The sequence below is a fragment of the Methylocystis sp. genome (assembly GCF_051061285.1).
Lineage (GTDB): Bacteria > Pseudomonadota > Alphaproteobacteria > Rhizobiales > Beijerinckiaceae > Methylocystis.
This window is the reverse complement of the sequence record NZ_JBPFEA010000048.1, coordinates 55,169-169,486: the sequence shown is the minus strand read 5'-3', so window position 1 is coordinate 169,486 and position 114,318 is coordinate 55,169. Positions and strand designations below refer to the sequence as shown.

101 protein-coding genes and 1 tRNA gene (2 of these 102 only partly in view) are annotated in these 114,318 nt (G+C 63.3%); 40 read left to right on the top strand and 62 right to left on the bottom strand.

The features are described 5' to 3' along the window. The 3 genes from ACR65T_RS17310 to ACR65T_RS17300 all read right to left on the bottom strand — a co-directional run. On the bottom strand, window positions 1-391 hold the 5' portion of the coding sequence (locus tag ACR65T_RS17310; RefSeq protein WP_434497650.1) for a HesA/MoeB/ThiF family protein. The gene continues 386 nt to the left of window position 1, outside the view; only the first 391 of its 777 coding nucleotides appear in the window; it begins with the start codon at window positions 389-391; its stop codon lies off the left edge, out of view. 105 nt (window positions 392-496) lie between these two features. Continuing rightward, complete coding sequence (locus ACR65T_RS17305; protein WP_434497649.1) at window positions 497-1,597, bottom strand: glycosyltransferase family 4 protein; 1,101 nt, start codon at window positions 1,595-1,597, stop codon at window positions 497-499. Next, window positions 1,597-2,430: a UDP-2,3-diacylglucosamine diphosphatase gene (locus ACR65T_RS17300; protein ID WP_434497720.1), complete on the bottom strand. Its 834-nt coding sequence runs from the start codon at window positions 2,428-2,430 to the stop codon at window positions 1,597-1,599. The genes ACR65T_RS17305 and ACR65T_RS17300 overlap by 1 nt, the downstream gene beginning before the upstream one ends. Window positions 2,431-2,703: 273 nt before the next feature. On the opposite strand from ACR65T_RS17300, the gene ACR65T_RS17295 reads away from it, so the two are divergent. Next, window positions 2,704-3,321, top strand: coding sequence for a helix-turn-helix domain-containing protein (locus tag ACR65T_RS17295; RefSeq protein ID WP_434497719.1), 618 nt, complete (start codon window positions 2,704-2,706; stop codon window positions 3,319-3,321). Window positions 3,322-3,376: 55 nt separating this feature from the next. Here the strand turns inward: ACR65T_RS17295 and bfr are convergent, their stop codons facing one another. Then, window positions 3,377-3,856: a bacterioferritin gene (gene bfr / locus ACR65T_RS17290; protein WP_123174254.1), complete on the bottom strand. Its 480-nt coding sequence runs from the start codon at window positions 3,854-3,856 to the stop codon at window positions 3,377-3,379. Window positions 3,857-3,883: 27 nt separating this feature from the next. Then, window positions 3,884-4,120 carry a (2Fe-2S)-binding protein gene (locus ACR65T_RS17285; protein ID WP_123174255.1) on the bottom strand — a complete coding sequence of 79 codons (237 nt, stop codon included), beginning with the start codon at window positions 4,118-4,120 and terminating at the stop codon, window positions 3,884-3,886. Window positions 4,121-4,585: 465 nt separating this feature from the next. On the opposite strand from ACR65T_RS17285, the gene glpK reads away from it, so the two are divergent. Continuing rightward, window positions 4,586-6,082: a glycerol kinase GlpK gene (gene glpK / locus ACR65T_RS17280; protein WP_434497648.1), complete on the top strand. Its 1,497-nt coding sequence runs from the start codon at window positions 4,586-4,588 to the stop codon at window positions 6,080-6,082. A gap of 36 nt (window positions 6,083-6,118) precedes the next feature. Here glpK and ACR65T_RS17275 read toward each other — a convergent pair whose 3' ends face one another. Then, on the bottom strand, window positions 6,119-6,385 hold the full coding sequence (locus ACR65T_RS17275) for an Imm74 family immunity protein (protein ID WP_434497647.1): 267 nt from the start codon (window positions 6,383-6,385) through the stop codon (window positions 6,119-6,121). Between the two features lie 23 nt (window positions 6,386-6,408). Then, complete coding sequence (locus ACR65T_RS17270; protein ID WP_434497646.1) at window positions 6,409-7,473, bottom strand: A/G-specific adenine glycosylase; 1,065 nt, start codon at window positions 7,471-7,473, stop codon at window positions 6,409-6,411. Window positions 7,474-7,548: 75 nt separating this feature from the next. Between ACR65T_RS17270 and ACR65T_RS17265 the strand changes: the two genes are divergently transcribed. From ACR65T_RS17265 to ACR65T_RS17255, 3 genes are all read left to right on the top strand, one after another. Then, window positions 7,549-8,100 (top strand): DUF721 domain-containing protein, encoded by a 552-nt coding sequence (locus ACR65T_RS17265; RefSeq protein ID WP_434497645.1) that lies wholly within the window; start codon window positions 7,549-7,551, stop codon window positions 8,098-8,100. A gap of 70 nt (window positions 8,101-8,170) precedes the next feature. Further along, window positions 8,171-8,247 (top strand) — tRNA-His (locus tag ACR65T_RS17260). Window positions 8,248-8,648: 401 nt separating this feature from the next. After that, window positions 8,649-9,797: a YaaC family protein gene (locus ACR65T_RS17255; protein WP_434497644.1), complete on the top strand. Its 1,149-nt coding sequence runs from the start codon at window positions 8,649-8,651 to the stop codon at window positions 9,795-9,797. A 197-nt stretch (window positions 9,798-9,994) separates the two neighbouring features. Here the strand turns inward: ACR65T_RS17255 and ACR65T_RS17250 are convergent, their stop codons facing one another. The 3 genes from ACR65T_RS17250 to ACR65T_RS17240 form a co-directional block, all read right to left on the bottom strand. After that, the gene (locus ACR65T_RS17250; protein ID WP_434497643.1) at window positions 9,995-10,636 is read right to left on the bottom strand and encodes a hypothetical protein; all 642 of its coding nucleotides are present in this window, start codon (window positions 10,634-10,636) and stop codon (window positions 9,995-9,997) included. A 278-nt stretch (window positions 10,637-10,914) separates the two neighbouring features. Next, window positions 10,915-11,493 carry an HdeD family acid-resistance protein gene (locus ACR65T_RS17245; protein WP_196393536.1) on the bottom strand — a complete coding sequence of 193 codons (579 nt, stop codon included), beginning with the start codon at window positions 11,491-11,493 and terminating at the stop codon, window positions 10,915-10,917. Window positions 11,494-11,682: 189 nt separating this feature from the next. Then, complete coding sequence (locus ACR65T_RS17240; protein WP_434497642.1) at window positions 11,683-12,675, bottom strand: aldo/keto reductase; 993 nt, start codon at window positions 12,673-12,675, stop codon at window positions 11,683-11,685. 131 nt (window positions 12,676-12,806) lie between these two features. Here ACR65T_RS17240 and ACR65T_RS17235 point away from each other — a divergent pair, with 131 nt between their 5' ends. Then, window positions 12,807-13,847, top strand: coding sequence for a ribonuclease Z (locus tag ACR65T_RS17235; protein WP_434497641.1), 1,041 nt, complete (start codon window positions 12,807-12,809; stop codon window positions 13,845-13,847). Window positions 13,848-13,952: 105 nt separating this feature from the next. Then, a complete protein-coding gene (locus ACR65T_RS17230; protein WP_434497640.1) occupies window positions 13,953-14,855 on the top strand; it encodes a hypothetical protein in 903 nt (300 codons plus the stop codon). Window positions 14,856-14,922: 67 nt separating this feature from the next. On the opposite strand, the gene ACR65T_RS17225 is transcribed toward ACR65T_RS17230, so the two are convergent. The 4 genes from ACR65T_RS17225 to ACR65T_RS17210 all read right to left on the bottom strand — a co-directional run bounded on the left by ACR65T_RS17225 (window position 14,923) and on the right by ACR65T_RS17210 (window position 20,169). Then, a complete protein-coding gene (locus tag ACR65T_RS17225) occupies window positions 14,923-17,172 on the bottom strand; it encodes a TonB-dependent receptor plug domain-containing protein (RefSeq protein ID WP_434497639.1) in 2,250 nt (749 codons plus the stop codon). 14 nt (window positions 17,173-17,186) lie between these two features. Then, complete coding sequence (locus ACR65T_RS17220) at window positions 17,187-18,485, bottom strand: di-heme oxidoredictase family protein (RefSeq protein WP_434497638.1); 1,299 nt, start codon at window positions 18,483-18,485, stop codon at window positions 17,187-17,189. Continuing rightward, window positions 18,482-19,783, bottom strand: coding sequence for an ABC transporter substrate-binding protein (locus tag ACR65T_RS17215; RefSeq protein ID WP_434497637.1), 1,302 nt, complete (start codon window positions 19,781-19,783; stop codon window positions 18,482-18,484). Before ACR65T_RS17215 ends, ACR65T_RS17220 begins: the two co-directional genes overlap by 4 nt. 137 nt (window positions 19,784-19,920) lie before the next feature. Beyond that, on the bottom strand, window positions 19,921-20,169 hold the full coding sequence (locus ACR65T_RS17210; RefSeq protein WP_434497636.1) for a hypothetical protein: 249 nt from the start codon (window positions 20,167-20,169) through the stop codon (window positions 19,921-19,923). Here ACR65T_RS17210 and ACR65T_RS17205 point away from each other — a divergent pair. From ACR65T_RS17205 to ACR65T_RS17190, 4 genes are all read left to right on the top strand, one after another. Beyond that, entirely contained in the window at window positions 20,151-21,020 is an 870-nt protein-coding gene (locus ACR65T_RS17205; protein WP_434497635.1) for a xanthine dehydrogenase, read from the top strand. The two genes, ACR65T_RS17210 and ACR65T_RS17205, sit on opposite strands and share 19 nt — an antisense overlap. Before the next feature lie 72 nt (window positions 21,021-21,092). Next, complete coding sequence (locus ACR65T_RS17200) at window positions 21,093-21,884, top strand: TOBE domain-containing protein (protein WP_434497634.1); 792 nt, start codon at window positions 21,093-21,095, stop codon at window positions 21,882-21,884. A 102-nt stretch (window positions 21,885-21,986) separates the two neighbouring features. Further along, window positions 21,987-22,319 carry an acid-activated periplasmic chaperone HdeA gene (gene hdeA, locus ACR65T_RS17195; protein ID WP_434497633.1) on the top strand — a complete coding sequence of 111 codons (333 nt, stop codon included), beginning with the start codon at window positions 21,987-21,989 and terminating at the stop codon, window positions 22,317-22,319. 31 nt (window positions 22,320-22,350) lie between these two features. After that, complete coding sequence (locus ACR65T_RS17190) at window positions 22,351-22,500, top strand: lmo0937 family membrane protein (protein WP_434497632.1); 150 nt, start codon at window positions 22,351-22,353, stop codon at window positions 22,498-22,500. Here the strand turns inward: ACR65T_RS17190 and ACR65T_RS17185 are convergent. Then, entirely contained in the window at window positions 22,497-24,161 is a 1,665-nt protein-coding gene (locus tag ACR65T_RS17185) for an adenosine deaminase family protein (protein WP_434497631.1), read from the bottom strand. The two genes, ACR65T_RS17190 and ACR65T_RS17185, sit on opposite strands and share 4 nt — an antisense overlap. 161 nt (window positions 24,162-24,322) lie before the next feature. Between ACR65T_RS17185 and ACR65T_RS17180 the strand changes: the two genes are divergently transcribed. The 5 genes from ACR65T_RS17180 to ACR65T_RS17160 all read left to right on the top strand — a co-directional run bounded on the left by ACR65T_RS17180 (window position 24,323) and on the right by ACR65T_RS17160 (window position 28,621). After that, window positions 24,323-25,486, top strand: a complete 1,164-nt coding sequence (locus ACR65T_RS17180; protein ID WP_434497630.1) for an SGNH/GDSL hydrolase family protein — start codon at window positions 24,323-24,325, stop codon at window positions 25,484-25,486. Between the two features lie 107 nt (window positions 25,487-25,593). Further along, a complete protein-coding gene (locus ACR65T_RS17175; RefSeq protein ID WP_434497629.1) occupies window positions 25,594-26,010 on the top strand; it encodes an SxtJ family membrane protein in 417 nt (138 codons plus the stop codon). A gap of 13 nt (window positions 26,011-26,023) precedes the next feature. Next, entirely contained in the window at window positions 26,024-26,170 is a 147-nt protein-coding gene (locus ACR65T_RS17170) for a DUF5989 family protein (RefSeq protein ID WP_014891398.1), read from the top strand. A gap of 6 nt (window positions 26,171-26,176) precedes the next feature. Further along, window positions 26,177-28,012 (top strand): carbamoyltransferase family protein, encoded by a 1,836-nt coding sequence (locus ACR65T_RS17165; RefSeq protein WP_434497628.1) that lies wholly within the window; start codon window positions 26,177-26,179, stop codon window positions 28,010-28,012. A 285-nt stretch (window positions 28,013-28,297) separates the two neighbouring features. Next, on the top strand, window positions 28,298-28,621 hold the full coding sequence (locus ACR65T_RS17160; RefSeq protein ID WP_434497627.1) for a hypothetical protein: 324 nt from the start codon (window positions 28,298-28,300) through the stop codon (window positions 28,619-28,621). Between the two features lie 11 nt (window positions 28,622-28,632). Here the strand turns inward: ACR65T_RS17160 and ACR65T_RS17155 are convergent, their stop codons facing one another. Next, window positions 28,633-29,535: an isoaspartyl peptidase/L-asparaginase family protein gene (locus ACR65T_RS17155; protein WP_434497626.1), complete on the bottom strand. Its 903-nt coding sequence runs from the start codon at window positions 29,533-29,535 to the stop codon at window positions 28,633-28,635. A 175-nt stretch (window positions 29,536-29,710) separates the two neighbouring features. On the opposite strand from ACR65T_RS17155, the gene ACR65T_RS17150 reads away from it, so the two are divergent. Both ACR65T_RS17150 and ACR65T_RS17145 read left to right on the top strand, forming a co-directional pair. Continuing rightward, window positions 29,711-30,085, top strand: a complete 375-nt coding sequence (locus tag ACR65T_RS17150) for a cupin domain-containing protein (RefSeq protein ID WP_434497625.1) — start codon at window positions 29,711-29,713, stop codon at window positions 30,083-30,085. Between the two features lie 431 nt (window positions 30,086-30,516). Then, entirely contained in the window at window positions 30,517-31,182 is a 666-nt protein-coding gene (locus tag ACR65T_RS17145) for a LuxR C-terminal-related transcriptional regulator (protein ID WP_434497624.1), read from the top strand. On the opposite strand, the gene ACR65T_RS17140 is transcribed toward ACR65T_RS17145, so the two are convergent. The 5 genes from ACR65T_RS17140 to ACR65T_RS17120 form a co-directional block, all read right to left on the bottom strand. Beyond that, the gene (locus ACR65T_RS17140; protein ID WP_434497623.1) at window positions 31,175-32,983 is read right to left on the bottom strand and encodes a S8 family serine peptidase; all 1,809 of its coding nucleotides are present in this window, start codon (window positions 32,981-32,983) and stop codon (window positions 31,175-31,177) included. The two genes, ACR65T_RS17145 and ACR65T_RS17140, sit on opposite strands and share 8 nt — an antisense overlap. 62 nt (window positions 32,984-33,045) lie before the next feature. After that, window positions 33,046-33,291: a hypothetical protein gene (locus tag ACR65T_RS17135; protein WP_434497622.1), complete on the bottom strand. Its 246-nt coding sequence runs from the start codon at window positions 33,289-33,291 to the stop codon at window positions 33,046-33,048. Between the two features lie 104 nt (window positions 33,292-33,395). Then, window positions 33,396-34,301, bottom strand: coding sequence for a hypothetical protein (locus ACR65T_RS17130; RefSeq protein WP_434497621.1), 906 nt, complete (start codon window positions 34,299-34,301; stop codon window positions 33,396-33,398). A 164-nt stretch (window positions 34,302-34,465) separates the two neighbouring features. Further along, window positions 34,466-36,286: an ABC transporter ATP-binding protein/permease gene (locus ACR65T_RS17125; RefSeq protein ID WP_434497620.1), complete on the bottom strand. Its 1,821-nt coding sequence runs from the start codon at window positions 36,284-36,286 to the stop codon at window positions 34,466-34,468. A gap of 177 nt (window positions 36,287-36,463) precedes the next feature. Then, entirely contained in the window at window positions 36,464-37,252 is a 789-nt protein-coding gene (locus tag ACR65T_RS17120) for a response regulator (RefSeq protein ID WP_434497619.1), read from the bottom strand. Window positions 37,253-37,429: 177 nt separating this feature from the next. On the opposite strand from ACR65T_RS17120, the gene ACR65T_RS17115 reads away from it, so the two are divergent. The 3 genes from ACR65T_RS17115 to ACR65T_RS17105 all read left to right on the top strand — a co-directional run bounded on the left by ACR65T_RS17115 (window position 37,430) and on the right by ACR65T_RS17105 (window position 39,785). Then, window positions 37,430-37,708 (top strand): NepR family anti-sigma factor, encoded by a 279-nt coding sequence (locus tag ACR65T_RS17115; protein ID WP_434497618.1) that lies wholly within the window; start codon window positions 37,430-37,432, stop codon window positions 37,706-37,708. Then, window positions 37,705-38,259 (top strand): sigma-70 family RNA polymerase sigma factor, encoded by a 555-nt coding sequence (locus ACR65T_RS17110; protein ID WP_014891409.1) that lies wholly within the window; start codon window positions 37,705-37,707, stop codon window positions 38,257-38,259. The genes ACR65T_RS17115 and ACR65T_RS17110 overlap by 4 nt, the downstream gene beginning before the upstream one ends. 89 nt (window positions 38,260-38,348) lie before the next feature. Beyond that, window positions 38,349-39,785, top strand: a complete 1,437-nt coding sequence (locus ACR65T_RS17105) for an HWE histidine kinase domain-containing protein (RefSeq protein ID WP_434497617.1) — start codon at window positions 38,349-38,351, stop codon at window positions 39,783-39,785. 23 nt (window positions 39,786-39,808) lie between these two features. Here the strand turns inward: ACR65T_RS17105 and ACR65T_RS17100 are convergent, their stop codons facing one another. The 12 genes from ACR65T_RS17100 to ACR65T_RS17045 all read right to left on the bottom strand — a co-directional run bounded on the left by ACR65T_RS17100 (window position 39,809) and on the right by ACR65T_RS17045 (window position 53,026). Continuing rightward, window positions 39,809-41,104, bottom strand: coding sequence for an HlyC/CorC family transporter (locus ACR65T_RS17100; protein WP_434497616.1), 1,296 nt, complete (start codon window positions 41,102-41,104; stop codon window positions 39,809-39,811). Window positions 41,105-41,108: 4 nt separating this feature from the next. After that, window positions 41,109-42,869 carry a 3-dehydroquinate synthase gene (aroB, locus tag ACR65T_RS17095; RefSeq protein WP_434497615.1) on the bottom strand — a complete coding sequence of 587 codons (1,761 nt, stop codon included), beginning with the start codon at window positions 42,867-42,869 and terminating at the stop codon, window positions 41,109-41,111. A 58-nt stretch (window positions 42,870-42,927) separates the two neighbouring features. Further along, window positions 42,928-43,674: an NUDIX hydrolase gene (locus ACR65T_RS17090; protein ID WP_434497614.1), complete on the bottom strand. Its 747-nt coding sequence runs from the start codon at window positions 43,672-43,674 to the stop codon at window positions 42,928-42,930. 127 nt (window positions 43,675-43,801) lie between these two features. Then, window positions 43,802-44,599 carry a nuclear transport factor 2 family protein gene (locus ACR65T_RS17085; RefSeq protein ID WP_434497613.1) on the bottom strand — a complete coding sequence of 266 codons (798 nt, stop codon included), beginning with the start codon at window positions 44,597-44,599 and terminating at the stop codon, window positions 43,802-43,804. 175 nt (window positions 44,600-44,774) lie between these two features. Beyond that, window positions 44,775-45,794, bottom strand: a complete 1,020-nt coding sequence (gene ilvC / locus ACR65T_RS17080; RefSeq protein WP_434497718.1) for a ketol-acid reductoisomerase — start codon at window positions 45,792-45,794, stop codon at window positions 44,775-44,777. A gap of 117 nt (window positions 45,795-45,911) precedes the next feature. Beyond that, complete coding sequence (gene ilvN, locus ACR65T_RS17075) at window positions 45,912-46,463, bottom strand: acetolactate synthase small subunit (protein WP_196403480.1); 552 nt, start codon at window positions 46,461-46,463, stop codon at window positions 45,912-45,914. An 81-nt stretch (window positions 46,464-46,544) separates the two neighbouring features. Continuing rightward, window positions 46,545-48,317, bottom strand: a complete 1,773-nt coding sequence (locus tag ACR65T_RS17070) for an acetolactate synthase 3 large subunit (protein WP_434497717.1) — start codon at window positions 48,315-48,317, stop codon at window positions 46,545-46,547. Window positions 48,318-48,554: 237 nt separating this feature from the next. Continuing rightward, entirely contained in the window at window positions 48,555-49,319 is a 765-nt protein-coding gene (locus tag ACR65T_RS17065) for an SDR family oxidoreductase (protein ID WP_434497612.1), read from the bottom strand. Window positions 49,320-49,399: 80 nt separating this feature from the next. Next, the gene (locus ACR65T_RS17060) at window positions 49,400-50,017 is read right to left on the bottom strand and encodes a glutathione S-transferase family protein (protein ID WP_434497611.1); all 618 of its coding nucleotides are present in this window, start codon (window positions 50,015-50,017) and stop codon (window positions 49,400-49,402) included. Between the two features lie 60 nt (window positions 50,018-50,077). Then, on the bottom strand, window positions 50,078-50,509 hold the full coding sequence (locus ACR65T_RS17055; RefSeq protein ID WP_434497610.1) for a hypothetical protein: 432 nt from the start codon (window positions 50,507-50,509) through the stop codon (window positions 50,078-50,080). Window positions 50,510-51,060: 551 nt separating this feature from the next. Continuing rightward, a complete protein-coding gene (locus tag ACR65T_RS17050) occupies window positions 51,061-51,312 on the bottom strand; it encodes a DUF2442 domain-containing protein (RefSeq protein ID WP_434497609.1) in 252 nt (83 codons plus the stop codon). A 40-nt stretch (window positions 51,313-51,352) separates the two neighbouring features. After that, a complete protein-coding gene (locus ACR65T_RS17045; RefSeq protein WP_434497608.1) occupies window positions 51,353-53,026 on the bottom strand; it encodes an acyl-CoA dehydrogenase family protein in 1,674 nt (557 codons plus the stop codon). Between the two features lie 107 nt (window positions 53,027-53,133). Here ACR65T_RS17045 and ACR65T_RS17040 point away from each other — a divergent pair, with 107 nt between their 5' ends. Further along, window positions 53,134-54,057, top strand: coding sequence for a hypothetical protein (locus tag ACR65T_RS17040; protein ID WP_434497607.1), 924 nt, complete (start codon window positions 53,134-53,136; stop codon window positions 54,055-54,057). Here the strand turns inward: ACR65T_RS17040 and ACR65T_RS17035 are convergent. From ACR65T_RS17035 to ccrA, 7 genes are all read right to left on the bottom strand, one after another. Further along, window positions 54,052-55,410 (bottom strand): cytochrome P450, encoded by a 1,359-nt coding sequence (locus tag ACR65T_RS17035; RefSeq protein ID WP_434497606.1) that lies wholly within the window; start codon window positions 55,408-55,410, stop codon window positions 54,052-54,054. The genes ACR65T_RS17040 and ACR65T_RS17035 overlap by 6 nt on opposite strands. Before the next feature lie 276 nt (window positions 55,411-55,686). Next, a complete protein-coding gene (locus ACR65T_RS17030) occupies window positions 55,687-57,150 on the bottom strand; it encodes an ABC transporter permease (RefSeq protein WP_434497605.1) in 1,464 nt (487 codons plus the stop codon). An 8-nt stretch (window positions 57,151-57,158) separates the two neighbouring features. Further along, complete coding sequence (locus ACR65T_RS17025; protein ID WP_434497604.1) at window positions 57,159-58,637, bottom strand: ABC transporter permease subunit; 1,479 nt, start codon at window positions 58,635-58,637, stop codon at window positions 57,159-57,161. Then, window positions 58,634-59,350 carry an ABC transporter ATP-binding protein gene (locus tag ACR65T_RS17020; RefSeq protein WP_434497603.1) on the bottom strand — a complete coding sequence of 239 codons (717 nt, stop codon included), beginning with the start codon at window positions 59,348-59,350 and terminating at the stop codon, window positions 58,634-58,636. Before ACR65T_RS17020 ends, ACR65T_RS17025 begins: the two co-directional genes overlap by 4 nt. A 145-nt stretch (window positions 59,351-59,495) precedes the next feature. Next, a complete protein-coding gene (locus ACR65T_RS17015) occupies window positions 59,496-61,523 on the bottom strand; it encodes a hypothetical protein (RefSeq protein ID WP_434497601.1) in 2,028 nt (675 codons plus the stop codon). Between the two features lies 1 nt (window position 61,524). Then, complete coding sequence (locus ACR65T_RS17010; protein ID WP_434497600.1) at window positions 61,525-62,358, bottom strand: hypothetical protein; 834 nt, start codon at window positions 62,356-62,358, stop codon at window positions 61,525-61,527. A 149-nt stretch (window positions 62,359-62,507) separates the two neighbouring features. Next, window positions 62,508-63,761: a crotonyl-CoA carboxylase/reductase gene (gene ccrA / locus ACR65T_RS17005; RefSeq protein WP_434497599.1), complete on the bottom strand. Its 1,254-nt coding sequence runs from the start codon at window positions 63,759-63,761 to the stop codon at window positions 62,508-62,510. 100 nt (window positions 63,762-63,861) lie between these two features. Here ccrA and ACR65T_RS17000 point away from each other — a divergent pair, with 100 nt between their 5' ends. The 5 genes from ACR65T_RS17000 to ACR65T_RS16980 all read left to right on the top strand — a co-directional run bounded on the left by ACR65T_RS17000 (window position 63,862) and on the right by ACR65T_RS16980 (window position 69,926). Then, complete coding sequence (locus tag ACR65T_RS17000) at window positions 63,862-64,197, top strand: type II toxin-antitoxin system Phd/YefM family antitoxin (protein WP_434497598.1); 336 nt, start codon at window positions 63,862-63,864, stop codon at window positions 64,195-64,197. Continuing rightward, on the top strand, window positions 64,194-64,604 hold the full coding sequence (locus ACR65T_RS16995) for a type II toxin-antitoxin system VapC family toxin (protein WP_434497597.1): 411 nt from the start codon (window positions 64,194-64,196) through the stop codon (window positions 64,602-64,604). Before ACR65T_RS17000 ends, ACR65T_RS16995 begins: the two co-directional genes overlap by 4 nt. A 77-nt stretch (window positions 64,605-64,681) precedes the next feature. Then, complete coding sequence (locus ACR65T_RS16990) at window positions 64,682-66,646, top strand: protein meaA (RefSeq protein ID WP_434497716.1); 1,965 nt, start codon at window positions 64,682-64,684, stop codon at window positions 66,644-66,646. 224 nt (window positions 66,647-66,870) lie between these two features. Beyond that, the gene (locus ACR65T_RS16985) at window positions 66,871-68,595 is read left to right on the top strand and encodes an OFA family MFS transporter (RefSeq protein WP_434497595.1); all 1,725 of its coding nucleotides are present in this window, start codon (window positions 66,871-66,873) and stop codon (window positions 68,593-68,595) included. 458 nt (window positions 68,596-69,053) lie between these two features. Continuing rightward, window positions 69,054-69,926: an undecaprenyl-diphosphate phosphatase gene (locus ACR65T_RS16980; RefSeq protein ID WP_434497594.1), complete on the top strand. Its 873-nt coding sequence runs from the start codon at window positions 69,054-69,056 to the stop codon at window positions 69,924-69,926. 211 nt (window positions 69,927-70,137) lie between these two features. Here the strand turns inward: ACR65T_RS16980 and ACR65T_RS16975 are convergent, their stop codons facing one another. The 5 genes from ACR65T_RS16975 to ACR65T_RS16955 form a co-directional block, all read right to left on the bottom strand. Next, on the bottom strand, window positions 70,138-71,310 hold the full coding sequence (locus ACR65T_RS16975) for a site-specific DNA-methyltransferase (protein ID WP_434497593.1): 1,173 nt from the start codon (window positions 71,308-71,310) through the stop codon (window positions 70,138-70,140). A gap of 146 nt (window positions 71,311-71,456) precedes the next feature. Beyond that, on the bottom strand, window positions 71,457-72,068 hold the full coding sequence (locus ACR65T_RS16970) for a ribonuclease HII (protein ID WP_434497592.1): 612 nt from the start codon (window positions 72,066-72,068) through the stop codon (window positions 71,457-71,459). Between the two features lie 184 nt (window positions 72,069-72,252). Further along, a complete protein-coding gene (locus tag ACR65T_RS16965; protein ID WP_434497590.1) occupies window positions 72,253-73,383 on the bottom strand; it encodes a PA0069 family radical SAM protein in 1,131 nt (376 codons plus the stop codon). Window positions 73,384-73,551: 168 nt separating this feature from the next. Beyond that, window positions 73,552-74,985, bottom strand: a complete 1,434-nt coding sequence (locus ACR65T_RS16960; protein ID WP_434497589.1) for a homospermidine synthase — start codon at window positions 74,983-74,985, stop codon at window positions 73,552-73,554. A 393-nt stretch (window positions 74,986-75,378) separates the two neighbouring features. Further along, window positions 75,379-78,837 carry an acyl-[ACP]--phospholipid O-acyltransferase gene (locus ACR65T_RS16955; protein WP_434497588.1) on the bottom strand — a complete coding sequence of 1,153 codons (3,459 nt, stop codon included), beginning with the start codon at window positions 78,835-78,837 and terminating at the stop codon, window positions 75,379-75,381. 203 nt (window positions 78,838-79,040) lie between these two features. Between ACR65T_RS16955 and ACR65T_RS16950 the strand changes: the two genes are divergently transcribed. Further along, on the top strand, window positions 79,041-79,667 hold the full coding sequence (locus tag ACR65T_RS16950; protein WP_434497587.1) for a TetR/AcrR family transcriptional regulator: 627 nt from the start codon (window positions 79,041-79,043) through the stop codon (window positions 79,665-79,667). Between the two features lie 25 nt (window positions 79,668-79,692). Then, on the top strand, window positions 79,693-80,433 hold the full coding sequence (locus ACR65T_RS16945; protein WP_434497586.1) for a sulfite exporter TauE/SafE family protein: 741 nt from the start codon (window positions 79,693-79,695) through the stop codon (window positions 80,431-80,433). A gap of 18 nt (window positions 80,434-80,451) precedes the next feature. Here the strand turns inward: ACR65T_RS16945 and ACR65T_RS16940 are convergent, their stop codons facing one another. The 12 genes from ACR65T_RS16940 to dnaN form a co-directional block, all read right to left on the bottom strand. Further along, a complete protein-coding gene (locus tag ACR65T_RS16940) occupies window positions 80,452-81,048 on the bottom strand; it encodes a DsbE family thiol:disulfide interchange protein (protein WP_434497584.1) in 597 nt (198 codons plus the stop codon). Continuing rightward, window positions 81,045-81,203: a heme exporter protein CcmD gene (gene ccmD, locus ACR65T_RS16935; protein WP_434497583.1), complete on the bottom strand. Its 159-nt coding sequence runs from the start codon at window positions 81,201-81,203 to the stop codon at window positions 81,045-81,047. Before ccmD ends, ACR65T_RS16940 begins: the two co-directional genes overlap by 4 nt. Beyond that, the gene (locus ACR65T_RS16930) at window positions 81,200-81,964 is read right to left on the bottom strand and encodes a heme ABC transporter permease (protein WP_434497582.1); all 765 of its coding nucleotides are present in this window, start codon (window positions 81,962-81,964) and stop codon (window positions 81,200-81,202) included. Before ACR65T_RS16930 ends, ccmD begins: the two co-directional genes overlap by 4 nt. A 49-nt stretch (window positions 81,965-82,013) precedes the next feature. Next, entirely contained in the window at window positions 82,014-83,378 is a 1,365-nt protein-coding gene (locus ACR65T_RS16925) for a S41 family peptidase (RefSeq protein ID WP_434497581.1), read from the bottom strand. Beyond that, entirely contained in the window at window positions 83,375-84,712 is a 1,338-nt protein-coding gene (locus ACR65T_RS16920) for a murein hydrolase activator EnvC family protein (protein WP_434497580.1), read from the bottom strand. The genes ACR65T_RS16925 and ACR65T_RS16920 overlap by 4 nt, the downstream gene beginning before the upstream one ends. Further along, complete coding sequence (gene glgX / locus ACR65T_RS16915) at window positions 84,702-88,922, bottom strand: glycogen debranching protein GlgX (RefSeq protein WP_434497579.1); 4,221 nt, start codon at window positions 88,920-88,922, stop codon at window positions 84,702-84,704. Before glgX ends, ACR65T_RS16920 begins: the two co-directional genes overlap by 11 nt. Before the next feature lie 166 nt (window positions 88,923-89,088). Then, a complete protein-coding gene (glgA, locus tag ACR65T_RS16910; RefSeq protein WP_434497578.1) occupies window positions 89,089-90,546 on the bottom strand; it encodes a glycogen synthase GlgA in 1,458 nt (485 codons plus the stop codon). Continuing rightward, on the bottom strand, window positions 90,543-91,805 hold the full coding sequence (gene glgC / locus ACR65T_RS16905) for a glucose-1-phosphate adenylyltransferase (RefSeq protein ID WP_434497577.1): 1,263 nt from the start codon (window positions 91,803-91,805) through the stop codon (window positions 90,543-90,545). The genes glgA and glgC overlap by 4 nt, the downstream gene beginning before the upstream one ends. Window positions 91,806-92,033: 228 nt before the next feature. Beyond that, window positions 92,034-94,241 (bottom strand): 1,4-alpha-glucan branching protein GlgB, encoded by a 2,208-nt coding sequence (gene glgB, locus ACR65T_RS16900; protein WP_434497715.1) that lies wholly within the window; start codon window positions 94,239-94,241, stop codon window positions 92,034-92,036. A 228-nt stretch (window positions 94,242-94,469) separates the two neighbouring features. Next, window positions 94,470-96,965: a glycogen/starch/alpha-glucan phosphorylase gene (locus tag ACR65T_RS16895; protein WP_434497576.1), complete on the bottom strand. Its 2,496-nt coding sequence runs from the start codon at window positions 96,963-96,965 to the stop codon at window positions 94,470-94,472. 101 nt (window positions 96,966-97,066) lie between these two features. Next, complete coding sequence (locus tag ACR65T_RS16890; protein ID WP_434497575.1) at window positions 97,067-97,918, bottom strand: OmpA family protein; 852 nt, start codon at window positions 97,916-97,918, stop codon at window positions 97,067-97,069. Window positions 97,919-97,977: 59 nt separating this feature from the next. After that, entirely contained in the window at window positions 97,978-99,096 is a 1,119-nt protein-coding gene (dnaN, locus tag ACR65T_RS16885; protein WP_434490992.1) for a DNA polymerase III subunit beta, read from the bottom strand. Between the two features lie 221 nt (window positions 99,097-99,317). Between dnaN and ACR65T_RS16880 the strand changes: the two genes are divergently transcribed. Next, complete coding sequence (locus ACR65T_RS16880; RefSeq protein WP_434497574.1) at window positions 99,318-101,564, top strand: transglycosylase domain-containing protein; 2,247 nt, start codon at window positions 99,318-99,320, stop codon at window positions 101,562-101,564. Window positions 101,565-101,604: 40 nt separating this feature from the next. On the opposite strand, the gene ACR65T_RS16875 is transcribed toward ACR65T_RS16880, so the two are convergent. From ACR65T_RS16875 to ACR65T_RS16865, 3 genes are all read right to left on the bottom strand, one after another. Continuing rightward, the gene (locus tag ACR65T_RS16875; RefSeq protein WP_434497573.1) at window positions 101,605-102,438 is read right to left on the bottom strand and encodes an FTR1 family iron permease; all 834 of its coding nucleotides are present in this window, start codon (window positions 102,436-102,438) and stop codon (window positions 101,605-101,607) included. Between the two features lie 2 nt (window positions 102,439-102,440). Further along, window positions 102,441-102,743, bottom strand: a complete 303-nt coding sequence (locus tag ACR65T_RS16870; RefSeq protein WP_434497572.1) for a cupredoxin domain-containing protein — start codon at window positions 102,741-102,743, stop codon at window positions 102,441-102,443. 162 nt (window positions 102,744-102,905) lie between these two features. Further along, a complete protein-coding gene (locus ACR65T_RS16865) occupies window positions 102,906-103,247 on the bottom strand; it encodes a hypothetical protein (protein WP_434497571.1) in 342 nt (113 codons plus the stop codon). A 171-nt stretch (window positions 103,248-103,418) separates the two neighbouring features. On the opposite strand from ACR65T_RS16865, the gene ACR65T_RS16860 reads away from it, so the two are divergent. From ACR65T_RS16860 to nusG, 3 genes are all read left to right on the top strand, one after another. Further along, on the top strand, window positions 103,419-104,618 hold the full coding sequence (locus ACR65T_RS16860; RefSeq protein WP_434497570.1) for a DUF2235 domain-containing protein: 1,200 nt from the start codon (window positions 103,419-103,421) through the stop codon (window positions 104,616-104,618). Between the two features lie 186 nt (window positions 104,619-104,804). Then, window positions 104,805-104,996 (top strand): preprotein translocase subunit SecE, encoded by a 192-nt coding sequence (gene secE / locus ACR65T_RS16855; protein WP_014891463.1) that lies wholly within the window; start codon window positions 104,805-104,807, stop codon window positions 104,994-104,996. A gap of 24 nt (window positions 104,997-105,020) precedes the next feature. Continuing rightward, window positions 105,021-105,551, top strand: coding sequence for a transcription termination/antitermination protein NusG (nusG, locus tag ACR65T_RS16850; RefSeq protein ID WP_018406586.1), 531 nt, complete (start codon window positions 105,021-105,023; stop codon window positions 105,549-105,551). Between the two features lie 3 nt (window positions 105,552-105,554). Here the strand turns inward: nusG and ACR65T_RS16845 are convergent, their stop codons facing one another. Beyond that, a complete protein-coding gene (locus ACR65T_RS16845; protein WP_123174329.1) occupies window positions 105,555-105,815 on the bottom strand; it encodes a hypothetical protein in 261 nt (86 codons plus the stop codon). Between the two features lie 99 nt (window positions 105,816-105,914). Here ACR65T_RS16845 and ACR65T_RS16840 point away from each other — a divergent pair, with 99 nt between their 5' ends. Next, window positions 105,915-106,262: a hypothetical protein gene (locus tag ACR65T_RS16840; RefSeq protein WP_434497569.1), complete on the top strand. Its 348-nt coding sequence runs from the start codon at window positions 105,915-105,917 to the stop codon at window positions 106,260-106,262. A 67-nt stretch (window positions 106,263-106,329) separates the two neighbouring features. Here the strand turns inward: ACR65T_RS16840 and ACR65T_RS16835 are convergent, their stop codons facing one another. Next, the gene (locus ACR65T_RS16835) at window positions 106,330-107,058 is read right to left on the bottom strand and encodes an SDR family NAD(P)-dependent oxidoreductase (RefSeq protein ID WP_434497568.1); all 729 of its coding nucleotides are present in this window, start codon (window positions 107,056-107,058) and stop codon (window positions 106,330-106,332) included. A gap of 314 nt (window positions 107,059-107,372) precedes the next feature. Between ACR65T_RS16835 and rplK the strand changes: the two genes are divergently transcribed. From rplK to ACR65T_RS16805, 6 genes are all read left to right on the top strand, one after another. Then, window positions 107,373-107,819: a 50S ribosomal protein L11 gene (gene rplK, locus ACR65T_RS16830; protein ID WP_434497567.1), complete on the top strand. Its 447-nt coding sequence runs from the start codon at window positions 107,373-107,375 to the stop codon at window positions 107,817-107,819. 4 nt (window positions 107,820-107,823) lie between these two features. Next, a complete protein-coding gene (rplA, locus tag ACR65T_RS16825; protein WP_434497566.1) occupies window positions 107,824-108,528 on the top strand; it encodes a 50S ribosomal protein L1 in 705 nt (234 codons plus the stop codon). A gap of 257 nt (window positions 108,529-108,785) precedes the next feature. Further along, on the top strand, window positions 108,786-109,670 hold the full coding sequence (gene sucD / locus ACR65T_RS16820) for a succinate--CoA ligase subunit alpha (RefSeq protein WP_175093938.1): 885 nt from the start codon (window positions 108,786-108,788) through the stop codon (window positions 109,668-109,670). A gap of 69 nt (window positions 109,671-109,739) precedes the next feature. Beyond that, complete coding sequence (locus tag ACR65T_RS16815) at window positions 109,740-112,727, top strand: 2-oxoglutarate dehydrogenase E1 component (RefSeq protein WP_434497565.1); 2,988 nt, start codon at window positions 109,740-109,742, stop codon at window positions 112,725-112,727. A 27-nt stretch (window positions 112,728-112,754) separates the two neighbouring features. Then, complete coding sequence (odhB, locus tag ACR65T_RS16810) at window positions 112,755-114,044, top strand: 2-oxoglutarate dehydrogenase complex dihydrolipoyllysine-residue succinyltransferase (RefSeq protein ID WP_434497564.1); 1,290 nt, start codon at window positions 112,755-112,757, stop codon at window positions 114,042-114,044. Window positions 114,045-114,147: 103 nt separating this feature from the next. Then, window positions 114,148-114,318: the 5' portion of a DUF1150 family protein gene (locus ACR65T_RS16805; protein ID WP_175093935.1), read on the top strand. 99 nt of this gene lie beyond the right edge of the window; 171 of the gene's 270 nt are visible here — the first part of the coding sequence; its start codon is at window positions 114,148-114,150; the stop codon falls past the right edge of the window.

Sequence of the window (114,318 nt, the reverse complement as noted above, 5' to 3'; positions counted from 1 at the left end):
AATTGTCCGAGCCTTCGGCGACGATATCGTAGCGCGCGATCAGCGATCGGACGTTCGTCTCGTCAAGTCGCAGCGCGTGGGGCTCGACGACGACATGCGGATTGAGGCGCGCGATGGCGTCCCGCGCGCTTTCCACCTTGGGACGGCCGACGTCCTGCGTGGCGTGGATCACCTGACGCTGGAGATTGGACAGCGAAACGGCGTCGTCGTCGACGACGCCGAGCGCGCCCACGCCCGCCGCGGCGAGATATTGCAAGAGCGGCGCGCCGAGCCCGCCGGCGCCGACGACGAGAACCCGCGCATGTTTGAGCTTGCTCTGGCCCGGCCCGCCGATGTCGCGCAACACGAGATGTCTTGCGTAGCGTTCGATCTCTTCAGGCGAAAGATTCAACAAGGCGCTCCGGCGCACGCTAGGATTGCGGCGAGGCCGACCATAGCGGCTTCGCCCGCCGGTCTCCAGCCCATGGCGACCGCACGCGGGGCGACGACACGACGTTTATGGTTGTACAGGCTGGCGCTTTTTGGCGGAGCGGCGCTCGTCCGTCGATTCCTGGCTTGTCGCGCGCAGCGCCTCCAGACCGACGCCGCCGAGCGCGGCCGCGCCGCGGGCGTAAGCGATATTGTCGAGGAACTGCCGTGCGCAATTCTCCCAAGTGAAGGTCAGCGCATGCGCCCGCGCCGCCTCTCGGCTGATGTCGAGCGCGGCGAGCGCCGCCGACCGCAAATCTTCGTCCAGCGCGCCAGCGCCGCTCGCGCCGACGACGTCGAGCGGACCCATGACCGGATAGGCCGCGACCGGCAGGCCGCAGGCCATGGCTTCGAGCAGCACAATGCCGAATGTGTCGGTGCGGCTCGGAAAGACGAAAACGTCCGACGAGGCGTAAAGCGCCGCAAGTTCGGCGCTCGATTTCAGGCCAAGGAACCGGGCCTGCGGAAATTTGGCTTCGAGCCCGGCGCGCGCCGGCCCATCGCCGGCGACGAGCTTCGTGCCCGGCAGATCGAGCGCCAGGAAGGCCTCGATGTTTTTCTCGACGGCGAGTCGCCCCGCATAAAGGAAAATCGGCCGCTCGAAGGGGAGCGGCGCCGCTGCGTCGGGCGTAAACAGCGCTTGGTCCACCCCGCGCGACCAGCGCAAAATCCGCCGAAATCCGCGCTCCGACAATTCGCGAGAAAGGCTCGGCGTCGACACCATGACGCCGGCGCCGGCGTTATGGAAGCGGCGCAACGCCGCATAGGAAAGTCCGACGGGCAGTCCGAAGCGCGCCTGAATATATTCGGGAAAGCGCGTGTGAAAGCTCGTTGTGAAGCAGCGGCGCGCCCGCAGCAGCACGGCGCGGGTCACGAGTCCGATGGGGCCTTCCGTCGCAATATGGACGTGATCATAGCCTTCCTCGAGCCGCCGGCGAACGGCGCGCGGCGAGGCAAGCGCCAGCCCGATTTCGGGATAGGTCGGCATCGGCAGCGAGTTGAAGTCGCGCGGCGTCAGAAAGTCGATTTCGGCGCCCAGCGCGCGGGCTGACTGCGCCATGGTTTCAAGCGATCGGACGACGCCATTCACCTGCGGACGCCAGGCGTCCGTCGCCACCAATATTCTCATCAGGCCGCCACAGCTCTCTCGTTTTGCACGGCCTTGGCGCTTTCTGCGGCCTCCGCCGCCTCGCGTTCAGCCGCGGTGTTATGCCAGCGCAAAATCTCGAATGCGCCGTCCTGATGTTCGGCGATCGCGGTGCAGCTTTCGACGAAGTCCCCGGTATTGACATAAAGCTTGCCGGCGATGGTCTTGATCGTCGCGTGATGGATATGGCCGCAGATCACGCCGTCGACATTGCGCCGCGCGGCCTCGGAGGCCAAAGCGTTCTCGAAATCGCCGATGAAATTGACGGCGTTCTTGACCTTCAGCTTCGCCCAGGCCGAAAGCGACCAATAGCCGACGCCGAACATCCGGCGCGCACGGTTGAACCAAGTGTTGACGACAATCGCAAAATCATAGGCCCAGTCGCCAAAGAAGGCGAGCCAGCGGGCGTTGCGCACGACAATGTCGAACTGGTCGCCGTGAATGACCAGCATGGTCTTGCCGTCGGCGGTCTCATGCAGCGCGTCGTCGACGACTTCGACGCCGCCGAAATTGAGGCCGGTGTAATCGCGCGCGAATTCGTCGTGATTGCCCGGCACATAGATGACGCGCGCGCCTTTTCTCGCCTTGCGTAGGAGCTTCTGGACGACGTCATTATGCGCCTGCGGCCAGTACCAGCCGTTCTTCAGACGCCAGCCGTCGACGATGTCGCCGACAAGATAGAACGTGTCGGCGTCATTATGTTTGAGGAAATCGACCAGCAGTTCGGCCTGGGCGCCGCGCGCGCCCAGATGTAGATCGGACAAAAACAGCGTCCGATAGCGCTTGACTGCATGTTCACTTGCCGGATCCGACATCTGCGCTGTGTTGGAGCGCACCGCTTGGGAGACCTTCGCCCTGGCGTTTCTGTCGAGCATGAGCTGTTCGCCTCTCGCCTTCGCCGCTTGGCCTGATTGACCAGATTCGCATCACAGCCAGATGACATGGCCAGATGACATGGCCGTCTCGGGCTCCAGCAAACGCAAGGTCGGGGAAAGGCGGAAGGGTTCGCTGTTCGATATTTCGAACGCAGTCGGCTATCTTGCCGATCGATTCTGAAACGTATGGGCGCGGCTGAAGCGCTGGGGATGATGGGCGTCGAAGGTCAGGACAAGCAAAAAATGCTCGAGGCGGGCGCGCTGGCGCTTTCTGGGCAGCTCGGCGCGACCGTGCAGCGCCTGCGCAAGGCCTATAATTTGTCGCTTTCCGAACTCTCTCAGCAGTCTGGAGTCGCCAAATCCATCATCAGCCAGATCGAGCGCAATGAAACCAATCCGACGCTCGCCACCATCTGGCGTCTCGCGCAGGCGCTCGATGTCTCGATCGAGCGGGTTTTGCAGACGACGGAAGACGGACCCTTCCTTGAGAAAACCAGCAAGGCCGACACGCCCATCCTGGTGTCCGACGACGGCAAATGCCGGCTCGAGATCATCGGCTGGATCAAGACGGTCGAGTGGCTGCAGTGCTATGAATTCGCCGCCGCGCCTGGCGGCGTATTGGAATCCGAGGCGCATCAGCGCGGCTCGGTCGAGAGCCTGTCTGTGCGCGACGGCGAGCTTGAGGTCGAGGTCGCCGGAGCGAAATCGAGCGTGAAAGCAGGCGAAACCCTGCGCTATCGCTGCGACCGGCCGCACATTATCCGCAACCTCGGCAAAACGCCGGCGCAGGCGACGATGGTGTGCATTCTAAAGGCGGCGGCGATGGAATGACTCGCCGCCGCAGGGCGTGAAAGCGCCTGCGGCGGCCGATGACGCGCTCCGTGCGTCAGGAGTGCAATTCGCCGACGTGCTTTTGCGAGTAAAGCTGGACGCCGAGCTGCTTGATCAACTCGAGCTGCGTCTCGAGGAAATCGATGTGCTTTTCCTCGCTCTTCACCACGCCTTCGAAAAGCTGCTCGGAAACGCGATCGTTGATCGAGAGGCAATAGGCCGCGGCTTCGAGATACAGGTCGCGGGCGCCGAGTTCGGTCTCGAGGTCCGCCTTGATGATCTCCTCGACGGATTGGCCGATGCGCAGCGGATCGAGCACCTGCATATTCGGGAAGCCTTCGAGGAAGAGGATACGCTCGGCGAAATGATCCGCGTGATGCATCTCCTCAATCGACTCTTCGCGCCATTTCTTGGCGAGTTCGAGGAAACCCCAATTGTGGAAAATGCGGAAATGCAGCCAGTACTGATTGACCGCGGTCAATTCTGCGCGCAACCCGCGATTGAGATAATCGATGACCTTCGCGTCACCGCGCATGTCCGCATCCTTTCCATGAAAATAGACTTAGGCCGCCAGTTCGTCGGCGCGACAGCCTTCACAATCGCCGCTCCCCGGGCACTCATCCAATCCTCTGGCGGCGTGCTGGTCGACGATGGCGACAATGCTGCGCACGCAGCGCCCGCATTTCGCCTCGCAGCCCATATGCCGGAACACAGCTGAAACCGAAGGCCGGTCACCGCGTGGCCCAAGCGTATCGCGCACATCGCGGTCCGACAGGACGTTGCACGAACAGACGATCATTACTTAGCCCAGTTTGGAAAGGTTGCAAACTACTTTCTGGAAAGGCTGCAAAATTCCCTTCTTTGGAAAGATTGCAAACTACCTTTCGTATCAGTAGGTTACAACATCTCCTGTCGTTTGCCAACTCTCGCGTGTCGCCTTTCGGACAGACCCGCGCTGATGAACTTTGATTGGCAAGGACCATGCCGGTTTATCAAATACATTTTGGACGAATCGGTCTCCCGGCAAGTGTCAAAAAATGAGCCGCGACGCCCTGAGCCAGCTGAGCCGCAGGGCCGCGATCAATCCCCGGCAGCGCGGAAGCCTCTGGCGCGAATGGGCTCGAAGCGAGAACGAAAAGAAGCGCGGCGAGGGCCGGCTCGATTGGCGCCGATAGGGTTTTGACGGCCGCCGATCTCATGGAGCATCCTCATTTTGGAGCATCCTCATTTTGAGCTGAAGCTTCCGTTCACCAGAGGGTTATGAATGTCCAAACTCCTGGGGGCGCTCGATCAGGGCACGACGAGCACCCGCTTCGTCTTGATGGACAAGAGCGGCGGGATCGTCGCTACGTCGCAGCGCGAGCACCGGCAAATCTATCCCCGCCCCGGCTGGGTCGAACATGACGCCGCCGAAATTTGGCGCAATGCGCAGGCGGTGATCGAGGCGGCGCTGGCCGAGGCCAAGGTCTCGGCCAGCGACCTCTCGGCCGTCGGCGTCACCAATCAGCGCGAGACGACGGTCTTGTGGGATGCGGCGACCGGCGCGCCGCTTCATCACGCGATCGTCTGGATGGATACGCGCACGCAAGCCGCCGTCGACCGGATCGCGGCGCAAGGTTTGGGCGATCTCGTCCGCGCAACGACGGGACTGCCGCTCGCGACCTATTTTTCCGCGCTCAAGCTCGGCTGGCTCTTTGACGAAATCCCCGGCGCGCGCGAAAGAGCCACGCAGGGCGCGGCGCTTTTCGGCACGATCGATTCCTGGATCATTTGGAATCTGACCGGCGGCGCCAGCGGCGGCCGTCATCTCATCGACGCGACCAACGCCTCGCGCACGCAGCTGATGACTCTCGAAACCCTGCAATGGGATCAAGAACTGCTGCGCATCTTCAACATTCCCGCCGCCTGCCTGCCGAAAATATGTTCGTCGAGCGAAGTCTATGGGGAGTGCGTCGGCGCGCTCACCGGCGTTCCGCTTGCTGGCGCGCTCGGCGACCAGCACGCCGCGCTGCTCGGGCAAGCCTGCGTCAATGTTGGCGACGCCAAGAACACCTATGGCACCGGCTGTTTTCTGCTGATGAACGTCGGCGAGACGCCGCGCATCTCGACCAAGGGCCTGCTGACGACGCTCGCCTATCAGCTTGGCGACGCCAAACCCTGTTACGCGCTGGAAGGCTCGATCGCGATCGCCGGCGCTCTGGTGCAGTGGCTACGCGACAATCTCGGGATCATCAAAGAGAGCCGCGAGATCGAGACGCTGGCGAGAAGCGTGCCGGACAATGGCGACGTCTATTTCGTGCCGGCGTTCTCCGGGCTTTTTGCGCCGCGATGGCGGGGCGACGCCCGCGGGATCATCGCCGGGCTGACGCGATTCTCCAACAAGGGCCATATCGCGCGCGCGGCGCTCGAAGCCGCGGCGTTTCAGACCCGGGAGGTGCTGGCGGCGATGATCGCCGACGCGGGCGTCGAGATCAGCGCGCTCAAGGTCGACGGCGGCATGGCGGGGAGCGATTTGTTGATGCAGTTTCAGGCCGACCTCATCGACGCGCCGGTCGTCCGCCCCAGCCAGCTGGAGTTGACGGCGGTCGGCGCCGCCTATGCGGCGGGCCTCGCCGTCGGTGTATACAAAAGCCTGGATGACATCGCCGCGCACACGCGACAATCACGTCGCTTTACGCCCCATATGACGCCGCAGGAGCGGGCGCGCCTGATCGCATCCTGGGAAAAGGCCGTCGAGCGCTCGCTCGGCTGGGCGATCTGACATATCCAAGCCTTGCCTGTCCGAGCCTTGCCCGCGCTATTCGAAATCGACGCTCAAACCGTGCTTTTCGAGCTGTTTTTCGACCGCGTCGAGGATTTTCTGCAGCTCCTCGATGCCGATCAGCGTTTCATCGTCGGGCGCGTCCCAATGTTCGAGGTCGTCGAGACGCACGATGAAATCGGCGTCTTCTTCTGATTCGCCATCCGGCGGCGCGGCGGGAATGGTGAGCGTTTTCCCCGCGCGGCGCACGCGAATCGCGCCCTCCGTCACCTCGACCTGATAGCCGCCTGCGCGTCGCGCCATCGCTCCCTCCAGCCCCGCAGCTCTCATGCGTCGAGAAGTCCGGCGTGAGCGGCGGCCTTGCGCATGAGGGTGGGCAATCCTTCTTTACCCAGATTGGCGCGCGCCGCCCAGCGGCAATCCGAGGGCGCCGCTTTGCCGCGCGTATGCGCGACGAACACCGTCGCCTCCAGCGCGAAATGCGTGAAGATATGCGTCACCGGCTCTTCGAGCGCGCGCCACCGCGCTGGCGCGGGCGCGAAACGCGAGAATTCCGCGATGGCGATATCCTGCGTCAAAGGCGTCGAAGGGAAGGCGTTCATGCCGCCGAAGAGCCCCCGCGGCGGCCGGCGCAGGAGCAACGCCTCGTCGCCGCGGCGCAGGATAAAGATCGCGCCGCGGCGCTTGGGCTTCGGCCGCTTGACCTCCCGCGCCGGGTAGTCGCTTTGCGCGCCCAAACGCCTCGCGGCGCAATCGGGCGACAGCGGACAGGCGGGACAGTCCGGCGTTCGCGGCGCGCAAACAAGCGCGCCAAGCTCCATCAGCGCCTGGACGGAATCTCCCGGGCGCGCGGGACTCATGAGTATGGCCGCCTTCTCGCGGATCAGCGGCGCGATCTTGCGCGGCGGCGTCTCGATCGCGTAAAGACGCGCGATCACGCGCTCGACATTGCCGTCGACGGCGACGCAGGGCAGATCGAAAGCAATCGCCGCGATCGCCGCCGCCGTATAGGGACCGACTCCGGGAAGCCGGCGCAGCGCCGCTTCCTCGCGCGGAAAGCGCCCCTGATAGGCTTCCACAACCGCACGGGCGCAGGCGTGCAGATTGCGCGCCCGGGCGTAATAGCCGAGCCCCGCCCATTGCGCGAGAACGTCGTCGAGCGGCGCGCGCGCCAGATCGTCGATCGCCGGCCAGCGCGCCAGAAACGCCGCATAGCGCTCCTTCACCGTCGCGACGGTCGTCTGCTGCAACATGATTTCGGAAAGCCAGACTCGATAGGGGTCCGGCGCTTCGCCGGGCAGTTCGCGCCAGGGCAGTTCGCGCCGATGGGCGTCGTACCAGGCGAGCAGCGCCGCGCCCGGTTTGGTCGATCTCGCGCGAGGCTTTATCATGAGAGCGATTGATAGAGGGCGAAGCCTCGCCCCGGCAAGGAGGGCGGCGTCGCCGCAAGTCCAATGAGCGTCCCCATGCGCGCCAAAGGCTTCAAAGCGCGCTCGCTCGCGGATTACGTTGCGCGCGAACTCGACCCGCTCATCGCCGCGCGCGGCTTCGGCGAAGCCTCGCTGCTGTTGTGCTGGCGCGAAATCGTCGGGGCGCGAATCGCGCGAATCTGCGCGCCCGCCTCGCTGCAGTGGCCGCCGCAGCGGCGGGCCAAGCCGGCCGACCCTTCGCCGGGCAAGCGCCGCGAAAAGACGCCGCGAGACCCCGCCACCCTCGTGCTGCGGGTGGACCCGGGCTTCGGGCTTGAGGCGCAGCATCTCGCCCCGACCATTATCGATCGGGTCAATGCGCATCTCGGCTGGCGCTGCGTCGCGCGGATCGCGCTGCGACAGGAAGCCATAACCCCCGCAACCGCGTCCCGGCCGAGCCTTGGCAGGGCGCCAAAGCCCGACGCGGCGGCGCGCGCGCGCGCCATCGAGGCGGCCGAGGGCGTCGCCGAGGAAGGCCTGCGCGACGCGCTCATCCGGCTCGGCGAACGCGCGCTCGCCGGCCCAGGCGGCGCGGCTGGCGACGCTTGACGGCGCCCCGAGGCGCCCCTGCGAAGGCTTGCAATCGCGAACGCTTGCTTTTAGGTTCGCGCCGCTAAACGCCGCCATAGCTCAGTTGGTTAGAGCACCAGATTGTGGATCTGGGGGTCCCCCGTTCGAGCCGGGGTGGCGGTACCATGAAAATAAAATAGTTAAGTGAAATCAACTCTGATAGCAGCTCAACCGAGCTACCAAATAGCTACTGTCCTGTGGCTTGTGGCGAGGAACCTTAATTGATCTCGTCCTGTCAAGCCCCACTTCTTTCTTCCTACGACAAGGCGATGGAGCGTTTGTGCGCTTGGCTCAGTTCGACCGCGCCAAAGAGCTAGATTTTGAATGCGAAGTTGATGATTTCTGTAATCCTCTCCGCGGTGCATTGTTAGAAATTTAAAGGCCCATTTCTGAGTGTCTGTCAGCGGCCCTGCGGCGCGAAATTTTTAGGGCTGCTTGGATTCCGAGTAGGTACGTGTTCGAAATTCGATACACTTTCTTCGACAAACGCAGCCCGCCCTGCAACATTAGGAAGCCGGGATGGTTCGATGCCCAAGAGCGATTGGTACGATATAAAATTCTTAGAAAGCGCGGCGAACGCCCGCGAAGTCATCCGCCGTTCAAACGGGCGTAACCCTAGCGCTACAGTTGCACGCGATGTTTCAGTATGCATTCAGCAAGGGAGATTGTTTTTTGAGGCTGCTGCTGATGCGCCAATCCAGATCAAGCCTTTGCTCTTATATTATGGGGTTGTGGCGTTTGCTCAGGCCGTCGTGACCGCAACAAAATGTGCCTCCTTATGCACGTTGACACGTAGTCATGGCCTATCGGATGTCACTCCCGGAGGAGCGAAGTTAGAAAATCTTGAGCTGTGTTTTCAGGGTGCAGGTACATTCTGCGAATTCAATGACACTATCGCGCCGCTCGGACGCATTTGGTATTTCGACAATATGATGCCGCGATGGTTCGAAAAGGCTTTCGACCTCTCAAAAAGGCTTTGCGCCCAAAAAGTCACGATCAAAGAAGTGCTCGCGAGGATGCCGGGCCTGTCAGATATGTATCAGCAGACGTTCGGTTCATCGGCCGCTAACTTATCTATCCAACTGCACTTCGACGACCCCCTCGAACGGTGCACACTGCGCATCGATGATCCCTATCTTTATACAGATCGCGATAGCCTAATCACTGCCATACAAAATTGGCGATCAGCCTACCCTTTTCTGAACCAATGGCGTTTCGTCGAAGCGTCACACGCATGGGGCTCCTCGATTCTGATTTTTGACAATGCAAAAAAAGATTTAGATGATCTCTCCCACGCGAGTTTAGTCCATGGCGACGACAACAGGATTGAGGCTGCAGATGGCCTGGTAGGTGGCTCGAATAGGTTTGTTGCAGTCTCTGATATTCTCCCTCCACTGTCGGGAGGGTATGTTAGAGCCGGCGCCACTCACGTTATGCTACCATTGACAGGTGCCATGCTACCTGAATACTCGCTGCAATTTTTGGGAAGCTTCCTCTTAAGTTCACTTGTTCGCTATCGTCCCCAAATTTGGCAACAAGTGATTTCACGATCTATCACTGAGCATGGCACGGCCGACGACCGTGCATTGTCGCTCATCGAAGCCTTCCTCGACGACACTTTAATTAGCTTTCCCCGAATGGTGGTGCGCGTTATCGACTTGCACCGAACTGCGTAAGAGCTTGTGTCGTGCCCTCAAGCACCCCCTTTGCGGAATGAATTCAAATCAATCGGGTCAAAGCTGCTGGCCGTGTGAACTTTGAAATTTTCTCGGGGCGGTCTGGCAATCGGTAAGGGACGGCCAGCAATCTAGAAAGCCGCGCCCAACCTTCAGCGCTTGGGATTGCGTCGGTCCCGCGACTATGCGCCGCCTATTCACCACACTGCCGTTAATGTTCCTCCAGTGTCCAAGTAATATACATTAAACCCCATATAATTGAAAACGGTTGGCATGAGTATTTTCATTTCGGATGATGCTTGTTTCACCATCTGAAGCTCTGACCATTTTCCTCTGCGCCGCGCACGATTTTTACGCCTTTCGTGTAAATACTTTGACCAGAAGATCATGTCCACGGCGGAGGAATCCACCCAATCGACGGCTCTTGTATACCCAGCAACCCATTTTAGTCCTGTGGTTGGAGGCTCAGATAGCCAAAAAGCGGCATTTTGCGCGGTGCCGATGAGACAGCTCCCAAAATACAAGCCTCCAATCGATCCGCGAGCATTTGCATTGCGGAACATGTTCCTTAGTCGCGCTCGCGAAATTGTCGCCTGGCCAAGGCCGCCTATCGAATTGCCATCCCCATGCGCGCCTATGTATATCGAATGGAGGTGTGAGTTGCGGGCAACATCATTGATGAGTTCAGAGAGAGAAGCCTCCTCAATGAACATGTCATAGCGAACTGAGTGCGGATTGCCCTCGACAATCCCGGCAAGCGTCTCAAAAAGAGGTCGAACCGAGTCGTTGCCTTCTTGCCACCATCTCGATTCAATCACGGACAAGCCGGTATGAGGCATTCGGCGCTCCAAACCGCACGAACAATTTGGACGTTAGTGGGCTGCAGTTTAGCTATCGTCAAGGGGAGGCATTGCGTATCTCCAAGACGGTGGCTCGCCAACTCGACTGGCGGCGTCCATTGAGCGGACCATCGAAGGCCTCTGCTCGAATCCGGCTGTCATTCCCGGCAGGCCGAAGGCCTGACCGGGAATCCAGAGCAACTTTCATGATGTTTGTCGTGACCCCTGGATTCCCGATCGCGCTTCGCGCGTCGGGAATGACATCCAGGTGTTTCCGACTACAGCAGAGCGCCTTCCGAGATCGCCCGAAGGCCAAAGCCCAGGGCGATGATTCCCCATCCTTTGAACAGCAAATCGATGCCAAGGAAGGTTCCGATCGCCCAAAGCCCGGTGAACGGCCAGCCGGTCACCAACAGCGCGCCCAGCAGCAGCGCGACGCCGCCCTGCAGGAGATACATCCACAGACCGTCGATCTGGGAGGTCAGCGCAAAACCGATGACGAGTATGCCTTCGGCAATGAAATAGAAGGCGATGAGAAGCGTGATCGCTTCGGCGCTGATCGCCGGGCGCGTCAGCAGCATGATTCCGACGATCGCCAGAAGAACCGCCCAGATGACGTGGACGAAGAAGTCTGTCCACAGGCCCGCGGCCGAAAAGGCGAAGATGAGAACCGACACCGCGCTGACGATGAGCAGCGCGCCAAGAAAGCCGACCGCGATGAACGTCGCCATCCTGGCTCGGATGATCGCGAGGATTCCCAGCGCCCCGATCAATATTCCCAAGGCGATGACCCAGCCCCAGTGAACGGCGAGGACATCGGGGGCGCCTGAAACGAAAGAGTCAAACTGTCGCTGCATCTAAGGCTTCCATGGTGAGATGAGGAAAGCGGAATCTTTGCCGATTAGACGCAAATAGCAAGCCGATAATTGTAACGGAAAGATTTGACGGATGGCGGCGTTCGGGTTCGCGCCGAATCAGGAATGGCGCGGACTTTGGCCGCCCTCGTCTCGGTCGCCGTCCGCCCTCGGCCCGCTCTGAGCCGCGCTTCAGCGCCGTTCGCTATCGAGATGCGCCATTTGCGCCTTCGCGTAGCGCTCTCCGGAGACGGAAGACGCGAGATTCTCCAGGGCGGAAAGCTCCTCGCGATCGAGCGTCAACGCGAGCGCGCCGAGCGATTCGCCGAGCCTGTCACGCCGCCGCGCGCCAATGAGCGGCACGATGTCGTCGCCACGCGACAGCACCCAGGCGATGGCGACCTGCGCGACGGTTGCGCCTCTGGCGTCGGCGATGCGCTTGATTTCATCGACGAGCGCCAAATTCTTTTCCAGGTTTTCGCCCTGGAAGCGCGGAATGCTCGCGCGAAAATCTCCTCTTCCTGCTTGCGCGCCGGCTTGCCAGTGGCCGCTGATCAGCCCGCGCGACAAGACGCCATAGGCGGTGAGGCCGATCCCGAGCGCGCGGCACGTCGGAAGGATCGAGTCTTCGATCCCGCGCGAGACCAGCGAATATTCGATCTGCAGATCGACGATCGGATGCACGGCGGCCGCGCGGCGGATCGTCTCCGGCCCGACTTCCGAGAGTCCGATAAACCGCACATGGCCCGCCTTGACCATGTCGGCGATCGCGCCGACCGTCTCCTCGATCGGCACGTTTGGATCGAGTCGCGCCGGACGATAGATGTCGAGATGATCGACCCCAAGTCGCTTCAGACTGTAAGCGAGCGCCGTCTTCACGGCGGACGGCCGCCCATCAAAGCCAATCCAGTTTCCGTCCGGATCGCGCTGCGCGCCAAATTTGACGCTGAGAATCGCCGCATCGCGCGGGCGGCTGCGCAAAGCCTCCGCGATCAGCATTTCATTATCGCCCATGCCGTAGAAATCGCCGGTGTCGAGCAAGGTGACGCCAGCGTCCAAAGCGGCGTGAATGGTGGCGACGCCTTCCGCGTGATCCGACGCGCCGTAGAAGGCCGACATGCCCATGCAGCCAAGGCCGATAGCTGATACGACGGGGCCGTTCGCGCCAAGCTGGCGAGCAATCATCGAGGACTCTCAAGATCTGCCCTCCGGCCTGCGGCTAGAGGGATCGCGAAGCGCAATTATATTCCACCGGACGGCGTTGCGCGCCAGCCCGCATGAGCTGTCGCTGAGGCGCCAATGAGAGCAAGAGAGACGTGCCGCGCCATTTCGACCCCGCTCTGATCAACGACCCTTTCGACGATCCGGGTCTTTACGTCGATCTCGTTTTCGAAAAGCGGGCGCTGCTGTTCGATCTTGGCGATCTTGGACGGCTTTCGCCCCGTAAGATGCTGCGAATCAGCGATGTCTTCGTCACGCATCTGCATATGGATCACTTCGCGGGCTTCGATCAGCTGCTGCGGCGTCTGCTCGGACGGGAAATGACGCTCGGCGTTTACGGACCGCCGGGCGTCATCGATGCGGTGGAGCATAAGCTCAAAGCCTATTCCTGGAACCTCATCGGCGGCTATGAGGGCAATCTGACATTCCGGGTGACCGAAATGGACGACTCCGGGCGCGCTGCTTCCGCTTCATTTTCAGGTCGAACGCAATTTGCGCGTCGCGACGAAGAGAAGCGCCAATCGAGCGAGGGGCTGCTGCTGAAAGAGTCCGGAATACAGGTTCGCGCCACGACGCTCGATCATGGCCTTCCGGTGCTGGCGTTCGCGCTCGAGGAGCGCGCGCATATCAACATTTGGCGTAACAAGCTGGACGCATTGGGGCTCGCCGTGGGCCCATGGCTGCGGGCGTTCAAAGAGGCGACGCTTGGCGGCGCCGATGACGCGGACCTCATCAAGGTCGCCTGGGCTGACGCGAAAGACAAGAAACCCGACGCCCTGCCCTTCGGAATGCTCAAGAAGGAGATCATGAAGATCTCCTCGGGCCGCAAGATCGCCTATGTCGTCGATTGCGCCTATACCGAATGCAACATCGAACGAATCGTAAAGCTCGCTGAAGGCGCGGACACGCTCTTTATCGAAGGAGGATTTGCGGAGCGCGACTCGGCCGCCGCGTCCAAGCGGCGACATCTGACGGCGCGTCAGGCAGGAACGATCGCGCGCCGCGCCGGCGTGAACCGGCTCGTGACCTTCCATTACTCGCCTCGCTACAAGGGCGAGGGCGCGGAGCTTGCGCGGGAAGCTCAAGACGCGTTTCTTAGAGCAGGTTCCGAAAAAGTTGACAGACTTTTTCGATGAGAACCTGCCCTAACGTTTTTATTTTGAGCGATTCCTTATCGATCACATGATTCCATGTGATCGGGAAGCGCTTAGCGCTGAATGTTCGGGAGCGGGAAGCGGTCCATGAAGCTTATTCGAGCGTCGGCTTTTTTCCTTTTTGCAGCGCTATCGTTTTCAATCGCCGCCGTTGGCGCCGAGAGGAGCCGTTCCGTCATTCCGCTGACCTTGAACGAAGATCAATACGCCGGCGGGCGCATCTACCTGCCGGTCCGCATCGGCAACGTCTTGGGGACCATGCGCCTTGACACTGGCGCCTCGAGCACGCGCCTCAGGCTGGCGCCCTGGAACGAGGACCTGCCGGTTCTGGGCGCAAGTCTCTCCACCGGGGCGTCCGGCGCGACAATGCGCTGTGACGATGTCGAAGCGCAAAATGTCGAACTCGTCGCCGATCAAGGAAACAACGTCGCGCGAGCGAAATATCAACTCACGCGATGTCCGCCTGGCGATGCTGACGATCTTTTGGGGCTGGATTTTTTCAAAGGCGCGCGATTCAGCCTCGATATCGATCGCCGCGAACTCACCTTTTTCGGTGACGCGACGGCGAGCGGTCGCCCTAAGCCGTTTCGGCGGCTGGGACCCGATGGGCGTCTTGTCGGCATCGACCTGCGCTTGGGCAAGACGGCGGCGGTCGGCCTGTTCGACTCGGGCGCGGAAGTCTCGGCCGTCGATCAGCAGTTCATACGCAAGCACAAGCGGCTGTTCACGGCCGTGAAGGCCAAAACCCGGGCAAGCGGCGTCGGCGGAAAACGCATTTCCTTGAAGGTCTACAAGATCAAGTCGCTTGACCTCGGCGAAGGCGGCGTCCTGCGCAACCTCTATGCGATCTCCTATGACTTCGGGGCCTTGCGCGCCGCGCTTGGCCGCGACGTTTCTTTCCTGATCGGCTACAATCTCATCCGGAGATTTGCCTGGGACTTTGATTTTCGCGCGCCGGAGTCGCCGACCTGGGACGCAAAGCTGAAATAGACGCGCGCGCGGCGCCGCGCGAGCGCAGCGCAGCCGATATTGCGGCGCGTCGCAGCGGCGAGCGCGTCTAGAAGTTCACTTTCGACGCAAGATAGAATGTGCGGCCAGGAGAGGGATATCCGTCAGCGAGCACATAATAGTCATCGAATGCGTTGCGCACGCCGGCGGAGAATTTGATGTTGTCGCCCGGCGTATAATCGGCGTTGAAGTTCGTCAGACAATAAGCGCCGGTCCGATAATACCAGTTGCCATTTGTAATGGTCGTCCACCGCGCGCCGGCGACTTCCAGGCTTGGCGTCAGGGTCAGCTGGGGAATGGGGCGGTAACCGGCGTAAAGGAACATCTTAAAGTCGGGCACCCCCGTCGGCTGAAAATTGAGGATCGACGGCGAATAGACGCGGCGCCGAATGAAGGTGACATTGCCGCCGAGCGAAAAATCCTCACGCACGAAATAATCGGCCGAGATTTCCGCGCCATAGAATCTGCCGCTGCCGACATTCTGCGACTGCGTAACATTGGCGCCGAATTGCGGCGCCGGCACGCTTTGGATGAGTTTGTCGACGAGGCTGTAGAAGACGTCGATCGACACCCGGCTGCCGGGCGCAAAGAGGCTTGACCAGCCGAGATCAAAATTGGTGGCGCGCTCCGGCTTGAGCGCCGGATTGGACGTCGCGCCGCCAAAGCGCGTGCTGAAACGCTCGAACAGCGTCGGATAGCGGGTTCGGCTCGAACCGTTGAAGTAGACGCGGTCCGTATCATTGTAGCGCCAGATGGCCGCGCCCTGATAGTTCGGCGCCTGCACGTCAGTGGGCTGATAATTGATGACGCCCTGCGGAACGGCGAAGCCTTGCGCCTGGCGCAGATGGCGCCAATCGTAGCTGAAGCCTCCAACAATATCGATGTCCGGTCGCGGATGGAACGTATTTTCGACGGCCGCCGAATAAGTGTCCTCTATGTCCCCAATGATCGGCTGAGTGTAGCACGGCACGCCGGCCACGCAGCCCGTGCGCGTTCCACGAATATTCTGTCCGAAATTCTCCTGCCACTCGGAATGATTATCCATACGATAGAAGAACAGCGCTTTCAGCGTGTCGATGTCGCCGATCTGCGTGCCGGCCTCGACCTCTGCGCCGAGCGCATAATCAGCGTATGCGCTATTAAAGGATTTCGGCAGAGACTGATTGATGAAGGAAGGATCATCATAGCTGACGAGCGAATTATCGTATTTGCTCCAATAGCCGCGTGTCTTGACATAGGCGGCGTCATTGAGCTGAGTTCTCGACAGAAAATAGAGGTTCTGAAGGCGCCAATAGGGCCATCGCCAGAATTTTTGACTGCCCGATCCGGTCAGCGGATCGGTCGTATGGAGCGGCGATCCCTTTTGACCCTCCTGACGGGTGAAGCTCAACGAATATTCGTCGGTGGCGTTGGGCGTCACCGCCACACGCGCGTTGACGTTATAGTCTTGCGTAGCGGATTGGCCGCGCATGCCTGGCCCCTGAGCGAGCGTCGAGCGATAGCTCGCCGGTAGCATCCAGCCGTCGTAGTTCTGGAAAGTGCCGCTGAGCTGCGCGTACCAAAGATCGTGTTTCGTGCCTGCGAAGCCGTAGGTCATCGGTCCCAGGAATGTGCCGTCGCGACCAAACTCGAATCGCGTGCGCCATTCGGCTTCGATCTCGCGAGTCGGCCTGCGCGTCACCAGATTGATCTGGCCGCCCATGCCGCCCGGACCATCAAGCACCGAGACATAGCCCTTGGCGATCTGCACTTCGGCGATGTCGGCGGTCAGGAAACGCGCGAAATCGAGTCTGTTGTCGACCGGCAGATAAACGCGAACCCCGTCGACGGTGAGCGGAACCTGCCAGCGATCGAAACCGCGCACGTAAATGTTTGGCTCGTTGCGGGCGCCGCCGCCGCCAGCGCCGGAGGCGATCTGACTGTCAACGCCGGGTGCGATATTGACGGCGCTGTCGAGCGTCGGCCGCGCGAAGGTCTCCATCTGTCGGTTGGTGATCGTATAGCCGCCGAAGGCGTCGGTATGCTGCTGGGGCGTGGGGCCATTGTCGATTTTTTCCGAAGGAGACCATGTGGGAGGCGGCGCGCCCGCTCCGGCGCCAACGCCACCCGCGCCTGCGGGCGCGGCGACCTTGGTCGGAAGCCCCAGGCGGCGTTCGCCGACCTTGATTTGTCCGAGTTCGAAAGCCTTCGGCGAGCGCACCTCGATCGGCGGCAGCGGCGTCTGCGCGCTGACGGGCGCTGATAGCGCGAGAAGAACGCCGCCTGAAATCGCCGTCGTCGTCAGCAGTCTGGTCATCATTGCCCCCGTGAACGTCAGAGAGAATTGAGGAAAGCGAGCAGCGCGTCGCGCTGGGGTTCGGGTAGATTGCGGAAGGCGTCGGCGGATGATTGCGCTTCGCCGCCGTGCCAGAGGATCGCCTCTGTGAGCGTGCGCGCCCTGCCGTCGTGCAGAAAATCGGCGCCGTCTCCGCCTTTGCCGGCGAGGCCCAGTCCCCAGAGCGGCGGCGTGCGCCAGTCCCTTGGACCAGCCTCGAAGTCGTCGCGCCCGTCGGCGAGCCCGTCGCCCATGTCGTGCAGCAGAAGGTCGGTGTAGGGATGAATCTCGACGCCGTTGAGCGCGGGCTGCAGCGAGAAGTCCGCAACATGCAGCGCATCGCGATGGCAGTTCGAACAGCCGATCTCATGGAACAGACCTTCGCCGTCCTTGACGCGCGGGTCTTCAAGATTGCGCCTGACCGGCGGCGCAAGCGCGCGGATGTAGGTAACGACTGCGTCGAGTTGAGCGTCGGTCAATTCCGCGTTCAGTCCGCCGCGACGGCATTCGCTTTGAGACGGAGGGCAGTTCTCGACAGGAAACAGCGACGAGGTGACGCCGATGTCTTCGACGAAGGCGTTGGCGATCTGCTGCTTGAGATTGGGCTGATTGGCTTTGAGTCCGAAGCGGCCGAGCGTTCTCTGGCCGGTCTCAACGTTGAAGACGAAATTCGGTCTGCCCGCGCCGGCGAGAATTTCGCTCTCCGTGACCGCCTCGAGCAGACCCAGTCCGAAAACCGGCGGCGCATTGCGCAGCGACGTCTTCGTCTCGGGCCCGAGCGGACCGTAAGCAAGATTGCGGAAGGAGAGCGTCGGCCGACGAAGCCTTACTGTCGCGCCATCAGAGAGCGCCACATCGAATTCGGCGTATTCGACGACGGCTTGGCCTTCGCCAGCGACGCCGGGAACGCCTTCGGGATTGAGCTGAGCGCCGTATTCAGGATGAACGCGCGGTCCGCCATGCGCGTCCTTTCCCTCGACGCTCAGCCTTGCCGCCATCGTGCGCGCGACGCCGTTTTCGCGGTCAGGCGCGGCGCCGCGACCATTCTTGACGTGGCAGGCGATGCAGGAAAGTCGATTATAGAGCGGACCTAGACCGATAAAGTCGGGATGGTCCTGCGAAGGCCCGATGACCCAGGCTTGGCGGAAAATGCCGCTCCCCTTGCGAAAGCTCGCGGCATGTTCGGCGTCCAGTCCTTCAATCGACTGGGTAAAGGCTTCGCTCGCAGGGCCGTTCGTCTCGTATCGCGCGGCGCCCGCGAGCAGCACTGCGCATAGAAGGACGCCGAAGCGTTTCATGGCGCCGGCTCCAAACTTTTGAGGAGCTCACGCGCCTGTCGTCGCGCCGCGCCGATCTCCTCGCGCCATTGTGCGATTTGCTGCGGATCGATGGCGTCGCGACGTGGGAAGCGCTCAAGGAAGGCGGTTGCGCCCGCGTCGCTTTCGGAAACCGGAATGAAGCCGGCGAGTCGCTTCGCTTCGCCGAGCGCCGCCGTGGCTTTCGCATTGCCGGCGAATTTTTTCTCGGCGTCGTGAATCTTGCGCCATAGTTCGGCGCTCTCGGCATGGTCTTCGACGATCGCGAGATCGAAGAGCAGTGCGATCAGCGGCGGCCGGCGGCGGCCGATCTCAGAATCATAGTCGAGGAGCGTTGACGCCGGCAGCGCAAAGGGATTCGCAAAGCCCTGCGACGCGCTCGGATAGGCGTCGGGTCGCGCTGGATGCCGGCGGCTGTCCCGCTCCATCATCAGTCGCTGGCCGTCCGTCGACAGCAGGAAGTCGATGAAGGCCTGCGCGCCGGCGACATGCTTGGAGGCGGCGGTCATCGCGACATGGGCGGGCAGGAACGCCGTACGCTCGGGATAGATCATCTCGACCGCCGCGCCATTGGCTTTGGCGATCTCGGCGAAAAAATCGATCGTCAGCGCGAGCGCCGCTTTGCCTTCCCGCACAGAGGCCGTCGGCGCGAATCCGGAATCGAGCAGCGTCGCCTCGCCGGCCATCTCGCTGAGGAGACGCCAACCAGCGTCCCAACCTTCGCTTTGCAAGAGGATGTCATAGAGCGCAGGCGAGAAGCCGACCTTTGAAGCAATCGGCATGGCGAGCCGGCGCGCATATTCGGGCGACGCGAGGTCGCGCCAGCGTCGCGGCGCAGAAAGGCTGGCCGCCGCCAGCGCGCTTGAGTTCGCGACGATCCCATAGCCGGCGACGTCATAGGCTTCGTAGAAGCCAGCGGGATCGGACAATTGCTGCTGGCCGAGCCGGCCGGGAAGCGCAGCGCGGTCGACCGTTATCTTGCGAAAGGCGCCCCGGTCGCGAAGACGCGCGAAATTCGCCGGCGCCGGAGCCCAATAGACGTCCGCGCCGCCCTGTTCGGGCTTGGCGAGTTCGGCAAGCGCGTCGCGGGACTGCTTCCAGATGAATCGAACGTGACTTTGCGGGTGGCTGCGCTCGAACTCCCGCTCGTAACGGGTCGTCAGTTCTTCGGGAAAGCTTGTGACGACGACGATCGCCTCATTGTCCGACGCGCTGGACTGCGCAGCGCCAAGAATGCTGAAAAGGCTTGCGAATGCAGCGACGGCGACAGCGCGGATCATGTGATCGAGAACCGTTATGTAGTTAGCTTACATATTGATTGACTACAAACGAGCGGTATAAAAGTCAACATCCGAACTTTAAGCAGCGTATGATCAGTATATGTGCAAACTCCATAGGCCAATCGGTAATTGATATATTATCTGACAACATATCGCTTCTTGATAAAATAGTGATGTTTTTCAATATGATAAACTGAGCCAGCCCAGCGCTGCGCGCGTGTTGGCGGCTTTTTTCCGTTTTTGTCGATTTCAATACAAGATGCGCGAAACGAGGATTCTCCCGTCGCCCGGCCGCCACCGGATTCCCTGCAAAACAAGGCGTGCGACTTGGCGCGTGATTTGCTGAAAAAGCGCCGGAGGGCGCCCCATGCCAGGCTTTTCAGCACAAGAATTCCTCTCCGACTGCAGTGAGCATTTCGTCATCATCCTCGGCACCAACGAGATCGCCTCCGCGGTCGCGGCGCGATTGACATGGGAGCGGCGCCGCGTGGTTCTCAGCCATGACGCACACCCGCCGGTCATCCGCCGGGGAATGGCCTTTCACGACGCGCTTTATGGAGATCGCGCCGAAGTCGACGGCGTCGTCGCCGACCTGACGCAAACGACGCTGGATGTGGTCGACGTCTTGTCCCGGCCGGGACGCGTCGCCGTTTCGCCTCTGCCCTTGACGGACCTCATCACTCTGCGCGCCCCCGACGTTCTGATCGACGCCCGCATGCAAAAGCACCGCGTCACGCCGGATCTGCGCGGGATCGCAGGACTCGTGATCGGGATGGGTCCAAACTTCACGGCGGGCTGGAACTGCGACGTGGCGATCGAGACTCATCCGGCGCATACGGGCGAATTGCTCGAAAACGGCGCCACGCTGCCTTCAGACGGCGTCGCTCGCATTCTCGGCGGCGTCGGCAAGGAGCGCTTCATCTATGCGGCGCGCGACGGCGTCTGGCGGACGCCGCTCGACATAGGGGCTCGGGTTTTCAGGGATTATCTGCTCGGTCGACTCGACGGCCTTCCCATCCAGGCGCCGATGGACGGCTTCCTGCGCGGGATCGCGCGCGACGGGGCGCATGCGGCGCTGGGCGTCAAGCTCGTGGAAATCGATCCGCGCGGACGCGCCTCGAACTGGACCGGAACCGACGAACGCGGCCGCGCCATTGCCGAGGCGGTGGTCAGGGCGATCGCCTCCGCGCCGGCGCGGGGACGGAGCCCGCTCAGCGCTAAGGTAACGCTTCACTGACCCAAACATCCTGAGCTGCAGTTGCTTCCGGCCGTCTTGCCCTGTATCGGGGCGATGAGGCGGGGCGCTGACATGGCCGAAGGCAAGATCGATGCTTCACTGGCGCTGCGGAGCGAGGGCCGACTCCTTGTCGGCCGCGACCGCGTTAAGCTGTTAGAGGCCGTCGCGGCCCACGGCAGCATCACCAAGGCCGCCAAGGCCGTCGGCTTCAGCTACAAGGCCGCATGGGACGCGGTGAACGCGATCAACAATCTTTTGCCGACGCCCGCCTTCATCACCAAGGCTGGAGGTCGCAGCGGCGGCGGCGCCGAGGTGACCGAGGAGGGACGCCGGCTGATCGCCACCTTCCACCGTCTCGAAGAGAAACTTGCGCGCATCTCCGAGACGATCGCCGAAGAGGGTCTCGCGGGAGCCGAGGATTTTCTGCTGTGGACCACGGGCATGACAATTTCCGCGCGCAATGTTTTTCGCGCTGAAGTGACTCAGGTCAAGAAGTGGCCGGTCGACGTCGAAGTGACGCTGCGCGTGTCGGAAAAGGATACGATCCTGGCGATCGTCACCAATGAATCAGCCGAGCGACTGGGCCTTTCTCGCGGCCGCAAGGCGCTGGCGCTGATCAAGGCGTCCTTCGTCAATCTGGCGCCCGCCGGCGACGCGACGCCGATGCAGCGCAATTGCTTCCGCGGCGTGGTCACGCAGCGGGTCGACGCCGAACGCAATAGCGAAATCCTGCTCGACGTCGGATTCGGCAAGACCATGACCGCGGTGACGCCGCGCCACCATGTTGAAGACATGGGACTGAAGGAAGGCGACGCCGCCCTGGCCACCTTCGATGCTGCGGACGTCATTTTGGCGGTGGAATAGCCGGTCGGCGACGGCGCGAACTCCGACTGGATGCCGGCTCAATTCCGCAATAGTCTCGCTGCGGCGCTTTTCGCAGAAGGCGTGGACTCGAAGGAGCATCCTATGAAGCCAGTTTATTTTGTTGCCGCGGCCGCATTGTCTTTTTACGCGACGAACGGGCTCGCCGATACGAAGAAGCCGACGTCCAAATGGACATGCGAGGATTTCCTAGCGGTCGACGACCAATTTCAGCCGAAGGTGATCTACTGGTCCTCTGCGCAGAGCAAGAAAGGCAAGCCGCTCGCAACGGACGTCGATATCGAAGGCACGGAAAAGGTCATTCCCATGGTCATCGACGATTGCAAGAAGGCGCCGCAAGAGTCCTTCTGGAGCAAACTCAAGGGCGCTTGGAAAAAGGTCGAGACCGACGCAAAGTCGCTTGGCAAAAAGTTGTGACCCCCTTGCTGGCCAAATGGAAGGCTGAACAATGCTTGAAACGATCGCGGTCATCCTCGTCATTCTGTGGCTGCTCGGCCTGGTCTCCTCCTATACGCTCGGCGGTTTCATCCACATCCTGCTTGTCATCGCTGTCATTGTGATCATTCTGCGCGTCATTCAGGGCCGCAGCCTTCTTTAGCGAACGCCGCGCGAGGAACGCTCACGTTTGGCCGACGACCAAGGCGGGGAAGCGAGCGCAACGCTGTTCGCTGGTTTTCCCTCGCGCATACTCCATTTCGACTCGAAGCGCGCGAAGCGCGTCTCGAGTTCCCATTGCCGTCTGGCTTTTTCGGAACCGGCCAAGAAACGACGACACTCGGCGGAAGGCGAAGTCCCGCCAAGCTGAGCGTTGAGGCAAGCCGAAACGGGGCGCGCGGCCGCAGGATCGCGCCACAGGCTCTCGCCGGGAAGAAAGGCGTACGTCAGGCTGTTTCGAGAGAGCTGTTTCAAGTCGCGGTAGGAAAGCTGGTAGACGCGCGCGGCGCGCTGATATTCGTGCGTGAGATCGATTCGCGATACGCCCTCGTCGTCGGTCGACAACGCCGTCGGCACGCCCGCGTTGCGATAGAGCGGGAATGGATGGTCCGCGCCTTCGACGCCGAGAATTTGCGCATTGGACGTGAGATTGATCTCGACCATTATTCCATCGCGCGCCATTCGCGCCATCAGCCCTTTGGCGTCGCGCTCGAAACCGATGTCGACGCCATGGCCGATGCGCCTTGCGCCGGCGACCTCGACCGCCTCGCGGACATGGAAGGTCAGGTCCTTGGGAGGAACGAGCCCCAATGTCAGCTCCCCGGCATGGAGACTGATCCGCGCCTTCGGGTGTCGGCGCCCGATGTCGCCGACGATCCGCATCTGTTCGCTATAATTTCCCAGCGTGATTTCATCGTCCTCCGCCGCGACGAGGTTCAATCCGACAACCGGCCCGTCGCGTGAGGCGAGACGAGCGGCAAGCGTCGTCTGCGCGAACAATTTCGCGTGGTCGACATTGCGATAGACCTGGGCGAGAAACCGTACCGTGACGTCGCATCCGGGCCGACGATGAACCGCGTCACTGCAGGCGAGCCGCCGGTCCTTGTCTGTGACGACGGCGACGACGCTCTCCGCCGCGCGCTGGACGAGGTCGCCGAGACCTTTGCCGTCGAGCGCCGCAAGCATTGCGTCGGGATCGTCCTTCCAGCCGATCTGCTCGCCAAGATCGCGCGCCTCGCCCATCAGCGGACCGATCATCAATTCGAGATACAAGACGTTCTGCGCGGCGGCGCGCTCGACGACCTCGGCGAGGGCGGCGCCGATATTGTTTCCCGTCACGTCTGAGAACCGAAAGAAGCTGTCGAAGAACTGATCATGACCGCTCACGCGCGCGGTGATGACGTCGCGCATCGACCAGGCGTTGATCGCGTCTCGATAGGCCTGCGTCGAGCGCAGCGCTTCCGCGAGAGTCGGCTTCGACACGGCGTCGCAAGGCGGCGGCAGCGCGGCCTTGCTCTTGACGTCGAAACACCACCCCTCGGCCCGCGCCCAAGCCAAAGCGCTCTCCGCATAGACCGCGCCCGCAAGGTGATTGTGCAAATCGGCGCCTTTCGGCATTTCGACAAGGAAGCTGCGTAGAGCGGCGCCATTGCCGCGCAGGCCTTCCAGCGCCGCAGACGTGTCGCGCACGGCGGCGGCGCTTAAAACATCGCGCGCATGGACTGCGCAGCCGCTCCATGCGACGGCCAGGGCCGCGCAGAACATCCGCAACGACGCCGAGCCCGGCAGGATTTCAGCAAGCGAACGACTGAGACGCGGGGTCATGAGCAGCTCCGAGACGCGATCGACTGCGGCTTCTTAGCGCACCGCAAAGGCCTTCCGGCGTTCGATGCCGCAAAACACTTTTTTGCAAAGGAAGCTTGCTCATTTCAGTCGATCCATGACAAGAGTGATGCTCACAATCCTGGGGAAGCCAAATTTGGCCAATGTCGATGTCGTGGTCGCGCAAAAACTCAGCTTACAAGCTGTTTCGCATTCTTTTCATCAACTTTGGCCTGCTCGTCGGTCTCGTCGTCGTTGCGGAGATTGTTCTTCATCTCGTCTATAGGGGCGGCAATCCGTTTCTGGCGCCGGTGAAAAACGAGTTGAGGGTTCGCGATCCGCATTACACCCATGGCCTGAAGCCCAATTTTAACGGCTTCGACGCCTGGGGCTCCAATATAGTTCCCATTTTCACCAATTCGCTGGGCTTTAGAGACGCCGCCGTACGCAGCGTGCCGATGACGGTGGACCGCAAGCGCGTCATCTTTATCGGCGATTCCTTCACTGAGAGTCCCGGCGTCCCCTATGAACAGTCTTTCGTCGGCCTTTTCGCGCAGGCTTTTCCCGCACTCGATGTGTTGAATGCGGGAGTCTCGAGCTACGCGCCGTCCGTCTATTACGAGAAACTCAAATATCTCCTCGACGCCGGCCTCAAGTTCGACGAGGCTGTGGTTTACATTGATATCTCCGACATACAGGACGAAGGCGTTTTCTATTCGTATGATCAAAATGGCGTATTGCAGATGGGCGTGTTTCAGCCCACTGCAAACGTTTGTTCCCCTGTCCCGCGGCCGCCGCTGCCACAACCACCAAAGAGGTGGTGGGAGAAAGTCTCTTATATGGCGGAGTTCTATGGCCAGATGCGCTACTCAGCGGAGTTGGGGAGAGCGCTCGGGCGAGCGACCTTCGAGGAGCTTTCAAAATCGGGCGTCGTCTACAGCCCCGATTACACGCGTGCGAGCTGGACATATAGCGAGAATTCAAGCTGCTACGGCCCGTTAGGGATCGAAGCGTCTATCGACAAGGCGAAGAAGCAATTGGATCGCCTCTACGAACTCCTGTCGTCGCGCGGGATCGCGCTGTCAATTGGGGTCTATCCATGGCCGCAGCAGCTGCTTTACGACGTTGAAAATTCGCGACAAGCGCGCATCTGGCGCGACTGGTGCGCCGGCAAATGCAGAAAGTTTTTCGATCACTTTCCCGATTTTTTCGCCTATAAAGCGCAAGACCCTGATTTCATTAGATCGTTGTATTTCTGGGGAGACTTTCACTTCAACGCGAAGGGCAACGCGCTCCTGGCGCAAGGTCTCATTAAGAATTACGAATGAGGGCGCGGGCAGCGAAGCCATGCGGCCATGGGAAGGATACGAAAATTTGCGGTTCGCCAGCCTTGCAGATAATTTGTTGTTGAGGCGACTTGGGGGGTCTCGTCTGAATGTCGCATGAGGACTATTCGAGAGACCGTTCCGCCGCCATGGGGTCCGATCGATCGTTCGGTCTGGTGATCGCCGCGGCGATCACGGTCATCAGCATGCTGCCGCTTCGGCGCGGCGAGGCGCCTCATTTCTGGGGGCTCGCTGCTGCGCTTGGTTTCGCCGCCGCGGCGTTCATCGCGCCCGCCAAACTGCGGCCGCTGAACCGACTGTGGCACCAACTGGGCTTGGCGCTGCACAAAATCACCAACCCGATCATCATGGGCGTCCTGTTCTTTGGAGTGATCCTCCCGATCGCGGTGATTTTCCGACTGCGCCGCGCCGATCCGCTCAAACTTTCGTTCGATAAGAACGCGACGTCCTACTGGACCATGCGCAATACGCCCGAAGGGACGAGCGACATGAGCAAGCAGTTCTGAGGAGAGAGATAAAATGAGCTTCCTGCTCGAACTTTGGGATTATCTCAAGACCAGCAAGAAATACTGGATGGCGCCGGTTCTGGTCATCATGCTGCTGATCGGCGCGCTGATCGTTCTGCAGGGCACCGCGGTCGCTCCGTTCATCTATACGCTGTTTTAAAGCGCGATGCGGATACTTGGCATCTCCGCCTTCTACCACGACAGCGCAGCCGCCGTGGTGGAGGATGGCGAAATTATCGCCGCCGCTCAGGAAGAGCGATTCTCGCGCAAAAAGCACGACTCGCGCTTTCCGCGTCACGCGATCGACTACTGTCTTGAAGCGGCCGGCGCCACGCCTCAAGACATAGATTTCGTCGCCTTCTACGACAAGCCGTTCATCAAATTCGAGCGGCTGCTGGAAACCTATATCGCCTTTGCGCCACGCGGATTCCAGTCGTTCAAAATGTCGCTGCCGCTCTGGCTGCGCGAAAAGCTCTTTCAAAAGTCGCTGCTGTTGAAAGAGATGAAGGCCTATTCGGCGGATGTCGACTGGGCGAAACGGCTGCTGTTCGCCGAGCATCACTTCAGCCACGCCGCCAGCGCCTTCTACCCCTCTCCGTTCAAGGACGCGATCGTTCTGACGATGGATGGAGTCGGCGAGTGGGCGACGACGTCGGTCGCTTTCGGCAGTGACAATCAACTGACCATGCAGCGCGAATTGCGCTTCCCGCATTCGCTCGGCCTGCTGTATTCGGCTTTCACCTATTACACCGGGTTCAAGGTGAACTCCGGCGAATACAAGCTGATGGGCCTTGCCCCCTATGGCGAGCCGAAATACGCCGACTTGATCCTGAACCGCCTGATCGACCTCAAGCCGGATGGCACCTTCCGGCTCGATCAGTCGTATTTCGACTATTGCACCGGCTTGCGGATGACCAACGCCAAGTTCGACGAACTTTTCGGCGGCCCGGCGCGCAAGCCGGAGGAGCTCCTGACGCAGCGGCACATGGACATCGCCGCCTCGATACAGGCGGTCACCGAGGAGATCGTCCTTAGGCTCACCCGCGCGCTCGCCAAAGAGACCGGCGCACGCAATCTTTGTCTCGCCGGCGGCGTGGCGCTGAATTGCGTCGCTAATGGAAAACTGCTGCGCGACGGCAGCTTTGACCAGATCTGGATTCAGCCGGCGGCGGGCGACGCTGGCGGCGCGCTCGGCGCGGCGCTCGCCGGCTACTATCACTACAAGAAAAACTCCCGAAGCCTCAACGGCGGCGGCGACGCCATGCGCGGCTCCTATCTCGGTCCTTCATTCCCGCAAGCCGAAATCGAGCGCCGGCTGCACGCCGTTGGCGCCAGATTCGTGCCGATGGCGGAAGGCGATCTCATAGAAGCGGCGGCGCGGGACCTCGCCGACGAGAAAGCGGTTGGTTGGTTTCAAGGCCGAATGGAATTCGGGCCGCGCGCGCTTGGCGGACGGTCGATTCTAGGCGACCCACGTTCCGACACGATGCAGAAAACGCTCAATCTCAAAATCAAATATCGCGAGTCGTTTCGGCCCTTCGCGCCATCGGTGTTGCGTGAGGATGTCGCCGACTGGTTCGAACTCGAAGGCGATTCCCCGTACATGCTGCTCGTCGCCGACGTCGCCGCAAGACATCGTCATGCAATGACGACCGAGCAGCAGAATCTGTTTGGCATCGACAAGCTCAATGTTCCGCGCAGCGCCATTCCGGCCGTGACCCATGTCGACTATTCCGCGCGGATTCAGACCGTGCATCAGGAGACGAATCCGCGCTATCACGCGCTGCTTTCGGCATTCAAGCGAATGACCGCCTGTCCCGTTCTGGTCAATACCAGCTTCAATGTGCGCGGCGAACCCATCGTCTGCACCCCGGAGGACGCCTTCGGCTGCTTCATGGGCACGGAGATGGACACGCTGGTGATCGGCGACTGCTATCTGCGCAAGGATGATCAGGACACATCGCTCAAGCACGATTATAAAGAGAAGTTCGAACTGGACTGACCGAGCCTGGCGTTTTTCATGAGCGGATCGGATAGCGTTCAATGGCGGACTTCTGAACGCGCGCGCAGAATTTCGCTCTCCGCCAGGATCTCATTTCCAAATATCGCTGAGCGATCGCTGTTAACTTGATAAATGTCATTCGGCGCCGACGGCTGGCGACGCCGTTCTATGCACAGGAAAGCAACGCCGCTTAGCTTGACGGATTGTTTAAAGCCGCGTCTCTTTTTCGGAGACTGCCTAAACGCCTGTGATTGCATCGACTTTTTTAAATTGATGGAGCGGCAAATGGATTTCGATCGCGTCAAACGGGAAAGTCTTATCCACAGTCTGCGCGACGCCCTGCCGCTTTCCGCTCGCCCCCGGCCGGCGCTCCTCGCATTTTTGCGCGCGCGCGGCGCGATCGGGCGAAGCGCGCCGCGGCTCGTCATCGTCGACATCTTCGATGCGGGCGGACCGCAGGGTTTGATGTGCCGCTTCGAGATCGCTGGTGAAACCGACGCCCCAAGTTTCGTTGCGCCGTTGACGCAACTTGCGCTCGATCGGAGGCACCCGCTGGCTCAGCGGCTCGCCGAGCGTCGACGGCATGCGCCGCGCACGGGAGCGCCCTGAGACGACTGCGCCTATGTTGTCTCGACCCGTACGCCGCCCGCAGCGAACGTCGCCGTCAGCATCCCCGGAGTCGAGTGCGCCCGTCCGCATCTCCCCTCGCGATCGACAAGAATGAGGCCGCCGCGGCCGTCCACTCTGTCGACGAGATAGCGTATCGCGGCGCAGGCGGCTTCTTCAGCCTGCATTGAGCGAAATTCGACGAAGCCGGCGGCCGTGCGCGCCAGCGCAGTGCGGATGAAATCCTCGCCGACTCCGGTGCAGGACACCGCGCAACTGAGGTTATCGGCGAATGTTCCCGCGCCGATGAGCGGCGAATCGCCGACGCGGCCGAAACGCTGGTTCACGACGCCTCCAGTTGACGTCGCTGCCGCAAGATCGCCGTTGCGATCGCGCGCGACGGCCCCCACCGTGCCAAGTTTCGCATCGGCCGCGTCGGAATGATCGAGCGCGGTCTCGTGCTTTCGCTTCGCCTTGGCGAGCTGCGCGACGCGTTCCTCCGTTCTAAAGTAGTCTTCGCCTTCGAACTCGAACCGTTGCTCTCGCGCGAAGCGCTCGGCGCCGGCGCCGACGAGCAGCACATGGCCGCTCTTCCTCATCACCTCATATGCAAGGCGCACCGGATTTCTGACGCCGCGAACCGCCGCGACGGCGCCCGCCTTGAGGGTGCGGCCGTCCATGATCGACGCGTCGCACAATGCGTCGCCTTCGGCGTTGAGCACGGAACCCCGACCGGCGTTGTAAAGCGGATCGTCTTCGAGCAGCGCGACGCAGTGAGCGACCGCATCGAGCGCCGTCGATCCCTTTGCAAGAAGACTGACGCCCGATTCAACGATCGCGCGCAAGGAAGCCTCATAACGATGCGGATCGCGGATCGCGCCGGCGCCGCCATGGATCATTAGCGAGACGTCAGTCATCGCCGAACCAGCCGCGTGTCGATGCGTCTCGCGCCTGCGCTATAGTCTCGCGCCTCAAACCTCTGGAGTGAACGCCATGCGCAACACATTGCTTCTTTCCTTGATCTTCGCAGCCCTTGTGGCGCCGGCGGCGTCCGAGACCTCGATCATAGGCAAAAAGGACGGGAAGGACATCGTGACGGTGCGCGTCGGCGAAGCCTCGCAATCCAAACAGTCGCTCCCGATCTTTTCTGGAATTTCTACAAAAACCGCCGGCGCAAAAGGGCTGTCTCTATTGAAGGTCGTCATTCCTCCCGGCGGCAAGGCGCAGGCCCACACGCACAAGGGGCACGAGTCCGCGATCTATCTGTTGCAAGGACGTGTCGAGACGCGGTACGGAGAAAATCTGGAAAAGAGCGTCGTGAACGTCGCCGGTGATTTCATTTTCATTCCTGCAGATGTGCCGCATCAGCCCGTGAACTTGAGCGACAGCGAAGCAGCGATCGCAATCGTCGCGCGCAACGACGGCGACGAGCAGGAGCATGTCATTCTCTATCCGATGAAAAGATAGTCGACGCCGATCTTTTGCTCACTACGAACTGCGCCTTGGCTTCTTGAAAGCAGGCCTCGACGGGAAAGAGCCGTCGAGGCCTTTCGCACAAACCATTCATTTGCAGGAAGACAAGGCGCCAGAAAGCGCGCTTATGAAGCTCGTTATGTTGACTATCGCCTCATGTGTCGTCCGAAAGCGTCATGATGGCTCAATGACGATGCGGTTTAGCGACATGAAGCTGAAGCCGAGAAATTGCAGGCGATGACGCCAGAGCGTTGCGCCTGCCAAAGCGCGCCAATTCTTTAGGCGCTCCCTTCGGACATAGCGCTCAGGAGTAGCTCATGCCCCGATTTGCGGCTTTCCGAAACGATTCCGCTCAGGCAATCGGTTCGTCGGCGCAGAGTGCGTTTGTTTCTGCGTCGGCAAATTTGCCCCGAAACGCGCGCATCTTGATTGTCAGCGACACGCGCCTGTTTAGCGAGGCGCTTGGCTTACGTCTGAGCCAGCACGCCGGAATGTCCGTCGTCTCCGTCGTCGCGTGTGGCGCCGCTTTGGCGGCGGCGGCCGAATCTGAACTTGACATTGTGCTGCTTGACGTTGGCGAACTGGAAGCGCTCGCGATTGCGCAAGCTCTCGGCGTGCAACATCGAGATCTGCAGATCGTCGCCATCGGCGCGCCGGCATCGGCTGGCGCAGCATTGGCGGCCGCTTGTCCATCGATCGTCGGCGTCATTCCTCGCGAGGGCTCGATTGAAGACGTTGTCGAACTGCTGGAGCGATTGACAGCGGCGTCGGCGTTTCGATCGGTCGAGGAGCGTCGGGCTATCGGCAAGGAGTCGCACTCGTCCAGCGCGGACGCAAAGAATGCGCTTACGGCGCGCGAGCGCGAAATTCTCGAACTGATCGAGCGGGGGCTGTCGAACAAGGAGATCGCCCGTCGGCTACGCATCGAACTCGGCACGGTGAAGAATCACGTACACAATGTTCTGCAGAAGCTGCAAGTGCGCGGTCGCGGCGAAGCGGCGCACTCGATGCGAAAGCGCTCCTCCGCAAATCACGGAGGAGCGCTCCATTCGCCGATCGATCGAGAACCGCTCGCGCTTGCGACTAAATAAGGCCCGCGGCCCGCAGCTGCATCATGCGCTGGATGATCGCCGGATTGATCCTTTGCATCATCACAGGATCGATGGCCCACGGCGCTGGCGCGCTCAGCGGAGCGAATCCATCGATCATCGCCCCCGCGGGCGCCAGTCCGGCGCCAGCCGGCGCCGCAGCGCCCATCGGCTGAGCTGCGGCCAGACTGGGCACGCGCTCAAAATCCGGCGCGCCGGCGCCTTCGCGCGTGGAATCGCCGAGATAGCGGACGCCGGATGAGGCCAACAGCGAGAAGAGCTGCGCAACGCGTTGCTCATTGCGCGCCGTCCGCGCCGCCGCGAGCAGCGGATGATGCGCGAGAAGCAGCGCCGCCATGCCGGTGACGTGAGGCGTCGCCATCGAGGTGCCGTCCCACGCCGCATATCCGCCGCCAGGCACGGTGGAGACGATCGCCACGCCAGGCGCCGCGACAGCGATCTGCGGCCCAAAGCACGTGAATTTCGGCGAGAACATCGTCCCCGCGACAAGTTGCGGAACGACCGTCTGAGCGTGGTAGCTGTCGTCGGGAAATTCGTCCAGCTTGCCGATCGCCGCAACGGTCAGCACTGTCGGCAGCATGCCGGGAAACTGCACGGGTCCGCTGGAGTTTCCGGCGGCGACGATGCAGGCGACGCCGCTCTGGCGCGCTTCGGCGATTTTCTGCGCAACGAGTTCGGAAGGATCGCCGCTGCCAAGGCTCATATTGACGACGTCGAGCTGCCGTTCGATGCATTCGTCGAGCGCGTCGATGAGATCGCTGAAACGACCGCCGGGAAATACTTTCAACGCGTGAACTTCCGCCTTCGGCGCAAAGCCGCGAATGCCGGCGACGCCCTCGGAGGCGGCCGTAATGATTCCGGCGCAATGCGTTCCATGGCCGATTTGATCGTTCGACCAACTCGTCTTGTCGCCGCCATTGGTGAGATCGGCGCCGCGCGTCACATGGCGCAATTGCGGGTGCGCGCTGTCGCAACCTGAATCGATGATGCCGATCTTGACGCCGGCGCCGGTGAATGAAGGATCAAGCCGGTCGAGCTTCATCAGGCGCTGGCCCCAGCCGACCATCCCGCTTTGGGGAAAGCCGTTGAAGCGTTCGGTCAACGGACGCAACTGCACCGTATTCATGGCGCCGGCCTGAAGCGCTGGCGCGCGCAGCATCCGATCCCAATGATCGGCGGCGGGTTTGACATAAATCGCCTGGATGGTCTCGATCGGACCGCCGAAAACCGTCACGACGACTTCGCCGCGCTCATTGGTGACGCCTTGGCCCGGAAAGCCCTGACCATAGACATAGACGGTGGCCTTGGGCAGCGGCTTGCCGCCTGCGCCCACGACGCGCAGCTGCACGTCCACTCCGACGCCCGCCGCAATCGGCATGACTCCGTTGAAGTCGAAGGGCCGAAAATCATCCGAGGCGCGAAGAAAGGCGTCGCGCTCCACGACGACGTTGGGCGGGGCCGACGCCTGCAGCGCTGCGCCGCGCGCAGGGTCCATCTCAGCGACGAGAATTTCCGGCGTCTGAGACGATGGTCCGCCGGCTGAAAAGGCGGTGAGCCCGCGCGGCTGAATCCGCCGCACGATCTTTATGTCGGGCAGCGCATTGGCGAGATCCATCGCCGAAGCGGGCGCAAATCCGGGCACGCGCCGCGAGGCGATCATAAAGCGCTCCGTTGGCGCAATCGCCATCGGCTCCACGCGCGTATCGGCGCCATTGGGCGCCGGCGCCGCGGGCCCGGAACTCTGACCATTCGGCGCAGGATTAGCAGTATCGGGACCAGCCATTTCGACTCTCCTAATAAAATGAGGCCAGCCTGCGCATCGCTAGGAAGAATGCGGCGCCGGCGCTAAAATGCTTTCAGCGGAGCGTTTGGTTCGATGATCAGGGTCGCGCCAAATTGTTCGCGCAATTGACTTGCGACCGCCGCAGGGAGAGCGACGACCAGCCTCGGTTGACCGGCCTTGCCGGCGCGCTGCAGAATTGCGGCGCCGGGAACAGACTGCATCGCCTGTTCGAAAGCCGCTAAATCTCCTGCGTCCGCCGCGTTCCGCGGCGCCACCAGAAATTGATCGATGCCGTTCGTTGCGCTCATGATTTCGTGATCCTGATCTCTTGAGGGCTCCCGGGCCGATGAGTCGGCCCGAGAGCGGCAGCAGATCATCCTTCATGCGTCGCGTCGATTGCGTCGCTCAGACGTCAGCCATACATCGGCGCCTGCATCTGCGGCACGTAGTAGACGGGCTGCGGCGCAGCGTCGAAAGGCAGGAAGCGCTGGGCAAATCCACCCACCGTGTTGCCAATCGTCTGACCGAGACCGGCGTTGCCAAACCGGCCGCCAATCCAGCCGCCAACAGGCCCGCCGATGGCGCCGAGCGCGTCGCCGACGATTCCCTGCGGCGCAAAGCCGGGCGCGGCCGTCTGTGGGACGTAATAGGTTCCGGCGTAGGCCTGCTGCGGGCCGGCGTCGAACGGCAGGAAACGCTGAGCGAGACCGCCCACGGTGCTCCCAATCGTCTGACCGAGACCGGCGTTGCCAAAGCGGCCGCCAATCCAGCCGCCAACAGGCCCGCCGATCGCGCCGAGCGCGTCGCCGACGATTCCCTGCGGCGCAAAGCCGGGCGCAGCCGCCTGCGGGACGTAATAGGTCCCGGGGTAGGCCTGCTGCGGGCCGGCGTCGAACGGCAGGAAACGCTGCGCGAGACCGCCCACCGTGCTCCCGATCGTCTGACCGAGACCGGCGTTGCCAAACCGGCCGCCAATCCAGCCGCCAACAGGCCCGCCGATCGCGCCTAGCGCGTCGCCGACGATTCCCTGCGGCGCAAAGCCGGGCGCAGCAGCCTGCGGGACGTAATAGGTTCCAGCGTAGGCCTGCTGCGGGCCGGCGTCGAACGGCAGGAAGCCGCCGAGCACGCCGCCCGCGACGCTGCCGATCTGCCGACCGAGATTCTGGTTGCCCAGGGCGCGGCCAAGCGCGCCGCCGCCCAATCCGCCCAGCGCGCTGCCGAGCGCGCCGCCGATGAAGCCTTGCGGCGCAAACATCTGATCGGCGACCATGCCCATCGGCGCGACCGAAGGCGCTGTTCCATTGTAAGCGACTTGCATATCTGATCCTCCCAAAGGGTCAAAGAAATCTGCGCCGCTCAAACGCATGTCGCATCTGCTCATCGACGCAGAGCAAACGATAAGTCCTTTGGGAAGCCCAATATATGTATCGTTGGGCACAGTTGAGGATACATGCGCGGCGAACGCTTAGCGCCAAACAAAAATCAAAAAGGTGCGGCGTCGTCGAACAAGTGCCACAGGGATTTTTGCAGCTTGCGGCTCGTGATATGCGCGCCGGCGGCGCGGCGCTCAAGAACGAGTTTCTTGTCGTGAAAATCTTCCATACCAACGCGATGGCCGACGCTGATCACCGTCGCGCCGGCGAGATCTTCATTGAACAGGCGCAGCATCGAAACCTGGCTCTCTTCGTCGAGCGCCGACGTCGCCTCATCCATGATGATGATCTGCGGCCTTTCCAGCAAGAGCCGAACAAAGGCCGTTCGCTGCCGCTCGCCGCCGGAAAGCGTTTGATCCCAGCGCTGCGCTTCGTCGAGGTGCTTGACGAGATAGCCCAGGCCGCATCGCCGCATCGCGCCTTCGAGCATATCGTCGGTGATTTCCTTGTCGGAAATTGAATAGAGCATGGCCTGGCGAAGCGTGCCCAGAGGGATATACGGCTTCTGCGGCACAAAGGCGATGTGAGCGTCTTTCGGCAAGAGGATGCGCCCCGAACCCCACGGCCATAATCCGGCGAGGGCGCGAACAAGCGTGCTCTTTCCCGTGCCGCTCGGCCCCGCCACCAGCAGCTTTTCGCCAGTGGGAATGACAACGTTCGCGCCGGCAATCACGATTCGACCGTTGCGATGCGCGACCGCGAGATCCTCGAGGTGAATCGTGTCGTCGTGGCTGACGCCGAAATCGATAAACTCCTTCTCCTCCATGATAACGGCTATATCCAGACTCTCGAGCGCTTCTACGAGTTCGTCGACCCGGTTGGCTGAGGCCATCCACTCCGCGACGCGCACCGAATTGTCGATGAACCAGTTGAAGGCGATCTGCACCGAGACGAAGGCGGCGGTAAGCTGCATGACCGCGCCGAGCGTGAGAGCGCCCGTGAGATATTTGGGCGCGACGAGCACGAGCGGGATCAGCGGCGTCAGCGCGCCATTGGCGCTCTGCACGGTGGCGATGACTCCGTTGCGATGGATCTGGCGAATCCAGGCGGCGGCGACGCGTCGATAGTTCTGCAGGACAGAACTCAATTCGTCGGCGTCGCCGCGAATGAGCGCGATGCTTTCCGCGTTTTCCTTTAGCCGCGTGAGTTCGGCGAGGAACTGCGCTTCAGCTTCATTCTTCTGCGCGACGGCCGGAACCAGCGGACGGCCGGCGAAGTAGGCGAGGCCGCCGGCAATCGTCGCATAAACCACTGCGGCGAAGCCGAGATATCCCGGCAACACGAGGCGCGCGCCAAACAGATTAAGCTCCAGGGCGCCGCCAACGGTCCAGAGAACCCCGACGAAGGCCAACGCCGTCGCCAGCGCGGTCAAAAAGCCGACGGCGAATTCGACCAGCGGCTCAACGGCAAGTTGCACGTCCTTGGAGATTCGATATTCCGGCGAGGTCTGCTCGGCTGCGGCGATCTCGAGACGGTAGTAGCGTTGGTCCTCGAGCCACCAGCCGGCGAGTTTTTCAGTAAGCCATTCTCGCCAGCGCATCTGCAAGGTCATGCGCGCGACGAGCGTTCCGCTAATGGCGAGGCCGCTGAATGCGACGAGGGCGGGCAACAGGATCGTCGCCCAGCTCAACGCTTCGACGTTCTTGCTTTCGAGCGCGTCGAAAAACTTGCGGTTCCATTCATTGATGCTGAGCTGCGCCCCTAGCTGCAGCGCAATGCAAAGAGCGACCAACCCCGTCAGAGTCCATGCCCGTCGGCGGGTCTCGCCAACCCAGAATCGCAGAGCAAGGGCGCAGAACTCGCGCCAACGCGCCCGAGCAGGCCGCGGCGCCTCTGCAGCCGCGTTTGGCGCTATAGCTTGACTGTTCACGGTCTGAGAGCCCCCTCGGCTCGAGCGCGCCGACACCGACGAAGGCTCTTCTCGAGCGGCTCAGCGGAGCCCTGATGCGCGTGTCTTATATGGCGCGCCGAAACAGCTAGACTGCAGCTTTAAAACTGCCTTTTCGTGAAACTTGGGCGTCGCCGATGGGGTATTGCGCGGCGAGCGCTACGCCGCGCGAGACGCCTTGCGCTCGAAGAACAGCGCCTGGCTGATCGTCGCCTTGACCGTATCGACCTTGTAGGGCTTGCTGATGAGAAACGCCGGCTCGGGCCGCTCGCCGGTCAGCAAGCGTTCGGGAAATGCCGTAATGAAAATCACCGGGGCGTCGAAACTTTCGAGCATTTCGTTGACGGCGTTCAGACCAGAACTGCCGTCGGCGAGCTGAATGTCCGCGAGAATCAGCCCCGGCCGCTTGCGCGCCGCGAGCTCCACGGCCTCCTGATGGGTGCGGGCGACGCCAATGATACGATGGCCCAGATCGCGCGCGATGAACTCGATGTCCTGCGCAATGAGCGATTCATCCTCGATGATGAGCACGTCCGTCGCGACGCGTTCGGCGATTTCCCGGCCGGCCTCCGTTACGAGCGCTTCGACCTCTTCTTCGGTCGCGCCCAATATGGCGGCGGCGTCAGCGACCGAAAACCCTTCGACCGTGCGCAGCAAAAAGGCCTGTCGCGACCGCGGCGTCAGCAAGCTGATATTCCGCTGCGCCGCGGATATCTCGTCATCGGGCGCGGCTTCGGTGTTCAGCCGGATCGACGACCACGACGTCATGAAGAGGTGGTAAAGCCCGACTTTGGGCGACATATTCGGTGGAAATGCATCCGGATCCGCCACCAGCGCCTCGAGCGTGGCGACGACGTAAGCGTCGCCGCTCTTTTGCGAGCCGCAGAGCGCCCTCGCAAAACGGCGGAGGTACGGCAGATGCACCGCGATTTCTCGGGAGAGGTTCATGTCTTCATCCTATGGCGTCAAACGCCCAAGTCAATTCAAGCGCCGGTTGATATTTCGCAATGTTCCTCGCTTGCAATGACGGAACAATTAGTGTTCTTACGCGTTCCAACAAGGGAGGTCGTCGCTCGGCCGCCCCGGGTAGAGGCGGCCAGTCTCGGGGCGAGCTCGGGGTCGAGAATGAGCCAACGCGAAAATCCTCACGACAACGATGGCCCCTCCCGCGACGCGGAACCGAACTTGAACAATAAGGCTGGAGGTCGGGAGGAGGCGGATGCTGACGGCTCCCAGGATGCTGACGGCTGCCAAGCGGACGGCGTTGCGCTAGACCCAAAGGTTCAAGCTCAGCTCGGGCGAGTATTTCGCGCCTATTGCGACGATCTTATCCACCAACCCATTCCAGACAAATTCAGTGTGCTGCTGGCCAAGCTGGAAGCCAAACAGCGCGAAAAGAAATGAGCGACGAGGCCTTCGGAGATCAGATGGTGGCGCAGATGCCCTATCTGCGCGCCTTCGCCATTTCGCTTTGCGGATCACATAGCCTCGCCGACGACCTGGTCCAGGACACTCTGGTCAAGGCCTGGTCGCATGCCGACTCCTTTCAGCCAAACACCAATCTGCGCGCCTGGCTCGTGACCATTCTGCGCAATACCTATTTTTCCAGCTATCGGAAACGCTCGCGCGAAGTGCAGGACAGCGACAATCTTCTGGCCCAGCAGATCCCTGTGAAAGGCGGTCAGGAGTCGGCCCTCACGCTTACGGACGTTCAGGCGGCTCTGGATAAGCTCGCTCCAGAACACAAGGAAATTCTGTTGCTGATCGGGATCACCGAGCTCTCCTATGATGAAGCGGCGGAGATTTGCGGCGTCGCCATTGGCACGGTCAAGAGCCGGTTGAACCGCGCGCGCGCCAAGCTTGCCGAACATCTGGGCCTGCTCACGCCAAGCGACATTGACACCGATCCCACCGTATCGGACCTCGCAGCGCGCCGACCCTCCCGCGCGGTTTGACAGGCCAAGACTTCACGTGGGATGCGCGAGCGAGAATTCGCGCTATCTGACGGTTACGCCCTGCAGGGTCCAGAGAATTTGGCAGCGTAATGACGCAAGGCCGTGACGGTCACTCAGCCCGGCGGTCGCCGCCCCTGTCGGCGACGGCCAAAGCGGATGCGCGGGCGCAGGGGGTCGCCGCCCTGCGGGCTGCGCTGGCGCTCTTTCTGGCGATGACGTCTGCCGCCCGCGCCGCGGAGGGCGCGCCAAACATCGCCGAGGTCTGGCGCCTGGCCGTTGGCGCGCTCGCAGTCGCGCTGGCGCTGACGCTTACGGTGATTTTCTGGCTGGTGAGACAGCGCCGGGAGGCGCAACGGGCGCAACATGAACTCGCCGAATTGAGTCTGGCCGTGGAAGCGCGCGGCGCCTCGCATTGGAGCGACACCGGAGTTCCTGAGGTCGATGCGATCGCGCATAGCCTTCAGGACATGGACGAGCGCCTGCGCGAAAAGCGCAAGAGGGTGTCCGAGCTGAACGATTTACTGATGAAAAGCTCGACGATCGTCAGCCGCGCCGGGGCAAATCTGCAATTGCGCGCGCTGCTTGACGCCGTACCGGTCGGAATCATCATCGCCGAAGCCCCAAGCGGACGAATCGTCGAGGGCAATCACGTCATTGAAACGATTCTGCGTCGCCCTGTTCGCTACTCGGAAAGCACCCAAGCCTATTCCGAATGGAACGCCATTCATCAGGACGGCCAACCGGTCGCGAATGAGCAATATCCGCTCGCGCGCGCCCTTGCTGGGGAGAACCATCCGCAGCTCGAGTGCAAGATCGAGCGCGGCGACGGCGCATACATCTGGATTAACATCGTCGGCGCGCCGATCCGCGACGACAAGGGCTCCGTTATCGGCGCGATCGTCGCCATTACCGACATCGACGACATCAAGAACACGGAGATGCACAATCAGATGATGAATCGCGAGCTGCATCACCGGGTGAACAATTCACTGGCGATGATCCAGGGAATCGCCAATATTACGGCGCGCACGGCTCAGGACTTTTCGAGCTTTCAGCAAGGCTTTTCTCATCGCGTGCAATGTCTGAGCCGCATCTCCACGCTGCTCGTGCAGACCTCTTGGGAACGAACGCCGCTCAAAGACCTGCTCATGATCGCGCTGTCTTGTGGCAGCCACGACTACGCCGACCGCATCTCGATGTCGGGCGAAGACGTGGAATTGCGCTCAGCGGTCGCCTCCGCCTTGGGTCTGACCATCAACGAGCTGCTCGCCAACGCCGAGCAGCACGGAGCGCTGTCCGATGACGACGGCCGAATCGCGATCAGCTGGCGTATCGATCGTGAAGAAGATCGTCCGCGTCTCATCTTGAATTGGACGGAGACGGGGGGACCAAAGGTCGAAAACCCCGAGCAAACGGGAGTCGGGCATTTTCTGATCACCAATGTGCTCGCGCGCCAGATGGGCGGCGACGTCAGGCTCTCGTATCGCGCCGAAGGCCTGCAAGCCGAATTGTCCGCCGAAATTTAAGAATCGGTCCTCTGCGCGTTTCGTCATGCGGCTTGCTGCGGCGTCACCCGCAGGGCGGTGACGCGATTCCTGATCTTGCGCATCACCTCGAAACGGAAGCCGTGATAGGTGAACACCTGCCCGGCTTCCGGAATGGCGCCCGCCTCGTGGATCACCAGTCCCGCGATCGTTGTCGCTTCCTCATCAGGCAGATCCCACGCCATGACGCGATTGAGATCGCGCACCGGCACGGCGCCGTCGACCAGCACCGACCCGTCAGGCTGCGGACGCACGCCCTGCACCGCGAGATCATGTTCATCGCGTATATCGCCGACGATTTCTTCGAGAATGTCTTCAAGCGTGACGAGTCCCATCACCTCGCCATATTCGTCGACGACCAAGGCGAAATGCGTCTTGCGCTTGAGGAAGGCTTCGAGCTGATCCTCGAGCGTCGTCGCCTCGGGCACGAACCACGGGGCGAACATCACCACGCCGACATCGATTTTGGAGGCGTCGCCGCCTGCGGCGTTCAGCGCCCGCAGCATGTCCTTCGAATGCAGGACCCCGACGAAATTATCCGGTCGCGCGCGCCAGAGCGGCATGCGGGTGAAGGGCGACGACAGCACCTCGCGCACGATCTGGGCCGGCGGCAGATCCGCGTCGATCGTGTGCATTTTGGTGCGGTGGATCATAACGTCCGAAACATGCAGCACCTGCAAATCGAGGACGCCGCCGAACATGTCGCGCGCGGCGCGCTCGACATTGCCCTCGTCATGCAGAATATCGACGGCGCTCTTTAGTTCGTCATAGGGCGAGCGAACCGTTCGGCCATAGCCGACCTCGACGCCCGCCAACGCGAGCACCGTGCGCACGATATATTCGACGCCCGCGAGGAGCGGCCCGACGACGCGCACGAAGGGCGCGATAAACTTCGCGACGCGCAGCGACGTTTCGTCGGGATGGTTGATCGCCAGCGTTTTCGGCAGAACCTCGGCGAAGACGAGCAGCAGCACGGTCATGATGACGGTCGCATACACCGCCCCATTGTCGCCCGCGACAACGACCAGCACGCTCGTGGTGAAAGCGGAGCCGCCGATGTTGACGAGGGTGCCGCCAAGCAACAGCGCGGCGATCATGCGGTTGCGCTGGCGCAGCAGCCGATTGACGGCGGCGGCGCGCTTATCGCCCTCTTTTTCCAGCGAGTGCATCCGGGCGTGCGACGCGGCGGTGAGCGCCGTCTCCGATCCGGCAAAGACCGCGGACAGGAACACGCAAACGATGACGACGCCAACCGCAGTCCATATGTCGACCTGCGGCGCGCCGGATTCGAGCCCATGCATGGCGCTATGTCCGCTTTAGCTCGTCTTTGAGAAAGCCAAGCACCTCATTGGCGTCGACGGATTTTGCAATGAACGCCTGGCCGATGCCGCGCAAGAGAATGAACGTCAGCGCGCCGCGCTCGACCTTCTTGTCCTGATACATGGCGTCGAGAATGGCCTGGGCGTCGTCGCGCCAACCCGGAATGTCGTGGATCTTCGTCGGCAGACCGACGCCCTTCAGATGGCGTTCGACGCGCTCCGCCGCCGCCTCGGCGCACAGACCGCGGCGCACGGAGAAGCGCGCGGCGCAAGCCATGCCGATCGCAACGCCCTCGCCGTGAACCAGGCGGGCGCTGTCGTAACCAGTCAGGCGCTCGAAGGCGTGGCCGAACGTGTGGCCGAAGTTGAGCAGCGCCCGTTCGCCCTGCTCCGTTTCGTCGCGCGCGACGATCGTCGCCTTGGTCTCGCAGCTCACTGCGACGGCGCAAATCTGTTCCGCCTGACTATGGAACACCGCGTCCGAGTCGGCGTCGAGCCAATCGAAGAACCGCGCGTCGCCGATCAGGCCATATTTCACGACTTCGGCGTAGCCGGCGCGGAACTCGCGCAGCGGCAATGTCCGCAGCGAGTCGACGTCGGCGAGAACCAGCGCGGGCTGGTGAAAGGCGCCGATCAGATTCTTGCCGTGACGCGAATTGATCCCGGTCTTGCCGCCGACCGAAGAATCGACTTGCGACAGCAACGTCGTCGGAATTTGCACGAAGCGCGAGCCGCGCCGCACGCTCGCGGCGACGAATCCGGCGAGGTCGCCGACGACGCCGCCGCCAAGCGCGACGATCAGATCGCGCCGTTCGATCCTCGCGGCCAGCACATCGTCGCAGACGCGGCCATAAACCGAAAGCGATTTGGACGCCTCGCCAGGCGGAACGATGATGGTCGTCGCACGCAGGCCGGCGTCCTTCAGACTCTGCTCAACTGTTGGAAGATGCAGTCGGGCGACATTCTCGTCCGTGATGATGGCGCACGCCGCTCCGGGCGCGATTTCCGCAATATAATCGCCGGCGCGCTGCAGCAGCCCGTCGCCGATGATAATGTCGTAGGAGCGCCCGCCCAGCGCGACCCGGACAATTTCCTGGCGGCGAGCGTCGCCTTCCGCGCGCGCGGGATACAGATGCGTCATGGCCTTGGCGAAACCTCTGCTTTGCGCCCGCTGCCGCAAGTCTTCCAACATCGGCAAGCCTGCAGCGAGAACGGCGAGCGTATCATCCACCATCGCATCCTGCGGAACTTCGCGCGACTCGACGCGAAGATCGGCGAGTTCGTATAGGGGGCGTCGCGCCTCCAGCAACTGGCGCAGCGTCTCCTCCGGATCCTCCGTTTGCAGCAGGGGACGATCGTTTTTGCGGCGCACGCGCTTCAGCAGGGTCTTCAGATCGGCGTCAAGCCACACCGATACGCCCCGTTCGGCGATGCGGTCGCGCGTGCGAGGGTCGAGAAACGCGCCGCCGCCGGTGGCGAGCACGACCGGGCCGCCGTTCAGCAGGCGCATGATGACGCGCCTCTCGCCGTCGCGAAAATAGCGCTCGCCATATTTGGCGAAAATCTCGGGAATGGACATGCCGGCCGCCGCGGCGACGATCTCAGCGTCCGCGTCGACGAAGGGAAGGCCGAGTCGCACGGCAAGCCTCTGGCCGATGGCGCTCTTGCCCGAGCCCATCATGCCGACAAGCACGATCGCCCTGCCGTTCAGGGCGGCGCGCACGGCCAAAGCACGCTCATCATTCATCGCTTGCGGAGCTGAAAGGAGGACGCCGAAGTGTTGCGGTCGAGTCATTGGCGCAAATCTAACCCGCGCAGCGCGGAATTTCATCTGCGCCGCCGAGGGCGCGCGAAAGATACGCGACCATGAAGGCGGGCAGGCGCGGGTCGGCAAGCGCCGTCAAGTTCGAAACCATATGCGCGTCCGCGAGTTCGGGCGCGCTTTCGGTCGCGATAAAGGCTTTCACCCTGGCGAGGAGGGCGTGCGACGGCGCGTCGAAATCCAGCCTCTTGACGCAGGCGACATGCTGGCGATCGAATATCGCCGTCCAGCCGGCCGACGCTTGCGCGTCCGAGGCGGCGAGGCCCGTCTCTTCGGCGAGTTCGCGCACGAGACTGCCGGCGAGATCGACGCGGCCGCCCGATACGACGTCGGTAGGGTCGGGGGTGCCGCAGGGAAAATAGAGCTGGCCGGCGAATGAGTGGCTTGGCCCCATTTCCCCGAGGAGATAGGCGCCGTCGCGGGCGCGCGCCGCCGGCATCGAGAAGCAATTATATACGGCTTCGTCGGGCCAGCCGAATTCTCGCCAGGCAAGAAAGCTCGAGAAAGGCGTCTCGAAGAACGCCATGCGCAAGATGCGCGCGCCATCTTCGCCCGTCGTCCGCTCGACGCGGCAGGCGAGCAGCACCGAACCGTCGTAGAGCGCCGGATTGGCGCGCCGACGCTCCTCCCAATGGCGCTCGATGTCGGCGGCGCGCTCCTCAACGAAGCCCCAGCGATGATCGACGCAGCGACACTCGAGGCGATCAATCTCCGCAATTTCGATGGTCACAGGCGGGCCGCTCCTTGGCCGCAACGGCGCGCCGAGCCGTCACATCTGTACTGGACTCGATTGCGCGCGCTGCACCCCGGATTTCGCCTGGACTGACGAAGCCGCATCGCACACGTCACGCGCTTCGTTACGCCTGCATCTGCAGAAGCGCCATGCTGTCGCGAAATTCGACGATCTCGACGATGCGGCCGTCTTCGAAGCGCACGAAATCCGCAAGCTGCACCTGACCGCGACGACCGGTGCCGCGATGACGCCATTCAACGATTCGACGCGCAGCGGCAGCGCCGCCGTCGACGATGGCCTCGGGCATAGCGGTTCCGAGTTGCTCGAATTCGACCTCGATGCTGCGCACGATATTGATCAGCGCCTCGACGCCGCGATGTCGTCCGGCGTGCGAAACCGTCGTGCGGTCGCCAACGAATTCGCACACGACGTCCGGCGAGCACAGCTTACGGATCAGGGCGATGTCGGGACTGCGGGAGAAACTGCCCATGGCGATTAGCCGGCGCGCCATTTCATCGCGCGCCAATCCCGGGCTGGGGGGATTGAGAATGTCGTCGAGGCTTTGCGGCAAGAAATCGGCGCCGCGCGCGACGCAACGCTGATCCCGGAACTCGTACATTTCCGAAACGAGTCCGTTCCGCCAGCGCAGAAAATGCGCCATGTCCATGCGATGGATGTGGCCGGTGGCGCGGTGGCGCCAACTGCTGATCCATCGCACCACCGTATTGTCGCCTTCGACGAGAACCGCGAGAATTTCGGCGTCGAGCGGTTCATAATCGATATCGACGCGACGCAAATGCGCGCGCAGCGCATCGCGCCCGCGCCATTGTCCCGGGGGAAGCACGCCAAGTCGCGAGCAGCTGTAGTTCAACTCGACGTCTTCGACGAAATGTTCGACCAATGTCGAGACGTCGTACGTCATGCGGCTCCGTACAATCTCGTGTACGCGCCGACGCGTTTCGCTCTCGATAAGCTGGCTCGACCGCCCGCCCGGCCCGTGCATTCATCCCCCGCTATGGCGATGCGCGATGCGCTGACTGCGCCTCGGCAACGCCCCAAACCCGAATGCGCGCTCGCCTTTTTGGAATCATTATGCGCTAATTGCGGTCCTTGTCGACCAACTTATTCTTGCCGATCCAGGGCATCATGCCACGCAGGCGAAGACCGACCTCTTCGATTGGATGCGCATTATTTCGTGCGCGAGTGGCCTTAAAGGAGGTCTGGCCGACTTTATTCTCCAGCATCCAGTCGCGCGTGAATTTGCCCGATTGAATATCGTCAAGCACACGCTTCATCTCGGTCTTGGTGTCCTTGGTGATGATGCGCGGACCGGTGACATATTCGCCATACTCGGCCGTGTTCGACACCGAATAGTTCATATTGGCGATGCCACCCTCATAGATGAGGTCGACGATCAGCTTCACTTCATGAAGACATTCAAAATACGCCATTTCCGGCGCATAGCCGGCCTCGACCAGCGTCTCGAATCCGGCCCGGATCAATTCCACGAGGCCGCCGCAGAGCACGACCTGCTCGCCGAAAAGATCCGTTTCGCATTCTTCGCGAAAGGTCGTTTCGATGATGCCGGCGCGGCCGCCGCCGATCGCCGCGGCATAGGACAGCGCGATCTGCTTGGCGTTGCCGGAAGCGTCCTGATGCACCGCGATCAGGCAGGGCACGCCGCCGCCCTTGAGATATTCGCCGCGCACCGTATGGCCCGGGCCTTTCGGCGCGATCATGGCGACGTCGATATCCTTGCGCGGCTCGATCAGGTTGAAATGGATGTTGAGGCCGTGGGCGAAGAGCAGCAGCGCCCCCGGCTTCAGGTTCGGCGCCATCTCATTGGCGTAGATCTCGCCCTGCAGCTCGTCGGGCGTCAGCATCATGATGACGTCCGCCCATTTGGAGGCCTCGGCGACGGTCATGACCTTGAGGCCGGCGCCTTCCGCCTTTGCGGCCGAGGCGGAGCCGGGGCGCAGCGCGACCGCCACTTCCTGAACGCCGGACTCCTTGAGATTGAGCGCATGCGCGAAGCCCTGGCTGCCGTAGCCGACGATGGCGACTTTCTTGCCTTTGATCAGATTGATGTCGGCGTCCCGATCGTAATAAACGCGCATGTGCTCTGCTTCCTTGATGTGCGTGCGCTCGTAGGGGAACGGCGCGCCCCGCGCCGTCGAATTCGCTGGCGGGCTCCTTCTACGCGGGCCGCCCGGCAAGGTCAAAATTCTCGCGCCTTAGATCGGATCGGGCCCGCGCGAGATGGCGGCGACGCCTGTGCGGGAAACCTCGACGAGCCCGATCGGACGCATCAGGTCGATGAATTCATCAATCTTGTGCGGTTTGCCGGTCAGTTCGAAAATGAAGCTCTCCGTGGTCGCATCGACAATGCGGGCGCGAAACGCTTCGGCGAGCTGTAGCGCGAAGGTGCGGTGGTCGCCGCGACCTTTGACTTTGACCATGGCGAGTTCGCGTTCGAGCGAGCGCATCGACATGGTGAGGTCGGTCACCTGATGCACGGGGACGAGTCGCTCGAGCTGGTGATGGATCTGGTCGATCGTCTCCGGCGCGCCGGAGGTCAATATGGTGATGCGCGAGAGATGTTCGGCGTGGGCGACCTCGGCGACCGTGAGGCTCTCGATATTGTAGCCGCGGCCGGAAAACAGGCCGACGACGCGCGCCAAGACGCCCGGCTCATTGTCGACGAGCACGGAGAGCGTATGCGACTCGACCTTGGAGTTCGGCGCGGCCGCAGAATAGGGAGATGGCGGAGAAGCAGGAGCGTTCATCTTTTTTCCTGGACGGTCGGCAAATCGGCAGTCGGCAGTCGATTGCAGCGCCACGACTGCCGATTGCCGAAACCCGACCGCCTAAACAAGCATCTTGCCTTTTTCGTCGATGATCGCGCCGATCTCTATCCCAGCGTCGTCGGAAAGATCGGCGAGCAGCATGTCGTTATGCGCCTTGCCGGAGGGAATCATCGGGAAGCAATTTTCGACCTTGTCGACGACGCAGTCGAAGATCACCGGTCCGTCATAGTCGATCATCTCCTGGATCGCGGCGTCGAGCGACGCGGGATCAGAGCAGCGGATGCCCTTGGCGCCGAAGGCTTCAGCGAGCTTGACGAAATCGGGAAGCGCCTCGGAATAGCTATGGGAATAACGCCCGCCATGCAGCAGCTCCTGCCACTGGCGCACCATGCCCATATATTCATTGTTGAGGATGAAGATCTTCACCGGCAGGCGATATTGGATCGCCGTCGACATTTCCTGAATGCACATCAGGATCGAGGCTTCGCCGGCGATGTCGATCACGAGCGAACCGGGGTGCGCGAGCTGCGCGCCGATCGCCGCCGGCAGGCCGTAGCCCATGGTGCCGAGCCCGCCCGAGGTCATCCACCGGTTCGGCTCTTCGAAATGATAATGCTGGGCGGCCCACATCTGATGCTGCCCGACCTCGGTGGTGACATAGACGTCACGATCCTTGGTCAGCGCATAGAGCCGCTGCACCGCATGCTGCGGCTTGATCGCCGTTTCCGAATTGCGGAAGGCCAGCGATTTGCGCGCCCGCCACTCGTTGATCTTCGCCCACCAATCGTCGAGCGGCTGCTTGTCGGCGCTCATCGCCTCGGCGCGCCACAGGCGCACCATGGCTTCGAGCACATGGGCGCAATCGCCGACGATGGCGAGATCGACCTTGACGTTCTTGTTGATGGACGAACGATCGATGTCGATGTGGATCTTTTTCGAGCCCGGCGAAAAGGCGTCGAGACGTCCGGTGATGCGGTCGTCGAAACGCGCGCCGATCGCGATCATCAGATCGCAGTCATGCATGGCGTGATTGGCTTCCCAGGTGCCGTGCATGCCCAGCATGCCGAGCCAGTTCTCGCCCGATCCCGGATAGGCGCCGAGCCCCATCAGCGTCGAGGTGATGGGAAAGCCCGTGAGGCTCACGAGTTCGCGCAGCAGTGTCGACGCCGCGGGTCCGGAATTGATGACGCCGCCGCCCGTGTAAAAGATCGGACGCTTCGCCGTCGCCATCAGGCGCACGGCCTGCTGCATCGCAGCCATGTCGGCGTCGAGCTTGGGATGATAGGTCTTATGCGCGGCGCTGCGCGGCGGGGCGTAGACGCCGCGCGCAAACTGCACGTCCTTGGGGATGTCAATGACAACCGGTCCGGGCCGGCCGGACGAGGCCACATAGAAGGCCTCGTGCAGCACGCGCGGCAGATCGGCGATGTTCTTGACGAGATAATTGTGCTTCGTGCAGTGGCGGGTGATGCCGACCGTGTCGCATTCCTGGAAGGCGTCGGAACCGATGAGATGCGTCGGCACCTGGCCGGTGATGCAAACGATTGGGATCGAATCCATCAGCGCGTCGGTGAGGCCGGTCACCGTATTGGTGGCGCCAGGTCCCGAGGTGACGAGCAGCACGCCGACCTTGCCTGAGGAGCGCGCATAGCCTTCCGCGGCATGGGCGGCCCCCTGCTCGTGGCGCACGAGAATGTGTTGCACCTTCTCCTGCTGGAAGAGCACGTCGTAGATCGGAAGGACGGCGCCGCCCGGATAGCCGAAAAGAATCTCCACGCCCTGGTCGTTCAGGGCTTCGACCACCATTTCGGCGCCGGACATTTCCTTCGACATCATCATTTTCCGTCTTGCTTCTCGCGGCGGGCGACTAGGATGTTTTTCGTCTTCGGGCAACAAAAAAGGCCCTCTTGGGGCCTTGGGTCAAGCGCCATTGGCGGAGGCCGGGCCTAGCCCTGCTCCGTCCGTGGCGCTTCAAATACGAGAATTGCGCGCATTTACGCGTTCCGCCCCTTCGTTCACGGCCGACGTTACGGGAGGCGCGGTGGAGAATCAAGGGCGGAGAATGAATCTTCAGCGGGCGATCCATCCGCCGTCGACGACAAGGAGGTGGCCAACGATGAAGCGCGCCTGTTCGGAGCACAGGAACAGCACGGCCTCCGTCAGCTCTTCGGCCTTGCCCATCCGTCCGATCGGAAACAGCTTCCCGGCCTGCTCAGGGCTGATGCGCTCCTTCTCCATCCATTGACGGAAGACGTCGCCGGGGGCGTCGATGCCGCAGGCGCAGATGGCGTTGACGCTGATATTGTCCTTGGCGACCTCGAGCGCGACCGTCTTGGTCAAGCCGTCGACGCCGCCCTTGGAGGCGGCATAGGCGCCCTCCGTGGGATTGCCGGTGAGGCTGCCGGTGATCGACGACTGGTTGACGATGGCGCCGCCGCCGTTTTGGCGCAACTGCCGGATCTCGTGCTTCATGCAGAAGAACACGCCGCGCAGATTGACGTCGATATGAAAATTGAAACCGTCCTCCGTCTCCTCGGCGATGGGTTTGAAGCGCACGACGCCGGCGTTGTTCACGGCGCAATCGAGGCGGCCATAGGTCTCAGCCGTCTTCGCCACCATGGCTTCGACGTCCCGCTCGATCCGCATATCGGCTGGCGTGAAGAGCCCCTCGCCGCCTTCGGCGCGGATCATGTCGAGAGTCTCGTGTCCGCCGGCCTCATCGATGTCGGCGAGCGCTACCCTCGCCCCTTCGCGGGCGAAGGCGAGCGCCGTCACCCGGCCAAGGCCTCTCGCCGCGCCGGTGACGAGCGCGACTTTACCGTCAAATCGAGCCATGAGCCCCTCCCGAGCCTGAGCGGAAGCTTTCACCCGCCGCCGTCGCGGTCAAGCTCGTAAGAGGCGATCATTTGAGGCGATCACGCGCCTTCGGCGGCGAGCACGCGCTTGACCCCTTCGTCCGCCGCCATCATGTCGTGATGTTTCTGAACATTGGGATATTTCGACAGCCCATCTTCCAGCAACGACGCGCCCCAGCGCTCCATCGGGAAGACATAGGCGTCGAGATAGCTGCGCTTGTCGCCGACCATGAAGCGCCGCCCGGCAAGATGCTCTTCGACAATATCGAATTTCTTGCGCACGAGCGCTTTTGCGGCTTCGCGCACATTGTCGAACGCCTCCTTCTCCCGGGCGCGGGTATAACGATTGGGCGAGAAAAGCGGGAAAAAGGCCGGGTGGAGATCGCCGGTGATGAAGGACGCCCAGCGGTCGGCCTCGGCCTCTTCGCGCGGCGAACCGTCGGGGGCGATCCCCGCCTGCGGGAAACGGCTGGCGATATAGCGCAGCACGGCCGCGGCCTGGGTCAGGATCCAGCCTTCGCCGGTGTCGAGCGCCGGCACTGCGCCCGCCGGATTGATCTTCAAATATTCCTTGTCGCCGAACTCGACCGCCTTGGTCTCGTAAGGTTCGCCAATCCATTCGAGCGCGATATGCGGCGCGAGCGAACACGCGCCTGTATGATAGTAGAGCGTGACCATGAGGGGCCTCCATTGAGAGCGTCGCTCTTAGAATAGGGCGGCGGCCCAGGAGGGTCGCGCCTACCCCTCGCCGCAGTCGAGGATCCAGGTTTTGTCGCAGAAGGCGACATAGAGGCGCTCCTGCCCGAGCGCCGCCCCGAGCGCGCCGGCGAGTTCGTTCAGCATCGCCTCGATCTGCGCGTCGGGAAGGCCGCCGAGATAGGCGTGCACCGCTTCGCCGGTGAAGATCGCGACCGGCTCGCGGTCCGAACCGACCGTGCCGTCGTCCCTGGGCCAAGCGTAGGTCACCTCGCCGCGGGTGAACATGCCGGAGAGCGCGGGCTGGCCGGCTTCGACGCGGCGGCGCATCCAGGCGTGCGCGCAGCGCACCGCTTCGGATAGGTCATAGACGCGGCCCTCTGCCTCCCAGCCCTCGCGCAGCCCGACGGTGATGCGGAAATCCCGCCGCGGCCCGCGTGAGCCGTCAACGAGGCGATAGACGCGCTTGCTCATGAGCGGAAGGTAAGGCGCCGGGCGCCCGCGAGAAAGACGGTGAACCGAGATAGCGCCGCGCGCCTAAAGGTCTTCGATCGCGCCCGTGGCGATGTCGAATAGGCGCCTTGACCATTCGTCGAGGTCGCGCGGGCGTTCCAATGGCTCGGTCAGCGCTTGCCCGTCCATGTGGAAGCAAGTTTTTGCAGCGCCTTATCCGCTTCCTGCTCAGCTTCGCGCTTGGTTGCGTAGGAATGCGGGGAGCGCAGATGAATCTGTGACCCCTCGCAGACAGTCCAACGGAACCGCCCCGCATAGAGTGGGTCAGGCTCAATTCTGGACGTAAAGAGATCTGTTTCGCGCATGGCTGCATTATGCGCGCGGCCGCCGATTTATTCCAGAGCGCTCACCGATTCGAGACGAAAAGCTTCAATCTCCGAGACGACGGCTCATGAGCGCGTGGATGCCCGCGACAAGCGCGGGCATGACGCGGATAAGTTGCGCTTCTTCGATTCAGTCGCCAGGCTTTTTGTTTATCGGCTCCGCCCCTCGCCGTCAGCGCTGCTCGCGCTCTACTGCGCCGCGACCGGCGTGTGTCGCGTCTCGTCGCCGCGGCCGGCGAGCAGCCCTTCGATGGAGATGTCCTCGTCGAGTTCGTCCCAATGCAGGCCTTTGCGGCTGATCTCGTAAACGAGGCGCTGCGCCGGCGTCGCATGCAGAAGACGCGGGAACCAAACGAGCGGCACGCCGAGCGTGCGCCCGTCCGACAGCTCGACCCACATGCTATCGTCGTCAAAGCGTAGGGACTTAGCCGAAATGCTCATGCCAGGCCCTTTCTATGAAGGGGGCACGATCCTGTCGCCCTTACCCCTCCAGCAGCCTTCGCGCGATGACCTGCGCCTGAATCTCGGCCGCGCCCTCGAAAATATTGAGGATGCGGGCGTCGCAGAGCACGCGCGAGACCGGATATTCGAGCGCGAAGCCGTTGCCGCCATGGATCTGCAAAGCGTTGTCCGCTGCCGCCCAGGCGACGCGCGCGCCGAGCAGCTTCGCCATGCCGGCCTCGAGGTCGCAGCGCTTGCCCTCGTCCTTCTCGCGCGCGGCGAAATAGGTGAGCTGGCGGGCGATGTGGATCTCGATCGCCATGGAGACGATCTTGTTGAAGACGCGCGGGAAGGAGAACAGCGGCTTGCCGAACTGAATGCGCTCCTTGGCGTATTTCAGTCCGAGGTCGAGGGCGCATTGGGCGACGCCGAGCGCCCGCGCCGCCGTCTGGATGCGGGCCGACTCGAAGGTCTCCATGAGCTGTTTGAAGCCCTTGCCCTCCTCGCCGCCGAGAAGATTTTCGGCCGGCACTTCGAAATTGTCGAAGCCGATCTCGAACTCCTTCATGCCGCGATAGCCGAGCACTTCGATCTCGCCGCCGGTCATGCCCTTGGCGGGGAACGGGTTCTCGTCGGTGCCGCGCGGCTTTTCGGCGAGCAGCATGGAGAGGCCCTTATAGCCCTTCTCATTGGGGTTGGTGCGCACCAGCAGCGTCATCACATCGGCGCGCACCGGATGGGTGATCCAGGTCTTATTACCGAAGACCTTATAGACGCCGCCCTCCAGCGTCGCGCGGGTGCGCAGGCCGGCAAGGTCGGAGCCATTGTTGGGCTCGGTGAAAACCGCGGTCGGCAGGATTTCGCCCGAGGCGATTTTGGGGAGATATTTCTCCTTCTGCGCCGGCGTGCCGCCGACGAGGATCAGTTCGCCGGCGATTTCCGAGCGCGTGCCGAGCGAGCCGACGCCGATGTAAGCGCGCGACAATTCCTCGGAGACGACGCACATGGCGATCTTGCCCATGCCGGAGCCGCCATATTCCTCCGGAATCGTCAGGCCGAAGACGCCGAGGTCGGCCAGGCCGGAAATGACGTCGAGCGGGATGTATTCATTCTTCGAGTGCCAGTCCTGCGCATAGGGCGTGACATTGGCGGACGCGAATTTGCGCATCTCGCTGCGGATGGCTTCGAGCGTCTCGTCGAGGCCCGACGCGCCGATGGTCTCCGCCGCGGCGTGATGGTCGATGAGTTCGGCAAGGCGGGCGCGGTTCGCCGGCGTATTGCCGGAAAGGATCAGCCGGTCGACGCAGGCGGGACGCCGCGCCGCGATCTGCTGGTTCGTCAGGCCGAAATCGCTGAGCCGGACGATCTCGCCCTGGCTCATCGGAATGCCGCCATAGACCTGGGCGAGGAATTCGGCGAAGCCGATCCGGTTCAACAGCTCTTCGGTCTCGCCATAGGCGCCCTCAGAGGACAGGCGCTCGGCGTAGTCAATCAGTTCGCGCAGGCCCTGCACATAGGTCGCGAGCCAGGCGAGCCCATGGGCGGCGTGCTGGTCGGCTTCGAACAGATCATTGGCGATCTTGCCGTCGCGGGAGTCGCGGGCGCGCACGCTGGCCAGCGCATCCTTGTAAAGCGCCTCGACGGCGGCGAGCGCCTCTTTCGCGTCACTGGTCCAATCGGCGGCTGCAAGTTTCGTCGCGACGGCTGCGGTCATTCTGCTTTCCGGAAGTCGAGGCGCCCCTTCGGCGCTGAGCAAATTCGCGCCCTACATGCCGCCATTTGGCTCGCCGCGCAACCGCGCCAGCGGGGTAGCGCCTCAGTTTGAATTTCAGCTTTGGGCGAAAAACTGAAACTTTTCGCTGGCAGGCGGAATGCCTGCTTCGCGCCATGAGCGGATATCGAACGGCTGTCTTCAAAGACCGCGCGCGCGGCCCAAAGCTGTCCTATATGGATTTTGGATTGAGGTTCTGGCTGCCGCTGGACTTCACAGTCGGTGCTAAGCATAGAGTTTGCTCGTTTTCACAGATGGCTTCCTTGCGCGCTAAGGATCACAAAATGTCCGATCTGTCTTCCTTTCAGCCTATTGCAACAATAGTTTCCGCTCTGATTTCGGCGGCGGCGGGTGCCGTGGCAACATATTTTATCATTGCAAAGCGGAAGGCGGTGACATTTTGGGTGACTGAGACAGAGGATGTGACGTTGCCACTGCGGAAGCACAATAACGCCATCTCTTTTAAGGTTAGCGGGCGCGAATTTCTAAACCTAAACAGGTCAGAAGTATTCATCAAGAATACTGGTAACACATCAATTGCAGATTTTCGGTTTGATATTGAAATTCCAAATTTGCATCATGAATATATGGCAGAGGTTATCGTAGATAACTCTGACTTGCAAAAAGCTGTCAAGCTTAATTTTGATGAGCCCCGCGTAGATGTAGATCCGATGATACGTTTTAACATCGTACCGTTCTTCAACGGCTCAGAATCATTTAAAGTTCTGGTCTATTCGGATGGTGTCACGAAGGATTGCAAAATCCACTGTCGAGTTCAAGATGTCAAAACTAGGATCAAAAGTGGGCCATACATGTCATTTATGGATTTTAAACGGGCTGCGCTTTCTGATGCATCAATATTGGTGGCACTAATTGTGGTATCAGTTATAGCAACCTCAATTGCAGGGGCAACCACTCTTTTCGTGCATGCCTTCGATTGGATAAAGGGAATATCGGTATCCGCCCCCTTATAATGGCCAGACGTGAAGCGGCAGCCCGCCTTTGGGCCGCGTCGTAAAATCTGGGGCAAGCTCCAGCCGATGACCCTCGACCGGCGCGAAACGAAAGTCGCGAACGAGCGTCGCAAGGATCGCGGTCATTTCCAGCATCGCGAACCCCATGCCGATGCAGATGCGCGGGCCGGCGCCGAACGGCAAGTAGGCGCAGCGATGGCGCGCCTTGGCTTTTTCCGGCGCGAAACGGTCGGGGTCGAAAGCGTTCGGCGCGTCCCAGAGTTTCTCGTGACGATGCAGCGCCCAGAGCGCCGCATAGACCGGCTCTTTCTTCGAGATTTTATGCGGGCCGAGCATCATGTCTTCGCGCGGCTGTCGCCCAATCGCGGCGGCCGGCGGAAAGAGGCGCATCGATTCCTGTATGACTTGCTTTGTAAATTGCAGCCCCTCGATCCTGTCGCCGCTGATGTCGGCGTCGCCGGCGATCGCGCGCACTTCGTCGCGCAGGCGCTCCTGCGACGCCTGATCCTTGGCGAGCAGCCACAGGCTCCAGCCGAGCGCGACGGCCGATGTTTCATGCCCCGCGACCAAAAAGCCGTAGAGATTGGCGATGAGTTCGGCGTCGGTCATCGACCGGCGGCTTTCGGGGTCCTTGGCGGCGAGCAGCCGATCGATGATCGCCTCCGTTTGCCCGCCCGATGCGCGCCGCGTCGCAAGGAGGCGCGCGGTCTCGTCGTAAAGGTAGCGCATGTCGCGATTGACTTTCGATGACCCCGGAAACGGCAGCCATGTCGGCAGTCGAAGCAGGGTGAAGATCCGCGACCAGGAGATGGCGGCGAAACTCTCCTGCAAGGCGGCGACAAACTTGCCGCGATCGAAGGCCCCGGTGACGCCGAGCACGGCTTTCTCGATCACCGCGAAAGTTACGTTCGACATGGCGTTCATCGCATCGACCGGCGCCCCCTGCGGCGCAAGGCGCCAAGCCTCCGCCTGGGCTTTGGCGCAATCGACGAATGTCGGCGTGAGCGCCAAAAGATTTTCGTGTCGGAAGGCGGGCGCGAGCGCGCGCCGCTGCCATTTCCAGTCCGCGCCTTCGACAAAGAACAACGCATCGCGGTTAATGACGGACGATAACGCGCCGATTGTGATGAAGTCGCGCGTAAAACTGTCCGCGCGCGTGATCAGCATGTCTTCGATGAGTTCGGGATCGGTGAGATAATGCGTGCGCCCGACAAACGGCCAGACGCTCTGAAACGTGAAATAATGTTCGCGATAGGCGGCAGGCGGCCAGTTTTCGAGAAAATTGCGTTTGGTTGAACGCCAGGACGGCCGCTCATTTGGCGTGAAGGGCGTGAAATCCGGATCGTGAAACATCGCAAAGCTCCTGCGCCGCGAAGATATTCGCTTCAATGACGAGGGCGAACCCGCGCAGGTGGATCTGGCGAATATTGTTTTCCTCACCCTCATCCTGAGGAGGCCTCGAAGAGGCCGTCTCGAAGGACGAGGGTGAGGAAAACTACGCGAAATCGGGCTTCCTCGTCCTTCGAGACGCGTGCTGCGCACGCTCCTCAGGATGAGGAAGCCCTTCACCCGATCGGCCTGCGAACCTGCGCGAAAAATCGGCGCAGAAAAAGAAGTCGGCAGCGCCGGTCAAATCCTGCAGCGGCGAAATCCGCGCCAAGCAAAAATAGCGAGAATCAGCATCGGCAGCGCGACGCCGATGAGCGGGCCGGCGAGTCCGGCCGGCGCCCGCGCCATCAACTCTTCATCCGCCTGCGTGAATTTCGGCATTGCGGCGTAGTCCTGCGCGGTGAGCGAGGCGCCGGCCTTGGCGCGGGACAGGAAGAACTCGCGCCAGTCGACATGGAAGGCGCGGATGCGGTCGAGAAAGGCGCGATAGCGCGCCTCCCCGGAGCCGGCGACATCCGCCATCGCCTGATAGGTCAGATAGGCCGGCGAGAGATAGCCGAGCCTGTCCGCCATGTCGCGCTGGCGGGCGAGCTGCGCGTCATGCTGTGCGACGATCGCCTCGACTCGCTGGAAGGCGGCCTCCTGCGTCGCGAGGCGGTGTAGCGTCATCTCCTGCGAGCCGCCGGCCGGCCTGCCGCCGCCATGTTCGTCGGCGTAGCGGGCGAGCGAAGCGTCGCGCGCCTTGTCAGCGTCGGTCGAGGCGGCGCGCGCCGCCAGCACCATGTCGATGCGCGACGGCGCCGGATGGGCGAAAGCGGCGATACTGTTGATCGCGGCGGGCAGGATCATGGTGATCGCCACCCAGGCGCCGATCAGCGTCAGCGCGTTGAACGCCGACCCCCGGCCGAGCCCATCGACGGCGGCGGCGAGCGCCGCCCAGAACAGGCCATAGAGCAGCACGACGAAAAGCAGCGCCGCGAAGCCGGGCGAGGCAAGGCGCTCCCATCCCGCGAAAATCCAGACGCCCGCCATAACCGCCAGCAGCGTCGCGGCGATCGGCGCGGCGACGCGCGCCGTCAGCTTGCCGGCGAGCGCGGCGCTGGGCCGGCGCGCCGAGGCGAGCGTCATCGCCAGCGTTCCCTGCTCGCGCTCGCCGGCGAGCAGATTGAAGGCCATCGCCAGAATGACGAGCGGATAGACGAAGACCACGACGAAGGCGAGATCGGTCGCGCCCGACATCAGATTGGCGGGATTGTCGATTTCGTCGGCGAAGAGGAAACTGTCCTTGGAGCCGGTCGTCACCCGGACGGCGGGCGGCAGAAGATCGCTCTGCCCTGTGGCGACGAGCGCCAAAGGCGCGGGCGCGAGCGCGGCGACCGCCGCGGCAGGCCCGCCGCCCATGAAGGCTGCGTTGCGCGGATCGCGATAGGGCGGCGGCTCCGGCGCGGGCTTTCCCTGCGTCTCGCCCTGCTGCAATTGCGCCAGCGTCTTCTGGAGGTTTGTGAGGCGCTGCGTCTCGTCGGCGCGCGCCGCCGCGATCGCCGCCTGTTGCGCCGCGACGCGCGACGCGCCCATGGCCAGCGCAAAAAGCGTCACGCCCGCCAAAATCAGCAGCGCGAACCAGATCGCGCCGTCACGGCGCATCATGCGCGCCTCAAACCGCATGCCCGCGAGGAAAGCGGAAGAGAGGAAAGCGGAAGACATCGGCGCGCTCATACCGGCCGCAGACGCCGCGCCGCCAAGAGCGCGAATGCGCAAGCGAGCGCGAGCCAAGCGAACAGGCCGATCATCGGGAGGGCGCTGTAGCCCAGGGCGAAGACCGCACCGGGCGCCCGATAGGCGAAGGAGGCGATCTTTCGCCACAGCTCGGGTCCGGCGACATAGCTATTGTCGTGGGCGAAATGGATGAGGTTGTCGCTGACCTGGTTTTGGATATCGCGCCGATGCGCCTCGGCGGCCGTGGCGAAATCGAACTGGCTGCGGCTGTCGACGCCGGCGAAGGCCATCGAAATCGGCCGCAGCGCCAGCAGCGGGAACAGGAAGCCGGGCGCGGCGCGCAGCGCGTCCTGACGATCGAAGGCCGACTGCAGCGCGCCGAAGTGGCGATCGAAGATCAGATAGCCGCTCTCGTCGTCCTTGCGCAGCGAGAGGCCGCGGAAGCTGACCGGCAGATCCTCGATGCGCGACACGCCGTATTTTTTCAGCGTCTCGTCGCGGAAGGCGACGAAGGCGGGATGGCTGTCATCATGGCCGAATGTCTTCGCCTTGTCCTGCGCGATGCCGGCGCGAAACTCCTGCCATGTCGGCGTCGGCGCAAAGGCGCGCGCGGCGTCCGTGGCGAGGCGCGGCGCGAGAAAGGAATTGGCGAGCCAGAAGGCGAGCAGCGTGACGAGCGCGGCGCGCGAGCTTCTGGCGAGCGCCGAAACGCCAAGCGCCAGAAAGGCGAAGCCCGCCAGATAGGCGGCATAGGCGGCGCCGAGCGCCCCCAGTCGAAGGAATTGATCGGCGAGCGACAGGCGTTCGCGATCGACGAAAAAGATGAGGGCGAGCGCCGCGACGAAAAAGGCCGGCGCGAGCAGCGCGAAAATCGCGCCGATCAGCGCCAGCGCCTTGCCGGCGAGAATGTCGCGCGGCCTGGCGCCGACGCTGAGCAGCTGTTTCAGCGTGCCGCTTTCGCGCTCGCCGGAGAAGCTTGCGAAGCCCATCAGGATGACGATGAGCGGCGCGATCGTCTGCAGGATGAAGGCGAGCGAGAGCGAGCCGAGCCGCGCGCCGACGCCGCCGTCGCGCGCCTGTTTGAACTGGGTCTCGTTCTGCTTATGCGCCTCGAGCCACACCGCCGAGCCGACATAGGCGTCGACGCCGGGATCGGCGAGCGCCAGCGGGCTCAGCGGCTTGAAGGCGTATTGGCCGAAATGCGCGGCGGCGTGGGGATTCTTGGCGCTCTGTCCCACCCAAAGCTCGCGATCGGCCTGCGCCGCCGCCTCGCGCTCGCGCAGGACGCGGGCGTTCTCGACATAGCCGAAGGCGAGCGCGGCCAGCATCAGCGCCATAATGAAGGCGCAGAGCCAGACGAGGCGCCGGTCGCGGAACAGCTCCAGCCATTCCTTGGCGGCGACGGCGCGAACGATGCGCCAGCGGCTCTTCGCCGGCGCCGTCGTGGCGAGCGGGGCGAGAGCGAGATCGCTCACGCCGCCGCGCTCGCGAAGAGATCGAGATAGGCGCGCTCAAGCCCGAGATGATCGACGTCGTCGGCGCCGAAGACCGATGCGAGACGCCCCTGCGCCATGATGCCGATCTTCGTGCCGCATTGCTTGGCGAGGAAGAGGTCATGTGTGACCATGAGCACCGCCATGCCTTCCTTGCGCAGCCGCTCGATCAGCGCGGCGAACTCATTGGCCGCGAGCGGATCGAGGCCGGAGGTCGGCTCATCGAGCACAAGCGCCTGCGCGCGCCTTGCGAGCGCGATGGCGACGCCGACCTTCTGGCGCATGCCCTTGGAATAGAAGCTCACCGGACGTTCGAAGGAGTCGCGCGGCAGGCCGGCGGCGGCGAGCAGCAAGAGAAGCTCATCGCGGGGCGCCTCGGCGCCAGATATCTCGGTAAAATATTGCAGATTTTCGAGACCGGTGAGCGCGCCGTAGAGCATCACCTGTTCGGGGATATAGGCGAGACGCGCGCGCGCCGCCGAGGGATCAACCGCGGCGTCGATTCCGCAGACCAGCGCCTGGCCTTCCGTCGGATCGATGAAATTGAGGAAGAGATTGACGGTCGTCGTCTTGCCGGCGCCATTGGGGCCGAGCAGGCAAAAGACTTCGCCGCCCGGCACCGTCAGATTGAGACGGTCGAGCGCCGGCGCGTCGGCGCCGTCGTAACGCTTGGTGAGATTGCACGCTTCGAGCATGGCCGCATCCGCCCTACGGCTTGCGCCAGCGCGCTTGGCCTCGCGCCGGCGTCAAGTATGATCTCTTGTTCAAGCCTGCCCCTTCGCGCGGTGGCCGTCAAGCGAGCGGGCGATGAAGGCTCGCAGTGAGAGCTCCTCTTCGAGGTCAGGCGGCGATGGCAATGCCCTGGGACGCTGCCAGCATGTCAGCGAGCAATTCCGTGGGAATGGAAGCAGCCGGCCGAGCTGCAATGGCGCGAATATTAGCATCCCGTGGCTGTAGATCGTTGGCGGGCTCCGCGAGCCAGAACCGCACGTTCGAAGCGGCATCCATATCGCCTCGCGCGGCTCCAGCAAGCGATATGATAACCGCGTCAACCCCCCAGGCGCGATCGAGGAACGGGCGCAGCGCCGCCGCCGATCCCGCCTTCGCCGCCGCGAGAAAAGCCGCAGCGAGCACGGTATTGTCGATCGAAGGCTCGATCACGCCCACGGCGGCGGCGACATAGCGCGCATAGGCGAGGTTCTCGTCTTCATCGAGAAGGCGCCGCACCTCGGCCACGGCGTCGGTCTGTCCGTTTCGAAACTGGAACAGCGCCCTCCGCGCACGCGCTGTCGTCGCGATGTGCGGCGGAAGATCATCAGAATCACCTTCGGCTCTTTCCGCCACAATGGCGGTGGTCGAAGAAACTGGCCGCGGTTTGCTCGTCCGGCCCTGTTCGAAACGTTGTTTCATGTCGTTTGCGATACGATCTTCAGGCTCGATCCCGAGCGCCCCCTCGAGAATGCCGATCGCCTCTGGAAGCCTTGCGCTTTCTCGACCGACAATATCCGCCAATTGGGTGCGCGCCACTACGTCGCGAGGAAAGAGCCGCATCGTTTCGCGCAGCAATGCCTCTGCTTCCCCCCCGCGGCCGACGCGATCGGATAGCAGCAACGCCAGTTGATTGCGCCACTGCTCATTTTCCGGAAATCGGCGAAGCGTTTCCCAGCCAACGCGTTCCGCCGCGTCCAAATGACCCATCGCGGCGAGGGCGTCGCGCCACAACGCCCATGCGTAAACATTGGAAGGCTCGAAACGTTGGGCCAACTGCGCAAGGTCGCGGGCTGTTCTTGCCCGCTTTACTGGCTCGTCGCCGCCCTTCAAGAGTTTCATGCCGACGTTGCAGGCTGTGCGCACGAGATAATACGTATCCCCCGTGCGAGCAGCATAACGCTGATGCTTCGCGACAAGTTGAGCGATCTGCAATGTTCGGAAAGGGCGTTCGTTCCGTATCCCGTCGAGAACCGTCTCGTGCAACGACCGGTCTGGTGGGCTGATCCAGCTATCGGGGACGTCGACCTTGGCCCCGCGAATGAGGTCCAGGTCTTCGCGCCACCAATGTGCCGCCAGAAATGTGCTTTGGGTGTGATTTGTCCTGCGGCTGAGTTCCGATTCCACCGACTCCAGCACCCGTGCGACCAGTGGCGTCCAGAAGGTCGGATCGCGCGGAAAGGCGCCTTCGAGCACCCGCCATTCCCGCAAGAATCGCTTCTTGTCTGGCCGCTGCGCCTCGGCCCAGCGGGCGAGACCATGCAGCGCGGCCTCCTCATTGGCGCCGCCTTCTTCGAGCGGCAGCCGCCGTAAGCCGAGCAGCCCGACCGTCAGATAGGTTTCGTCGTAGGCTCCACGCTGGCCAGCCTCGCCGCAAACACTCAGCCAGAACGGCAGCAAACGTCTCGCCGCCAGCCCTGCCTCTTCCGCAATATCCTGCGTCAGGGCGAGAACACGCCAATATTCACGCCGCAAATCGAGCCCCTGGTCGATGACCAGTGTTTCCGCCCAATTGTTCCAATAGGGGAAGCGCCGGTGAAAATCGACGACCGTATTGCGCGGAGCAAGGCGCTGAACCACCGTCATCAGGTCCAGCGCAGCCAGCGCGATCCGGTCCCGCTGCGCTCCCGTGATGCGCGGCAATGTCTTACGGTAGGTTTCGAGCGCCGCGAGCGCCCCTTCGTCGAAAGCGTGCGACGCCGGGTCGTCACCCGACAGGCCAAACAGCAGCGTTGCGGCGGCGTCGCTCGGTTCCGCGCGGCCAAAGGGGTGGATGTCGGCGGTCCCTTCCACCAGGGCGCGAACTTCCGCTTCCGGAGCGGCGATCAGCCGATCCAGCCAGACGTGACGCCGAGGCGCGATGGTCGCAACCGCCTCCATGCTAATCGTCCACCTCGCCGTTCATATGGGCCCCAAAATCGGCGCGGCCAGAAATTCTCCGCAGTTCATCGAGATGCGCGTCCCGTTTGGCGGCGAGCCTGATCTCGGGCAATGGCCCGACGAGTTCGCCGACCCGAACGAGATGTTGCGGTCGATAGGTTATCCGAACATGAAGAAGTTCGCGAATCGAAGGCCGGGCGGCGGCGCCCTCGGTCAGATCGACTGTAAAGTTCGAACCAGCTTCATTCGGAGCAGGAAAGAAATAGGGGCTGCCCGGCGCTTCTAACACGGTCGGAAAGGCGAAGGCGCGCAAAGCGCCTCGCGGACTGACCCAGCTCCATTCATCGAGCACGTCCTTAACGAGATATTCCATCAACGCGAAGGCTTTGCGCTCGCCGGAGGCCGGGCAATGATGACCAAGGCCCAAACGGTTGCGCAGCCTAGTGAGCCAATCGTTCTCGGCGAGGTCGCCCGCCAGTTCCGATTTAAACGCTACAAAGGCCGGACGAGCGCCGGGAAAACTTTTCCATTGATCTGCGACTTGCGCGATCAACGAGTTGTCGCGAGGTGATGACAGCAGCGCGTTTTCGAGGTCCACGAAATTCTGTCCCGTCCGATTCAGAATGCCGTCGATGCACTCAAGCCTCACCAGTTTTTGGTTCGGCTCGATGTCCGGCATGTAGAGCGCCAAATCATTGATCGACTGGAAAGTCGCCGGAACATGGGCGCGGCGCGCGCCTTGAACTCTAATCCTGAAGTGAGCGGCTTGTATCATTCCCAACGATGCGAGCGCTGGATCGGTCGCTTCGAAGTCGTCGCGACGAGCGTCCGACACCCGTTCTTCGAACAAAAAATTGTCGCCGAGCGCGCGATCCGCGACAGATCGCGACGCTCGGAGAGATGCAAGGTCATTTCGTAAATTATCACGGCATAACAGCATGATGGAAACGCCAAAAAAATTTGGACCGCTCTCGTCGAAGAGCTCTACTTCTGCTTATAGGCTTCCGTCACATCCTCGACCGTGCGCAAGCCGGGCTTTGGCGCCATCACCAGCACCGCCATATTGCCGGGCGCATGTTCGTTCTTCCACATCTTGGTGTGGGCGAGAGGAATCTTCTCCCAAGGGAAGACCTCCGACATGCAGGGGTCGACGCGGCGGTCCAGCACGAAGCGATTGGCGGCCGAGGCCTGTTTCAAATGCGCGAAATGCGAGCCCTGGATGCGCTTCTGACGCATCCACACATAGCGCGCGTCGAAGGTGAGGTTGAAGCCGGTGGTGCCGGCGCAGAACACCACCATGCCGCCGCGCTTCACCACGAGGCAGGAGACCGGGAAGGTCGCTTCGCCCGGATGTTCAAAGACGATGTCGACGTCCTTCTTGCCGGTGATGTCCCAGATCGCCTTGCCGAAGGCGCGGGCGTTCTTGGTCCATTCGACATATTCCGGCGTGTTGACCTTCGGCAGCTGCCCCCAGCACTTGAAGTCCTTGCGGTTGATGACGCCCTTGGCGCCGAGCGAGAGCACGTAGTCGCGCTTGCTCTCATCCGAGATGACGCCAATGGCGTTGGCGCCCGAGGCGGCGCAGAGCTGCACGGCGAACACGCCGAGCCCGCCGGAGGCGCCCCACACCAGCACATTGTCGCCCGGCTTTAACTGGTGCGGCGCGTGGCCAAAGAGCATGCGATAGGCGGTCGCGAGCGTTAAGGTGTAGCAGGCCGCCTCTTCCCAGGAGAGGTGCTTCGGGCGCTCCATCAGCTGGCGATCCTGAACGCGGCAGAACTGGGCGAAGGAGCCGTCCGGCGTCTCATAGCCCCAGATGCGCTGCGAGGGCGAGAACATCGGGTCGCCGCCGTTGCACTCCTCGTCGTCTCCGTCGTCCTGGTTGCAGTGGACGACCACCTCGTCGCCGACCTTCCAGCGCTTCACCTTGGAGCCGACCGCCCAGACGATGCCGGCAGCGTCGGAGCCGGCGATGTGAAAGGGATTTTTGTGCGCATCGAGCACGGAGATGGGCTCGCCCAGCGAGGCCCAGACGCCGTTGTAATTGACCCCGGCCGCCATCACGAGCACCAGCACGTCGTGGCTGTCGAGCTCCCAGGTCGGCAAGACCTCGAGCTGCATGGCGGTTTCCGGCGGCCCATGCCGCTCCTTGCGGATCGCCCAGGCGTACATGTTCTTGGGAACATGCCCGAGCGGCGGAATCTCGCCCATCTCATAGAGGTCTTTCTTATCGGTCAATTTTGGGCTCCTCGCCTTACCGCCCTTATCGGGCCTTGGCATTGGCGGGAGCTTATAAACGTGGCGGCGCGGCGCGAATAGTCCCTAAGTTGAGGGCGGCATGGCCCTTCCCGGCGCGGCGGCGGTCGTCGCGCATTGCCGGATAGCGTCCCTGCCCCTATCATTAAGCTGGTTGAGCCAGTCGATCGGACGAAAGATGGAAATCGGCGCCTTCGAGGCGAAAAACACGCTCGGCAGCCTGCTCGACCGGGTCGAGAAGGGCGAGGAAATCATCATCACCCGCCGCGGCAAGCCCGTCGCGCGGCTCGCGCCTGTGCGAACGGAGCACGACATCGCGCGGGCGCGCAAGGCGATGGCAGAGCTTCGCGAACTCTCGAAAGGCAACAGACTTGACGGTCTCAAGATCAAGGATCTGATTAACGAAGGGCGGCCGTGAGTCTGGTCCTCGATAGTTCCGTTGCACTCGCCTATTGCTTCGATGAAGAGATGACGCCTCAGATTCTTGCGATCTTCGACAGGGTTATCGAAGAAGGCATCGTCGTTCCGAGCTTGTGGCGATATGAAGTCGCCAATGTTCTGGCGCTCGCCGAGCGGAGAGGACGGGTGATGTCCGGCTTCCCGAAAATCGCCGTTGACCGGTTCGGGAAAATCTCGATCGTTCTCGACGAAGAGAGCGACGAACAGGCTTGGATGACAACAATAAGGCTCGCCGCGCTTTACAACCTCACCGTCTACGACGCCGCCTATCTGGAGCTTGCGCAGCGCCGCCGTCTGCCGCTCGCAACCCTCGACGCCGCGCTGGCGCGGGCCGCGAAGGCGGCGGGAGTCGAGACGCTCGTTTGAGCCGCTGGCGGCCTCATCTTGTCAAAACAGGGTCATGTGCTATCGCAACGGGCGAAGGAGCCATTAAAGTGAACGACATGTCCGCCCCGCGCCGCGACAAGCCCTGGATGTTTCGCACCTACGCCGGCCATTCGACCGCCAGCGAGTCCAATAAGCTTTATCGCTCCAATCTCGCCAAGGGCCAGACGGGTCTCTCCATCGCCTTCGATCTGCCGACGCAAACCGGCTACGACAGCGACCACATCCTCTCGCGCGGCGAGGTCGGCAAGGTGGGCGTGCCGGTCTCGCATCTGGGCGATATGCGCACGCTCTTCGACGGCATCCCGCTCAGCGAGATGAACACGTCGATGACCATCAACGCCACCGCCGTGTGGCTGATGGCGCTCTATATCGCCGCCGCCGAAGAGCAAGGCGCGCCGCGCGCAAAACTGCAGGGCACGACGCAAAACGACATCATCAAGGAATATCTGTCGCGCGGCTCCTATGTCTTCCCGCCGACGCAGTCGCTGCGCCTCACGCAGGACCTCATTCTCTTCACCACGAAGGAATGCCCGAAGTTCAATCCGATGAACGTCTGCTCCTACCATCTGCAGGAAGCGGGCGCGACGCCGTCGCAGGAGCTCGCTTATGCGCTGGCGACCGCCGTCGCCATTCTCGACGGCGTGAAAGCCGCGGGAATGCCTGAGGAAGACTTCGCCCAGGTCGTCGGCCGCATCTCCTTCTTCGTCAACGCCGGCATGCGCTTCGTCACTGAACTCTGCAAAATGCGCGCTTTCGCGGAGCTTTGGGAGGAGATCACGCGCGAGCGCTATGGCGTGAAGGACGAGAAGCTCCGCCGTTTCCGCTATGGCGTGCAGGTCAATTCGCTGGGGCTCACCGAGCAGCAGCCGGAGAACAACGTCTATCGCATATTGATCGAGATGCTCGCCGTCGTTCTCTCCAAGAACGCCCGCGCTCGCGCCGTGCAGCTTCCGGCCTGGAACGAGGCGCTCGGCCTGCCCCGCCCCTTCGACCAGCAATGGTCGCTGCGCATGCAGCAGATCATGGCCTATGAGACGGATCTGCTCGAATATGGCGACATTTTCGACGGCAATCCCGAGATCGCCCGCAAGGTCGCCGAACTGAAGGCCGAGGCGATGGCCGAACTCAAGAAGATCGAGGAGCTCGGCGGCGCGGCGGCGGCGGTCGAGATCGGCTATATGAAGGGCAAGCTCGTCGAAGCCAATACCGCGCGCCTCGAGTCGATCGAGGCCGGCGAGCAGATCGTCGTCGGCGTCAACAAATTCACCGGCGGCGAGCCGTCGCCGCTCGCCTCGGGCGACGATCAGATCATGGTCGTGCCGGAACATGTCGAAGCCGAACAGATTTCGCGGCTGAAGGCCTGGCGCGAAGGCCGCGACCAGAAGGCCGCGCAAGCCGCCATCGAAGAGCTGGCGCGCGCCGCCAAGGAAGGCCGCAACATGGTCGAGCCGTCCATCGCCGCGGCGAGGGCGGGCGTCACCACCGGCGAATGGGGCAATGTTTTACGCGGCGTGTTCGGGGAATACCGCGCGCCGACCGGCGTCTCATCGACCGCCCGTCAGGTCGGCGGCGCGCTCGACGCCGTGCGCGGCGAAGTCGAACGCGTGTCGCAAAAGCTCGGCAAACGGGCGAAGTTTCTGGTCGGCAAGCCCGGCCTCGATGGCCATTCCAACGGCGCGGAACAAATCGCGGTGCGCGCCCGCGACGCCGGCTTCGACGTGATCTACGCCGGCATCCGCTCGACGCCGGCCGAACTTGTCGAGGCCGCGAAGAAGGAGGGCGCGCATTGCATCGGCCTTTCCATCCTCTCGGGCTCGCATGTGACGCTCGCGCATGAAGTCATCAAATTGATGAAGCAGGAGGGCGTCGATGCGCCGCTCGTCGTCGGCGGCATCATCCCGCCGGCCGACGAGAAGCTCTTGCGCGAAGCGGGCGTCGCGGCGGTCTACACGCCGAAGAACTACGACCTCAACGCCATCATGACCGACCTCGCCCACATCATCGAGAAGGCGGCGGTTTAAGGCGCCAATGGAAGGTCCCTCATCCTGAGGAGCGTGCGGAGCGCGCGTCTCGAAGGACGAGGGACCGTCTCCAGAAATCACGGCCTCATGGCGGCGCAATCCTCGTCCTTCGAGACGCCGCCTTTGGCGGCTCCTCAGGATGAGGATTGCTTTGGGCTGCCCGGACTTGTGCCGCGCACAGCGCTTGCGCAATATTGCGCCGCAACATCGCCGCAGGAGCGTTCATGTCCGCCGCCGACGCCATCGCCCGTCCCGATTTTTTCAGCCGGGAGCGCACCATCGCGTCCCCCGCATTCAATCGCTGGCTCGTGCCGCCGGCGGCGCTGGCCATTCATCTGTGCATCGGCATGGCCTATGGCTTTTCCGTCTTCTGGCTGCCGCTGTCGCGGATCATTGGCGGCGCGCAGCCGAAGGAATGTCCGGAAACGCTCGGTCTTTTCGCGACGCTCGTCGCCACCGACTGCGACTGGAAGATCAGCTGGTTAGGGTGGACGTTCACGCTGTTCTTCGTGTTTCTGGGCTCGTCGGCGGCGGTCTTCGGCCATTGGCTGGAGACGGCAGGCCCCCGCAAGGCGGGGCTCGCGGCGGCCTGCTGCTGGTGTGGCGGCCTGCTGATCTCGGCGCTTGGCGTCTATCTCCATCAGATCTGGATGCTGTGGATCGGCTCCGGCGTCATCGGCGGCGTTGGTCTCGGGCTTGGATATATCTCGCCGGTCTCGACGCTCATCAAATGGTTCCCCGACCGGCGCGGCCTGGCGACCGGTCTCGCCATCATGGGCTTTGGCGGCGGCGCGATGATCGGGGCGCCGCTCGCCGACCGGCTGATGAGCTTCTACGCCACGCCGGCTTCGCCGGGCGTCTGGCAGACCTTCGTGACGCTGGCGGCGATCTATTTCGCTTTCATGGTCGCCGGCGCGTTCGGCTACCGGGTGCCGTCCGAGGGTTGGGCGCCGGAAGGATTCACGCCGTCCGCGGCGGCCAAGAACGCCATGGTGACGCATCGTCATGTGCATCTCGACGTCGCGTGGCGGACGCCGCAGTTTTGGTTGCTGTGGGCCGTGCTCTGCCTCAACGTCTCGGCCGGCATCGGCGTTCTCGGCATGGCCTCGCCAATGCTGCAGGAAGTCTTCGGCGGCAGACTGATGGGCCTCGACATTGGATTCGATCAGCTCGACGCCGATCAGAAAAAGCAGATCGCCGCGATCGCCGCGGGCTTCACCGGCCTCTTGAGCCTCTGCAACATCGGCGGGCGCATCGGCTGGGCGTCGGCGTCCGATAAATTTGGCCGCAAGATCACTTACGCGATCTTTTTCATCGTCGGCATCGCGCTGTATTCGGCGATCCCCTTCGCCGCGAGCGGGGCGATCGTCGGCCTCTTCGTCCTGCTCTTTGCGGTCATCATCACCATGTATGGCGGCGGCTTCGCGACGATCCCCGCCTATCTCGCCGACATCTTCGGCACGCATCATGTCGGCGCCATCCATGGACGGCTGCTGACCGCCTGGTCGACGGCGGGCGTGCTCGGGCCCGTGCTTGTCAATTACATTCGCGAATATCAGCTGAGCGTCGGCGTCCCGCGCGAAGCCGCCTATAATCAGACGATGTATGTGCTCGCGGGCCTGCTGCTCTGCGGTCTCGTCTGCAATCTGCTCGTGCGGCCCTGCGCCGAGAAATATTACATGAGCGATGAAGAGGTCGCGGCGCAAAAGCACATCACGGTCGCCGAGGTCGTCAAGGCAGATGACGACATCCACGCCGATTTCGAGGATTTTGTCGAAGAAGGGTTGGACCCCGCCGCGACCGACGCCGATCCGCCGGCCGCCGCGCGCGCGCCGCCCGGCTCAAAAGGCGGATCGCTGCTGCTGGTTTTCGCCTGGGCCGCCGTCGGCGTCCCCCTCGCCTGGGGCGTCTGGACGACGCTCCTCAAAACCGCCGCGCTGTTTCACTGATTTTATGAAGGCGCGCGAAATGCCTCCTCTTTGCGGGGAGGTCGTAGGGCGCAGCCCGTGGGGGCTTGGCGTAACAGATCGAGCCGATGCTACCCCACCCGCCCCGGCTTCGCGGGGCCACCTTCCCCGTAAAGGGGAGGGACGCGCAAACGCCCGGCCTTCACTCGATTGCCCCCAGGGGAATCGGGGGAAGGATTGTTTTCCTCACCCTCATCCTGAGGAGCCGCCGCAGGCGGCGTCTCGAAGGACGAAGGTGAGGAAAAATACGCGAAATCGGGCTTCCTCGCCCTTCGAGACGCGTGCTGCGCACGCTCCTCAGGATGAGGAAGCCCTTCATCCGATTCCCCTGCGATTGCCCCCGCGTCGCCTTGATCGCGGCCGGCTTGTTTGCCAGAAGTCGGAGTCGCTTGGCGCCTTCGTGATTCGTTGCGGGGCCGACAAACGAGACGAGGGCCTCTATGGCGACCGCTTGCACGAATGGGCTCGACACCGGTTTTGTCGATCTCGGTTATATGAAAGTCGCCGTTCTTGGCGTGGTGCAGGGCATCACCGAGCTTCTGCCGATCTCCTCGACCGCGCATATGCGCATCGTTCCGGCGCTGCTCGGCTGGAAGGACCCTGGCTCCGCCTTCTCCGCGGCGATGCAGCTCGCGGCGCTCGCCGCCGTCGTCAGCTATTTCTGGAGCGACATCCGCGCGCTCGCCGAGGGGTCCGTACGGGCGCTGGTGCGGCGCGACTTCAACGATTGGACCTTTCGCTTCGTCGTCTGGATCGCGCTCGCGACCGTGCCGATCGGCATCGCCGGCCTCGCGCTGTCGCATACGCTCAACACCTGCGGCTCGCCATTGCGCACGCTGCCGGTGATCGGCATTTCCTCGATCGTGATGGCGGCGCTGCTCGCCATCGCCGAACTCTATTGCAATCACAAGCGCACGCTCGAACATGTCAGCCTGAAGGACGCGATGATCGTCGGCTTCGCGCAGGTCGGCGCGCTCATTCCGGGCGTCTCGCGCTCGGGCTCGACGCTGACGGCGGCGCTATTCCTCGACCTCAAGCGCGAGGAAGCGGCGCGCTTTTCCTTTCTGCTCGGCCTGCCGGCGATCGCGCTCGCGGGCCTGAAGGAGCTGTGGGAGCTGCATAAGGCGCAGCTCGATTTCCACGGCTGGGCGGTGCTGACGCTCGGACTATTCGTCGCCTCGATCTCCGCCTTTGTCGCGATCTGGGGCTTGCTGCGGATTCTCGAACGCTTTTCCGCCTGGCCCTTCGTCTACTATCGCGCCTTCATCGGAATCGTGCTGCTCGTCGGCTTCTACGCAGGCTTTCTCGCGTAGCGCCTAACCCTCTCCCATTGGGAGAGGGTGGCGAGCGAAGCGAGCCGGGTGAGGGGTCGCGCGCTGATCGCCTGAATCCGGAAGCAATCGAGGTTGTTTCCCCTCACCCCGGACCTTCGGTCCGACCCTCTCCGGTCTGAAGTCGGCTGTTGCCGACTTCAGCATTGTTAATCGCAAGTCGAGCAGGCTCGACTTGCGTGGGAGAGGGTTATCACTCCGCCGCCACTTTGAGGCGCTCGCGCGCCTCAGCCCGCAGATCATCGATCGGCGCGAGCGCGCCCTTTTCTTCGTAGTGCCAGAAGGTCCAGCCGTTGCAGGCCGGCAGGCCCTGCGCCAGCGCCCCGGTCTTGTGGATCGAGCCGACGAAGCCGGAGAGCGACAGCGCGCCGTCGGCGCGCACCACCGCGCGATGGCGCCGCCTAGCGTCAACGAGCGTCGCGCCCGGCGCGATGAGTCCCGCTTCGACGAGGCTGGCGAAGGCGATTCGCGGCTCCGTGCGCTTAGACGGGGCCGTCGCGAGCGTTTCATGCGGCAAGGCTTCGATCGCCGCGATCCGCTCCCGCGCCGCGGCTCTGTAGTCGCCGTCGCGCTCGATGCCCAGCCAGTCGCGGCCGAGGCGCTTGGCGACGGCGCCGGTCGTTCCCGTGCCAAAGAAGGGATCGAGCACCAGATCGCCCGGGCTCGAGGCCGCGAGAATGACGCGCGCGAGCAGCGCTTCCGGCTTTTGCGTCGGGTGGGTCTTGCGGCCCGCGCCATCCTTGAGACGCTCTGTCCCACCGCAGATCGGCAGCAGCCAGTCGGAGCGAACCTGGCAATCCTCGTTCGCCGCCTTCAGCGCCTCGTAATTGAAGGTGTAGTTCTTGGCGCTTTGGTCGCGCGCCGCCCAGATCATCGTCTCATGGGCGTTGGTGAAGCGCCGGCCGCGAAAGTTCGGCATCGGATTGTTCTTGCGCCAGACGATGTCGTTCAGGATCCAGAACCCCAGATCCTGCATGATCGCGCCGACGCGAAAAATATTGTGGTAGGAGCCGATCACGAAAATCGTCGCCGAGGGCTTCATCACCCGGCGCGCCTGGGCGAGCCAGTCGCGCGTGAAGGCGTCATAGGCGGCGAAATTTGCGAATTTGTCCCAGTCATTATCGACCGCATCGACGAGACTTTGATCCGGGCGATGCAAACGATTGGCGAGCTGGAGATTATAGGGCGGATCGGCGAAGACGAGATCGACGCTCTCCTGCGCCAGTCGCTCCATTGATGCGACGCAGTCGCCGCACAGGATTTCGTTGCGCGCCGTCGCGCGGAGCGGCCCTTCATTTGTGCGCCCGATACGCGTGACCTGATTTCGGGCTTTGAGGCGAGCCGCCCCGACGCGCGCGCTACGCATGAACTGAACACCATCAACGCAACCAACATGCGAGATAGTGAAGGAGGGAGGTAAAGGGGGCGTTTAGATTGGCAAAACGCCGGCGTCTCTTTTTCGAACGGAAGTCTTAAAGAAATAAAAAGGTTAGCGAATAGTTGACGAAGGCCTCACGCCTCGCGGACGGGCGCGAAGCTGACGCGGTGCGCCGGGCTCGCGCCGTGCAGCGCCAGCGCGTCAAGGTGACGCTGCACGGCGTAGCCGACATTGGTCTCAAAACCATAGTGCGGATAGTGGACGGCGAGGCGGCGCATCATGGCGTCGCGGGCGACCTTGGCGACGATCGAGGCGGCGGCGATAGACAGCGCGGTCGCGTCGCCCTTGATGATCAGCTGGCAGGGGCAGTTGACCGGCGGCCGGTCGTTGCCGTCGATGAGAAGATAGGCCGGCGCCTGGGAAAGGCCGGCGACGGCCCGCGCCATCGCCGCGAGCGACGCCTGGCGGATATTGATGCGGTCGATCTCGGCGGGGGCGACGAAGGCGACGCTCACGGCGAGCGCGCTGACCATGATGCGCTCAAACGCTTCTTCGCGCTGCGCCTGGTTCAGCGCCTTCGAATCATCGAGCCCGCGCGGCCGTCGTTCGGGATCGAGAATCACCGCCGCCGCCGCCACCGGACCCGCGAGCGGCCCGCGTCCGACTTCGTCGACGCCGGCGATCGGCCAGACGCCTTTCCGGCGCAGCTGCGCTTCCAGCCGAAAATGGGGCCCCTTGGCCGTCACAAACGCTCCCCCGGGCGGATCGCTATGGGTCCTGCGACGGTGGCGTCAGTGCAGGACCGCGCAGCGAATAAAGCGCGGCGGGCGGTCGGCTGGCAACCGGAAAGACGGCGCTTGCGGCGGCGTCCAAAGAATTCTCGGCCGCGCAAGCGCGATAAGCTCGCCGGGAGACCAGCCTAAGATGGGCTCAGAAGAGGCTGAGCTGCTGCGGCGCGCGGCGCGGCGGCTCGAACAGATCCGTTCGCAGCCTGGTTTTCTGCGTGAACCCCAGCCGGGCGGCCGCGAGTTCAAAACGCCGGCCGATCATCCAGGCGTAGGGCCCCTCGCCTTTCATGCGGGTCCCGAAGGAAGGATCGTAAAGCTTGCCGTCTCGCGTCGCGCGCATGAGCGCGAGGGCTCTGCGGGCCCTGTCAGGAAAATGCGTCGCCAGCCATTCGGTGAAGAGATCGCGCAATTCGATCGGCAGGCGCAGCATCACATAGCCCGCCTCACGAGCGCCGGCGGCGTGCGCCCGCGTCAAGATCCGCTCGATCTCGTCGTCATTGATGGCGGGAATGATCGGCGCCGTCATCACCGCCGTCGGCACGCCGGCGGCGCTGAGCTTTTCGATGGTTTCGAGCCGCAACTCGGGCGTCGCGGCGCGCGGCTCCATCAGGCGCGCGAGCTTGCGATCGAGCGTCGTCACCGAGATCGCGACCTTCGCGAGGCCCTTGGCCGCCATTGGCGCGAGCAGATCGAGGTCGCGCAAGACGAGCGCGGACTTCGTCACGATGCCGACCGGATGATTGGCGCGCGCCAGCACTTCGAGGATCGAACGCATGATTCGATGGCTCTTCTCGGCGGGCTGATAGGGATCGGTGTTGGTGCCGATGGCGATCGTCTTGGGGACGTAGCGCGGCGCCGACAATTCGCGTTCGAGAAGCTGCGCCGCGCCGTCCTTGACGAAAATCTCGGTCTCGAAATCGAGGCCGGGCGAAAAGCCCATATAGGCGTGCGTCGGCCGCGCGAAGCAATAGACGCAGCCATGCTCGCAACCACGATAGGGATTGATCGAGCGATCGAAGGAAATGTCCGGCGAATCATTCCTGGTGATGATCGTGCGCGGCTTCTCGACGTGGAAATTGGTCTTGAGCGCCGGCAGGCTCTCGAGCGACCCCCAGCCGTCGTCGGCCTCCTCGCGAGTCTCCTTTTCGAAGCGGCCGCTGCGCTTCGACAACGCGCCGCGTCCGCGCCGGCGATCGGCGTCGATGATCGCGGCGCCGTCGATCGGCGGCGGCGCGCCATTTATCTCTACCGATGCCTGAGCCGCACGCCCCATGTTCGCAGCCTCTGCCCAGCGTCGCCCCGAGCTTCGCTGCGCGAGTGCTCAGAACTTGATGCTCGTCAGAACATATAGAGAACATGATACTGGCGCAAGCGGCCTTCCGAACAAAAAAGCGCGCCGACTCTCGACGGCGCGCTTCCTAATTCTGCGCTTGAGGCGCCCTCAGCGCACCAGAATATTCTTGAACTGCCAGGGATCGCTCTCGTCGATGTCCTCCGGGAACAGCCCGGGACGCCCATCGAGCGGCGTCCAATCCGTGTAGTAGCCCTTCACCGGGCCGAGATAGGGCAGCTGCACGTCGAGGCAGCGCTTGTAGTCGACCTCGTCGGCTTCGACGATTCCCGCCTGCGGGTTCTCCAGCGCCCAGACCATGCCGGCGAGCGCCGCAGAACTCACCTGCAGTCCGGTGGCGTTCTGATAGGGCGCGAGATCGCGAGTCTCCTCGATCGAGAGCTGCGACCCATACCAATAGGCGTTCTTGGCGTGGCCGTAGAGCAGCACCCCGAGTTCGTCGATTCCATCGACGATCTCGTGTTCGTCGAGAATCTTCCAGCTCTCCTGCATCTTGCCGGCTGCGCCGAACATCTCGTGCAGAGAAAGCACGGCGTCGTCGGCGGGATGATAGGCGTAGTGACAGGTCGGACGATAGATCGCCTGTCCGGAATCGTCGCGCAGCGTCAGATAGTCGGCGATCGAGATCGATTCATTATGGGTGACGAGAAAGCCGTATTGCGCGCCCGGCGTCGGACACCAGGAGCGCACGCGCGTATTGGCGCCGGGCGACAGCAGATAGATCGCCGCGCCGCAACCGCCCTGATGCGTGCGGCCGATGTCGGGGAGCGCCTTTTCATGCGTGCCCCAGCCGAGTTCGGCCGGCTGCATGCCCTCGGAGACGAAGCCTTCGACCGACCAGGTGTTGACGAAGACGTTGAGCGGCTTGGGATCGCGCGCGCGCTGCGTGTCGCGCTCGGCGATATGGACGCCCTTCACCCCGAGCTTTTGGGCAAGCGCGCCCCATTCGGCGCGCGTTTCCGGCTCCTTGTCGAGCGCGCCGGTGTCGCGCGCGATATTGACGAGCGCCTGCTTGACGAACCAGGAGACCATGCCGGGATTGGCGCCGACGCAGGAAACCGCCGTCGATCCGCCGGGATTTTTGCGGCGCTCTTCGAGCACCGTCTCGCGCAGCGCATAATTGGTGCGCGCTTCATTGGACATGGTCTTGTCGAAGTAGAAGCCCGGCCATGGCTCGACCACCGTGTCCACGCAGAGCGCGTTCAATTCGCGCGCGAGCTTGATGATCGCGAGCGAAGAAACGTCGACCGAGAGATTGACGATAAAGCCCTGGCCGCCGCCGTTGGTCAGCAGCGGGGTCAAGACCTCGCGGTAGTTCTCCGGCGTGAGCCTGGTTTTGAGAAAAGCGATGCCGCGCTCGTCGAGCAGACGGCGATGCGTATCGACGGGATCGATGACGGTGAAGCGCGATTTGTCGAAATCGAAATGGCGCTCGATCAGCGGCAAAATGCCTCGGCCGATGGAGCCGAAGCCGATCAGCACGATCGGACCGGTGATTTTGCCGTAGTTTGGCCAAGTCGACATGAGGCGCAGCTCCCGAGAAAGTTATTGCGCCGCGATAAAGCAAGCATGGACGTATTAATCAAGAGCTTGAGTATGCGCGGGCGGCGCGCATGGCGTGGCGCTGCGCCCGCGCTTTTGCCCGCGCTCGGCGACACGCAGGCCAGTTGGGCGTCTTCGACGACATGGGGGTCGTGGCTCATCAAGTCATGAAGACGCGCAAGGGCCCCTCGTCCTTCGAGACGCCCTCTTCGAGGGCTCCTCAGGATGAGGGGCCATTGGTTTCGCAAAACTGACCTGTTTTTAGAGGGCAGATCTTTTGAGAGCCTCTGCGGTCCTCATCCTGAGGAGCCGCCGAATGGCGGCGTCTCGAAGGGCGAGGACCGCAGCGCGACTTAAATTTAACTTCTTGGAATTTCACGCAGACGCAGCGGCGTTTCCGTCGATGCGCCCCTGCAGGCCGTTGGGCAGGCGCGGATTGGGCAGAATATAGCGCCCGCGCTCGCGCACCATTTTGGTCACCGCCGCGAAATCGAGCTTGCCGGAGCCCAGAAGCGGCACCTGCTCGACGAGCATGATTTCCGCCGGAATCATCAGGTCCGACGCGCCCTTCGCTTTGGCGTAGGCTTGGAAATCGGCGCGCGTCGCGTCCTTGCGCTGCGTAACAAGAATGATTCTCTCGCCCTTGCGCGGATCGATCTCGGTCGCCGCCGCCGACAGCGCGTCGGGCCAGAGTTCCGCCGCCAGCTGTTCGATGGCCGCGAGCGACACCATCTCGCCGCCGACCTTGGCGAAACGCTTGGCGCGACCCTTGATCGTCACATAGCCTTGCGCGTCGATGGTGACGATATCGCCCGTATCATGCCAGCCGTTCTCTGGCGGCTGCACGACGCCGGGCTTATCGATCTTGAGATAGCCCATCATCACATTGGGACCGCGCACCAAGAGCCTTCCGCCGTCCTCCACGCCCGGAACCGGCTCGAGCCGATGTTCGACGCCCGGCATCAGCCGTCCGACCGCGCCGAATTTGTTGAACATCGGCGTGTTGAGCGCGAGGACCGGCGACGCTTCCGTCACGCCATAGCCTTCAAGGATGCGGACGCCGAACTTCTCCATCCACAGATCGCGCGTCGATTGCTTCACCGGCTCGGCGCCGGCGACGACATAACGGATCGACCGGAAGTCATAGGCGTGCGCCGGGCGCGCGTAACCGGCGAGAAAAGTGTCCGTGCCGAAAAGAATCGTGGCGTTTGAGCCGTAAACAAGCTCCGGCACGATGCGGTAGTGCAAAGGCGAGGGATAAAGATAGATCGGAACGCCGGAGATCAGCGGCAGCGTGAAGCCGACCGTCAGACCGAAGGAATGGAACATCGGCAGCACGTTGAAGACCTTGTCGGTGCGTCCGAAGTCGATGCGCGCGGCGGCCTGCGCCGCATTGGCGAGCATGTTTCGATGCGACAAGGCGACGCCCTTTGGCGCGCCTTCCGACCCCGAGGTGAAAAGGATCGCCGCCATCTCGTCGGCCTTGCGCGGGGCGACAGGTTTGCGGAAGCGTCGGAACGCGTCGAGCTTGTCGGCGAAGGAAATGCGCGCCCGCATGTCTTCGAGATAGACGAGCGCGACTTTCTCTTCGAGTGCTGCGACAAGCTTTTCGAGCTTGGCTTTCTCGATGAAGCCGCGCGACGTCAAAATCGTCCTCGCCTGCGCCGCCTCGCAGCCCGCCAGAATATTGGCGGCGCCGGCGGTGAAATTGATCATCGCCGGCGCGCGGCCGGCCGAAATGACCGCGAGGAACGCCACTCCCGCGCCATTGGCGTTCGGCAGCATCAGTCCGATCGCATCGCCCGGCCTCCCGATGCGCGCGATCTTGCCGGCGAGCGCGCGCGTCCCGATCAGCAGCCCGCGATAGCTGAGCTTGCCGGCGATCGGATCTTCGAGAGCGACGCGCGACAGCCCGTGCGTGCGCGCGGCTTCAACGACGGCTTCAAAAAGCGTGCGATCGGCGTTGGTCGCGCGGAAGATGAGATCCGACATGATCTGATAGAGCGCCGCGCCGGCCGCCATCCGCCGCGCCTTGCCTTTCAGTGCGTCATCGACCGTCAGACGGATAGGTTCGAGCACGGTGAGGGTGAATTTCGGAAACCAGCGCCGGCGCGCCTGTTCACGCGTCAGCCGCGAGAACATCGTCGCCTCGGCGCCGTCGATGTGCACCGGGACGACCATCGCGCCGGATTTTTCCGCGATCAGCCCCGCACCGTCATAGACCTTCATCAGACTGCCGGTGACCGTCAACCGGCCTTCCGGGAAGATGACAAGCGGATTCCCGTCCTTGACCGCATTGATGAGCGCGCGCGCGCCAAGCGGATTGGCTGGATCGAGCGGGATCACGCGCATGAATTTCAAAAACGGCTTCGCCCACCATGTCTTCGAGATCGTGCGGTCAATGGCGAAGACCGGCGGCTTTGGCATGACGGCGAAAATCGCCGCGGCGTCGAGAAAGCTCACATGGTTGAGCGCAACGATCGGATTGGGTCCCGCCTTCTCGAAATTCTCGTATCCCTTAACCTCGAGACGGTAGAAGGCGCGAAAATAGATCGAGAGCAGATCCTGCAGCGGCGACGCGACCACCGCCTTGACGATCCAGATCGAAGCGACGAGCGCGACGACGGCCAGGCCAATCAGCAGCGCCGCGAAAGAAACGCCCAAGCTCTGCAGACCCGCAACCCCGACGCCGCCGAGCGCCATGAAGGCGGCGTTCTGCACATTCACGGCGGCGATGGTGCGGGCGCGCTGCTGAGGCGCGCTCTGCGCCTGAATGGCGGCGAAGGACGGAACGATCATCAGCCCGCCGGCGACCGCGAGCAGTGAAAGATCAATCGCGGCGCGCCAAGCGAGCGGTTGAGCGAAGTAGGCTTGCGGCGACAGCGCCGTCGCCGCGTCCGGCGCTGGCGAAAGGAGCAGCGCGAGGCCGAGGTCCGCGGACCCAAAAGCGACGAGCGCCGCGCCGACGGCGGACGGCAGCAGCACGATCTTGCCCTTGAGCAGAAAGGCGGCGAGCCCCGATCCAATGGCGATGCCGACGGCGAACAGCGCCAGATGAATGCTGACGAGGATCTCCGCGCCATGCAGCGTCTGGGTGATGAGCGAGGGCGTCAACGACATGGCGACGGAGCCGAACAGCCAGAAGAGGCTCGTCACCACGGCAAGCCGCCGCAGCGCTATTTGACCACGCAGATGCCGCAGTAATTTAAAGGTTGAGCGGAAGACGTTGGCGTCGATCGCAAGATCGGGATCGGCGCGCCCCGTTGGGGGAATCAGCCACGCCGCGCCAAGCGCCAGCGCCGCGACGCCCATGACTCCCGCGGCGAGGATCACCCCGTCGCCGACATGCAACGCCATGCCGCCGGCGACCGTGCCGCTGAGAATTGCGAAAAAGGTCGCGCTCTCGACGAGCGCATTGCCCGCCGGAAGTTCCTCGCGCGTCAGTTGGTCGGGCAAGATGCCGTATTTGACAGGGCCGAACAGCGCGCCGGTGACGCCAAAGAGAATGAGCGCGCCAAAGAGCGTGGGGATATTGGCGAACAGAAAGCCGGTCGCGGACAATGCCGCCACGGCGATCTCCGCGACGCTGAGCCAGCGCACGACCCGCGCCTTGTCATACTTGTCGGCGAATTCGCCGCCGATCGCCGACAGAAGAAAAAACGGCGCGATGAAGGCCGCGCCGGCAAGCGTAACAAGCGACGCGCCGCTCTCGGCCGCGTGCGCCAGGATCAGGAGCACCAGGGCGTTCTTCAGGAAATTGTCGTTGAAGGCAGCGAAGAACTGACGCCAAAACAATGGCGCGAAACGCCGCGAAGCGAGAAGCGAATGCGTCATGTCGAAGCTTCCGGGAGATGCGTCGTGACTTTCGTCGATGACCCTTAAGGATCGGTCAAGTCGGGCGCGTTGCAATGGGCGTTGTGATCGGGTTGAAGGTCAGCCTTTCGCCATGAACTATGTTCAATATGGAGACTGCAGCGCTTTTGCTCTGCCGTCAACAGAAAAATGAACGACGTTCATGCTGGATTGGGAGACGTTCCTTGAACGAGAAGAACGCCGACGCGGGAGCCGACCGCCGGACGCAGTTGCGTGACCGGCTTATCGACATCGCGCAGGAGACGGTGGCGGCGCAGGGTCTCGCCGGACTTAAGGCGCGCGATCTCGCCGCGGCGGCCGGTTGCGCGCTCGGCGCGATCTATACCGCTTTTCATGACCTCGACGAGCTGATCCTGCGGGTCAACGCGCGCACCCTGGCGCGCCTGGAGGCCGCGCTCGACGCGGCGTTCGTGGACGCCGAGGCGGAGCAGGCGCTGGAAGCCATGGCGCGGGCCTATCTGAGCTTCGCGAGAAAAGAAGAGCCAAGCTGGCGCGCGCTGTTCGAGCACCGATTGCCTCCTGGCGCGCCGGTGCCGGCCTGGTATGCGGACGCGCGCAACCGCCTGTTCAGTCGGTTGGACGCGCCGCTTGCGCAACTGTTGCCGGGCAGGGACGCGATGGCGCGCGCCGCGCTCGCGCGCACGCTGTTTTCGGCCGTGCATGGAGTCGTCGCGCTGGGGCTTGAGGAGAAGATCGCTGAGACCCCGCCAAAATTGCTGGATGAGCAGCTCGGCGTGCTGATACGGCTTCTCGCGGCGGGACTGATGATGGAGTCGGCCCGCTTGATTTGAGCCGCGCGAGCTGACATAGGCGCGCATGACTTTCATTCTGCTGTTTGCCGTAGCGACCTGGGCCGGCGCGCAGAATGCGCTTGCCGGCGGCGGCTCGTTCCTCACCCTTCCCACATTGATGCTGACCGGAATGGACGCGCTGGCCGCCAATATCACGTCATGCGCGGCGCTGTTTCCGGCGCAGGTCGCGACCGGCTGGACCGGCCGCAAGCTTGCGACGGGCGCCAATGGGCTTTCGCTGCGCACGCTGTTCGTGATCAGCATCGTCGGCGGCGCCGTCGGCGCGGCGGTGTTGCTGGGCACGCCGCGGGGGCTCTTCGCGCGTCTCGTGCCATGGCTCGTGCTGTTTGCGACGGTGGTTTTCGCCTGGGGCAGTTTCTTTCGCAAGTCAGGCGACACGCATAGGCATCTCAGCGCGCCGGGAGCGGCGCTGGCGCAATTTCTGATTTCGGTTTACGGCGGCTATTTCGGCGGCGGCATCGGCTTTCTCATGGTCGCCGCGCTGACCATGGCCGGACAGGGCGTGCGCGTCGCCAGCGCCACCAAAAACGTTCTGGCCGGCGTCATGAACGCCTCCGCCGTCGCGATCTTCCTGTTCTCGCCGGATCTGCACTGGCCGCAGGCGCTGGTGACGAGCGTGGGCGCGACGATCGGCGGCGTCGCCGGCGCCCGCCTGATCCATCACATCGACGAAAAAATCCTGCGCATCTTCATCATCGTGGTCGGCGCGGCGCTGACCGTCGGTCTCTTTCTCAGAGCGCCATAATCCGGGCGCCCGACGCGTTCAGCGCGGCGAGGCCGCCCCGCCCGCCATCGCCTTTTCGATCTCGGGAATGAGCGTCGTCGCGATGGCCGAAGGCGTCAGCGGTCCGACAAATTTATAGGCGATGGTTCCGTCACCCTTGATCACGAAAGTCTCCGGCACGCCATAAACGCCGAAGTCGATCGCCGTACGGCCGGCAGGATCGACGCCGACGCGCGCGAAAGGATTGCCGCCCTCCTCAAGGAAACCTAAGGCCTTTGTCGTCTCATCCTTGTAGGAAAGCCCGTAGAGCTCGACGCCTCTGGCCTTGAGCGCTTCGTCGCCGGCGATCGACATGAGCGCCGAATGCTCCTGTCGGCAGGGTCCGCACCAGCTGGCGAAGACATTGACCAGGCTCACGTGACCCTTGCGCAAATCTTGCGTCGAGAGACCGGGAACGCCGGCCAGTCCTTCAAGCGCCGGCAGATCGAAAGTCGGCGCCGGCTTGCCGATCAGCGCCGAGGGGATGCGCGACGCGTCGCCGGAGAACAGCCGCACCAGGAAGACCAGCGCCAGCAGCGCGAAGAGCGCCAGCGGCAGAAAGCGCAGCGCCGAGCGCGGCGCGACGGCGTCGCTCACGCGCCCTCTCCTTCATCCCGCGCGCCGGCCGCGCCGAAGTGCGCCAGCGCCGCGCGCAGGCGGCGATAGTCGAGGACGATGCGCAAGGTCACGACGCCGAGCGTCGCGGCCGTCACGCCATAGGCGGCGGCGATATAGAACCAGTGGCCGCTCATTCCGCCGCCTCCATGCTTTCGTCGCCGGCGATTTCGCCGGCGCGGACGGCCTGCATCGAGAGGCGCGCGAGGCGTCGGCGCAGGATTTCGTTGCGGATCGCCATGATGTGCAGCGTCAAAAACAGCAGCGTCGCGGCGAGCGCCATGACGATGAGCGGCCACAGCATCGATCCGGAGATCGCCGGTCCGTCAATGCGAAACACCGAGGCCGGTTGGTGCAAGGTGTTCCACCAATCGACCGAATATTTGATGATCGGGATGTCGATCGCGCCGACGAGCGTCATGATCGCCGCGATGCGCGCGCCGCGCGGCGTGTCGTCCATCGTCTGCCTTACGGCGATGAGACCGAGATAGAGAAGAAAAAGAACCAGCATCGAGGTGAGGCGCGCGTCCCACACCCAGAACGTCCCCCACATCGGCTTGCCCCAAAGCGAGCCCGTGACGAGGCAGACGAAGGTGAAAGCGGCGCCGAGGCTGGCGGCGGTCTTCTGCGCTGCGTCGGCGAGGGGATGACGCCACACCAGAACGCCGAGCGACGCCGAGGTCATCACGACATAGGCGAAGATGGCAAGCCAAGCGGACGGAACATGGATGTACATGATCCGCACCGTTTCGCCCTGCTGATAATCGGGCGGCGCCGTGAAGGCGCCGTAGAGCCCGATCGCCAGCAGAAGCGCCGTGGCGCCCGAAAGCCATGGCAACGCGCGTTCTGCAAACCGCAGAAAGCGCGTTGGATTAGCGTAAGTGGACAGAAAGCTCATCGACCGCCGGAAACTCCCGCCGACCGTCTAAGCCCCACGGCCATTACCGTCAATTGGCGGCCTTGGACGGCGGCTTGGTCGTGTCCTTGGCGACCTCCTTGGTCTGTTCGGCGAGGATTTGCGCCCTCGGCTTGCCGTGCAGAAGTTCGACCGCCGCGTTGAGCTGTTTGTCCTTCGCCTCATCCGGCGGCACATAGGCTTGCGAGCCGGTCTTTTCCTCGTCGCCAGTCTTGAGATGGCCCTTGAGCGAGGCTTCGCCCTTGGTGTCGTCCTTGCCCTTAAGCTCGTCCGGCACGTCCTGCAGGATGATCATGTCGGGATCGATGCCCTTGGCCTGGATCGTGCGGCCGGACGGCGTGTAATAGCGCGCCGTCGTCAGCCGCAGCGCGCCGCTGGAGCCGCCAAGCGGAATGATCGTCTGCACCGAGCCCTTGCCGAAGGACCGCGTCCCGATCAGCGTCGCGCGCTTGTGATCCTGCAAAGCGCCGGCGACGATTTCGGACGCCGAGGCCGAACCGCCGTTGATCAACACGACGACGGGCTTGCCCTTCGACAGATCGCCGGAGCCGCGAGCGTTGTAGCGCTGGGTTTCATCGGCGTTGCGGCCGCGCGTCGACACGATCTCGCCCTTGTCGATGAAGGAGTTGACGACCTGGATGGACTGATCCAGCAAGCCGCCCGGATTGTTGCGCAGATCGAGGATGTAGCCTTTGAACTTGTCGGCGGGAATGTCCTGCTGCGCCTTGGCCATGGCGGCGCGCAGGCCTTCCGCCGTCTCCTCGTTGAACTGCGAAATGCGGACATAGGCGATGTCGTCGCCCTGTTTACGCGAGCGCACGGATTTGATGTGGATTTCGGCGCGGACCAGTTTGACCTCGACCTTGTCCTTGTTCTTGCCGCGGAACAGCGTCAGCTTGACAGGCGTGTTGATCGCGCCGCGCATTTTGTCGACGGCCTGATTGAGGGTCATGCCCTGCACGGTCTCGTCGTCGATGGCGCCGATGAGATCGCCGGACATGATCCCGGCGCGCGACGCGGGCGTGTCGTCGATCGGCGTGACGACCTTCACGAGCCCGTCTTCCTGCGTGACCTCGATGCCCAAGCCGCCGAACTTGCCCTCGGTCTGCGTCCGCATATCCTTGAACGCCTTGGCGTCAAGGTAGCTCGAATGCGGATCGAGCGAGGTCAGCATGCCATTGATGGCGTTTTCGACGAGCTTCTGCTCGTCGGGCTTCTCGACATAGTCGGCGCGCACTTTGTCGAACACGTCGCCAAACAGGCTGAGATTCTTATACGTGTCGGCGGAAGCAGCTTGAGCAGGAGCGCCGATGACGGCGCGCGCCTGCTGGCCAAGCGTGGCGCATCCCGCTCCAATAGCAATTCCTGTGGCGATAAGGGCTGTTTTGCGAATCATCCGCCGACCTTCCGACTGTCTGACTTTGCCCACCATGGGCCCGAGTCGATTGACGCTCCGTCCTTGCGGAACTCAACATAAAGAATGGGTTGTTTCGCGCCAATTGCGATGGTCGCCGCGGTTTGCGCGGCTCCGTCTCCCATGCTGGCAACCGGCTCACCTGCGAGAACGAACTGTCCCACGTTCACATTGGTGCGACTCATGCCGGCCAGGACCACATAATAACCGCCGCCGGCATTAATGATCAAGAGTTGTCCATAACTACGGTAAGGCCCTGAAAAAGCGATCCATCCGTCGCAAGGGGCGATAACGACGCCGTTTTCGCGCGCCGCGATCGACAGGCCCTTCTCCTTGCCCCCAGAACCGTCGGGCGCGCCGAAACGCCGCACGACCGATCCCGCGGCCGGCGCCGGCAGCCGGCCTTTAAGATCGATGAAGGCGACAGCGGGCGCAAGCCGCGCCGGATCCTTGAACGGCGCAGACAACGCTTTGAGCCGCTCTCGCTCGGAAAGCCTCGCTTGAGCTTTGGCGCGCTCGTCGTCGGCCTTGCGCGCCGCCTCCGCCGCGCGCCGCGCCGCCGCACTGTCCGCCTCCATGCGCGCGATCAGGTCCTTGAGGCTCGTGGCGCGCTGCGCCAGCGCGCGTGCGCGCTCCGTCTCCGCCTGCAAGGCGCTCTGCGCAGAGGAAAGCGCGTCCTGACGTTCGGCGATCATCGGGGCGAGCCTTTCCCGCTGAGCGCTGAGACTCGCTTGCTGCTCCGCGAGGCTTTCGCGCTCGCGCCGAACGCCATCGCGCACCTGCTCGAGTTCCGAAAGATCGCGCTGCAGCTGGCGCGCTTCGGCGCGCATTTGCGGCAACAGCGCGCCGAGCGCGAGCGACGCCCGGACGGCCTCGAGAATCTCGTTCGGGCGCGCGATCAGCGCCGGCGGCGGCTTCCGGCCCATCCGCTGCAGGACGGTAAGAATCTCCATGATCAATCCGCGGCGGCTCTCGAGCGAAGAGACGATCTTGCGCTCATTCTCGGTGAGCGCCGAAAGCCGCTCTTCGATCTCGGCCGCGCGCCCTTCCGTTTCCTGCAGCCGCTGGGTCGCTTCGATGAGCGCGCCATTCAGCCGTTCGCGCGCGGCGGCGTGATCGACAAGCTGCTCTTCGAGTCGACGCGCGCGCTCCTGGGCGGCGCCCATCGTGTCTTCGACGCCGCGCAATTCTTGTTGCTTTGACGAGATGTCCTTTGCGTCCGGACCTTGTTGTTCGGCATGCGCGGAAAATGCGACAGAAATCGCAAGGAGCGCCGCAGAGATGAGCCCGCGCTCGGTGGCTTCGTTACCCGCCATGCTCGAAACGCTCATGTCCGTCCGCGGCATCAATTTCGCTCGGAGGCCGATATGCGCCGGGAATCGCGTCCACATTGCGGCAAAGCCCGGCGAGGATCGCGCGGGCGCGGCGCGAATCAACGAGCGCGTTGACCGATCCCGGCAGTCTGCGTCGCCAGTTCAAGCGTTCGCGATCGGTGCCGGGCAAATTGATCGCATGCGTTTCCCCCGCAAGGTCATCGAGTTGCGCCATGGCGAGCAAGGACGGCGTGCGCGCGATGAACGCATGAAGCGCCAGCGCCAATGCGTCGTCGAAGGCGTCCGACGAGTGATGCGAATCGTCGATGAGCGCCTGCGCGCGCAACGCATCGAGCAGCGCGTCCTTTTCCGCGCAGCGCGCGGCGCGAGCGGCTTCAGCGGCGGCGGGCGCGATCAGCCCCAGCGCTTGCTTCTCGGCGATGTCCGCCGCCGCCCACCAGCCTTCGAGCGTCGGCAAATCATGCGTCGAAACGCAGGCCATGGCTTTCTTGGGATAGAACGCCGGCGGCGCGAAGCCCTCGCCCGAACGTTCGAACCTTAGAACCCGGTAGCTCAGCACGTCGGCGCGTTCGAGGCGCTCGCGGAAGCCCCACGGCGCCGTGCCGAGATCTTCGCCAACGACGACGCATTGCGCGCGTTTGCTTTCGAGCGCCAGCTGACCAAGCAAGGTCTCGAACGGATAGCTCATATAGGCGCCGGCCGCGGGCTTTTCGCCATCCGGAATGACGAAAAGCCGCGCCAGGCCCATGACGTGATCAATGCGCAGCGCGCCCGCGTGGCGCATGTTGGCGCGCAGCAGCTCCGCGAAATCGGCGCCGCCGCTTTTCTCCATTTCGATCGGATTTGGCGGCGGCAATCCCCAATTCTGGCCTTCCCGACTGAAGGCGTCGGGCGGCGCGCCGATCGAGAAGCCGTCCACGAAACTTGCCGCGCGGCTCCAGCACTCGGCGCCATCGGGCGCCGCGCCGATGGCGAGGTCGCGGCAGAAGCCGAGCGACAGGCCGGCTGCGTGCGCATCCTGCGCCGCATGTGCGAATTGCGCATCGGCGAGCCATTGCAGAAATTGCTGAAATTGGACGCGCGTCGCATGTTCGCTGGCGAAGGTGCTCAGCGCCGCATCGCGCGCCTCCCGCAGCTCTTGCGGCCACATCCGCCAGCTTTGGCCGTTGCGCGCCTCGCTGACCGCCTCGAAGACGCAGAAGCGCGCGAGCGCCGCGCCGCCCTGGTCGATGAAGCCCGCGAATGAAACGACAGGCGCTGCGTCGGGCTGGCGGCGCGAACGATCAAGGAAGACGGCGAAGGCGCGTTCGAGCGCCGCCATCTTCAGCGCATGAACGCCGCGATAGTCGACATCCGCGGCGGCGCTGAGAGCCGCCGCGGTCTTCTCGTCGAAATCGATCGAGACGCCAAGCGTGCGCTGCAATTCAGCGACATCGATATAGAGCGGGTCGAGGAAACGTCGGTCGGACGGATAGTACGGACTGACACGGGTGCGATCATGCGCAAACAAGGCGTGCAGCGGATTGATGGCGATGAGCGCGGCCCCCGCCTTGGCGCCGATGCGCGCGAGCTCCGCGAGCGTCGAGAAGTCGCCAATTCCCTGATCGCGCTCGCGGCGCACGGAATAGAGCTGCGCCGAGAGGCCAAATTCGCGTCGCGCATCGTCTGGCAAGTAGCAGCCCGGCGGCGCGACAGTGAGCGCACAGCTCTCGCCGCTCTCGAGCGACAAGTGATGACGCCCGGCGGGAAGCGGCGGCAGACGCGCCTCGACGCCGTCGCAGCGCCGGCCATCCAATCCGCGCCATGTGACCGGCGCGGCGTTCTCCGCGCGCAGCGTGACGCGCGAACAGCTTCCGTCTTGCTGCGTGACGACGATCCAGCTTGGCGTGCGGCCGTTGCGTGCGGCAAGCCGAAGCGTGAAAGTCTCGCCTTCCTTCGCCGAAAGGCTCGCCGGCAACGCGCGTCTGTCACGGAAGTCTGAAAGACGCACGAGACTCTCGCGGGCCTCATCGAGCGTGCCGGACGGAAAACCCAATTGCGCTAGCAGCGCACAGACTGTCTCGCGAGGCGCGTCGTGCAGCGCGCCTTCGACGTCGCGCCATTGTCTTTCGACGCCTGCCGCCTCGGCGAGACGCGAGAGGATGTCCTCCGAAGCGAGCGCAGAAGGCCGGCGCCGCGGGCGCCTTTCCTCGACGAGAAGCACGACAGATCGCGGCGTCGTACGGAGGATTTCTTCAATGTCTTCGCTCGCGCCGTCCTTCGCCGAATTGAAGGCCAATCTCCAACCGCGATTGTCGCGAGCGGGCGGCGGCCGCACCGTTATCTCCTCCAGACCGCGATGCAGAATGACGATGACGCGATCGCTCTCCGCGTAGAGCACGGCGACAAGCGTTTGCGCCTTTCCGTCGCGCCAGTCGTCTTCGCGCATCGTCGCGCCGTCAGGACGCAGCCATTCGACATCGGGGATAAGCGAAACGTCATGCGGCGCGCCCTCGAGAAAGCGATCATCGTGCAAGGCCAAGTGTCGCTTGCGCAGCGCGATGAGCTTCGCCGTCGTCGCGATCAGTTCTTCGTCGGCATGCGCCCAATCGATCCATGAAAGGGCGTTGTCCTGCGCATAAGCGTTGTTGTTGCCGGACTGCGTCTTACCCAACTCCGCGCCCATGGCCAGCATCGGCGTTCCGCGAGAGAAAAGGAGCGTGGCGAGCAGATTGCGCGCATCCCGCGCGCGCGCCGCATTGATCGCGGCGTCTTCGCTCACGCCTTCGACGCCATTGTTCCAGGAAAGATTGTGGTCGGCGCCGTCGCGGTTCGCTTCGCCATTCGCTTCATTGTGCTTATGCGCGTAGGAAACGAGATCGCGCAAAGTGAAGCCGTCATGGGCGACGATGAAATTGACGCTGCGTGACGGGCGCCTGCGCGCGAACACGTCCTGCGAGCCGGCGAGTCGCGTCGCGAGCTCGGCGACGCCGCAGGAATCCCCGCGCCAGAAGCCGCGCGCGCCGTCACGATAGCGATCGTTCCATTCGGCGAAAGGCTCGGGAAAGTCGCCGAGCCGATAGCCGCCTGGGCCCATGTCCCAGGGTTCGGCGATGAGCTTTAAATCTCGCAGCACAGGGTCTTGCAGGATCGCCGAAAGCAATGGCGCGTCGCGATCGAACCCCGAGGGGCGACGCGCGAGCGTCGTCGCGAGATCGAAGCGAAAGCCGTCGACGCCGCCGTAAAGCGCCCAGGCGCGCAGCGCATCCATGATGAGCCGCACGACAGGCGCGCGCCCGCAATCGAGAATATTGCCGCAGGCCGAGTCATTGACGTAACGCGCGCCGTCGTCGGCAAGCCGGTAATAGCTGGCGTTATCCAATCCTCGGAACGAGATTGTCGGGCCGAATTCATCGCTTTCGCCCGTATGGTTGAAGACGACGTCGAGAATGACTTCGAGCCCGGCCCCGTGAAGTCTGGCGACGGCTTCCCGCACTTCACGCCAGCCGCCCGGCGCAAGCCGCGGGTCGGGCGCCATCACGGCGATGGGATTATAGCCCCAGTAATTGGAGAGCCCGAGCGGCGGGAGATGGCGCTCGTCGATCCACGCCGCGCAAGGCAAAAGCTCCAGCGTCGTGACGCCGAGCCGCGTCAGATGCGCGATTCCCGCGTCATGCGCGAGACCGGCGAAGGTCCCGCGCAGATGTTGCGGAATGTCAGGATGGGTCGCGGTGAAACCCTTGACGTGCAGCTCATAGATGATGGTATCGCGCCAGGGATGCTTTGGCCGCAGCGACTCCGCATAGACTGGCTTTGCGACAAGCGCTTTCGGCAAATGCGCGGCGCTGTCGGCGCGCGCCGTCTCTCCATAGGCGAAGAGCGACGGATGCGGCGCGAAGGCGCGATCGAGCGCCAGCGCGTAAGGATCGACGAGCAGTTTCGCGGGATTGAAGCGATGCCCAGCGTCCGGCGTATCGGGCCCATAAGCGCGAAAGCCATAGCGCTGGCCTTCTGTGAAGCCCTCGACATAGCCGTGAAAAACATCGCCGCTGCGCGCCGGCAATTTTATGCGGGCGATCTCCTCGTCGGCGTCATCGAAGAGACAAAGTTCGATCGCCTCGGCATGCGCGGAAAACACCGCGACATTCGCGCCGCTTGCGTCCGGCGTGACGCCAAGCGGCTCCGGCGCGCCCTCGGCGAGGCGGCCGATCATGTGACTCGGCTCCTGCCCGATTCGTCATGCCCGCGCTTGTCGCGGGCATCCACGCGGTTCGATCGGGCGATATCATTCGAGGCATTTCGCAAACTTGCATCATTGCGCCCGATGAAGGCGTGGATGGCCGGCACAAGGCCGGCCATGACGGGGAATTTGTGAGGCGTCACCCAATCTTCGCGGCGACCGCGTCCCGAAAGAGCATCGCGTAGCGGCGCGCCGGATTGCGCCAGGAGACGTCCGTTTTCATGCCGTTGACCTGAATCTTGCGCCACGTCTCGGCGTCCTCGAACAGATTTTCGGCTTCGCGCAGCGCGATGGCGAGCGCCTCGGCGGTCGTCGGCGAAAATTGCAGGCCGGTCGCGACGTCGGCCTGCAGCGCCATCTCATTGGCGTCGACGATCGTATCTTTCAGCCCGCCGACGCGCGAAACGATCGGCACGGCGCCGTAGCGCAGCGCATAGAGCTGCGTCAGTCCGCATGGCTCGAAGCGCGACGGAACGAGAAAGGCGTCGGCGCCCGCCTGGATCATATGCGCAAGCTCTTCGCTATAGCCGATATGAACGCCCACACGGCCCACATGCGCCGCCTCCGCAGCGACAAACCCTTCTTCAAGCGTCTTGTCGCCAGCGCCGAGCAGAGCGAGTTGCGCGCGGCCGCGCATCAGCTGCGGCAGAACATCGAGCAGCAGATCAAGACCCTTTTGCCAGGACAGCCGGCTGACGACGCCGATAAGAAAGGCGTCGGGGTCGACGCGCAGTCGCAGACGTTTCTGCAAAGCCGCCTTGTTCCGGGCGCGCGACGGCAGGCTCCAATGATCGTAGCGCGTTCCGAGATGCGCATCGGTCGCCGGATCCCAGGTCTCTTCATCGACGCCGTTCAATATGCCGCTCACGCGATCCGCGCGTGCGCGCAACAGGCCCTCGAGGCCCATGCCGAATTCCGGCGTCTCGATCTCGCGCGCATAGCTTGGCGACACCGTGGTGATGCGGTCCGCGAACTGCAGGCCAGCCTTCAGGAAACCGATCGCGCCGTAATATTCGACGCCGTCGATATCGAACGCGCGCGGCGGCAGTCGCAACGGCTCCAGCAGTTCCTTGGAGAATTGTCCCTGGAAGGCGATGTTGTGGATGCTGACGATCGTCGCCGGCCGGGGCCGGTCCGCATAATGCATATAGGCCGGCGCGAGCGCCGCCTGCCAGTCATGCGCATGCACGACATCGGGCGCAAATTCATCGAGCGCGCCGAGCCCGATCTGCGCGCCAGCCCAGGCGAGCGCCGCGAAGCGGAAGGCGTTGTCGGGATAATCGGCGCCGTCCGGCCCCGTGTAGAGCCCCCCTTCGCGCGCATAAAGATGCGGCGCGATGAGCGCATAAATCGTGACGCCGTGATGGTGGGAGGCATGAATCCAGGCCGGGCCGCCGAAGAGATCATCGAACTCGAGAACCGTTTCGCCCGCGCCCAGCGTGGCGATTACGTCGGGATAGCCCGGAATGAGCGTGCGCAGCTCGATGTTTTCGGCGGCGAGCGCATGCGGCAGCGCGCCGACGACATCGGCGAGTCCGCCGGTCTTGACGAAGGGCGCCATTTCTGAAGCGATGGCGAGCGCGCGCAACACGCTCATGCGCAGAGCCTGTCGATCATCGGCTGCGTGATGAGACAGATCCCGCCCTCGGTGCGGCGAAAACGCGCGGCGTCGAACTCCGGGTCCTCCCCGACGATAAGTCCCTGCGGAATCTGCACGCCGCGGTCAACGACGACATTGGTGAGCCGCGCCGAGCGGCCGACGTCGACATAGGGCAGGACGACGGCGTTTTCGACGGTCGCGTAGGAATTCACGCGCACGCCGGTAAAGAGCAGCGTTCGGCGCAGCGTCGAGCCGGAAACGATACAGCCGCCCGAGACGAGCGAGGACAGCGCCTGTCCGCGCCGTCCGACCTGATCGTGCACGAACTTCGCCGGCGGCGTGATTTCGGCATATGTCCAGATCGGCCAGTTGCGATCGTAAAGATCGAGCTGCGGCGTGAAGTCAGTAAGATCGATGTTCGCCGCCCAATAGGCGTCCACCGTGCCGACGTCGCGCCAATAGGCGTTCGGCTCGCTCGCCGCGCGCACGCAGGAACGCTCGAAATGATGCGCGACCGCCTTGCCCTGCGAGACGATGTAGGGGATCAAATCCTTGCCGAAATCATGCGTCGAGCGCGCGTCGCCGGCGTCGCGGCGCAGTTGCTCGTAAAGGAACTTCGCCTCAAACACATAGATGCCCATGCTGACGAGGGCGCGGTCGGGATGTCCCGGCATCGCCGGCGGATCGCTGGGCTTTTCGATGAACGACAGGATCCGGTCGTTTTCGTCGACATGCATGACGCCGAAGCCCGACGCCTCGGCGCGCCGCGCCTCGAGACAGCCGATCGTCACATCGGCGCCGGAGTCCACATGCTGCTGCAGCATGGGCTCATAGTCCATCTTGTAGACGTGATCGCCCGCGAGCAGCACGATATATTTAGGTTCATAGCTCTCGACAATGTCGAGGTTCTGATAGACGGCGTCCGCCGTGCCGAGATACCAGTGGTCTTCGGAAACGCGCTGGCTCGCCGGCAGAATGTCGAAGCTCTCGTTACGCTCGGTGCGAAAGAAGCTCCAGCCGCGCTGCAAATGGCGGATGAGGCTGTGCGCTTTGTACTGCGTCGCGACGCAAATGCGCCTGATGCCGGAATTGAGCGCATTGGAGAGCGCGAAGTCGATGATGCGTGACTTGCCGCCGAAATAAACCGCGGGCTTCGCGCGCCTGTCGGTCAATTCCATCAGCCGCGCGCCGCGGCCGCCGGCGAGCACATAGGCCATGGCGTGGCGCGCGAGGGGCGGATTTTCAAAGGCGGACATCGCCACTTCCCATCAAGCCGACGAGCCTATCATCGGGTGAACGGCGTAACTTCGCCCTCATGCTGAGCAGCCTGCGAAGCAGGCGTCTCGAAGCGCGAGGGCGAAGCTTGTCGCTTCTCGGGGTTGCCTCGTCCTTCGAGACGGCCCTTTCGGGCCTCCTCAGGATGAGGAAACCCCTGCCCCAGTCTCTTGAAGCGGACATCTGCATCGTCTCACTCGATTCGATCTTCATTTTAGTTCATCGCTTTCGAATGCGAAGAAGAGAGTCGACAGCGGCGGCAAAAGAATTTCGGCGCTCGCGGGAAAGTCGCGGAACGCTTCGACGCGCGCATGAATGGCGCCGAGATTGCCAAGTCCAGAGCCGCCATAGACCGCAGCGTCGGAATTGACGAGTTCACGCCAGCGTCCCGCGCGCGGCAAGCCGAGCTTATAGGCGCTGCGCGTCACCGGCGTGAAATTCGATATGACGACGATCGCGCGGGAACGATCCGCGCCGAAACGCACGAAGGCGAATACCGAACTCTCCGCGTCGTCCGCGACGATCCACTGAAAGCCTTCGGCCTCGCAGTCGCGCGCATAGAGCGCTTCGTGATCGCGATAGATGCGGTTGAGATCGCGAATGAACGCCTGAAGTCCGCGATGCGGCGGAAAATCGAGTAACCACCAGTCAAGGCTGCTCGCGAAACTCCATTCGCCCGTCTGACCAAACTCCTGGCCCATGAACAGAAGCTTCTTGCCGGGATGGCCCAACATGAATCCGTAATAGGCGCGCGCGGTCGCGAAGCGGCGCCATTCGTCGCCGGGAATTTTGCCGACGATCGCGCCCTTGCCGTGCACGACCTCGTCATGAGAGATCGGCAGCACGAAGTTCTCGGTGAAGGCGTAGAGCAGGCCGAAGGTCAGCTCGTTATGACGCCATTTGCGATGGACGGGCTCGGATGAGAGATAGCGCAGCGTATCGTTCATCCACCCCATGTTCCATTTGAAGCCGAAGCCGAGGCCGCCGGCATATGTCGGCCGCGTCACGCCGCCCCAGGCGGTGGATTCTTCGGCGATCGTCACGACGCCGGGATAAAGCGCGTAGACGCGTTCATTGAACCTTTGAAGAAAGGCGACCGCGTCGCGATTGTCGTTGGAGCCGTCGGGATTGGGCGACCATTCGCCCGCCTTTCGCGAATAATCGAGATAGAGCATGGAGGCGACGGCGTCGACGCGCAGCCCGTCGATGTGGAAGCGATCGAGCCAATAGAGCGCGCTGGCGATGAGAAAATTCGCCACCTCGCGACGCCCATAATCATAGATCGCGGTGTTCCAATCGGGATGAAAACCGCGCTTGGGATCGGCATGCTCATAGAGCGGCCCGCCGTCGAATTGCGCGAGGCCATGTTCGTCGGTCGGAAAATGCGCCGGCACCCAGTCGAGAATGACGCTGAGGCCCGCCTGATGGGCGCGGTCGACGAAGCGGCGAAAGCCATATGAGTCGCCGTGCCGGCGCGTCGGCGCGAAAAGCCCGATCGGCTGATACCCCCAGGAGGCGTCGAGCGGATGCTCGTTGATCGGCATCAGCTCGATATGGGTGAAGCCGAGATCGGCGACATAGGGCACGAGCTGATCGGCGAGTTCGTCATAGGTGAGAAAGCGCCCATCCTCGCCGCGCCGCCACGACGGCAGATGAACCTCATAGACCGACATGGGCGAACGTCGTGGGTCAAAATTGGCGCGCGCGCGCATGTGACTCTCGTCGCCCCAGTGATAGGGCGCGTTTGACGCGACCACGGACGCGGTCGAAGGCCGAAGCTCCGCCTCGAAGCCGAGTGGGTCGGCTTTGAGCGGCAAGAGCTCGCCATGCCGTCCGATGATTTCATATTTGTAATTGGCGCCGGCGCCGACGCCGGGAATAAAGATCTCCCAGACGCCGCTGTCGATCCGCTTGCGCATCTGCGCGCGTCGCCCGTCCCATTGGTTGAAGTCGCCGACGACGGAGACGCGTCTGGCGTTCGGCGCCCAGACGGCGAAATGCGTTCCTTCCACGCCCTCATGCGTCAGCACATGCGCGCCAAGCTTGTCATAGAGCTTCTGATGCGCGCCCTCGACGAGCAGATGGTCGTCTGTCGGACCAAGCACCGGCGAAAATGCGTAAGGGTCGGCGAATTCCCATCGCGCCGCGTCGTGAGAGGCGACAAGGCGATAGGGCGCGCGCGCCTTCAGCGGCGTCACCCCTTCGAAAAAGCCGTCGGCGTGAACGCGACCCAGCGGCGCGATCACGCCGCCGTCGGGGGCGATCGCCTCCACGCTCGTCGCGCCTGGAACGAACGCGCGAATCACATAGCCCGCGGGCGTTTCATGCAGGCCGAGCACCGCGAACGGGTCGCCATGGCGCGCGCCGATGATGGCGGCGATGTCGTCTGCGGAAGCGCGCCAGTTGGCTTCAGTCATTTCGTTCATTCAAACGAGCCCCCTCCTCCCGCTTGCGGGAGAAGGTGTCATGCGAAGCATGACGGATGAGGGAAATTTGCAAGCGCCCTCACCCGACCCGGCTTCGCCGGGCCACCCTCTCCCGTCTTACGGGAGAGGGAATGCGCGAACTAACTTGCTCTGTGGAAGTTAGCATCGCTGAAGGCGCCGCGACAGTGAAAATGCACGCCTCATCGTCGAGGGCCTGCCTCACACAGCGACATTCCAGATCTCTTGCGCATATTCGCGGATCGTGCGGTCGGAAGAAAACCATGCAACCCGCGCCGTGTTGAGGATGCTCGAGCGCCGCCACGCCTTCTGGTCCCGCCAGCGCGCATCGACGCGGCGCTGCGCCTCCCAGTAGGAGTCGAAATCCTTCGCGACGAGAAAGTGATCGTAATAGGTCAGCGTATCGACAAGCTGCGCATAGCGGTGGGGATCGTCGGGCGAAAAGACGCCGGCGGCGATGGCCCGCAGCGCCTCGGCGAGACGCGGACTGGCGGCGATCGTCTCGCGCGCGTCGATGCCCTTCGCGCGGCATTCCTCCACCTCCTGCGCCGCAAGGCCGAAGATGAAAATATTATCGTCGCCGACGCGCTCCCTTATTTCGACATTGGCGCCGTCCAGCGTGCCGATGGTGAGCGCGCCGTTGAGCGCGAATTTCATATTGCCGGTGCCGGACGCCTCCATGCCGGCGGTCGAAATCTGCTCGGAGAGATCGGCCGCCGGAATGATCGTCTCGGCGAGGCTCACATTGTAGTTCGGCAGGAACACGATCTTCAAAAGACCGCGCGTCGCCGGATCGGCGTTCACGATCTTCGCGACGTCGTTGGCGAGCTTGATGATGAGCTTGGCCTGGTGATAGCTCGCCGCCGCCTTGCCGGCGAAAATCTTCACCCGCGGCGCAAATTCGCGCGCCGGTTGCGCGATGATGTCCTGGTAGAGCGCAACGGCTTCAAGCACGTTCAACAGCTGGCGCTTATATTCATGGATGCGCTTGATCTGCGCGTCGAACAGCGCGGCAGGATCGACTCTGACGCCGACGCGCTCGAAGATTGTCGCCGAAAGGCGCGATTTGTTCTCGCGCTTGGCCGCCGCGAACCGGTTCTGGAACTCGACGTCATCGGCATATTTTTCGAGTTCGATCAGTCGCTCCGGCTGATCGAAGACGCCTGCGCCGATCGTGTCGGCGAGCAATCGCGACAGCGGCGGATTGGCCTCGAGCAGCCAGCGGCGGAAGGTGACGCCATTCGTCTTGTTGACGATGCGATCGGGATAGAGCCGATGGAAATCCTTAAACACCGTCTCCTTGACCAGCGCGCTATGCAACGCCGAGACGCCATTCACCTTGTGCGAACCCAGAAACGCCAGATGGCCCATGCGGACATGCCGTCCGTTACGTTCGTCGATGAGCGATACTGAGGCGAGCGTCGCCGCGTCGCTCGCGCCCTTCTCGCGCAATAGGTCGAGGTGCATGGCGTTGATGAGATAGATGATCTGCATATGGCGCGGCAGCAGCCGCTCCATCAGCTGCACCGGCCAGGTTTCGAGCGCTTCCGGCAAGAGCGTGTGATTGGTGTAGGAGAAGGTCGCCTGGGTGATGCGCCAGGCCTCCTTCCACTCGACGCCGTGGACGTCGACGAGAAGCCGCATCAGCTCGGCGACGCCGATCGCCGGATGCGTGTCGTTGAGCTGGATCGCCACCTTGTCGGCGAGCCTGTGGATGTCGCCGGTCTGTCGCATGTGACGGCGGATCAGATCCTGTAAGGAGGCCGAGGCGAAGAAATATTCCTGCCGCAGCCGCAGCTCCTGTCCCGCGGGCGTCGCGTCGCTTGGATAAAGAACTTTGGAGATCGCTTCGGCGCGCGCCTGCTCTGATTGCGCCCCCACATGATCGCCCTGATTGAAAGCGTCAAGGCGCAGCGCGTCGAGCGCTCGCGCCGACCACAGGCGCAGCGTATTGACGTGCTTGCCGCGCCACCCGACGACAGGCGTGTCATAGGCGACGGCGACGATGGTTTCGCCCGGCCGCCACACATGCGCCAGCATGCCGTCGGCGAGGCGCGAGCTTTCGACATGGCCGAAAAAGCCGACGTCATAGGTGATTTCCGGCCGCGGAAATTGCCAGGAATTGCCGAAGGAGAGCCAGTCTTCGGGATATTCGTGCTGCCAGCCGTCCTTGAGCGTCTGCCGAAACAGGCCGTGGTCGTAGCGAATGCCGTATCCCATGGCGGCGATTTCGAGAGTCGCCATGCTGTCCATGAAACAGGCGGCGAGGCGCCCGAGCCCGCCATTGCCGAGCGCCGCATCCGGCTCCAGCGCGCGCAGCATGTCGAGGTCGACGCCAAGTTCGGCGAGCGCGTCGCGCATCACCTCGGTCAGGCCGAGATTGGTCAGCGTGTCGATGAGCAGACGGCCAATGAGAAATTCGAGCGAGAGATAATAAACGCGACGCCGGTCTTCCCGATAATTGCGCTTCGTCGACGCGAGCCAAGAAGGTACGAGCCGGTCGCGGGTCGCAAGCGCGGTCGCGACGAACCAGTCGCGCGGACTGGCGTCGGCGTTGTCCTTGCCGACCGTATAGGTGAGGCGCCGCTGCACGTCGTCGCGCAGCGCGGCGACGACGGCCTTGTGAGCGGCCTCGGGCGGGTCGAAAGCGTTCAAGGCGATCCTTTCGCGATGGACCGGATTTCCGGTCCAAGACATGTCTCAGAAGGACATGTCTCAGAAGCGGCTGTTGTAGGTAGAATTGGAATTTGGCGCTACCGGGCCGCGCCGGCGCCTGAAGTTGAGGCGCCTAGGCGCGATTATCGAACCTCAAAGGTGAGGGCGCGGTTTTCCGCCTGATCCGGTTCGCCGTGGGATGCGACGAGGCGCCGCCCGCCAACGCCCTGACCCTCGAGATAGCCCATCGCCGCCTCCGCGCGCCGCTGCGCCAGCGCGTCATTGGCCGTTTTGGCGGCGGAACCGCGAACATGCCCCCGAACCTCGATCGTCGCGTATTCCGGGCACCGGCGAATGACCGGCGCCGCCTTGGCGAGCGCGCGCGCCGACGAAGACGTCAGCCGCGCGCTGCCTTTGGCAAAGGCGAGTTCGCCCGGAGTCGACGATTGTTCAAGCGCCGCTTTGCAATCGGCGAGCGTCAAGCCGCCGGATACAGCTGCGGCTGGCGCGCTTGGCCCTTGCGCGTGCACGGGCGATATGGTCGCGCCGGCGGTCGGTGTTTCATCGGCAGGCGGCGAAGGTTCTGGCGGCATGTCGGCGTTCGCGCTCTTTGTCGGCGCGGCAAAGCGGCGACCCACTTCGCCGTCGGACTGGCCGATCACGACCGCTCCGACCCAGAGGAGCGAGGCGGCGACCAGCCCTACGGCCCAGCCCTCGTGCGCCCAGATCGACCGATGCCGCGCCAGCGCCCCTAGCGCGGCGCCGATAATCAAGACGGCATAGGCCGCGAGCGCGCCCTCGACCAAAGGCGCAGCGGCGTCGAGCGCGCCGAGACGAACGACAAGCACGCCGACGCCGAAAGCGAGCGCGGTCCATACCAGCCAGCGGGCGACGATGCCGTTTTCGGGCGCGCGCCGAGTCAAAGCCCCGGCGGCGACGCCGATGGCGAAACAGGCGAGAAGCCATGGCCAGAGGCGAGAAAATTCAACAAGCACCCGCCGAGCCTAACGGGCTGAAGGCGTCTCTCCAAGCCTTAAAGGCGTCGTTCCGAGACTTAAACGCGCATCGGCATCAAGACATAAAGCGCGGTGGCCCCGTCGCGGTCCTGCACCAGCGTCGGCGAGCCGGGGTCGGCGAGCTTGAAGAGCGCCGTGTCGCTGTCGAGCTGCTGGGTGATGTCCAAGAGGTAGCGGGCGTTGAAGCCGATATCGAGCGGCGGCCCGTCATAGTCGGCTTCGAGCTCCTCCACCGCCGAGCCCTGGTCCGGATTGGTGACGGACAGCACCAGCTTGCTCTCGGAGAGAGAGAGCTTGACGGCGCGTCCGCGCTCGGAGGAGATCGTCGAAACGCGATCGACGGCCTTGGCGAAGACGTCGCGCTCGACGGTGAGCCGCTTGTCGTTGCCGGCGGGAATGACGCGCCCGTAATCGGGGAACGTGCCGTCGATCAGCTTCGTCGTCAGCAGCGCGTCGCCAAAAGTGAAGCGCATCTTATTGATCGAAAGCTCGACTGAAACCTCGCCCTGCGCGTCCTCGATGAGACGTTGCACTTCGGTGACGGCCTTGCGCGGCAGGATGACGCCCGGCATGCCGGCGCTGCCTTCAGGCGCCGGGAGCTCCAGCCGCGCCAGACGATGGCCGTCGGTCGCGACGGCCCGGAGCATCGGCCGCCCCTCGACGTCAAGCGTGTGGAGATAGATGCCGTTGAGATAGTAGCGCGTCTCTTCGGACGAAATCGCGAACTGGGTCTTTTCGATCAGCCGCTTGAGATCCGCCGGCGCGAGCGCGAATTTATGGCTGAAGTCGCCGGAGGTGACGTCGGGAAAGTCGCTCTCCGGAAGACTCGAGAGGTTGAACCGCGAACGCCCGGAGCGCAGCGTCAGCTGTCCGGCGTCGCCGGTGGCTTCCAAAGAGACCTGCGCGCCCTCCGGCAGTTTACGCACGATGTCATAGAGCGTATGCGCCGGCAGCGTCGTCGCGCCCGGTTGCGAGACCTCCGCCGGGGTCTTCTCGGTAATTTCCAGATCGAGATCGGTGGCCTTGAGCGTCAGCGCGCCGTCCTTGGCGGACAGCAGCACATTCGCCAGGATCGGAATGGTCGTGCGCCGCTCCACCACGCGGTGAACATGGCCGAGCGCCCGCAACAGCGCCGCTCTCTCGATGGTGACCTTCATCGCCGGAAAATCCGCATATCATTGCGGCGCGGCAGGCCGCCGCGCCGGGGCGAAGACTTTGGCGCGGCAGGACGCGAAGCGCAAGGGCGGGCGACGCTTAGGACTTGCTTGTCCAATAGATTCTGCTCCGGGGCGAACTCGCCCTTAACCGGCCCTTAAACGGCCTTCGTTACGCTTCATCAGGCATTTCAGGCCGTGCGGCGGCGACAGGCGAGTATCCGATGGCGCGCAGCGACAAGCGTCGCGAACCGCGGTTCGACGACGACGAAGACGGCGAATTGCGCGCCGAGCGCCGTCCGCCGCCCCGCCCGCGCGCGCGCAAAAAAACGCGGCGCTCGCGCTCGCTCTTTGGCGCGCTCATCTATTGGAGCTTCACGCTGGCGCTCTGGGGGGCGATCGCCGGGGGCGGCCTCGCCGTCTATTACGGTTCGCGCCTGCCGCCGATCGATCAGCTCGCGGTGCCCAAGCGCCCGCCCAATATCGCCATCCTCGACATGAACGGCGAGCTTCTGGCCAACCGCGGCGACACGGGCGGCGCGGCGGTCCGGCTCGCCGACCTCCCGCCCTATGTCCCGAAGGCCTTCATCGCCATCGAGGATCGCCGCTTCTATTCGCACTGGGGCGTCGATCCGATCGGCATCGGCCGCGCCATCGTCCGCAACGTCACGGGGCGCGGCGGCATGCAGGGCGGCTCGACCCTGACGCAGCAGCTCGCCAAAAACCTGTTCCTGACCCAGGAGCGAACCATCTCGCGCAAGATCCAGGAGGCGATCCTCGCGCTCTGGCTCGAGCACAAATATTCCAAGGACCAAATCCTCGAACTCTATCTCAACCGCGTCTATTTCGGCTCCGGAGCCTATGGCGTCGAGGCCGCGGCCGAGCGCTACTTCGGCCATGGCGCGAAAACCATCACTTTGTCTGAAGCCGCCGTCCTCGCCGGGCTGATGAAGGCGCCGAGCAAGCTCGCCCCAGACCGCAATCCGGAGGGAGCGGCCGAGCGCGCGGCGCAGGTGATCGCCGCCATGGCGCAGGAGGGCCACATCACCGAGGCGATGGCGAAGGCGGCGCTTTCGCATCCGGCGCGCGCCCGCCAGGACATCGGCGGCGGGTCGATCAATTACGCCGCCGATTATGTCATGGACATGCTCGACGACACGATCGGGGCCATCGACCGGGATATCGTCGTCACGACGACGATCGACGCGCGCATGGAGATGGCGGCGGAAGGCGCGCTCAAGCAGGAGCTCGACGAGAAAGGCGCCAAATTCGGCGTCGCTCAGGGCGCGATCGTCGCCCTCGATCCCACCGGCGCGATTCGCGCGCTCGTCGGCGGACGCGACTATTCGGCCAGCCAGTTCAATCGCGCGGTCTCGGCGAAACGCCAGCCCGGCTCCGCCTTCAAACCCTTTGTCTATCTGACGGGGCTCGAACAGGGACTTACCCCTGAGTCCGTGCGCGAGGATGGTCCGCTCGACGTCAAAGGCTGGCGCCCCGAAAACTACAGCCGCCAGTATCTCGGACCCGTCACCCTCGCCAAGGCGCTGTCGCTGTCGCTCAACACCGTCGCCGTGCGCGTCGGCCTGGAAGTCGGCCCCAAGGCCGTGGCGAAGACCGCGCATCGCCTCGGCGTCCAGTCCGACCTGCAGGCGAACGCCTCGATCGCGCTCGGCACGTCGGAGGTGACGCCGCTCGAACTCGTCGCCGCCTATACGCCCTTCGCCAATGGCGGGATCGGCGTCCAGCCGCATGTCATTCTCAAGGTGAAGACCGCCGCCGGCAAGACGCTCTATCAGCGCAAGAACGCGTCGCTCGGCCGCGTCATCGCGCCGCAATATGTGGCGATGATGAACGACATGATGCGGGAGACGCTGCTCACCGGCACCGCTCGCAAGGCCGAGCTTCCGGGATGGGACGCCGCGGGCAAAACCGGCACGAGCCAGGATTTCCGCGACGCCTGGTTCGTCGGCTACACCGGCCGGCTGGTCGTCGGCGTCTGGCTCGGCAATGATGACAACTCGCCGACAAAAAAAGCTTCCGGGGGCAATCTGCCGGTCGAAATCTGGAGCCGCTTCATGAGCGTCGCTTTGAAGGGCCAGCCCGTCGCCGGACTGCCTTCGGGCGCCTGGCGGTCGGAGAACATTGCGCTCCCCGAGGAGATCGCCAAGCCGATGGATGACCTCATCGGCTTGTTCACCGGGGAGTCGAGGCCGGCGCCCCGGCCGCAATCCGCGAGAACGGCGCCGGCGCCGCGCCCGCCCGCGCCAATCCCCGCCGACTCGCCCGAGCAACCGCCTGTCGCGCAGGCGTGGCCCGCGCCGCGCGACGCTCCGCCCAGGTCGCCGCCGCGCGCGATCGACGATCTTCTGCCGCCGGAAGACATCCCGACGGTCGGCTCGATCGAACGGCCGCGGCAAAGGCGCAGCGCGCCGGAACGAAGCATTTTCGAGGATCTCTTCGGCGGCGGCTGAGGCAGCGGTCGATCGCCTCGCGCGCGCGACCGGCCAAAGGCTACTCCGCCGGAGCGCGCACCGAGGCCGAAGGCGGCCGCGCGGCGAAAAACTTGGTGGCCGCGACGATTGCCGCGAGCGTCGCGAGATACACCGCGACCTGCATGCCGGAAGGCTGGTCGGCGTAGCCGATCAGCGTATGCAGCACCCGGCCGACGATGCTCTTATCCGACAAAACCCATGACGTATCCCAGGCGGTGTCGGAGAGCGCCGTCACAAAGCCCGCCTGCTGTAGAAAAGCCACGCATTGCGCCGCAAGGCCGGCGGCGAGCAGCGTGATGAGCCATGTCGTTACGGCGAACAGGCGTCGCGGCGGGATGGCGACGAGCCCATAGAATGTCGCGACGCTGGTCACGGCGCCGAGCGCCAGTCCGGCGAGTCCCCCGGCGAAGATGTCCCAGCCGGATTCGCCCGAGGCGAGAATGCCGTAAAGAAACAGCGCCACCTCGGCGCCTTCGCGCAGCACGGCGAGGCCGACGACGGCGGTCAGCGCGAAGAGCGTCTCGTCGCCGCGCGCCACCGCCCGCCCGACGTCGGATAGGTTCTGGGCCAGCTCGCGCCCGTGCTGCGCCATCCAGATATTGTGCCAGACGAGCATGACGACCGCGACCGCGAGGATGGCGGCGTTAAAGAGCTCCTGACCGCTGCCGGCGAAGGCTTGCGAGAGTCGATCGGCGAAAGCGGCGACGACAATTGCGCCCAGCGCGCCGATTCCGACGCCGGCGGCGACGAAGCCGCGCGACCCGGCGACGCCGCGCGTCACGGCGAGAACGATGCCAACGATGAGGCCGGCCTCGATGGCCTCGCGAAAGACGATGATGAGCGCGCCGAGCATGGCTATTCCGCGATGACCTCGCCCTTGGCGGCGTCCTCGTGGAACTCGCCGACGAATTTGTAGCGGCCGGCCTTTAGCGGCCGAAGCGGGAAGGTCGCTTCGCTATTGCCGGGAATCACCTTCTCGATCCGCAGGCTCTTGCTTTCGAACTCTTCGGGCGTGGCGTCGAGGTTCTTCACGGTCAGCGTCGCCGGCTGATTGGCTGGAACGCGAAGCTCGGCCGGTTCGAAGCGGTGATCCTTGATCGTGAGCGTGAAGGCGTTCTCTGCCGCAGTGGCGGCGGAAATGCCTAAGACCGAGGCCACGAGGACCCCCACAAAATGGTCGCGCTTCAAAAACCGCATCTCCCGAGTTTGCTGGGCGCCGACGGTCCCGCCGCGTCCACATCGAAAGTAAGAAGGCCGAAACATGAGGTCAATCAATCTAGTCTGGAGCGCTTCCAAGCTGATGTCGCAGGGTCGCGCGCCTTACCCTGGATAGCCGTGCCGAGATTTCGAGGCGCGCAGCAGCGACAGCGCGCGGCTGTCGGCGCCGCTGGAGCAGGCTGACGCCGCCTCGCCGATCTCATTCGAGATCTGGGCGTGGACGCTCCGATTGACGTGTCCCATCGCGAGGTCATTGTCGATGACGGAGCGATAGCGCGCGACGGCGCCGGCGCAGCCCGGGGCGTCCGGCGGAGGCGCTTCGCTCATCCGCGCCGGCGGCGGGCCCGCTGGTCCGGGAGGGACGATCTGCGGTTGGCGCGCGGCGTTGCAGCCGGCGAGGCCAGCCGCGGCGCATGCGGCCAAGAAGAGCAAACCTGCGCGCATCCGTTTCTCCGATGCTTGGCTGAAGTTTGGCTTCTCATAACGGCGTGCGCCCGTCTTGGGCAAATATTTCCTCTTCGCTTGCCGACGCCGCCAAACCGCGTCAGCATCGCAAAGCGCCCTGACGCTCTTTTGTCCGCAGTTGCTTAAGCTTCCCAAGTTGTTGGAGGGAAAATGATTCGCAACATTGTCTTGCTCGACGGCACATGGAATACGCCGCGCGATTTCACCAACATCTGCAAGAAGTCCTGGGACGAGAAAGTCGCCGAAAAGCTCATCCCTGCGAAAGGCGCGGACGGCGTCGAACAGAATGTCCGCTACTTCTCGGGCGTCGGCGCCGAAGGATACAAGATCGTCGGCGGCGCCGCCGGCCTCGGCCTGCGGACCATCGTGCAGGACGCCTACAATTGGGTCGTCGACAATTATCAGGACGATCAGGAGCTGTACATCTATGGATTTTCGCGCGGCGCCTACGCCGCCCGCGCTTTGGCCGGCCTGATCGGCGACTGTGGCATCCGAAAGACCAGAGACAAAAGCATCTTCGGCATCGCGCGCGCCAACAAGAGCGCGAAAAAGGCCTCCCAGTCGGGCGCGCCGCCGAGCGGTCCCGACATTCAGGCGAACAACCGCATCAAGCTGCTCGGCGTGTTCGACACCGTCGGCTCCTATGGGGTGCCCGCGGGGTTCAGCGGACTGGCCCCGCTCGGCCGCTACGTCACGCTGATGGTGTTCGGCGGGTTCGAGGACACGCAGCTCGGGGCGCATGTCGATCACGCGCTGCACGCAATCGGCGTCGACGAGCGGCGCCGTCCGTTTACGCCGACCTTCTGGACGGTGAAGAAGGGGGCGCCGCATCCCGCGAACATCGAGCAGAACTGGTTTCCGGGCGTCCATTGCAACGTCGGCGGCGGCTATCCGGAATCGGGGCTTTCCGACATTGCGCTGATCTGGATGATCGCGCGCACGCAGGCGCTGACGGGGCTCTCCTTCGACGCGGCCGCGATCAGGCGCGCGCTGAAGCCCAATATCGACGGCGACATTCCAGACTCGGCCGAGAAATTTCCCATCGACAGGAATTTTCCGCGCGCGCGAGAGATGTTTCCTGCCGGGGCGCCGACGAATAGTTTTGTCAGCGCCGGCGGGGACCCCGCGGAGGAGCAGGTCAACGAAAAGGTCCATTGGAGCGTGCTGGCCAAGCTCGGCCGCAGCTGCAATATCTATGGCGCGGCGAACGCCCGTTACGACCCTCCGAATCTGAAGGAGGCAATGGCGCGGCTTGGCCCCGATCTCGCGGGGAAGATCGCCGCGATCACGCCGGAAGAGCAGGACCTGCTGCCGCCGGAGCTGGCGTCGCTCGCCCGAGTCAGCGCGTGACCCTTCGGCTCGATCGTCCCGCCCGAGCGTTTTTCCGCTTGGCGGCGTGGCGGCGAGAGGCTATAAGCGCTGGAATTCGTGGCGCGCGGCCGGCAGGTCCCGCGCCGCGATCGTTTTGCGGCGCGAGTCATTTGCGACGCGAGTCAGAGGGGCGGATCGCACGCCCCCGCACAGCCCGGTAGCCGAATGGTCAATCCGTTTCAATTCCTACAGGAAGTCCGCGCCGAAGCGGGCAAGGTCACCTGGCCTTCGCGGCGCGAGACGCTCATCACGACCGGCCTCGTCATCCTGATGGTGCTATTCGCAAGCCTGTTTTTTGTCGTCGTCGATTCGGCGCTGCGTTTCGGCGTCGGGCTGATGCTGGGCGTCGGTCAATAGACAATTGGAGCTAGTCGCGCCGCTATGAGCATGCGCTGGTATATCGTTCACGCCTATTCGAACTTCGAAAAGAAGGTCGCTGAGGCGATCCGCGAGGGCGCGGCGCAGCGCGGACTCGCCGACCAATTCGAAGAGATTCTGGTCCCGACCGAACAGGTCATGGAAGTGCGACGCGGACGCAAGGTCTCCGCCGAGCGCAAATTCTTCCCCGGCTATGTGCTGGTGAAATGCGAACTCACCGATCAGGTGTTCTCGCTGATCAAGAATACGCCGAAGGTCACGGGCTTTCTCGGCGCCGACAACAAGCCGATGCCGATCAGCGAGGAAGAGGCCCTGCGCATCAAGGGCCAGGTCGCCGATGGCGTCGAGCGGCCAAAGCCGACGATCATGTTCGAGGTGGGCGAGACGGTGCGCGTCGCCGACGGGCCTTTCGCCTCTTTCAACGGCCTCGTCGAGGAGATCGACGAGGCGCGTTCGCGCCTCAAGGTCGCCGTATCGATCTTCGGCCGGCCGACGCCGGTCGAGCTGGAATTCGCCCAGGTCGAGAAGGTGTAAGGCCTAACGCGCGGGCGATCTATCCGGCCCGCTTTCTCCCTTGGCGCCGCCGTCCGCGGGCGCATCTTTCCGCTCAGGGGGCGCCACGGCGCAACGCTGCGCTCGGCACGCCGGGCAAACGCCGCGCCATCCGTAATAATAGAACCCGATTCCAGCGAGCAGGCCAGCCCAGCCGAGCAGCGTCTCTCCCATGTATAAATTGGAGAAGATCATCGCCGCGAGTCCGGCGGCCATGAAGGCGAGGCGCTTTGCGTAATCTGACATGCAGGCTTCCTTTCCTCGATGGAGGTGGGAAGCCGGAGACAAAGGCGCAATGCGGCGCTATGTTGGGTCGGCGCATTTCCGCAGTCGATGGAAGCCGCGATGAGCGACGAGCCCGAAAATTTCACGCTGGCGCTGCTGCGCAAGATTGACGGCAAGGTGGACGGCCTTCGCGAAGAGATGGCGACGAAGAGCGACGTCGCTGACGTCCGCTCGGAGCTTCGCTCCGAGATTCATTCGCTGCGCGCCGACGTGGCCTCGGACATGATGAATCTGGAAAAGCAGATCAAGGAGCAAGAGAAGCGCTTGAGCGACCAGATTTCCGGTTTGCGCCGCTCGGTGATGGAATATCATTCCTCGCAAATCGGCCACGGCGTTCTGCTGACCGAATTCGTGGAGCGCCTGCGCAGGCTCGAAGAGCACGTCGGCCTCACGCCCGAGGGGCATTGAGGCTCACAACGGAGGGCGACGCAATCGCCCGGCGCCAAAAGCAAGACTCGCATCACGCTTCTGCGCGTTACGTCATGTAGCGCCCGGCGTTGAGATGAATCGTCTGTCCCGTCAGATATTCCGTTTCGATGATCATGCGCACGGCCGGCCAGATTTCGTCGGGCCGTCCCGTCCGTCCCAGCGGCAGATCGGATGGCGGCGGCAGGTCCATTCCGGCCAGCATATCGGTCTCGATCAGCAGCGGCGCAATGGCGTTCGCGGTGATGCGATCTTCGCGCAGATAGAGGGCGTAATAGCGCATCAGCCCTTCCATGCCCGCCTTGGACGCCGCATAGGCGGCGGAGACCCTGCCGCCGATCCGCGAGGCCCCGGATGACATGAAAATGAGCCGCCCGCCCTCTCGCTTGAGATGCGGAATGGCCGCCTGCGACACGTAGAAGGCCGAAAGGAGATTGGCGTTCAGTGTCTGCTGGAAGGTCGCGGCATCCAGTTCGTCGATCGTTCGAATGATTGCCGCGCCCGCATTGTTGATGACGCAATCCAATCGGCCGAACTGATCGATACATGCGTCAACCAACCGCCGCGCTTCGTGTTCGTCGCTCACATCCGCCCGAACTGCGCAGGCGCGCCCGTCCGCGCTCTGGATTTCTTCCACGACCGCCGCAGCCGCCGCCTCGTCCGATCGATAATTGACCACCACCGCGATTCCATATCGGGCGCAGTCCAGCGCCAGCCGGCGCCCGATGCCGCGCGACGCGCCGGTGATGATCACGACGGGCTCGATGTTCGTCCCCACGCTCTTTGCCCTCCTGACAGTCATTTCGTGTTACGGCGGACAGACGACGTTGGTGAGTTGGTCTTCCGCCAAATGCCGAGGTTCCGATGGCGCGAGCGATTCTTGCAAGAGACAGTCGCAAGACCGGGTCGCTCTTGCCCTTTTTCGCGCCTTCCCCTAAAAGCCGCCATTCCTTGGACGGTCCCGCCGCCCGAGGAATTCATACGTGGCGGGTTTGCCCTGACGCCATCGGGGAACTCCAGACCGGACCACGACCTGCAACCGGCGCCGACGCGTGAAATATCGCGGCGGGCGCCTTTCGTTGGAGAAAGCAAATGGCGAAGAAAATCGCCGGCTATATCAAACTGCAAGTGCCGGCCGGCGCGGCCAATCCGTCGCCGCCGATCGGTCCCGCGCTCGGCCAGCGCGGCCTCAACATCATGGAGTTCTGCAAGGCGTTCAACGCCAAGACGGGACAGATCGAGAAGGGGACGCCGATCCCCGTCGTCATCACCGCCTATCAGGACCGCTCCTTCACCTTCGAGATGAGGCAGCCGCCGGTCAGCTTCTTCCTCAAGAAGGCGGTGGGCCTCAAGATCGGCAAGAAGCCGGCCTCCGGCTCCAAATTGCCGGGCCGCAACGTCGTCGGAAAGATCACCCAGGCGCAGATCCGCGAAATCGCGGAAAAGAAGATCGTCGATCTCAACTGCGCCTCGATCGAATCCGCGATGTCGATGATCGCCGGCTCCGCCCGCGCGATGGGCCTCGAGGTGGTGGAGTAAGATCATGGCGCACATCGGAAAACGCATTGCCAAGTCCCGCGAGGGCATCGAACGCACCAAGCTCTATCCCCTCACCGACGCCGTGAAGCTGGTGCGCGAGCGCGCCAAGGCGAAATTCGACGAATCCGTCGAGATCGCCATGAATCTCGGCGTCGACCCCAAACACGCCGACCAGATGGTGCGCGGCGTCGTCAATCTGCCGAACGGCACCGGCCGCGTTCTGCGCGTCGCGGTCTTCGCGCGCGGCGCCAAGGCGGACGAAGCCAAGGCGGCGGGCGCCGATGTCATCGGCGCGGAGGATCTGGTCGCGACGGTGCAGGGCGGAACGATCGATTTCGACCGTTGCATCGCGACGCCGGACATGATGCCGCTCGTCGGGCGGCTCGGCAAGGTGCTCGGCCCGCGCGGGCTGATGCCGAACCCCAAGGTCGGCACGGTGACGATGGACGTCGCCGGCGCGGTCAAGGCCTCAAAGGGCGGCGCGGTCGAGTTTCGCGTCGAGAAGGCCGGCATCGTGCAGGGGACGGTCGGCAAGGCCTCGTTCGACGACGGCAAGCTCGTCGAGAACATCAAGGCCTTCGTCGACGCCGTGGCCAAGGCGAAGCCGCAGGGCGCCAAGGGCACCTACATTCAGCGCGTCGCGCTCAGCTCCACCCAGGGACCAGGCGTGAAGATCGACGTGTCCAGCCTGGGCGCCGCCCCGCACTGAGCGGACGCCTTTCGACAAAAAAGCCGGCGGGCGACCGCCGGCTTTTTTGTTTTGGTTCATCCAACGTAAAGACTCGCCGCGCCAAAACAGACGGCGAGAACGCGTCGCGGCCCCCTGTCGCAGGGGCTTTCGCCGCCTTGTGCGGCTGAGCTTTTGTCAATAGGTTCCGCGCGGGCGACGACGGGCGGCGGCTCCGGTTTTTCGCTTCATTCAAAGGCGCGCGCGCCGTTTTCGCTTGCTCTCGGGATTTGCGCTTCATGTCCGTGCTGATCGACAAGAACACCAAAGTCATCACCCAAGGCTTCACCGGCAAGACCGCCACCTTCCACTCCGTCCAGGCCCTCGACTATGGGACCAAAATGGTCGGCGGCGTCTCGCCCGGCAAAGGCGGCTCGATCCATCTCGATCTTCCGGTCTTCGACACGGTTCTCGAGGCGCGCGAAAAGACCGGCGCCGACGCCTCCGTGGTCTATGTGCCGCCGCCGGGCGCCGCCGACGCCATCTGCGAAGCGATCGAGGCGGAGATCCCGCTGATCGTCTGCATTACCGAGGGCGTTCCGGTTCAGGACATGATCCGCGTCAAGCGCGCGCTTTGCGGCTCGAAGTCGCGCCTCATCGGCCCCAACTGCCCGGGCGTCGTCACCGCCGGCGAGAGCAAGATCGGCATCATGCCCGGCAATATTTTCTCGCCCGGCTCGGTCGGCGTCGTGTCGCGCTCCGGCACGCTCACCTATGAGGCGGTGTTCCAGACGACGCGCGAAGGCTTAGGTCAGACGACGGCCGTCGGCATCGGCGGCGATCCCGTCAAAGGCACGGATTTTATTGAAGTGCTGGAGTTGTTTCTCGCAGACGAGGCAACTAAGTCCATCATCATGATCGGCGAGATCGGCGGGGCGGCGGAGGAAGACGCGGCCCAATTCTTGAAAGACGAAGCCAAGCGCGGCCGCAAGAAGCCGGTGGTCGGATTCATCGCGGGCCGCACCGCGCCTCCCGGCCGCCGCATGGGTCATGCGGGCGCGATCGTCTCGGGCGGCAAAGGCGACGCCGAAAGTAAAATCGCAGCCATGGAGTCGGCGGGCATCAAAGTGTCGCCCTCGCCTGCGAGGCTGGGAAAGACCTTGGTCGAAGCGCTGAAGGGCTAGCGCTGGCCCGCTCATCGCTTCGAAAGTCGTCGGCGGCCTTGAGCGCCGGCGCTTTTGGGAAAGATTGAGATGGCGCGTTTTGAAACCAATGGCGGCGCCGGACCCGCCGCGCCGGTGGGCGCGCGCACGCCGCAAAATGACTTTCTCGCTTCGACATCCTTTCTGCAGGGCGCGAACGCCGGCTATCTCGAGAGCCTGCTTGCGGCTTATGAGGCCGATCCCTCCTCGGTCAGCGCCGACTGGCGCAATTTCTTCGCCGAGATAGGCGTCAGACCGCAAGACAAGGCCGTCGCCCACGGCCCGAGCTGGGCGCGGCGCGACTGGCCTCAGCCGAACGGCGAATGGGTGAGCGCGATCATCGGCGAGGCGCCGGCGCCTGTAAAATCGCCAGTTGTTCCCGTCGCCGCGCCGACGCCCGGCGGCGAGGACGTGTTGCGGGCGACGCGCGACTCCGTCCGCGCCCTGATGATGATCCGCGCCTATCGCATGCGCGGCCATCTGCACGCCAATCTCGATCCGCTCGGACTGGAGCAGCGCTACGATCACGGCGAGCTCAATCCGCAGACCTACGGGTTCTCCGACGAGGACTACGAGCGCAAAATCTTCCTCGATGGCGTGTTGGGGATGCGATACGCCACGCTCTTTGAAATGGTCACGATCCTGCGCCGCACCTATTGCGGGACGATCGGCTTCGAATTCATGCATATCTCCAATCCGGAGGAGAAGGCCTGGCTGCAGGCGCGCATCGAAGGCCCGAAGAAGGAGATCGTCTTCACGCCGGAAGGCAAACGCGCAATTCTCAACAAGCTCGTCGAGGCGGAAGGTTTCGAGAAGTTCCTCGACGTCAAATACACCGGCACCAAGCGTTTCGGCCTCGACGGCGCTGAGTCCATTGTCCCGGCGCTGGAGCAGATCATCAAGCGCGGCGGCGCGCTCGGCGTCCAGGAAATCGTTCTCGGCATGGCGCACCGCGGCCGTCTCAACCTGCTTTCGCAGGTGATGGGCAAGCCGCACCGCGCCCTCTTTCACGAATTCAAGGGCGGCTCCTTCCTGCCGGATGAAGTCGAAGGCTCCGGCGACGTCAAATATCACCTCGGCGCATCATCGGATCGCGTATTCGACGACAACAAGGTGCATCTCTCGCTCACCGCCAATCCGTCGCATCTCGAGATCGTCGATCCGGTCGTGCTCGGCAAAGTGCGCGCGAAGCAGGATCAGCATCATTGCGCCGACGGCAACCGCCGCTCGGTGATGCCGCTCCTCATCCACGGCGACGCGGCCTTCGCCGGCCAGGGCGTCGTGGCGGAATGTTTCGGCCTTTCCGGATTGAAGGGGCATCGCACTGGCGGCTCGATCCACTTCATCATCAACAATCAGATCGGCTTCACCACCTACCCACGCTACTCGCGGTCCTCGCCCTATCCGTCCGACGTCGCGAAGATGGTCGAGGCGCCGATTCTTCACGTGAATGGCGACGACCCGGAGGCCGTCGTTTTCGCCGCCCGCGTCGCCGCCGAATTCCGTCAGCAGTTCCAAAAACCCGTCGTCATCGACATGTGGTGCTATCGCCGCTTCGGCCATAATGAGGGCGACGAGCCGGGATTCACCCAGCCGCTGATGTATAAGAAGATCCGGGCGCACCGCACGGCGCTCGATATCTATGCGGACCGTCTGATCGCGGAAGGCGTGACGACTCGCGAAGACGTCGATCGCATGAAGGAAGACTGGCGCACGCGCCTCAACGAAGAGTTCGAAGCGGGCCAGAGCTACAAGCCCAACAAGGCGGATTGGCTCGACGGCCGCTGGGCGGGAAAAAAATCCGGCTGGCAACTTTCGGAGAACGAGCGTCGCGGACAAACCGGCGTGGCGCTCGAGACGCTGCAGCACATCGGCGCCGAGATCACGTCGACGCCGCCAGATTTTCACGCCCACCGCACGATCCAGCGTTTTCTCGACAATCGAAAGGCGGCCATCGAACATGGCGGGCCGATCGACTGGGCGACGGCCGAAGCGCTCGCGATCAGTTCACTGCTCTATGAAGGCTACAATGTGCGGCTCTCCGGGCAGGACAGCGAGCGCGGCACCTTTTCGCAACGTCACAGCGTGCTCATCGATCAGGAGAATGAAGCGCGTTATCTGCCCTTCAATCACATCGCCGAAGGCCAGGGCCGCTACGAAGTCGTCAACTCGATGCTTTCTGAAGAGGCGGTGCTCGGCTTCGAATATGGCTATTCGCTGGCCGAGCCCGACGCGCTGGTGTTGTGGGAGGCGCAATTCGGCGATTTCGCCAATGGCGCGCAGGTCGTCTTCGACCAGTTCATTTCATCGGCCGAGCGCAAGTGGCTGCGCATGTCGGGACTCGTCTGCCTCTTGCCGCATGGCTACGAAGGCCAGGGTCCGGAACATTCCTCGGCGCGGCTCGAGCGCTATCTGCAGCTGTGCGCCGAAGACAATATGCAGGTGGCCAATTGCACGACGCCCGCGAACTACTTCCATATCCTTCGCCGTCAGCTGCACAGAAGCTTCCGCAAGCCGCTGGTGCTGATGACCCCGAAATCGCTGCTGCGTCATAAGCGCGCCGTCTCGCGGCTCGGCGAGATGGGGATGGCCTCGAGCTTTCAGCGGCTGCTGCTCGACGACGCCGAAACGGCGCCGAACGAGACGTTCATCCTCAAAGCCGACGACAACATTCGCCGCATCATTTTGTGTTCGGGCAAGGTCTATTACGATCTCCTGGACGAACGCGAGAAACGCGGCGTCGACGACGTGTATCTGCTACGGGTCGAGCAGCTCTATCCTTTTCCGCTCAAAGGCCTCGTCGCGGCGCTCGGGCGCTTCAGGAACGCCGACGTCGTGTGGTGCCAGGAAGAGCCCAAGAACATGGGCGCCTGGTCCTTCGTCGACTCCTATCTCGAATGGGTGCTGACGCAGATCGGCGGCAAGTCGAAGCGCGCCCGCTACATTGGACGCACCGCCTCGGCGTCGACGGCCACGGGCACCATGTCCCGGCACCTCGCACAGCTGAAATTATTCCTGGAGGAAGCGTTCGCGCCTTGAGACGCGACGCGAGCGAAGAGAGAGCCGATGGCTGAAATACGCGTGCCGACCTTGGGCGAATCGGTGACTGAAGCGACGATCGGCCGCTGGTTCAAGAAGGCGGGCGACGCGGTGCGCGCGGATGAGGCGCTCGCCGAGCTTGAAACCGACAAAGTCACGCTCGAAGTCAACGCCCCCGCCGCCGGCGTGCTCGCCGAGATCGTCGCCAAGGAGGGCGAAACTGTCGGTCCTGGCGCGCTGCTCGGACAGATCGCCGAGGGCGCCGTCGCGCCGGCGAAGAGCGGCGAGACCGCCGGCAAGAGCGCCGCGCCTAAACCGGCGCCGGCCCCCGCAGCGCCTGCGCCCAAATCCGCTTCGGCTCCGGCTGCGCCGGCCGCGACGACGATGCCGCCGGCGCCCGCCGCCGCCAAGATCGCCGTCGAGCAGGGGATCGACATCGCTCAGGTTCCCGGCAGCGGCAAGCGCGGTCAGGCGCTGAAATCGGACGTCGTTCAATTCGCCGCGCGTCAGGCGGCTGCCACGCAGCCCGCGCAAGAAGGCCGCGTCCAGGAGCTTCCCGCCCAGGAAGCGCGAGTCGAGGCGCCGGCGCCCCGCGTCCCCATTCCGCAGGAAGACGCCCGCCGCGAAGAGCGGGTGAAGATGACGCGCTTGCGTCAGACGATCGCGCGCCGGCTGAAAGAAGCGCAAAACACCGCCGCCATGCTGACGACGTTCAACGAAGTCGACATGTCGGCGCTCATCGAATTGCGCAAACGCTACAAGGAGGCGTTCGAGAAGCGGCACGGCGTGAAGCTTGGCTTCATGGGCTTCTTCGTGACGGCCTGTTGCCAGGCTCTGGAAGAGATCCCCGCCGTCAATGCGGAGATCGACGGGACGGACATCATCTACAAGCGGTTCTGCCACATCGGCGTCGCCGTCGGCACGGAGAAGGGACTCGTCGTGCCGGTGGTGCGCGACGCCGACCGTCTGTCGCTCGCCGAGATCGAAAAAACCATCGCCGAACTCGGCCGCAAAGCGCGCGAGGGCGCGCTCGACATCGCCGATCTGCAGGGCGGCACCTTCACGATTTCCAACGGCGGCGTCTATGGTTCGCTGATGTCCACGCCGATCCTGAATGCGCCGCAATCGGGCATTCTCGGCATGCACAAGATTCAGGAGCGCCCTGTGGTCGTCGACGGCGAGATCGAAGCGCGGCCGATGATGTATCTGGCGCTTTCTTACGATCACCGTGTCGTCGACGGGAAGGAGGCCGTGACTTTCCTGGTGCGCGTCAAAGAGTTGCTCGAAGATCCTGCGCGGCTGGCGCTCGGCCTGTAGCCGCGACCCCTTCAAAATCTCCAAAGGCTACACATCTAATTTCAGACGGCGCGCCGACTATGGGCGCCGTCGGCGGGGCGAAAGGACCGCCATGGAGGTAGAGATGGAAATGAAAACCGCCACCGAAACCAGAGAGTCTCCGCTGACGCCCGAGCAGTTCGCGCAGCTTGGCGATGGCCTCATCGCTTATGTGCGGTCAATGCGCTCGGAAGACGTCAACCGGCTTTACCCGCAGGCGCCACAGATTGCGCCAGGGCTGACGATCTTTGCGCTT

Bases quoted from the DNA above. Each gene is read 5' to 3' on its own strand.
- ACR65T_RS17245 (WP_196393536.1), bottom strand. From the start codon at position 11,493: ATGCAGCGACAGTTTGACTCTTTCGTTTCAGGCGCCCCCGATGTCCTC.
- odhB (WP_434497564.1), top strand. From the start codon at position 112,755: ATGGCTGAAATACGCGTGCCGACCTTGGGCGAATCGGTGACTGAAGCG.
- ACR65T_RS17045 (WP_434497608.1), bottom strand. From the start codon at position 53,026: ATGACCGCAGCCGTCGCGACGAAACTTGCAGCCGCCGATTGGACCAGT.
- ACR65T_RS16955 (WP_434497588.1), bottom strand. From the start codon at position 78,837: ATGACGCATTCGCTTCTCGCTTCGCGGCGTTTCGCGCCATTGTTTTGG.
- bfr (WP_123174254.1), bottom strand. From the start codon at position 3,856: ATGCGCGGTGACGCGAAGGTCATCGATTATCTCAATCGCGGGTTGCGC.
- ACR65T_RS17225 (WP_434497639.1), bottom strand. From the start codon at position 17,172: ATGATGACCAGACTGCTGACGACGACGGCGATTTCAGGCGGCGTTCTT.
- ACR65T_RS16895 (WP_434497576.1), bottom strand. From the start codon at position 96,965: ATGTCTTGGACCGGAAATCCGGTCCATCGCGAAAGGATCGCCTTGAAC.
- ACR65T_RS16880 (WP_434497574.1), top strand. From the start codon at position 99,318: ATGGCGCGCAGCGACAAGCGTCGCGAACCGCGGTTCGACGACGACGAA.
- ACR65T_RS17255 (WP_434497644.1), top strand. From the start codon at position 8,649: ATGCCCAAGAGCGATTGGTACGATATAAAATTCTTAGAAAGCGCGGCG.
- hdeA (WP_434497633.1), top strand. From the start codon at position 21,987: ATGAAGCCAGTTTATTTTGTTGCCGCGGCCGCATTGTCTTTTTACGCG.
- ACR65T_RS16945 (WP_434497586.1), top strand. From the start codon at position 79,693: ATGACTTTCATTCTGCTGTTTGCCGTAGCGACCTGGGCCGGCGCGCAG.
- ACR65T_RS17110 (WP_014891409.1), top strand. From the start codon at position 37,705: ATGAGCGACGAGGCCTTCGGAGATCAGATGGTGGCGCAGATGCCCTAT.
- ACR65T_RS17065 (WP_434497612.1), bottom strand. From the start codon at position 49,319: ATGGCTCGATTTGACGGTAAAGTCGCGCTCGTCACCGGCGCGGCGAGA.
- glgC (WP_434497577.1), bottom strand. From the start codon at position 91,805: ATGTCCGCCTTTGAAAATCCGCCCCTCGCGCGCCACGCCATGGCCTAT.
- ACR65T_RS17285 (WP_123174255.1), bottom strand. From the start codon at position 4,120: ATGATCGTCTGTTCGTGCAACGTCCTGTCGGACCGCGATGTGCGCGAT.
- ACR65T_RS17265 (WP_434497645.1), top strand. From the start codon at position 7,549: ATGCGCGCCAAAGGCTTCAAAGCGCGCTCGCTCGCGGATTACGTTGCG.
- ACR65T_RS16845 (WP_123174329.1), bottom strand. From the start codon at position 105,815: ATGTCAGATTACGCAAAGCGCCTCGCCTTCATGGCCGCCGGACTCGCG.
- ACR65T_RS17240 (WP_434497642.1), bottom strand. From the start codon at position 12,675: ATGATTGCTCGCCAGCTTGGCGCGAACGGCCCCGTCGTATCAGCTATC.
- ACR65T_RS17050 (WP_434497609.1), bottom strand. From the start codon at position 51,312: ATGAGCATTTCGGCTAAGTCCCTACGCTTTGACGACGATAGCATGTGG.
- ACR65T_RS17135 (WP_434497622.1), bottom strand. From the start codon at position 33,291: ATGAGCGCAACGAACGGCATCGATCAATTTCTGGTGGCGCCGCGGAAC.
- glgA (WP_434497578.1), bottom strand. From the start codon at position 90,546: ATGAGCGTGTTGCGCGCGCTCGCCATCGCTTCAGAAATGGCGCCCTTC.
- ACR65T_RS17055 (WP_434497610.1), bottom strand. From the start codon at position 50,509: ATGAGCAAGCGCGTCTATCGCCTCGTTGACGGCTCACGCGGGCCGCGG.
- ccmD (WP_434497583.1), bottom strand. From the start codon at position 81,203: ATGAGCGGCCACTGGTTCTATATCGCCGCCGCCTATGGCGTGACGGCC.
- ACR65T_RS17300 (WP_434497720.1), bottom strand. From the start codon at position 2,430: ATGTCGGATCCGGCAAGTGAACATGCAGTCAAGCGCTATCGGACGCTG.
- sucD (WP_175093938.1), top strand. From the start codon at position 108,786: ATGTCCGTGCTGATCGACAAGAACACCAAAGTCATCACCCAAGGCTTC.
- ACR65T_RS17230 (WP_434497640.1), top strand. From the start codon at position 13,953: ATGAAGCTTATTCGAGCGTCGGCTTTTTTCCTTTTTGCAGCGCTATCG.
- secE (WP_014891463.1), top strand. From the start codon at position 104,805: ATGGTCAATCCGTTTCAATTCCTACAGGAAGTCCGCGCCGAAGCGGGC.
- ACR65T_RS17060 (WP_434497611.1), bottom strand. From the start codon at position 50,017: ATGGTCACGCTCTACTATCATACAGGCGCGTGTTCGCTCGCGCCGCAT.
- ACR65T_RS17130 (WP_434497621.1), bottom strand. From the start codon at position 34,301: ATGCAAGTCGCTTACAATGGAACAGCGCCTTCGGTCGCGCCGATGGGC.
- ACR65T_RS17155 (WP_434497626.1), bottom strand. From the start codon at position 29,535: ATGACTGACGTCTCGCTAATGATCCATGGCGGCGCCGGCGCGATCCGC.
- glpK (WP_434497648.1), top strand. From the start codon at position 4,586: ATGTCCAAACTCCTGGGGGCGCTCGATCAGGGCACGACGAGCACCCGC.
- rplA (WP_434497566.1), top strand. From the start codon at position 107,824: ATGGCGCACATCGGAAAACGCATTGCCAAGTCCCGCGAGGGCATCGAA.
- ACR65T_RS17160 (WP_434497627.1), top strand. From the start codon at position 28,298: ATGGATTTCGATCGCGTCAAACGGGAAAGTCTTATCCACAGTCTGCGC.
- ACR65T_RS17085 (WP_434497613.1), bottom strand. From the start codon at position 44,599: ATGACGTACGACGTCTCGACATTGGTCGAACATTTCGTCGAAGACGTC.
- glgX (WP_434497579.1), bottom strand. From the start codon at position 88,922: ATGATCGGCCGCCTCGCCGAGGGCGCGCCGGAGCCGCTTGGCGTCACG.
- ACR65T_RS17100 (WP_434497616.1), bottom strand. From the start codon at position 41,104: ATGCATGGGCTCGAATCCGGCGCGCCGCAGGTCGACATATGGACTGCG.
- ACR65T_RS17305 (WP_434497649.1), bottom strand. From the start codon at position 1,597: ATGAGAATATTGGTGGCGACGGACGCCTGGCGTCCGCAGGTGAATGGC.
- ACR65T_RS16985 (WP_434497595.1), top strand. From the start codon at position 66,871: ATGTCCGCCGCCGACGCCATCGCCCGTCCCGATTTTTTCAGCCGGGAG.
- ACR65T_RS17215 (WP_434497637.1), bottom strand. From the start codon at position 19,783: ATGATCCGCGCTGTCGCCGTCGCTGCATTCGCAAGCCTTTTCAGCATT.
- ACR65T_RS17175 (WP_434497629.1), top strand. From the start codon at position 25,594: ATGTCGCATGAGGACTATTCGAGAGACCGTTCCGCCGCCATGGGGTCC.
- ACR65T_RS16860 (WP_434497570.1), top strand. From the start codon at position 103,419: ATGATTCGCAACATTGTCTTGCTCGACGGCACATGGAATACGCCGCGC.
- ACR65T_RS17015 (WP_434497601.1), bottom strand. From the start codon at position 61,523: ATGGAGGCGGTTGCGACCATCGCGCCTCGGCGTCACGTCTGGCTGGAT.
- aroB (WP_434497615.1), bottom strand. From the start codon at position 42,869: ATGAATGATGAGCGTGCTTTGGCCGTGCGCGCCGCCCTGAACGGCAGG.
- ACR65T_RS16960 (WP_434497589.1), bottom strand. From the start codon at position 74,985: ATGTCGACTTGGCCAAACTACGGCAAAATCACCGGTCCGATCGTGCTG.
- ilvC (WP_434497718.1), bottom strand. From the start codon at position 45,794: ATGCGCGTTTATTACGATCGGGACGCCGACATCAATCTGATCAAAGGC.
- ACR65T_RS17270 (WP_434497646.1), bottom strand. From the start codon at position 7,473: ATGATAAAGCCTCGCGCGAGATCGACCAAACCGGGCGCGGCGCTGCTC.
- ACR65T_RS16980 (WP_434497594.1), top strand. From the start codon at position 69,054: ATGGCGACCGCTTGCACGAATGGGCTCGACACCGGTTTTGTCGATCTC.
- ACR65T_RS17180 (WP_434497630.1), top strand. From the start codon at position 24,323: ATGTCGATGTCGTGGTCGCGCAAAAACTCAGCTTACAAGCTGTTTCGC.
- dnaN (WP_434490992.1), bottom strand. From the start codon at position 99,096: ATGAAGGTCACCATCGAGAGAGCGGCGCTGTTGCGGGCGCTCGGCCAT.
- ACR65T_RS17140 (WP_434497623.1), bottom strand. From the start codon at position 32,983: ATGGCTGGTCCCGATACTGCTAATCCTGCGCCGAATGGTCAGAGTTCC.
- ACR65T_RS17200 (WP_434497634.1), top strand. From the start codon at position 21,093: ATGGCCGAAGGCAAGATCGATGCTTCACTGGCGCTGCGGAGCGAGGGC.
- ACR65T_RS17275 (WP_434497647.1), bottom strand. From the start codon at position 6,385: ATGGCGCGACGCGCAGGCGGCTATCAGGTCGAGGTGACGGAGGGCGCG.
- ilvN (WP_196403480.1), bottom strand. From the start codon at position 46,463: ATGAACGCTCCTGCTTCTCCGCCATCTCCCTATTCTGCGGCCGCGCCG.
- glgB (WP_434497715.1), bottom strand. From the start codon at position 94,241: ATGACTGAAGCCAACTGGCGCGCTTCCGCAGACGACATCGCCGCCATC.
- ACR65T_RS16930 (WP_434497582.1), bottom strand. From the start codon at position 81,964: ATGAGCTTTCTGTCCACTTACGCTAATCCAACGCGCTTTCTGCGGTTT.
- ACR65T_RS17170 (WP_014891398.1), top strand. From the start codon at position 26,024: ATGAGCTTCCTGCTCGAACTTTGGGATTATCTCAAGACCAGCAAGAAA.
- ACR65T_RS16815 (WP_434497565.1), top strand. From the start codon at position 109,740: ATGGCGCGTTTTGAAACCAATGGCGGCGCCGGACCCGCCGCGCCGGTG.
- ACR65T_RS16840 (WP_434497569.1), top strand. From the start codon at position 105,915: ATGAGCGACGAGCCCGAAAATTTCACGCTGGCGCTGCTGCGCAAGATT.
- rplK (WP_434497567.1), top strand. From the start codon at position 107,373: ATGGCGAAGAAAATCGCCGGCTATATCAAACTGCAAGTGCCGGCCGGC.
- ACR65T_RS16975 (WP_434497593.1), bottom strand. From the start codon at position 71,310: ATGCGTAGCGCGCGCGTCGGGGCGGCTCGCCTCAAAGCCCGAAATCAG.
- ACR65T_RS17030 (WP_434497605.1), bottom strand. From the start codon at position 57,150: ATGTCTTCCGCTTTCCTCTCTTCCGCTTTCCTCGCGGGCATGCGGTTT.
- ACR65T_RS17205 (WP_434497635.1), top strand. From the start codon at position 20,151: ATGCCAGGCTTTTCAGCACAAGAATTCCTCTCCGACTGCAGTGAGCAT.
- nusG (WP_018406586.1), top strand. From the start codon at position 105,021: ATGAGCATGCGCTGGTATATCGTTCACGCCTATTCGAACTTCGAAAAG.
- ACR65T_RS17105 (WP_434497617.1), top strand. From the start codon at position 38,349: ATGACGCAAGGCCGTGACGGTCACTCAGCCCGGCGGTCGCCGCCCCTG.
- ACR65T_RS17115 (WP_434497618.1), top strand. From the start codon at position 37,430: ATGAGCCAACGCGAAAATCCTCACGACAACGATGGCCCCTCCCGCGAC.
- ACR65T_RS16965 (WP_434497590.1), bottom strand. From the start codon at position 73,383: ATGGGGCGTGCGGCTCAGGCATCGGTAGAGATAAATGGCGCGCCGCCG.
- ACR65T_RS16865 (WP_434497571.1), bottom strand. From the start codon at position 103,247: ATGCGCGCAGGTTTGCTCTTCTTGGCCGCATGCGCCGCGGCTGGCCTC.
- ACR65T_RS17070 (WP_434497717.1), bottom strand. From the start codon at position 48,317: ATGTCGAAGGAAATGTCCGGCGCCGAAATGGTGGTCGAAGCCCTGAAC.
- ACR65T_RS16925 (WP_434497581.1), bottom strand. From the start codon at position 83,378: ATGATTCGCAAAACAGCCCTTATCGCCACAGGAATTGCTATTGGAGCG.
- ACR65T_RS17190 (WP_434497632.1), top strand. From the start codon at position 22,351: ATGCTTGAAACGATCGCGGTCATCCTCGTCATTCTGTGGCTGCTCGGC.
- ACR65T_RS17165 (WP_434497628.1), top strand. From the start codon at position 26,177: ATGCGGATACTTGGCATCTCCGCCTTCTACCACGACAGCGCAGCCGCC.
- ACR65T_RS17035 (WP_434497606.1), bottom strand. From the start codon at position 55,410: ATGTTTCACGATCCGGATTTCACGCCCTTCACGCCAAATGAGCGGCCG.
- ACR65T_RS16875 (WP_434497573.1), bottom strand. From the start codon at position 102,438: ATGCTCGGCGCGCTCATCATCGTCTTTCGCGAGGCCATCGAGGCCGGC.
- ACR65T_RS17295 (WP_434497719.1), top strand. From the start codon at position 2,704: ATGGGCGTCGAAGGTCAGGACAAGCAAAAAATGCTCGAGGCGGGCGCG.
- ACR65T_RS17000 (WP_434497598.1), top strand. From the start codon at position 63,862: ATGGCCCTTCCCGGCGCGGCGGCGGTCGTCGCGCATTGCCGGATAGCG.
- ACR65T_RS17220 (WP_434497638.1), bottom strand. From the start codon at position 18,485: ATGAAACGCTTCGGCGTCCTTCTATGCGCAGTGCTGCTCGCGGGCGCC.
- ACR65T_RS17250 (WP_434497643.1), bottom strand. From the start codon at position 10,636: ATGCCTCATACCGGCTTGTCCGTGATTGAATCGAGATGGTGGCAAGAA.
- ACR65T_RS16920 (WP_434497580.1), bottom strand. From the start codon at position 84,712: ATGGCGGGTAACGAAGCCACCGAGCGCGGGCTCATCTCTGCGGCGCTC.
- ACR65T_RS17120 (WP_434497619.1), bottom strand. From the start codon at position 37,252: ATGAACCTCTCCCGAGAAATCGCGGTGCATCTGCCGTACCTCCGCCGT.
- ACR65T_RS17020 (WP_434497603.1), bottom strand. From the start codon at position 59,350: ATGCTCGAAGCGTGCAATCTCACCAAGCGTTACGACGGCGCCGACGCG.
- ACR65T_RS16990 (WP_434497716.1), top strand. From the start codon at position 64,682: ATGTCCGCCCCGCGCCGCGACAAGCCCTGGATGTTTCGCACCTACGCC.
- ACR65T_RS17185 (WP_434497631.1), bottom strand. From the start codon at position 24,161: ATGACCCCGCGTCTCAGTCGTTCGCTTGCTGAAATCCTGCCGGGCTCG.